79 protein-coding genes and 2 pseudogenes (1 of these 81 running past the window's edge) are annotated in these 115343 nt (G+C 70.9%); 46 read left to right on the top strand and 35 right to left on the bottom strand.

Annotated features, from left to right (window positions below):
• The first annotated feature begins 80 nt into the window (after window positions 1–80).
• From ACWCXX_RS16400 to ACWCXX_RS16355, 10 genes are all read left to right on the top strand, one after another.
• Window positions 81–1343 (top strand): ATP-binding protein, encoded by a 1263-nt coding sequence (locus ACWCXX_RS16400; RefSeq protein ID WP_451127657.1) that lies wholly within the window; start codon window positions 81–83, stop codon window positions 1341–1343.
• The gene (locus tag ACWCXX_RS16395) at window positions 1340–1708 is read left to right on the top strand and encodes a nucleotide pyrophosphohydrolase (protein WP_451127655.1); all 369 of its coding nucleotides are present in this window, start codon (window positions 1340–1342) and stop codon (window positions 1706–1708) included. The genes ACWCXX_RS16400 and ACWCXX_RS16395 overlap by 4 nt, the downstream gene beginning before the upstream one ends.
• Before the next feature lie 123 nt (window positions 1709–1831).
• Complete coding sequence (locus tag ACWCXX_RS16390) at window positions 1832–2377, top strand: DUF6099 family protein (RefSeq protein ID WP_451127653.1); 546 nt, start codon at window positions 1832–1834, stop codon at window positions 2375–2377.
• Between the two features lie 145 nt (window positions 2378–2522).
• On the top strand, window positions 2523–3446 hold the full coding sequence (locus ACWCXX_RS16385) for an LLM class F420-dependent oxidoreductase (RefSeq protein ID WP_451127651.1): 924 nt from the start codon (window positions 2523–2525) through the stop codon (window positions 3444–3446).
• 144 nt (window positions 3447–3590) lie between these two features.
• A complete protein-coding gene (gene mmuM / locus ACWCXX_RS16380) occupies window positions 3591–4658 on the top strand; it encodes a homocysteine S-methyltransferase (RefSeq protein WP_451127649.1) in 1068 nt (355 codons plus the stop codon).
• A 44-nt stretch (window positions 4659–4702) separates the two neighbouring features.
• The gene (locus ACWCXX_RS16375) at window positions 4703–6211 is read left to right on the top strand and encodes a 3' terminal RNA ribose 2'-O-methyltransferase Hen1 (protein ID WP_451127647.1); all 1509 of its coding nucleotides are present in this window, start codon (window positions 4703–4705) and stop codon (window positions 6209–6211) included.
• A complete protein-coding gene (locus ACWCXX_RS16370; protein WP_451127645.1) occupies window positions 6208–8781 on the top strand; it encodes a polynucleotide kinase-phosphatase in 2574 nt (857 codons plus the stop codon). Before ACWCXX_RS16375 ends, ACWCXX_RS16370 begins: the two co-directional genes overlap by 4 nt.
• Before the next feature lie 103 nt (window positions 8782–8884).
• Window positions 8885–10117 (top strand): arginine deiminase, encoded by a 1233-nt coding sequence (locus ACWCXX_RS16365; RefSeq protein ID WP_451127643.1) that lies wholly within the window; start codon window positions 8885–8887, stop codon window positions 10115–10117.
• A 128-nt stretch (window positions 10118–10245) separates the two neighbouring features.
• Window positions 10246–11253, top strand: a complete 1008-nt coding sequence (argF, locus tag ACWCXX_RS16360) for an ornithine carbamoyltransferase (RefSeq protein WP_451127641.1) — start codon at window positions 10246–10248, stop codon at window positions 11251–11253.
• A gap of 237 nt (window positions 11254–11490) precedes the next feature.
• Window positions 11491–12933: an amino acid permease gene (locus ACWCXX_RS16355; RefSeq protein ID WP_451127639.1), complete on the top strand. Its 1443-nt coding sequence runs from the start codon at window positions 11491–11493 to the stop codon at window positions 12931–12933.
• A gap of 46 nt (window positions 12934–12979) precedes the next feature.
• Here the strand turns inward: ACWCXX_RS16355 and ACWCXX_RS16350 are convergent, their stop codons facing one another.
• Window positions 12980–13411: an ATP-binding protein gene (locus tag ACWCXX_RS16350; RefSeq protein WP_451127637.1), complete on the bottom strand. Its 432-nt coding sequence runs from the start codon at window positions 13409–13411 to the stop codon at window positions 12980–12982.
• Between the two features lie 226 nt (window positions 13412–13637).
• Between ACWCXX_RS16350 and ACWCXX_RS16345 the strand changes: the two genes are divergently transcribed.
• Together ACWCXX_RS16345 and ACWCXX_RS16340 are read left to right on the top strand one after the other, a co-directional pair.
• Complete coding sequence (locus ACWCXX_RS16345) at window positions 13638–14465, top strand: enoyl-CoA hydratase family protein (RefSeq protein WP_451127635.1); 828 nt, start codon at window positions 13638–13640, stop codon at window positions 14463–14465.
• A gap of 4 nt (window positions 14466–14469) precedes the next feature.
• Window positions 14470–16782, top strand: coding sequence for a bifunctional salicylyl-CoA 5-hydroxylase/oxidoreductase (locus tag ACWCXX_RS16340; protein WP_451127633.1), 2313 nt, complete (start codon window positions 14470–14472; stop codon window positions 16780–16782).
• Here ACWCXX_RS16340 and ACWCXX_RS16335 read toward each other — a convergent pair.
• From ACWCXX_RS16335 to ACWCXX_RS16325, 3 genes are all read right to left on the bottom strand, one after another.
• Window positions 16769–17200, bottom strand: coding sequence for a hypothetical protein (locus tag ACWCXX_RS16335; protein ID WP_451127631.1), 432 nt, complete (start codon window positions 17198–17200; stop codon window positions 16769–16771). The two genes, ACWCXX_RS16340 and ACWCXX_RS16335, sit on opposite strands and share 14 nt — an antisense overlap.
• Window positions 17197–18018, bottom strand: coding sequence for a GNAT family N-acetyltransferase (locus ACWCXX_RS16330; protein WP_451127629.1), 822 nt, complete (start codon window positions 18016–18018; stop codon window positions 17197–17199). The genes ACWCXX_RS16335 and ACWCXX_RS16330 overlap by 4 nt, the downstream gene beginning before the upstream one ends.
• Window positions 18019–18085: 67 nt before the next feature.
• Entirely contained in the window at window positions 18086–19687 is a 1602-nt protein-coding gene (locus tag ACWCXX_RS16325) for an AMP-binding protein (RefSeq protein WP_451127627.1), read from the bottom strand.
• A 206-nt stretch (window positions 19688–19893) separates the two neighbouring features.
• Here ACWCXX_RS16325 and ACWCXX_RS16320 point away from each other — a divergent pair, with 206 nt between their 5' ends.
• A complete protein-coding gene (locus tag ACWCXX_RS16320; protein WP_451127625.1) occupies window positions 19894–21021 on the top strand; it encodes an acyl-CoA dehydrogenase family protein in 1128 nt (375 codons plus the stop codon).
• The gene (locus ACWCXX_RS16315) at window positions 21018–21419 is read left to right on the top strand and encodes a RidA family protein (protein WP_451127623.1); all 402 of its coding nucleotides are present in this window, start codon (window positions 21018–21020) and stop codon (window positions 21417–21419) included. The genes ACWCXX_RS16320 and ACWCXX_RS16315 overlap by 4 nt, the downstream gene beginning before the upstream one ends.
• A gap of 233 nt (window positions 21420–21652) precedes the next feature.
• Here the strand turns inward: ACWCXX_RS16315 and ACWCXX_RS16310 are convergent, their stop codons facing one another.
• The 5 genes from ACWCXX_RS16310 to ACWCXX_RS16290 all read right to left on the bottom strand — a co-directional run bounded on the left by ACWCXX_RS16310 (window position 21653) and on the right by ACWCXX_RS16290 (window position 27149).
• Entirely contained in the window at window positions 21653–22786 is a 1134-nt protein-coding gene (locus ACWCXX_RS16310; protein ID WP_451127621.1) for an FAD-dependent monooxygenase, read from the bottom strand.
• A gap of 61 nt (window positions 22787–22847) precedes the next feature.
• A complete protein-coding gene (locus tag ACWCXX_RS16305) occupies window positions 22848–23417 on the bottom strand; it encodes a GTP-binding protein (RefSeq protein WP_451127619.1) in 570 nt (189 codons plus the stop codon).
• 5 nt (window positions 23418–23422) lie between these two features.
• The gene (locus ACWCXX_RS16300; protein WP_451127617.1) at window positions 23423–23827 is read right to left on the bottom strand and encodes a DUF742 domain-containing protein; all 405 of its coding nucleotides are present in this window, start codon (window positions 23825–23827) and stop codon (window positions 23423–23425) included.
• A complete protein-coding gene (locus tag ACWCXX_RS16295) occupies window positions 23824–24261 on the bottom strand; it encodes a roadblock/LC7 domain-containing protein (RefSeq protein WP_451127615.1) in 438 nt (145 codons plus the stop codon). Before ACWCXX_RS16295 ends, ACWCXX_RS16300 begins: the two co-directional genes overlap by 4 nt.
• Window positions 24258–27149, bottom strand: a complete 2892-nt coding sequence (locus ACWCXX_RS16290; RefSeq protein ID WP_451127613.1) for a nitrate- and nitrite sensing domain-containing protein — start codon at window positions 27147–27149, stop codon at window positions 24258–24260. Before ACWCXX_RS16290 ends, ACWCXX_RS16295 begins: the two co-directional genes overlap by 4 nt.
• A 368-nt stretch (window positions 27150–27517) precedes the next feature.
• On the opposite strand from ACWCXX_RS16290, the gene ACWCXX_RS16285 reads away from it, so the two are divergent.
• From ACWCXX_RS16285 to ACWCXX_RS16255, 7 genes and pseudogenes are all read left to right on the top strand, one after another.
• Window positions 27518–30490 (top strand): Na+/H+ antiporter subunit A, encoded by a 2973-nt coding sequence (locus ACWCXX_RS16285; RefSeq protein ID WP_451127611.1) that lies wholly within the window; start codon window positions 27518–27520, stop codon window positions 30488–30490.
• Window positions 30487–31098, top strand: a pseudogene (locus tag ACWCXX_RS16280) (Na(+)/H(+) antiporter subunit C); the annotation flags it as partial. The gene ACWCXX_RS16285 and the pseudogene ACWCXX_RS16280, both read left to right, overlap by 4 nt.
• Window positions 31099–31238: 140 nt before the next feature.
• Window positions 31239–32894 (top strand): Na+/H+ antiporter subunit D, encoded by a 1656-nt coding sequence (locus tag ACWCXX_RS16275; RefSeq protein WP_451127609.1) that lies wholly within the window; start codon window positions 31239–31241, stop codon window positions 32892–32894.
• On the top strand, window positions 32891–33517 hold the full coding sequence (locus ACWCXX_RS16270) for a Na+/H+ antiporter subunit E (protein WP_451127607.1): 627 nt from the start codon (window positions 32891–32893) through the stop codon (window positions 33515–33517). The genes ACWCXX_RS16275 and ACWCXX_RS16270 overlap by 4 nt, the downstream gene beginning before the upstream one ends.
• Window positions 33514–33840 carry a monovalent cation/H+ antiporter complex subunit F gene (locus ACWCXX_RS16265; protein WP_451127605.1) on the top strand — a complete coding sequence of 109 codons (327 nt, stop codon included), beginning with the start codon at window positions 33514–33516 and terminating at the stop codon, window positions 33838–33840. Before ACWCXX_RS16270 ends, ACWCXX_RS16265 begins: the two co-directional genes overlap by 4 nt.
• A complete protein-coding gene (gene mnhG / locus ACWCXX_RS16260; RefSeq protein WP_451127603.1) occupies window positions 33837–34190 on the top strand; it encodes a monovalent cation/H(+) antiporter subunit G in 354 nt (117 codons plus the stop codon). Before ACWCXX_RS16265 ends, mnhG begins: the two co-directional genes overlap by 4 nt.
• A gap of 107 nt (window positions 34191–34297) precedes the next feature.
• Complete coding sequence (locus tag ACWCXX_RS16255) at window positions 34298–35113, top strand: hypothetical protein (protein ID WP_451127601.1); 816 nt, start codon at window positions 34298–34300, stop codon at window positions 35111–35113.
• 33 nt (window positions 35114–35146) lie between these two features.
• Here the strand turns inward: ACWCXX_RS16255 and ACWCXX_RS16250 are convergent, their stop codons facing one another.
• The gene (locus tag ACWCXX_RS16250) at window positions 35147–36850 is read right to left on the bottom strand and encodes a TIGR04141 family sporadically distributed protein (RefSeq protein WP_451127599.1); all 1704 of its coding nucleotides are present in this window, start codon (window positions 36848–36850) and stop codon (window positions 35147–35149) included.
• Between the two features lie 289 nt (window positions 36851–37139).
• Here ACWCXX_RS16250 and ACWCXX_RS16245 point away from each other — a divergent pair, with 289 nt between their 5' ends.
• A complete protein-coding gene (locus tag ACWCXX_RS16245) occupies window positions 37140–38795 on the top strand; it encodes an HsdM family class I SAM-dependent methyltransferase (protein WP_451127597.1) in 1656 nt (551 codons plus the stop codon).
• 58 nt (window positions 38796–38853) lie between these two features.
• On the opposite strand, the gene ACWCXX_RS16240 is transcribed toward ACWCXX_RS16245, so the two are convergent.
• From ACWCXX_RS16240 to ACWCXX_RS16225, 4 genes are all read right to left on the bottom strand, one after another.
• Window positions 38854–40989, bottom strand: coding sequence for a UvrD-helicase domain-containing protein (locus tag ACWCXX_RS16240; protein ID WP_451127595.1), 2136 nt, complete (start codon window positions 40987–40989; stop codon window positions 38854–38856).
• Window positions 40990–41001: 12 nt separating this feature from the next.
• Complete coding sequence (locus ACWCXX_RS16235) at window positions 41002–42291, bottom strand: McrC family protein (RefSeq protein ID WP_451127593.1); 1290 nt, start codon at window positions 42289–42291, stop codon at window positions 41002–41004.
• Entirely contained in the window at window positions 42288–44105 is a 1818-nt protein-coding gene (locus ACWCXX_RS16230) for an AAA family ATPase (protein ID WP_451127591.1), read from the bottom strand. Before ACWCXX_RS16230 ends, ACWCXX_RS16235 begins: the two co-directional genes overlap by 4 nt.
• Window positions 44106–44237: 132 nt before the next feature.
• Window positions 44238–44699, bottom strand: a complete 462-nt coding sequence (locus tag ACWCXX_RS16225) for an ATP-binding protein (RefSeq protein ID WP_451127589.1) — start codon at window positions 44697–44699, stop codon at window positions 44238–44240.
• A 173-nt stretch (window positions 44700–44872) separates the two neighbouring features.
• Here ACWCXX_RS16225 and ACWCXX_RS16220 point away from each other — a divergent pair, with 173 nt between their 5' ends.
• Together ACWCXX_RS16220 and ACWCXX_RS16215 are read left to right on the top strand one after the other, a co-directional pair.
• A complete protein-coding gene (locus ACWCXX_RS16220; protein ID WP_451127587.1) occupies window positions 44873–45754 on the top strand; it encodes a helix-turn-helix domain-containing protein in 882 nt (293 codons plus the stop codon).
• Window positions 45751–45942 (top strand): DUF397 domain-containing protein, encoded by a 192-nt coding sequence (locus ACWCXX_RS16215; protein ID WP_451127586.1) that lies wholly within the window; start codon window positions 45751–45753, stop codon window positions 45940–45942. Before ACWCXX_RS16220 ends, ACWCXX_RS16215 begins: the two co-directional genes overlap by 4 nt.
• Window positions 45943–45995: 53 nt before the next feature.
• Here ACWCXX_RS16215 and ACWCXX_RS16210 read toward each other — a convergent pair whose 3' ends face one another.
• The 7 genes from ACWCXX_RS16210 to ACWCXX_RS16180 form a co-directional block, all read right to left on the bottom strand.
• Window positions 45996–47642, bottom strand: coding sequence for a hypothetical protein (locus tag ACWCXX_RS16210; protein ID WP_451127584.1), 1647 nt, complete (start codon window positions 47640–47642; stop codon window positions 45996–45998).
• Window positions 47643–47720: 78 nt separating this feature from the next.
• Window positions 47721–48083 carry a hypothetical protein gene (locus ACWCXX_RS16205; RefSeq protein ID WP_451127582.1) on the bottom strand — a complete coding sequence of 121 codons (363 nt, stop codon included), beginning with the start codon at window positions 48081–48083 and terminating at the stop codon, window positions 47721–47723.
• 252 nt (window positions 48084–48335) lie between these two features.
• Window positions 48336–48848, bottom strand: coding sequence for a hypothetical protein (locus tag ACWCXX_RS16200; RefSeq protein WP_451127580.1), 513 nt, complete (start codon window positions 48846–48848; stop codon window positions 48336–48338).
• A gap of 104 nt (window positions 48849–48952) precedes the next feature.
• A complete protein-coding gene (locus ACWCXX_RS16195; RefSeq protein ID WP_451127578.1) occupies window positions 48953–49552 on the bottom strand; it encodes a hypothetical protein in 600 nt (199 codons plus the stop codon).
• Between the two features lie 135 nt (window positions 49553–49687).
• Window positions 49688–53806 (bottom strand): Eco57I restriction-modification methylase domain-containing protein, encoded by a 4119-nt coding sequence (locus ACWCXX_RS16190; RefSeq protein WP_451127576.1) that lies wholly within the window; start codon window positions 53804–53806, stop codon window positions 49688–49690.
• A complete protein-coding gene (locus tag ACWCXX_RS16185; protein WP_451127574.1) occupies window positions 53806–56766 on the bottom strand; it encodes a helicase-related protein in 2961 nt (986 codons plus the stop codon). The genes ACWCXX_RS16190 and ACWCXX_RS16185 overlap by 1 nt, the downstream gene beginning before the upstream one ends.
• A gap of 40 nt (window positions 56767–56806) precedes the next feature.
• Window positions 56807–63172, bottom strand: coding sequence for a protein kinase domain-containing protein (locus tag ACWCXX_RS16180; protein WP_451127572.1), 6366 nt, complete (start codon window positions 63170–63172; stop codon window positions 56807–56809).
• 229 nt (window positions 63173–63401) lie between these two features.
• Here ACWCXX_RS16180 and ACWCXX_RS16175 point away from each other — a divergent pair, with 229 nt between their 5' ends.
• The gene (locus ACWCXX_RS16175; RefSeq protein WP_451127570.1) at window positions 63402–64112 is read left to right on the top strand and encodes a hypothetical protein; all 711 of its coding nucleotides are present in this window, start codon (window positions 63402–63404) and stop codon (window positions 64110–64112) included.
• A gap of 96 nt (window positions 64113–64208) precedes the next feature.
• Here ACWCXX_RS16175 and ACWCXX_RS16170 read toward each other — a convergent pair whose 3' ends face one another.
• The 3 genes and pseudogenes from ACWCXX_RS16170 to ACWCXX_RS16160 form a co-directional block, all read right to left on the bottom strand.
• Window positions 64209–65738 (bottom strand): helix-turn-helix domain-containing protein, encoded by a 1530-nt coding sequence (locus ACWCXX_RS16170; RefSeq protein WP_451127568.1) that lies wholly within the window; start codon window positions 65736–65738, stop codon window positions 64209–64211.
• A 226-nt stretch (window positions 65739–65964) separates the two neighbouring features.
• Window positions 65965–66228, bottom strand: a pseudogene (locus tag ACWCXX_RS16165) (RraA family protein); the annotation flags it as partial.
• A 75-nt stretch (window positions 66229–66303) separates the two neighbouring features.
• Window positions 66304–66909, bottom strand: coding sequence for a hypothetical protein (locus ACWCXX_RS16160; protein ID WP_451127566.1), 606 nt, complete (start codon window positions 66907–66909; stop codon window positions 66304–66306).
• A gap of 884 nt (window positions 66910–67793) precedes the next feature.
• On the opposite strand from ACWCXX_RS16160, the gene acnA reads away from it, so the two are divergent.
• Both acnA and ACWCXX_RS16150 read left to right on the top strand, forming a co-directional pair.
• On the top strand, window positions 67794–70511 hold the full coding sequence (gene acnA / locus ACWCXX_RS16155) for an aconitate hydratase AcnA (RefSeq protein ID WP_451127564.1): 2718 nt from the start codon (window positions 67794–67796) through the stop codon (window positions 70509–70511).
• Window positions 70512–70750: 239 nt separating this feature from the next.
• Window positions 70751–71410: a histidine phosphatase family protein gene (locus tag ACWCXX_RS16150; protein ID WP_451127562.1), complete on the top strand. Its 660-nt coding sequence runs from the start codon at window positions 70751–70753 to the stop codon at window positions 71408–71410.
• A 67-nt stretch (window positions 71411–71477) separates the two neighbouring features.
• Here ACWCXX_RS16150 and ACWCXX_RS16145 read toward each other — a convergent pair whose 3' ends face one another.
• Window positions 71478–75323, bottom strand: coding sequence for a GH92 family glycosyl hydrolase (locus tag ACWCXX_RS16145; RefSeq protein ID WP_451127560.1), 3846 nt, complete (start codon window positions 75321–75323; stop codon window positions 71478–71480).
• 495 nt (window positions 75324–75818) lie between these two features.
• On the opposite strand from ACWCXX_RS16145, the gene ngcE reads away from it, so the two are divergent.
• From ngcE to ACWCXX_RS16100, 9 genes are all read left to right on the top strand, one after another.
• A complete protein-coding gene (gene ngcE / locus ACWCXX_RS16140) occupies window positions 75819–77267 on the top strand; it encodes an N-acetylglucosamine/diacetylchitobiose ABC transporter substrate-binding protein (protein ID WP_451127558.1) in 1449 nt (482 codons plus the stop codon).
• 50 nt (window positions 77268–77317) lie between these two features.
• A complete protein-coding gene (locus ACWCXX_RS16135; protein ID WP_451127556.1) occupies window positions 77318–78241 on the top strand; it encodes a carbohydrate ABC transporter permease in 924 nt (307 codons plus the stop codon).
• 91 nt (window positions 78242–78332) lie between these two features.
• Window positions 78333–79250, top strand: coding sequence for a carbohydrate ABC transporter permease (locus tag ACWCXX_RS16130; RefSeq protein WP_451127554.1), 918 nt, complete (start codon window positions 78333–78335; stop codon window positions 79248–79250).
• 211 nt (window positions 79251–79461) lie between these two features.
• Window positions 79462–80661, top strand: a complete 1200-nt coding sequence (locus ACWCXX_RS16125; RefSeq protein ID WP_451127552.1) for an ROK family transcriptional regulator — start codon at window positions 79462–79464, stop codon at window positions 80659–80661.
• A gap of 122 nt (window positions 80662–80783) precedes the next feature.
• Window positions 80784–81881, top strand: coding sequence for a substrate-binding domain-containing protein (locus tag ACWCXX_RS16120; protein ID WP_451127550.1), 1098 nt, complete (start codon window positions 80784–80786; stop codon window positions 81879–81881).
• A gap of 334 nt (window positions 81882–82215) precedes the next feature.
• Window positions 82216–83010, top strand: coding sequence for an ATP-binding cassette domain-containing protein (locus ACWCXX_RS16115; RefSeq protein WP_451127548.1), 795 nt, complete (start codon window positions 82216–82218; stop codon window positions 83008–83010).
• Entirely contained in the window at window positions 83007–84344 is a 1338-nt protein-coding gene (locus ACWCXX_RS16110; protein ID WP_451127546.1) for a sugar ABC transporter permease, read from the top strand. The genes ACWCXX_RS16115 and ACWCXX_RS16110 overlap by 4 nt, the downstream gene beginning before the upstream one ends.
• 225 nt (window positions 84345–84569) lie before the next feature.
• A complete protein-coding gene (dxs, locus tag ACWCXX_RS16105; protein ID WP_451127544.1) occupies window positions 84570–86498 on the top strand; it encodes a 1-deoxy-D-xylulose-5-phosphate synthase in 1929 nt (642 codons plus the stop codon).
• A 166-nt stretch (window positions 86499–86664) separates the two neighbouring features.
• The gene (locus ACWCXX_RS16100; RefSeq protein ID WP_451127542.1) at window positions 86665–88164 is read left to right on the top strand and encodes an amino acid permease; all 1500 of its coding nucleotides are present in this window, start codon (window positions 86665–86667) and stop codon (window positions 88162–88164) included.
• Between the two features lie 361 nt (window positions 88165–88525).
• Here ACWCXX_RS16100 and ACWCXX_RS16095 read toward each other — a convergent pair whose 3' ends face one another.
• Together ACWCXX_RS16095 and ACWCXX_RS16090 are read right to left on the bottom strand one after the other, a co-directional pair.
• On the bottom strand, window positions 88526–88942 hold the full coding sequence (locus ACWCXX_RS16095; protein ID WP_451127540.1) for an NTP pyrophosphohydrolase: 417 nt from the start codon (window positions 88940–88942) through the stop codon (window positions 88526–88528).
• 37 nt (window positions 88943–88979) lie between these two features.
• On the bottom strand, window positions 88980–90074 hold the full coding sequence (locus tag ACWCXX_RS16090; protein WP_451127539.1) for an LCP family protein: 1095 nt from the start codon (window positions 90072–90074) through the stop codon (window positions 88980–88982).
• Between the two features lie 181 nt (window positions 90075–90255).
• Here ACWCXX_RS16090 and galE point away from each other — a divergent pair, with 181 nt between their 5' ends.
• From galE to ACWCXX_RS16055, 7 genes are all read left to right on the top strand, one after another.
• The gene (gene galE, locus ACWCXX_RS16085; RefSeq protein ID WP_451127537.1) at window positions 90256–91266 is read left to right on the top strand and encodes a UDP-glucose 4-epimerase GalE; all 1011 of its coding nucleotides are present in this window, start codon (window positions 90256–90258) and stop codon (window positions 91264–91266) included.
• Window positions 91267–91347: 81 nt separating this feature from the next.
• Window positions 91348–92454 (top strand): hypothetical protein, encoded by a 1107-nt coding sequence (locus ACWCXX_RS16080; protein WP_451127535.1) that lies wholly within the window; start codon window positions 91348–91350, stop codon window positions 92452–92454.
• The gene (locus tag ACWCXX_RS16075) at window positions 92451–93962 is read left to right on the top strand and encodes a hypothetical protein (RefSeq protein ID WP_451127534.1); all 1512 of its coding nucleotides are present in this window, start codon (window positions 92451–92453) and stop codon (window positions 93960–93962) included. The genes ACWCXX_RS16080 and ACWCXX_RS16075 overlap by 4 nt, the downstream gene beginning before the upstream one ends.
• 184 nt (window positions 93963–94146) lie before the next feature.
• On the top strand, window positions 94147–95463 hold the full coding sequence (locus ACWCXX_RS16070; RefSeq protein ID WP_451127532.1) for a CDP-alcohol phosphatidyltransferase family protein: 1317 nt from the start codon (window positions 94147–94149) through the stop codon (window positions 95461–95463).
• Window positions 95460–100004 (top strand): bifunctional glycosyltransferase/CDP-glycerol:glycerophosphate glycerophosphotransferase, encoded by a 4545-nt coding sequence (locus ACWCXX_RS16065; protein WP_451127530.1) that lies wholly within the window; start codon window positions 95460–95462, stop codon window positions 100002–100004. The genes ACWCXX_RS16070 and ACWCXX_RS16065 overlap by 4 nt, the downstream gene beginning before the upstream one ends.
• Window positions 99994–100794, top strand: coding sequence for a rhamnogalacturonan acetylesterase (locus ACWCXX_RS16060; RefSeq protein ID WP_451127528.1), 801 nt, complete (start codon window positions 99994–99996; stop codon window positions 100792–100794). Before ACWCXX_RS16065 ends, ACWCXX_RS16060 begins: the two co-directional genes overlap by 11 nt.
• 13 nt (window positions 100795–100807) lie before the next feature.
• Window positions 100808–101551, top strand: a complete 744-nt coding sequence (locus ACWCXX_RS16055) for an Ig-like domain-containing protein (RefSeq protein WP_451127526.1) — start codon at window positions 100808–100810, stop codon at window positions 101549–101551.
• A 117-nt stretch (window positions 101552–101668) separates the two neighbouring features.
• On the opposite strand, the gene ACWCXX_RS16050 is transcribed toward ACWCXX_RS16055, so the two are convergent.
• The 5 genes from ACWCXX_RS16050 to ACWCXX_RS16030 all read right to left on the bottom strand — a co-directional run bounded on the left by ACWCXX_RS16050 (window position 101669) and on the right by ACWCXX_RS16030 (window position 108366).
• A complete protein-coding gene (locus tag ACWCXX_RS16050) occupies window positions 101669–103798 on the bottom strand; it encodes a 3-hydroxyacyl-CoA dehydrogenase NAD-binding domain-containing protein (protein ID WP_451127524.1) in 2130 nt (709 codons plus the stop codon).
• Window positions 103795–105021 (bottom strand): thiolase family protein, encoded by a 1227-nt coding sequence (locus ACWCXX_RS16045; protein ID WP_451127522.1) that lies wholly within the window; start codon window positions 105019–105021, stop codon window positions 103795–103797. The genes ACWCXX_RS16050 and ACWCXX_RS16045 overlap by 4 nt, the downstream gene beginning before the upstream one ends.
• A 377-nt stretch (window positions 105022–105398) precedes the next feature.
• On the bottom strand, window positions 105399–106673 hold the full coding sequence (locus ACWCXX_RS16040) for an HRDC domain-containing protein (protein WP_451127520.1): 1275 nt from the start codon (window positions 106671–106673) through the stop codon (window positions 105399–105401).
• Between the two features lie 123 nt (window positions 106674–106796).
• Window positions 106797–107459 (bottom strand): helix-turn-helix transcriptional regulator, encoded by a 663-nt coding sequence (locus ACWCXX_RS16035; protein ID WP_148840003.1) that lies wholly within the window; start codon window positions 107457–107459, stop codon window positions 106797–106799.
• Between the two features lie 247 nt (window positions 107460–107706).
• A complete protein-coding gene (locus tag ACWCXX_RS16030) occupies window positions 107707–108366 on the bottom strand; it encodes a DUF3000 domain-containing protein (RefSeq protein ID WP_451127518.1) in 660 nt (219 codons plus the stop codon).
• A gap of 91 nt (window positions 108367–108457) precedes the next feature.
• Between ACWCXX_RS16030 and hemE the strand changes: the two genes are divergently transcribed.
• Entirely contained in the window at window positions 108458–109531 is a 1074-nt protein-coding gene (gene hemE / locus ACWCXX_RS16025; protein WP_451127516.1) for a uroporphyrinogen decarboxylase, read from the top strand.
• A gap of 29 nt (window positions 109532–109560) precedes the next feature.
• Here the strand turns inward: hemE and ACWCXX_RS16020 are convergent, their stop codons facing one another.
• A complete protein-coding gene (locus ACWCXX_RS16020; RefSeq protein ID WP_451127514.1) occupies window positions 109561–110943 on the bottom strand; it encodes an FAD-dependent oxidoreductase in 1383 nt (460 codons plus the stop codon).
• Between the two features lie 90 nt (window positions 110944–111033).
• Here ACWCXX_RS16020 and hemG point away from each other — a divergent pair, with 90 nt between their 5' ends.
• Together hemG and hemQ are read left to right on the top strand one after the other, a co-directional pair.
• Window positions 111034–112533 (top strand): protoporphyrinogen oxidase, encoded by a 1500-nt coding sequence (hemG, locus tag ACWCXX_RS16015; protein WP_451127512.1) that lies wholly within the window; start codon window positions 111034–111036, stop codon window positions 112531–112533.
• A 4-nt stretch (window positions 112534–112537) separates the two neighbouring features.
• Complete coding sequence (hemQ, locus tag ACWCXX_RS16010) at window positions 112538–113266, top strand: hydrogen peroxide-dependent heme synthase (protein ID WP_451127510.1); 729 nt, start codon at window positions 112538–112540, stop codon at window positions 113264–113266.
• Window positions 113267–113547: 281 nt separating this feature from the next.
• Here the strand turns inward: hemQ and ACWCXX_RS16005 are convergent, their stop codons facing one another.
• Window positions 113548–114588 (bottom strand): TIGR04222 domain-containing membrane protein, encoded by a 1041-nt coding sequence (locus tag ACWCXX_RS16005; RefSeq protein ID WP_451127508.1) that lies wholly within the window; start codon window positions 114586–114588, stop codon window positions 113548–113550.
• Window positions 114589–114593: 5 nt separating this feature from the next.
• Window positions 114594–115343 carry the 3' portion of a multinuclear nonheme iron-dependent oxidase gene (locus ACWCXX_RS16000; protein WP_451127506.1) on the bottom strand. Its footprint extends 603 nt past the window's final position, so 750 of the gene's 1353 nt are visible here — the last part of the coding sequence; its start codon lies off the right edge, out of view; its stop codon occupies window positions 114594–114596.

The following is a 115343-nucleotide window of genomic DNA, read 5'->3' as shown; positions in this document are numbered from 1 at the left end:
GGTTCACCAGGTAGCCCGATCGTAGGAAGGTCGTTCAGGCGGAACGGTTCGGCGGTCCGCGCCCCGCATACGGTCCGCCCATGACTGCTCCTTGCCCGGACGCCATTCCGCCGTCGCACGCCGATTTACCCGAACCCGGTCCCGCACCGGCGGCCACCGGTGAGGCCCCGTCCGGCGGGCGGACCCGTTCCGCCGAGCGGGGCGGCGCCGCGGAGCAGGGCCGCCAAATCGGCCCGGTCGTCACCGAACTGCGGTTGTCCGCCTTCGCCTCGCACCGGGGCGCGGCCTTCCCCATCCGTCCGGTCACGCTCTTCGGCGGGCCCGGCGGCAGCGGCAAGACGAACGTGCTGCGGGCGTACGGGGCGCTGGCGCGGCTGGCCGACGGGGAGCCGCTGGAGGCGGTGTTCCCGGACCCGGGCGCCTGCGTACCGGAAGGCGCCGTGCCCGACGCCCAGGGGCGGCGCGGGTTCCGGATCGGCTGCACGGCGGACGGTCCGGCGGGACCGGTGCGGCTCGACGTCGCCGTCCAGGCGGAGCCCACCCTCCGGATCGTCGGTGAACGGCTCACCGGCGGCGGCGAGACCCTGCTCACCACCGCGCTGCGCGATCCGGGGCGCTCGACGGTCCAGGCGGCCTGGCACACCGCCGACGTGGTCCCGGTGACCCGGGCGCCACTGCCGGACGACCGGCTCGGGACGGCCCTGCTGCCGCTGCGGGTCGCGGGCCGGACCGAGGGGCAGTTGCAGGTCCTGGCCGCGGCCGAACAGATGGTCGTGGCCCTGCGGTCGGTCTTCCGGTGCGAACCGCAGCCGCGGCTGATGCGGGTCCCCGCGCCGCCCGGCGCCGACGGCCTGCGCCGGAACTGCGAGAACATCGCGGCGGTGCTGGAACGGGTGCACGCGCGGTCCGCCCGACGCCGGGTCCGGCTGACCGCCGCGGTCCGTGCCGGATGCGCGGGACCGGTGACCGGGCTGGACGTCGAACGGCTCGGGGACGGTTCGCTGAGCGCGACGGTCGCCCGCGGCGAGGGGCGTGCCACGCCGATCGGGCGGCTCGGCGACGGCGAGCTGAGGTATCTCGCGCTGGCCCTGGTACTGCTCACGGGCCCCGGGGTGCAGGCGGTGGACACCACGGGCGAGGTGCCGTCGGCCCTGCAGGCCCTCACCGTGCTGGCCGACGGGTTCGACCGCGATCTGGACGCACGGCAACTGCGCGAACTCCTGTCCCGGGCGGTGTCGATCGGCGGGAGCGGGCACCTCCGCCTGATGGGGACGGTCACGGAGTCGGGTGCGGCACGGGCCCGGCAGGTCCCCGGAGTGTCGGTGGTAGACCTGGAGCCGTGACAGAACTTGATGTACGGGCCCTGCAGCAACGGCTCGCCGCGTTCGCGGCCGCACGGGACTGGGGGCAGTACCACACCCCGAAGAACCTGGCAGCGGCGTTGAGCGTCGAGGCGTCCGAACTGGTCGAGATCTTCCAGTGGTTGACGCCGGAGGAGTCGGCACGGGTGATGGAGAGCCCCGGGACGGCGCACCGGGTGGCGGACGAGGTCGCGGACGTTCTCGCGTATCTGCTGCAGTTCTGCGAGGTGTTGGGCATCGATCCGCTGGCGGCGCTGGCCGAGAAGATCGACCGGAACGAGACCCGATTCCCGGCGCCGGGGCTCCCGGACACCTCCGAATCACCTGATCGTCACTCTTCGGAGTGATCAACTTATCCACAATCGATTTTGTGTCCACAGATTTCCGAATTCCTCTGGCTTTTCGGTACTGGTGACCTCACTGTGGGTAATGGATGGGGTGAACGGCTTTTCGTACGGACGGGGGAACGCATGGAAGCGGAACGGCTTGTCGGGGTCAGCCGTCGTGCGCTGGCTCAGAGCAGGGGGACGCCGGACATCATCGCGGAGGCGTGGCAGGCCCAGGCGCTGGCCCAGGCGATCGGCAGCCGCCTGGCGGCCGACGGCCCCAAGGCGTTACGGGCCGAGGCCCGCGGACTCAGCGAGATCGGCGGGCGGAGCGGCGGAGCGCTGGACCACCCGGCGGCACGGGCGGGGGTGGCGCGGGCCGCGCGGCTCTCGGAGCTGGCCGAGCCGAGGGCGACGCTGACGGGGCTGGGCGCGCTGCTGGGCGAGGTGGGGATGGCCCTGGTGGGAGTGGCCTGCGAGACCGACGAGCAGAGCCTCTACTGGCAGTGCATGGAGGCGATCGACGCGGCCGACGAGTCCATGGACCGGGTGCACGGGATGCTCCGCCGCCTCGACGAGCAGGACCGGGAGCGACAGCAGGATCTGGAACGCGGCAGGGAGCGGGACGGCCCGTACGGCGCGGCCCGCGGCCCGGCGGGACCGACGACGGCCGGTCGCGGCCGGCCGTGACGCGCGGGCCGCCGGAGGCGCGGGGAGCCCACCGGATTCCGGCGGCGACGGCGCGGGGCGGCGACCCTGCCGGACTTCGGCGGCGACGACGTGGGGGAGGGCGGCGGAGAGGGAGGTACGGTGTCCAAAGGTGCAGGATGGACGCATGGATCTTCGAATCTTCACCGAGCCCCAGCAAGGGGCGAGCTACGACACCCTGCTCACCGTCGCCAAGGCGGCCGAGGACCTCGGCTTCGACGCCTTCTACCGCTCCGACCACTATCTCCGCATGGGACCGGGGGACGGGCTGCCCGGCCCGACCGATGCGTGGATCACCCTGGCCGGGCTGGCGCGCGAGACCAGGCGGATCCGGCTCGGCACCCTGATGACCGCGGGCACCTTCCGGCTGCCCGGCGTGCTCGCCATCCAGGTCGCGCAGGTCGACCAGATGTCCGGCGGACGCGTCGAGCTCGGCCTCGGAGCGGGCTGGTTCGAGGAGGAGCACAAGGCGTACGGCATCCCGTTCCCCAAGGAGAAGTTCGGCAGGCTGGAGGAGCAGCTGGAGATCGTCACCGGGCTGTGGGCGACCGAGGTCGGCAAGACGTACAGCTTCGACGGCACCTACTACCAGCTCACCGATTCACCCGCGCTGCCCAAGCCGGCACAGGCCAAGGTGCCGGTCCTGATCGGCGGCCACGGCGCGACGCGCACGCCGCGGCTCGCCGCCCGGTACGCGGACGAGTTCAACATCCCCTTCGCGTCCCTGGAGGACAGCGAGAAGCAGTTCGGCCGGGTCCGGGAGGCGGCCAGGGCGATCGGCCGCGGACCGGACGACCTGGTGTACTCCAACGCCCTGGTGGTCTGTGTCGGGAAGGACGACGCGGAGGTGGCGCGCCGTGCCTTTGCCATCGGTCGTGAGGTGGCGGAGCTGAAGGCGAACGGGCTCGCGGGCTCGCCCGCCGAGGTGGTCGACAAGATCGGCCGGTACGGCGCGATCGGCTCGTCCCGGATCTACCTCCAGGTGCTGGACCTGGACGATCTGGACCACCTGGAGCTGATCGCCTCCCAGGTGCAGTCCCAGCTCTCCTGAGCCCGGGGACGGTTCGGGGCCGACCGGCCCGGAGGCGTGGCGGCCCGGAGGCCGGCCGGGGCGACCTCCGGCCGGACCGACCCGACCGGCCCGGCCCCGGCCCCGTTTCCTGTTCCGATGTGTGAAGGACCGAGGGAGTCACCCGTGCGACCCGCCGATTCGACCACCGACTCGACCACCGACTCGACCACCGACTCGACCGACGGCCCGGCCGTCCCCGAAGCCCCCGGGCCCCGCCCCGAGTCCGTCCGCGGGGCCGGCGCGCCGCCCGGCCGCCCGCTCGGCCGCGCCCTCGCGGAGGGGCCGGTCCTGCTGGACGGAGGACTCTCCAACCAGTTGGAGGCGCAGGGCTGCGATCTGTCCGACGCCCTGTGGTCGGCGCGGCTGCTGGCCGACGGGCCCGAACAGATCGAGGCGGCGCACGCGGCCTATGTGCGGGCGGGCGCGCAGGTGCTCATCACCTCCGGGTACCAGGCGACCTTCGAGGGGTTCGAGCGGCGCGGCATCGGACGGGCGGAGGCGGAGGAACTGTTCGCTCGCAGTGTGCGGCTGGCGCGGCGGGCCGCCGGTGCGGTGGAGCGGGACGTCTGGGTCGCCGCCTCGGTCGGCCCGTACGGGGCGATGCTGGCGGACGGCAGCGAGTACCGCGGCCGCTACGGGCTCTCCGTCCGGGAGCTGGAACGGTTCCACCGGCCCCGGATCGAGGCGCTGACCGCGGCCGGGCCCGATGTGCTGGCGCTGGAGACGGTGCCGGACATCGACGAGGCCGAGGCGTTGCTGCGGGCGGTGGAGGGGTGCGGGCTGCCCGTCTGGCTCTCGTACAGCGTGGCGGGCGACCGGACCAGGGCCGGGCAGTCGCTGGAGGCTGCCTTCTCCCTGGCCGCGGGGCAGGACCGGGTGATGGCCGTGGGGGTGAACTGCTGCGACGCGCGGGACGCGGACCGGGCGGTGCGGGTGGCCGCCGAGGTGGCGGACAAGCCGGTCGTCGTCTATCCGAACAGCGGTGAGCGGTGGGACGCCGCCGGACGGGCCTGGACCGGTGCCCCCACCTTCGATCCGGAGCGGACGAGAGCGTGGCGGAACGCCGGCGCCCGGCTGATCGGCGGCTGCTGCCGGGTCGGCCCGGACGTCGTCGCGGAGCTGGCCGGAATGCTGGACAGGCCGGCGGCGGGCGAGGCGGAAGGAGGTACGACAGCACGCCCGGACACGTGAAATTACCTGGTGGGGGACAAGTGGACCGGACCATACTCGGACGTGTGTTCCTGACAATCAGTACGACCGGCATCCCGGAACGTCCCGCGACCGACCTCGGCTTCCTGCTGCACAAGCATCCCGAGAAGGCGCAGACGTTCTCCACCTCCCACGGCACCGCGCATGTCTTCTACCCCGAGGCATCCGCCGAGCGCTGCACCGCGGCGCTGCTGCTGGAGGTGGATGCCGTGGCGCTGGTGCGCCGCGGCAAGGGCAAGGGCCGGGGCGGAGCCCCCGACGCGGCGCTCGCACAGTACGTCAACGACCGCCCGTACGCGGCCTCCTCGCTGCTCTCCGTCGCGATGAGCACGGTCTTCAAGTCCGCGCTGCGAGGGGTGTGCCGGGCACTGCCGGAGCGCGCGGCGGCGCCGATGCCGCTGCGGATCGAAGTACCCGCACTGCCGGCCCGGGGCGGCGCGGAACTGGTGCGCAAGCTCTTCGGGCCGCTCGGCTGGACGAGCGTGGACGCGGTGGCCGTACCTCTGGACGAGCGGTTCCCGGAGTGGGGGGACTCCCGGTACGTACGGCTGGTGCTGGAGGGCGAACTGCGGCTGGCGGACGCGTTGCGGCAGCTGTACGTCCTGCTCCCGGTGCTCGACGACGCCAAGCACTACTGGGTCGCGCCGGACGAGGTGGACAAGCTGCTCCGGGCGGGCGAGGGGTGGCTCGCCGATCACCCCGAGCAGAAGCTGATCACCAGCCGTTACCTGTCCCGGCGCTGGGGCCTGACCCGGCAGGCGATGCAGCAGCTCGAACTGGTGCGGCTCGCGGAGTCGGACGACCTCGACGTCGAGAGCATCGACAACGCCGTGGACGAGACGACCGACACCGAGGAGAAGCCGGTGCCGCTCGCCGAGCAGCGGCGCGCCGCGATCCTCGGGGCGCTGCGCGCCGCGGGCGCGAGCCGGGTGCTCGACCTGGGCTGCGGTCAGGGCCAGTTGGTGCAGGCGCTCCTGAAGGACGTGGGCTTCACGGAGATCGTCGGTGTCGACGTCTCCATGCGCGCCCTCGCCGTCGCCGCGCGCCGGCTGAAGCTGGAGCGGATGGGGGAGCGGCAGGCCGGCCGGGTCACGCTTCGGCAGGGCTCGCTCACCTACACCGACAAGCGGCTCAAGGGGTACGACGCCGCCGTGCTCAGCGAGGTCGTCGAACACCTCGACCTGCCGAGACTGCCCGCGCTGGAGTACGCCGTGTTCGGATCGGCCCGTCCCCGCACCGTGCTGGTGACGACGCCGAACGTCGAGTACAACGTCCGCTGGGAGACGCTGCCCGCCGGGCATGTGCGCCACGGCGACCACCGGTTCGAATGGACCAGGGCCGAATTCCGCGACTGGGCCCGGAAGGTGGCGGGGCGACACGGGTACGGGGTCGGCTTCGTCCCCGTGGGGCCCGACGACCCCGAGGTGGGACCGCCCACCCAGATGGCCGTGTTCACGATGGCCGAGAACAAGCACGAGAACGAGAACAAGCACGAGAACGAGAACGAGAACGAGAAGGAGGCGGAAGCCGCATGACCAGTACCTCGCGCACCCTGCCGGTGACCGACCTCTCCCTCGTGGTCCTCATCGGGGCCAGTGGGTCCGGCAAGTCCACCTTCGCCCGCAGGCACTTCAAGCCCACGGAGATCGTCTCCTCGGACTTCTGCCGCGGACTGGTCGCCGACGACGAGAACGACCAGAGCGCCAGCGGTGACGCCTTCGACGTCCTGCACTACATCGTGGGCAAGCGGCTCGCCGCCGGACGGCTGACCGTCGTGGACGCGACCAGCGTGCAGTCCGAGAGCCGCAAGCAGCTGGTCCAACTGGCCCGGAGCCACGACGTGCTGCCCATCGCGATCGTCCTCGACCTGCCCGAGGAGGTCTGCGTCGCGCGCAACGCCGCCCGCCCCGACCGTGCCGACATGCCGCGCCACGTCGTCCAGCGCCACCGCCGCGAACTGCGCCGTTCGCTGCGCGGCCTGGAGCGCGAGGGCTTCCGCAAGGTGCACGTCCTGCGCACCGAGGAGGAGGCGGAGAACGCCGAAGTGGTGCTGGAGCGCCGCTACAACGACCTGCGCCACCTCACGGGCCCCTTCGACATCATCGGTGACATCCACGGCTGCAGTTCCGAGCTGGAGACCCTGCTCGGCAAGCTCGGATACGTCGACGGCGCGCACCCCGACGGGCGGACGGCGGTCTTCGTCGGCGACCTCGTGGACCGCGGCCCCGACAGCCCCGGAGTGCTGCGCCGCGTCATGGCCATGGTCTCGGCGGGCAACGCCCTGTGCGTACCGGGCAACCACGAGAACAAGCTCGGCCGTTACCTCAAGGGCCGCAAGGTCCAGCACACCCACGGCCTCGCCGAGACCATCGAGCAACTGGACCGGGAGGACGAGAAGGACCCGGCCTTCCGCGGGCAGGTGCGGGAGTTCATCGACGGGCTCGTCAGCCACTACGTGCTCGACGGGGGCAAGCTCGTCGTCTGCCACGCCGGGCTGCCGGAGAAGTACCACGGACGCACCTCCGGGCGGGTCCGCTCGCACGCGCTCTACGGGGACACCACCGGCGAGACCGACGAGTTCGGCCTGCCCGTGCGATACCCGTGGGCGGAGGAGTACCGGGGCCGGGCCACCGTGGTCTACGGCCACACCCCGGTGCCCAACACCTCCTGGGTGAACAACACCATCTGCCTGGACACCGGTGCGGTCTTCGGCGGGAAGATGACCGCGCTGCGCTGGCCGGAGCGCGAACTGGTGGACGTACCGGCCGAGAAGGTCTGGTACGAGCCGGTCAAGCCGCTGGTCACGGAGGCGCCCGGTGGCAGGGAGGGACGGCCGCTGGACCTCGACGACGTGCAGGGCCGCCGGATCGTCGAGACCCGGCACATGGGCCGCATCGCGGTCCGCGAGGAGAACGCCGCCGCCGCGCTCGAAGTCATGAGCCGGTTCGCCGTCGACCCCCGGCTGCTCGGCTACCTCCCGCCGACCATGGCGCCCACCGCCACCTCGCAGGAGGAGGGCTACCTGGAGCACCCGGCCGAAGCCTTCGCCCAGTACCGCGCGGACGGGGTCGACCGGGTCGTGTGCGAGGAGAAGCACATGGGGTCGCGTGCGGTGGCGCTCGTCTGCCGGGACGCGGCCACCGCCCGTGAGCGGTTCGGCGTCGGGGACGCCCCGGACGCCTCCGGCTCCGCGGACGGTCCGACCGGGGCGCTGTACACCCGCACCGGGCGGCCGTTCCTCGACGACGCCGCACTCACCGAGGTGATCCTCGGTCGGCTGCGCACGGCCGTCACCGCCGCCGGGCTCTGGGAGGAGTGGGGCACCGACTGGGTGCTGCTCGACGCCGAGCTGATGCCGTGGTCCCTCAAGGCCGGCGGGCTGCTGCGCTCGCAGTACGCCGCGGTCGGAGCCTCGTCCGGCGCCGTCCTCCCGGAGGCCAACGCGGCCCTCGCGGCAGCGGCGGCGCGCGGGGTGGACGTGGCCGCGCTCGCCGGGCGCCAGCAGGGGCGCGCCGAGGACGCCGCCGCGTTCACCGAGGCGTACCGCCGCTACTGCTGGAGCACCCAGGGCCTGGACGGGGTGCGGTTCGCACCGTTCCAGATCCTCGCCGTCCAGGGGCGGTCGCTGGCCTCCGTGCCGCACGACGAGCAACTGGCCTGGCTCGACCGGCTGGTCGAGCACGACCCGACCGGGCTGCTCCGGGCCACCCGCCGGCTCGTCGTCGACACCGGGGACGAGGCCTCGGTGCGCGCCGGTACCGACTGGTGGCTGGAGATGACCGGTCGCGGCGGCGAGGGCATGGTCGTCAAGCCGCTCGCCGCACTCGTCCGGGACGGCAGGGGCAGACTGGTCCAGCCGGGCATCAAGGTGCGCGGCCGGGAGTACCTGCGGATCATCTACGGGCCCGAATACACCCGCCCGGAGAATCTGGAACGGCTGCGCGGCCGGTTCCTCGGGCACAAGCGGTCGCTGGCGCTCCGGGAGTACGCGCTGGGGCTCGAAGCACTGGACCGGCTGGCCGACGGGGAGCCGCTGTGGCGGGTCCACGAAGCGGTGTTCGCGGTGTTGGCCCTGGAGTCGGAGCCGGTCGACCCGCGGCTCTGAGGAAGCCCCGACGCGGGTCGTCGGCGGGTGCCCCGGTGGAACCGACGGAAACCCGCTGGCGATTCGCCGGGTGAACGGTGCCCCGCACGGTGAGGATGGGGACATGGGATTCCATGTCGACTCCGAGACCGGGCGGCTGCGCCGCGTCATCCTGCACCGCCCCGATCTGGAACTGAAGCGGCTCACCCCGAGCAACAAGGACGAGCTCCTGTTCGACGACGTGCTCTGGGTGCGCCGTGCCAGGGAGGAACACGACGGCTTCGCGGACGTGCTGCGCGACCGGGGGGTGGAGGTGCACCTCTTCGGCGATCTGCTCCGTGAGTCGCTGGACATCCCGGTGGCCAGACGGCTTGTCCTGGACCGGGTCTTCGACGAGAAGGAGTACGGCCCGCTCGCCACCGAGCATCTGCGCACCGCCTTCGAGGAGTTGCCCAGTGCCGGACTGGCCGAAGCGCTCGTCGGCGGGATGACCAAACGGGAGTTCCTGGAACGGCACCACGAGCCGACGTCCGTCCGCTTCCACGTCATGGACCAGGACGACTTCCTGCTGGACCCGTTGCCGAACCACCTCTTCACCCGGGACACCTCGGCCTGGATATACGACGGGGTGTCGATCAACGCGATGCGCTGGCCGGCACGGCAGCGCGAGACCGTCCACTTCGAGGCGATCTACCGCCACCATCCCCTGTTCACCGGGCCCGAGGCCGGTGTCTTCCACCACTGGTCGGAAGGGCAGGACGACTACCCCTCCACCATCGAGGGCGGCGACGTGCTGGTCATCGGCCACGGCGCCGTGCTCATCGGGATGAGCGAACGCACCACCCCGCAGGCGGTGGAGATGCTGGCCCGCGGACTGTTCGACGCCGGTTCGGCGCGCACGATCGTGGCGCTCGACATGCCCAAGCGCCGGGCGGTCATGCACCTCGACACGGTGATGACGATGGTCGACGGCGACACCTTCACCAAGTACGCGGGCCTGGGCATGCTCCGCTCGTACACCATCGAGCCGGGGGACGGGCCCCGGGACCTGAAGGTCACCGACCATCCGCCCGAGCACATGCACCGCGCGATCGCGCACGCCCTGGGGCTGGACTCGATCCGGGTGCTCACGGCCACCCAGGACGTGCACGCCGCCGAGCGCGAGCAGTGGGACGACGGCTGCAACGTCCTGGCCGTCGAACCGGGCGTGGTCGTCGCGTACGAGCGCAACGCCACCACCAACACGTATCTGCGCAAGGAGGGCATCGAGGTCATCGAGATCCGGGGCAGCGAACTCGGCCGGGGACGGGGCGGCCCGCGCTGCATGAGCTGTCCGGTGGTGCGCGACCCCGTGTAGACGGTGTCCGGGCGGGTCCCGGTGCGGGCGAGGGGAAGCACGACCCCATCTGTATAGTGATGCGGAGTGTCGTATAGACTTCCATCGTCAGTGTATGTGCGAACCCCGCCCGACCCAGGAGCCGCCCCATGGCCATAGACCTCGCAGGCCGCCACTTCCTCAAGGAGCTGGACTTCACGGCCGAGGAGTTCCGCGGCCTGGTCGACCTCGCGGCCGAACTCAAGGCCGCCAAGAAGTCGGGGACCGAGGTGCAGCGGCTGCGCGGCAGGAACATCGCGCTGATCTTCGAGAAGACCTCGACCCGCACCCGTTGCGCCTTCGAGGTGGCCGCCGCCGACCAGGGCGCGTCCACGACCTACCTGGACCCCTCCGGCTCGCAGATGGGGCACAAGGAGTCGGTGAAGGACACCGCACGGGTCCTCGGCCGGATGTTCGACGGCATCGAGTACCGCGGCGACAGCCAGGCCGCCGTCGAGGAGCTGGCGGCCCACAGCGGCGTACCCGTCTTCAACGGGCTCACCGACGACTGGCACCCGACCCAGATGCTCGCCGACGTCCTCACCATGACCGAGCACAGCGACAAGCCGCTGGAACGGATCGCCTTCGCCTACCTCGGGGACGCCCGCTTCAACATGGGCAACTCGTACCTGATCACCGGCGCCCTGCTGGGCATGGACGTCCGGATCGTCGCCCCCGAGGCGTACTGGCCCACCGGGACGGTCGTCGCCGAGGCCCGCCGCCTGGCCGCGGAGAGCGGTGCGACCATCACGCTCACCGAGGACATCGCCACGGGCGTCCGGGGCGCCGATTTCGTCCTCACGGACGTCTGGGTCTCGATGGGGGAGCCCAAGGAGGTCTGGGCCGAGCGCATCGCGGCCCTCGCCCCGTACGCCGTGACCATGGACGTGCTGCGCGCCACCGGCAACGCCGACGTGAAGTTCATGCACTGCCTCCCGGCCTTCCACGACCTCGGCACCGAGGTGGGGCGGCAGATCGAGGCCGAGTACGGGCCGGCGGAGCTGGAGGTCACCGACGAGGTCTTCGAGTCCGTGCACTCGGTCGTCTTCGACGAGGCCGAGAACCGGATGCACACCATCAAGGCCGTCCTGGTGGCGACTCTGGCCGACCGGGGCTGACCGCTGCATGGTCATGCGCCCGATTGGGTGAACATGCGGACAGGTGGCTAATATGTTGCCCCTTGGTGGGGTTCGGGCTCGCACGCTCGAACCCCATTTCCGTGCGCGCCACCGGTACCGGCACCGGCGCGGGTCCCGGCTCCGGGACCGGTGCCGAAGCCGGTACCGGCACCGGAGCCCCCCATCGCTTCCGGCCCGCGTCCCCCCACATGTTCCACCAGAGAAGAGATCATCCCCGTGAGTCCGCTGCGCCCACCGAGCCCCGCGCGCCCGTCCGGGGCACGCATCAAGAGCCCCCACCAGCTGATCGCCGAGTCCGGCGCCGACCTGGAGGGGCACGGCCTCAAGCGCACCATGGGCCTCTTCCAGCTCGTGTGCTTCGGGGTCGGCGCCGTCGTCGGCACCGGCATCTTCGTGGGCCTCTCCGACAGCGTCGCCGAGGCGGGCCCGGCGGTCGTGCTGTCCTTCGTGCTCGCCGCGATCACCTGCGTCTTCACCGCCTTCTCCTTCGCCGAGCTGGGCAGTGCCATCCCGGTCTCCGGCAGCTCCTACTCCTTCGCCTACGCGACCCTCGGCGAGCGCGTCGCTTTCCTCGTCGGCTGGTGCCTGCTGCTGGAGTACGGCGTCTCGCTCTCCGCGGTCGCCGTCGGCTGGAGCCAGTACGTCAACGAACTGCTGGACAGTCTCATCGGCGTGCACCTGCCCGCCGCGCTCTCGGCGGGGCCCGGCGACGGGGGCGTGATCAACCTGCCCGCCGTCCTGGTGGTCATGATGGCCGCGACCCTGCTGGTGCGCGGCGTCCGGGAGAGCGCCGGGGCCACCGCCGCCATGGCGGTCCTCAAGATCACCGTCCTGCTCCTGTTCTGCGCCATCGCCTTCACGGCCTTCGAGCGCGGCAACCTCACCCCCTTCTTCGCCCACGGTCCGGCCGGGGTCACCGCCGGGGCCTCGCTGGCGTTCTTCTCGTACATCGGCTTCGACGCCATCACCACCGCCGGCGAGGAGGTCAGGAACCCGCGGCGGAACATCCCGCTCGCGATCATGATCTGCATCGGCCTGGTCACCCTGCTCTACTGCGCGGTGGGGCTCGCCGCCATCGGGGCCCTGGGCCCGGACGCCGTCGCCGACAGACCCGCGGCGCTCTCGATCGTCGTCGACCAGGTCACCGGCTCGACGGTGGGCGGCGGAGTCATCGCCTTCGGGGCGGTCGTCGCGATCGCGTCGGTCGTGCTCGCGGTGATGTACGGACAGACCCGCATCCTGATGTCGATGTCCCGGGACGGCCTGATCCCGCGGGTCTTCGAGCGGGTCTCGCCGCGCACCGCGACCCCGGTCGCCAACACCTGGATCGTGGCGGTGGTCTTCGCGGTCCCGGCGGCCTTCTCCTCGCTCGACGTGGTGGTGAACCTGACCACCATCGGCACGCTGGCCACCATGGTCGTGGTGAACCTCGCGGTGATCGTGCTGCGCCGTCGCAACCCGGAGGTACGGGGTTCGTTCCGGGTGCCGCTCTATCCGCTGAGCCCGGTCCTGGGCGTCTGCTTCTGCCTCTACCTGATGTACGGGACGGGCCGGGCGACCTGGCTGCAGTTCGCGGCGTTCCTGGTCGTCGGCGCGGCGGTGTACGCCTTCTACGGTCGCAGCCGCTCCCGCCTGGCCGTCGCGGACAAGGGCCGCTGAGGGCCTCCGGCCGGCTCCCGGAACGCGTTGCCGGGGCGGGGCCGGGTCAGTTCTCGGGGACGAGGGCGGGCAGGGTGAACCACACCACCTTGCCGTGCTCCGTCTCGCGGTGGCCGCAGGACGAGCTGAGCGTGCGGATCAGCAGCAGCCCCCGGCCGCGCTCCTGCCAGGGGTCCGGCCCCTCGCCGGGCTGCGGGAAGGCGAGACCGCCGGGCGGGGCGGGGGCACGGTCGTGCACCTCCACCTGGCAGCCGCTCGGCAGGAGCTCCACCACCAGCTCGATGGGGTCGTCGCTCCGGGTGTGCTCGACCGCGTTGGCGACCAGTTCCGCGGTGAGCAGCTCGGCGGTCTCGGCGTAGGCCGACGCGTCGATGTCCGCGAGCGCGGTGCGGATCAGGGCGCGGGCGATGGGCACGGCCGCCGTCGAGTGCGGCAGGTCGATCCGCCACGAGGCGGGAAAGGGGGCATCGGACGACACGGCATGGCTTCCGTTCCGGGGTGAGGGGGCTCGCCGGGAATCAAGACTTCTCGCTTTCAACCTTATGAACCGTAAAAAAGCGGGCAAGGGACTACCGACCGGTGTGCAAGGGACGTTGGGCACTTCTTTTCCGTCCTCCCTGTATTGCGTTCTCGTGACGGAAGTCACGCATGAGTGATAAGTTCGGTCGCAGGTAGCAGCCGACGGCTGAAGGGGAGCCCCCTCCATGAGCCCGTTTCCCAGCTCCGCCCCCCACGCGGACGAGTGGCGCCATCTGCGGCTGACCGTGGACGACGGGGTCGCCACCGTCACTCTCGCCCGGCCCGAGAAACTCAACGCGCTCACCTTCGGTGCCTACGCCGACCTGCGCGACCTGCTCGCCGAGCTGTCCCGCGAACGCTCCGTGCGTGCCCTGGTGCTCGCGGGCGAGGGCCGCGGGTTCTGCTCCGGCGGGGACGTCGACGACATCATCGGCGCGACGCTCGCCATGGACACCGCCCAACTGCTCGACTTCAACCGGATGACCGGACAGGTCGTGCGGGCCCTACGTGAAACCCCCTTCCCCGTCGTCGCGGCCGTACACGGCGTGGCCGCGGGCGCCGGCGCCGTTCTCGCGCTGGCCGCCGATTTCCGGGTCGCCGATCCGTCCGCCCGGTTCGCCTTCCTGTTCACCCGGGTCGGCCTCTCCGGCGGCGACATGGGTGCCGCCTACCTGCTGCCGCGCGTCGTCGGCCTCGGCCACGCCACCCGGCTGCTGATGCTCGGCGAACCGGTCCGCGCCCCCGAGGCGGAACGGATCGGCCTGATCAGCGAGCTGGCCGAGGAGGGCCGGGCGGACGAACGGGCGGCGGCGCTCGCCCGCCGCCTCGCCGACGGACCGGCCCTCGCCCTCGCCCAGACCAAGGCGCTGCTCACCGCCGAACTCGACATGCCGCTCGCCGCCGCCGTCGAGATGGACGCCGCCACCCAGGCCCTGCTGATGCACGGCGAGGACTACGCGGAATTCCACGCCGCCTTCACCGAGAAGCGGCCCCCGAAGTGGCGGGGCAGGTAGCGCGATGGCTGCCGAGACGGCCGCACCCCGAACGGCCCGGACCGGCGTGCGGCGGATCGCGATCATCGGCGGCGGCCCCGGCGGCCTCTACGCCGCGGCCCTGCTCAAGCGGCTCGACCCGGCCCGCGACATCACCGTCTGGGAACGCAACGCCCCGGAGGACACCTTCGGCTTCGGCGTCGTCCTCTCCGACGAGACCCTCGGCGGCATCGAGCACGCCGACCCCGTCGTGTACCGGGCGCTCACGGACGAATTCGTACGGTGGGACGACATCGACATCGTCCACCGGGGCGTCACCCAGACGTCCGGCGGCCACGGCTTCGCGGCCCTGGGCAGGCGCAGACTCCTGGAGATCCTGCGCGAACGCTGCGCGTCCCTCGGCGTACGCCTCCACTTCCGCACCGGGGCCCCGCCGGCCGCCGAGCTGGCCGCCACGCACGACCTGGTGATCGCCGCCGACGGAGTGCACAGCCCCACCCGCGCCGCCCACGCCGACGTCTTCGGCCCCCGCCTCACCACCCACCGATGCCGCTACATCTGGCTCGCCGCCGACTTCGCCCTCGGCGCCTTCCGCTTCGAGACCGCCGAGACCGCGTACGGGGTGATGCAACTCCACGGCTACCCCTTCTCGGCCGATGCCTCCACCGTCATCGTCGAGATGCGCGAGGAGGTCTGGCGGGCCGCCGGGTTCGACACCTGCGCCGTCGAGCACTCGACGCTGCGCTGCGCCAAGATCTTCACCGAGGCGCTCGGCGGCCGGCCGCTGCGCTCCAACAAGTCCTCCTGGCTCGCCTTCCGCACCGTCGTCAACGCCCGCTGGTCGCACGGCAACACCGTCCTCATCGGCGACGCCGCCCACACCGCGCACTTCTCCATCGGCTCCGGCACCAAACTCGCCGTCGAGGACGCCCTCGCCCTCGCCGCCTGCATCGAGGAACAGCCCGACCTGCCCGGCGCGCTGTCCGCCTACGAGGCCGAGCGCCGGCCGGTCGTCGAATCCACCCAGCGGGCCGCCGCGGCCAGCCTGCGCTGGTTCGAGGAACTCGGCACCTACGTCGACCAGCCGCCCCGCCAGTTCGCCTTCAACCTCCTCACCCGCAGCCGCCGCGTCACCCACGACAACCTGCGACTGCGCGACCCCTCCTTCACCGCCGCCGTCGAGGAGGAGTTCGGCTGCCTCCCGGACACCCCGCCGATGTTCACTCCGCTGCGGCTGCGCGGCCTCGAACTCCGCAACCGCGTCGTCGTGTCACCCATGGACATGTACTCGGCCGTCGACGGCGTCCCCGGCGACTTCCACCTCGTCCACCTGGGCGCCCGCGCGCTCGGCGGCGCCGGACTCGTCATGACGGAGATGGTGTGCGTCAGCGCCGAGGGCCGCATCACGCCCGGCTGCGCCGGCCTCTACACCGACGAGCAGGCCGCCGCCTGGAGCCGCGTCACGGACTTCGTCCGTGCGAACGCCCCCGGCACCGCCATCGGCGTGCAGCTCGGCCACTCGGGCCGCAAGGGCTCCACCCGCCGGATGTGGGAGGGCATCGACCAGCCGCTCGACCACGGCAACTGGCCGCTCACCGCCGCCTCCCCGATCCCGTACGCCGACGGGATCAGCCAGGTCCCGCACGCCCTGGACCGGGCCGGACTCGACGCCGTGCGCGAGCAGTTCGCGGCGGCCGCCCGCCGCGCCGACCGCTGCGGCTTCGACCTGCTCGAACTCCACTGCGCCCACGGCTACCTGCTGTCCGGGTTCCTCTCGCCGCTCACCAACCACCGCACCGACGAGTACGGCGGCCCCCTGGCCAACCGGCTCCGGTTCCCCCTCGAAGTCTTCGACACGGTCCGCGACCGGTGGCCGGACGCCCGGCCCATGACCGTCCGCATCTCGGCGACCGACTGGGCCGAGGGCGGCACGACGGCCGACGACGCCGTCGAGATCGCCCGCGCCTTCGTCGCCCACGGGGCCGACGCCATCGACGTCTCCACCGGACAGGTCGTGCCCGACGAACGCCCCGAGTACGGCCGCTCCTACCAGACCCCGTACGCCGACCGGATCCGCAACACCCTGTGCGTGCCCGTCGTCGCGGTCGGCGCGATCTCCTCCTGGGACGACGTCAACTCGCTGCTCCTCGCGGGCCGGGCCGACCTCTGTGCCCTGGCCCGCCCCCACCTCTACGACCCGCACTGGACCCTGCACGCGGCGGCCGAGCAGGGCTACGCCGGCCCCGGCGCGCCCTGGCCGCTCCCGTACCGCGCGGGCAGCCGCACCCCGCCGACGGGCCGCACGGACGCGCCGAAACCGCGGCTCACCCTGGGGTGACGGGCAGACACTCGTGGCAGAGACACGGGTCGGGGTGCGGGCCCGCGTAATGGGCGTGCCGCTCCTCCCGGGCGATCCGCTCCAGCAGCGCGGCCAGCCCCTCGGCCTCCTCCCGGGTGGCCGTGACCGTACCGGGGCACCGCTTCAGCACGGCCGGGGCGTACACCAACCGGGCCCGGAAGGTGTGGAGATGACGGGTCCCCGTGTCGATGGTGATCCAGTGACCGGTGTGCCGCCCGTGCCCGACGGTGGTCAGCTGCTGGTGTCCCATCCCGGCGTAGGTGTCGACGACGTACACCTTCGCCCCGCCCCGGTACGCCTTCGTGCCGGGGCGCAGCTCCTGCCCGAGGTCCCCGTACCGCCGCCACCGCACCACGTTCGCCACGACCAGCCAGGCGGGTTCCGGCGGGCCGCTCACCGCTCCTCCGCACTGATCAGCAGCCGGTCCGAGACCGCCCGGTAACCGATGCGTCGGTACACGCCGTTGCTGGTCGGGTTCGCGAGGTCGGTGAAGAGCAGCACCTCCTGCGCCCCCGCCTCCCGCGCCGTCCGGCTGATCTCCGCCGTCACCGCGGCCGCGTACCCCCGGCCGCGGTGCTCGGGAGGCGTGTAGACCGCCGCGACCCGCACCGTGCCCGCGATCTGCGACGAGACACCGGCCATCGACACCGGGGCGCCGCCGTCCTCCCAGAGCGTCAGCCCGCCGGACGCCGTCCGCTCGTCCACCAGCCGCTCGACCCGGGCACCGGACTGGCCGGTCTCGTCGGCGAACGCGAGGTGCCAGCGCACCAGCAGCTCCCGGTCGGCGGCGACGGCGGTCCTGGGCCGGCCCGGGGGTGCGGGGGAGGGCGGGACGAGCGTCCCCAGCCGGTGGAGCCGCTGTTCCTGGTCGACCCGGTGGCCGGGCCAGGTGGCGGCGAGCGCCTCGGCGGTGGTCCGGTCCGCGTTGATCCGGGTCAGGGGGAGCGCGGCGGCCAGCGGACCGACCGCCTCCGGGGCGACGGACCCCAGCAGCGGCGGGTGCGGCGGGGTCTGCACCAGCGTCCCCGCGACCTCGCCGTCCGCCCCGCGCCACCAGCCCAGCAGCGGGGCGGTGTCGCCGTAGGCGTGCGGGCCGGTGTGCCGGAGCGTCGCGGTGACGGTCAGGATCAGGGTGTTCTCGGCGGGCCGGGCGGACAGCGAGGCGCCGGCCGCGTCGAGAAAGACGTCGACGTCATCGGTGAAGGTCCAGGTCATGCCTCATCCTGCCGGGTGCGCGGGGGACGGGGCACCTGTTTTCCTGCCCGGTTGCCCGGGTTCCGGATCAGCCGTCCCGCAGCCGGAAGCGCTGCAGTTTCCCGGTGGCGGTACGGGGGAGCGCGGGCAGGAACTCGACGACGCGCGGGCACTTGTGCGGGGCCAGCTCGTCCTTCACATGCGTGCGCAACGCGTCGGCCGGGACGTCCGCGCCCTCGCGCAGCACCACGTACGCCACCACGATCTGGCCGCGCAGCTCGTCCGCCCGGCCCACCACCGCGGCCTCGGCCACCGCGGGATGGCGCAGCAGGGCGTCCTCGACCTCGGGGCCCGCGATGTTGTACCCGGAGGAGATGATCATGTCGTCGGCGCGGGCCACGTACCGGAAGTAGCCGTCCGCCTCGCGCACATAGGTGTCCCCGGTGAAGTTCCAGCCGTGCGCCACGTACTCCCGCTGACGCCCGTCGGCGAGATAGCGGCAGCCGACCGGACCGCGCACCGCCAGGAGCCCCGGCTCGCCGTCCGGCACCGGCCTGCCGTCGCGGTCCAGGACGCGGGCCTGCCAGCCGGGCACGGGAACGCCGGTGGTGCCGGGGCGGATCGCGTCGTCTGAGGCCGAGATGAAGATGTGCAGCAGCTCGGTGGCGCCGATGCCGTTGATGATGCGCAGACCCGTCCGTTCGTACCAGGCGCGCCAGGTGGCCACCGGCAGGTTCTCCCCGGCCGACACACAGCGCCGCAGCGCGCCCAGGTCGTGCTCGTCGAGGTGGTCGAGCATCAGGCGGTAGGCGGTCGGCGCGGTGAACAGCACCGAGACCCGGTGGGCGGCGAGCGCGGGCAGCAGCCGGTCCGGGCCGGACTGTTCGAGCAGCAGGGCGCTGGCGCCGGCCCGCAGCGGGAAGACCACCAGACCGCCGAGCCCGAAGGTGAAACCGAGCGGCGGGCTGCCCGCGAACACGTCGTCGGGCGTGGGCCGCAGCACATGGTGCGAGAAGGTGTCCGCGATCGCCAGTACGTCCCGGTGGAAGTGCATGCAGCCCTTGGGGCGTCCGGTGGTGCCCGAGGTGAACGCGATCAGCGCGACGTCGTCCGCGGCCGTGTCCACCGCGCGGTACGGCCCCGTCACGCCCTCGGCCAGTCGCAGCAGGTCGTCCGCCTCCCCGCCCCCGTACACCGTGATCCGCAGCCCCGGCACCTCGGCCCGCACCAGGTCGTCGACCGCCCCGGCGTCGCACAGCGCATGGCTCACCCGGGCGATCGAGCAGATGGTGGAGAGCTCCGCGGGCCGCTGCCGGTCCAGCACGGTGACGGCGATCGCGCCCGCCTTCAGCACCGCCAGCCAACAGGCGGCCAGCCGGGGCGTGGTGGGGCCGCGCAGCAGGACGCGGTTGCCGGGGACGACGCCCAGGCGGGTGGTGAGGACCTGGGCGATCCGGTCCACCCGCTCCCGCAGCTCCCCGTAGCTCCAGACCGCGCCGTCGGCGGTGCGGAAGGCGGGCCGGTCGGGGCCGAGGCGGGCGATCGTGCGGTCCAGCAGCTCCGTCGCGCAGTTGAGGCGATCCGGATAGCGCAGTTCGGGAAGGTCGAAGAGCAGGTGCGGCCACTGGTCCGGGGGAGGCAGATGCTCCCTGGCGAAGGTGTCGAGGTGCGCTGAGGTCTTCGGGTCCATGACGGATCGCCCCCTTGTCGCCTTTGGAGCGTATCGTCTGTGTGACGGTAGTCAACGGTCCGCGATAGAGCGAGTCGGCGGGGGAACGACCGGCCCGGAGAACGGGCACGGACGGGCGCGGGCGGACATGGGTGGACACGGGAGGGCGAACGGACGGACGGGAACGGGAAGGCAAGCAGACGAGACGCGACAGGAGAGGCGCCCGTATGACGGCATTCTCACTCGATCCGGAACAGACCGCCTGGTGCGAGGAGCTGGAAACCCTCGCCGAACAGCAACTGCGCCCCCTCGCCGAGAAGGGCGAACCGGGCCACGTCAACCGCCCCCTGATCGCCGCACTCGGCGCCGCGGGCCTCCTCGACCGGCTGCTGGACTCCGGCGCCCTCGACCTCTGCCTGCTCCGCGAGTCCCTGGCCCGGGGCTGCACGGAGGCCGAGACCGCCCTGGCCCTCCAGGGGCTCGGCACCCACCCCGTGGTGCGGGCGGGCACCCCCGCCCAACGCGCCCGCTGGCTCCCCGAGGTACGGGCCGGACGCGCCGTGGCCGCCTTCGCGCTCAGCGAGCCGGGGGCCGGATCCGATGCGGCGGCCCTCGCCCTGGCGGCCGGACGCGACGGCGACGGCTGGCGGCTGACCGGCGAGAAGTGCTGGATCTCCAACGCGCCCGAGGCCGACTTCTACACCGTGTTCGCGCGCACGACCCCGGGCGCCGGATCGCGCGGTGTCACCGCGTTCCTGGTTCCCGCCGACCGCCCCGGCCTCACCGGCACCGCACTCGACATGCTCTCGCCGCACCCCATCGGGGCCCTGGCCTTCGACGGCGTCCCGGTCACCCCCGACGACGTGCTCGGCGAACCGGACCGGGGCTTCCGCGTCGCCATGAACACCCTCAACCTGTTCCGCCCCAGCGTCGGCGCGTTCGCCGTCGGCATGGCCCGAGCCGCCCTCGACGCCACCGTGGAACACACCGCGCACCGCACCGCGTTCGGCGGCCCGCTGAAGGACCTCCAGGCCGTCTCCCACCAGGTCGCCGAGATGGCCACCCGCATCGAGGCCGCCCGGCTCCTGGTGTACGCGGCCGCCGCCGCGTACGACGCCGGGCAGCCCGGGGTGCCGCGCCGCGCCGCCATGGCCAAGCTGTACGCCACCGAGACCGCCCAGTACGTCGTCGACACCGCCGTCCAACTGCACGGTGCCCGCGCCCTGCGCCGCGGCCACCTCCTCGAACACCTCTACCGGGAGGTCCGCGCGCCACGGATCTACGAGGGCGCCAGCGAGGTCCAGCGCACGATCATCGCCAAGGAGCTGTACGCGAACCGGGAGGTGTCCGCATGAGTCCGGTCCACCGGATCAACCCCACCGAGCTGTCCCCGCCCACGGGTTTCTCGCACGCCGTCACGGCCATCGGCGGCCAACTGGTCTTCCTGGCCGGGCAGACGGCACTCGACCAGGACGGCAAGGTGGTCGGCGACGGCCTGGCCGAGCAGTTCGCGACGGCGCTCACCAATCTGCTCACCGCCCTGCGCGCGGCGGGCGGCGCCCCGGCGGACCTGGCCAGGGTCACGGTGTACGCCACCGATGTGGCCGACTACCGGGAGAGAGCCGGTGAACTGGGCAGGATCTGGCGGCGGTTGGCGGGCCGCGACTATCCGGCGATGGCGGTCGTCGGGGTGGCCAGGCTCTGGGACGAGCAGGCCCTCGTCGAGCTCGACGGGATCGCGGTACTGCCGTGAACCCGTGAACCCCCGTCGGATCCGTCGCCCCGGACGTTCGCGCGGGACGGCGGCGCTCCGTGCGAACGGGCGGGACGGCGGCACCGCGCCGTGAACGCACCGTGCGGGACCCGGCGCTCCGGGTCCCGCACGGTCTCATCGGCGCGCGGCGCCCGGTACCCCGGATGCCGCGCGGCCGGTCGTCCGGGCCCGGGGCCCGGAACCGGACGACCGTCGGTCGGTACGGCCGTGGGTCAGTACGGCTTCACCAGCACGTGCGCCGCGCCCGGGATGCCGACCTTCAGCAGCTCGTCCTCCTCGGGCGTGGTCGCGCTGCCCGTCTCCTGCTTGAGCACCGCGCGCGAGATGGCCTGCACCCACATGGCGCGGGGGCGGCGGCGGGCCTCCCACGCGGCGAGGGCCGCGGGCACCCCGTCCTCGGAGTCCAGCGACTGGGCGAGCACCAGGGCGTCCTCGACGGCCATCGCCGCACCCTGCGCGATGTGCGGGGTGGAGGCGTGCGCGGCGTCACCGGCCAGGACGACCCGCCCGACGTGCCACGGCTCCTCGACCGTCACCTGGGAGATCCGCGAGTACACCACGGCGGCCGGGTCGGTGACGTGACCGAGCGCCTCGGCGACCGGCCCCGAGAACATCGCCAGCCGCTCCGCGAGCTGCTCGTGGGCCCGCAGCGGGTCCGGCCGGAAGTCCTCGGCCTCGGCGAACACCGCGCCCAGGTACATCAGTTCCTCGGTGATCGGGGTGAGCAGCGCCTTGGCCTCCGGCCCCGCGGTGCTCATCACGACGCCCCGGACCCGGTCCTGCCGGGGCACCGTCACCCGCCAGTTGGCGAAGCCGGTGTACCGGGGAGCGTAACGGTCCCCGTACAGCCGGGTGCGCAACGGCGAACCGATGCCGTCGAAGCCGACCACCAGGTCCCAGCGGCCCGAGGAGCCGTCGGAGAGGGTGACGTCCACCCCGGCACCGTCGTCGGTCAGCTCGGTGACGGTGGTGCCGAAGCGGATCGTGGCGCCCGCGGCGACGGCGGCGGAGTTCAGCACCCGGGCCAGGGCGGGCCGCGGGATGCCGTTGTTGGAGGGGGCGTCGCCCATCCGGGGCTGGGGTATCTCGGCGAGCGTGTTGCCGGCCGGGTCGGCGATGGTCAGGACCTCCCACTCGAAGCCGGCCGCGAGGCAGTCGTCGAGCACCCCGATCTCCCGCATGACGTGGAGGGCGTTGGACGGCTGGATGATGCCGACGCCGAGGGCCTCCAGCTCGTCGCGGAGTTCGGCGACCTCGACGGTGTGGCCGCGACGGGCCAGGGCGGTGGCGAGGGTGAGCCCGCCGATGCCGCCGCCGTGGACGAGGACGCGCAGGGGTGTTGCCATCTCAGATCTCTCCAGAACGAGAAGAAGTACGGGAAGTACGGGAAGTACGAGGGGCGGGCGATCAGCCGGCCGCGACGGGCAGGCCCATCAGGTGGTCGACCAGGGCCAGCAGCACGTCCCGGCCGAAGGCCCGCTCCCGGACGTCGCCGACCAGCAGCGGAACGTGCGGATCGAGGTCGAGGGCGGTCCTGATCTCGTCGGGGGTACGGGTGTTGTGGCCGTGGAAGCAGTTGATCGCCACGACGAACGGGATGTCCCGGCTCTCGTAGAAGTCGATCGAGGCGAAACTCGTCTCCAGCCTGCGGGTGTCGGCGATCACCACGCCGCCGAGCGCCCCGTTGACCAGGTCGTTCCACATGAACCAGAAGCGCTCCTGGCCGGGGGTGCCGAAGAGGTAGACCACCAGCTCGGGACTGACCGTGATCCGGCCGAAGTCCAGGGCCACGGTGGTGGTGTCCTTCTGGCCGACCCCGGCGAGGTCGTCGACGCCGACGCTGGCCTGGGTCAGGTACTCCTCGGTGCGCAGCGGGGTCACCTCGCTGACCGCGCCCACCAGGGTGGTCTTGCCGACGCCGAAGCCTCCGGCGATGAGTATCTTGACGGCGGCGGGGGCCGCCTGACTGCTTGTCATGTGGTTCAGAGTCTCCGGAGTCCGTCACGAACGGCGGCGAGCAGGCCCATGTCGGCCCCGCCGGCCGCCCGCGCCACCGAGAGCGGGGCGCGGGCCAGCAGCAGGCCCTGGGCGACGAGGTCGGCCAGCAGGATCTTGGTCACCGACACCGGGAGGCCGAGGTCGGACGAGACCTCGGCGACCGCGGACGGGCGGCGGCAGCGCTCCAGGATCATCCGGTGCTCCGGCTGGAGCCGTCCCGGCAGGATCGGCATGCCGCGCTCGTCCCGGGGGTCCTGGGCGGTCGTGAGTACGGTGATGAGGCTGAAGTCGTCCCGCTCGGGAGCGGTCCGGCCCCGGGTGATGGTGTACGGACGCACCATCGTGCCCGCACCGTCCTCCTCGGCCTCCTCCTCCCAGTACGGGGTCACGCGCGCTGCCCGCCCCCGGTGCCGAAGGCGTCGAACTCGCTGCGGACCGGCGTGCTGAGCTTCTGGCCGACCTGCTGCACGAGGTTGTGCATGGCGAGCGACATGATCTCGGCGTCCACCTCCTGGGAGGCGATCACGGCCAGGTGGGTGCCCTGGCCGGCCGAGATGATGAAGAGCCAGAGCTCGTTCAGCTCGACGATCACCTGGTGCACGGCGCCGCCGTCGAAGAGCTGGCCGACACCGCGGGCCAGGCTCTGCTGACCGGTGCAGATGGCGGCCAGCCGCTCGGCGTCGGGGCGCTCGATGGTGCGCGAGTGGCTCACCACCAGACCGTCGTCGGAGAGCAGGACGGCGTTCAGGGTCTCGGCCACCGAGTCCACCAGGCCGTCGAGCAGCCAGTCGAGATCCTGGTGAGTGGCGGTTGTACGTGTCATGGCCGTTCTTCTCTCGTAGGGAGGGGGGTGGCGGGCGGTGCGGGCTGCGCGGACGCCTCATCGGTGGCGCGGGCGGCGCGGGACCGGCGCTGGAACGCCCCGATCGCCGCTCCCGCCCGGCGCGGTGCCGCCGGTCGCGACGGCGGGTTCTCCTGCCGTCCCGGCCGGTTCGGCGCGGCGGGCGCGATCCGCAGTTCGTCGGCCAGGCTGGCCTGGCGCACCCGGCGCGGCAACGGGGGCTCCGCTCCGGGCGCGGGGAGGGCGGGACGGTCGGACCCGCTCTCCCGGTGGACGGCCTCCGGCATCGGCGGGGCCGGGTGGTCGGGCACGGAGACCGGCAACTGGGCGGGCCGGGCGGCCTGCGTACCGGGAACCGCGAGGGGCGCGCCGTCCCCGGCACCGGTGGGGTACGGCGCGGCGGCGTACGGCTGCTGCGGGTTCACGTACGGTTCCTCGGGCGCCGTGTACGGCGGCTGATCCACGGGGTACTGCCCCGCCGCCGTCATGTACGGCCGCTCGGCCTGTCCGTACGGGTCCTCGTGCGGGGGGTACGGCGCGGCCGGTGCGGTGCGGGGACTTTCCGGCGTCCCGTAGGGCGCGCCCTGTGCCGGGCCGGCGGTCTCCGGCGCGGTGCGGGGCGGTTCCTGGCCCGCGTCCGGGTTCCCCGGCGCCGCGTACGGCTGTTCCTGACCGGGGAACGCGTTTGCGGCCGGCTGGTGGGGGTGCTGTTCCCGTTCCGCCGGGTGTGGCTGCTCCGTGGCGGGGTAGGGCGCGCCCGCGGCGTTCAGCGCGGTGACTCCGGCCAGGGCCTGGCCCTGTACGCGGGTGGGCAGCGCGCCGTCGGGAGCGGGAGCCGGGGGAGCGGCGGCCGCGGGGGACGGCACGCCGACCGGGCCGGTCCGCGGTTCCGGGACGGTGAGCTCGTCGGGGACGAGCACGACCACGCGGGTGCCGCCGTACGCCGAGGAGCGGAACTCCACCCGCAGGTCGTGCTGGTCCGCGAGCCGCGCGATCACGTACAGGCCGAGACGGATGTCGTCGGCGTGGGCGAGCACGTCCATGCGGGGCGGCCGGGCCATCAGCTCGTTGGCCGCCGCCAGCTGTTCCTCGTCCATCCCGAGGCCGCGGTCCTCGACCTCGATGGCCAGGCCCCGGATCACCTTGGCGGCCCTGACCTCGACCGGGCTCGGCGGCCGGGAGAAGCTGAGCGCGTTCTCGATCAGCTCGGCCAGCACGTGGGAGACCGGTCCGACGGCGCGCTCCGACAGCCAGGGGCTGCCGTCGATGTCCAGCACCACGCGCCGGTAGTCCTGCACCTCGCCCTGCGCGGAACGCATCACGTCCAGCAACGGGACCGGCTTGCGCCAGCGCCGGTGCGGCGAACCGCCCGCGAGGATCACCAGGTTCTCCTCGTACCGCCGCAGTCGGGCGGTGAGGTGGTCGAGGTCGAAGAGGCCCTCCAGCACCTCGGGGTCCTCGTGCTTGCGCTCCAGCTCGTCCAGCTTCTTCAGCTGCTGGCCGATCAACTGCTGGGTACGGCGGGCGATGCGCTGGAGCAGGCGCTCGAAGCCGCGGTGCTGGTCGGCCTGTTTGACGGCCGCCGCCAGCGCACTGGTGCGGGCCAGGTTGAGGGCGTCGCCGAGCCGGGTCAGCTCGTCGCCGGTGTTGTCGCCGTCGCGCTCGATGGCGCGGGCCTCGGCCTCGACGTCGATCCGCTCGCCCTGCGCGAGCCGCTCGACGACCTCGGGCAGGGCCTTCTCCAGCTCCTCGGCCCGCTCCTGCAGACGGCCGATCCGGCGACGGAGGTTACGGGTGAGGCGCCAGGTGGTCCAGATGACCGTGATCACGGCCACCAGACCGATGACGGTGGTCAGCACCATCTTGAGCAGCAGCGACATGATACTGCCCTTGCCCTCCTCGACCACGAGGGCGGTGCGGTGCTCCAGCAGCTTCTCGATCTGCGGGTCGAGTTCGTCCATCGCCCCGCGCCAGGTCTCCTCGCGGGCGTCCAGGGCGACGAATCCGTCCGCGTCGGCCTTGGCCGGGCGCAGCACCTCGTTCTCCACCCGGGTCTTGGTCTTCCAGGCGTCGCTGCGGACGATCTCCTCCCACATGGCCTTCTCGTCCGCGGGGAGCTGGGGGACGACCTTGGTGGAGTACTGGAGTTCCTGGCCGGAAACGGCCTCCCGGACCAGCCGCAGGTTCTCGGTGCTCAGCTTCTTGTCGGCCCAGCCGCGCGCCAGCAGCGCGTCCGAACGGGAGATCATCTCCTTGGTCCAGAACAGGTCGACCAGCGGCTGCGAGAGCGTGGTGATCCGGCCGTTGTCGACATGGCTCAGGGCCGCGAAGAGTTCGAGGTCGACCGCGATCAGGTCCGTGTAGTAGCCGTACACGGCCTTCTGCTGCTCACTGCCGCCCTCGTCGACGAGGGTGCGCTGGGTGGGCAGCTGGTCGATCGCCTTGCGGGCCTCGGTGACCGCGTCGCGGACCTCGGCCGGGGCGTCGTCGGTGGCCACGTCGGAGAGCGACCGGAAGCTCTCGACCGCCTTGTCGGTCAGCTTGCGCTGCTGCTGGAGCGCCTCGGTGGCGCCCTTGTGCCGGGCGAGCGCCTCGGCGCTGAGCCGCCGCTCCTCCTGCAGGTTGTAGTACACGATGTTGGACGGCTGGCCCGCCTTCTCGGCCAGCAGCCCCTGGGCTGCCTGGCGTTGGAAGTCCAGCAGGGTCTGACCACTGGTGACGGCCCAGAGGGCGGCCAGTGCGACGCCGGGGACGATGGCCAGTACGAGCAGGGCTGTCCGCAACGACATGGTGGTCGATCCGGTCCGCCGTGAGGCGCGCGTGCGCAGGGCGTGCTCCTTGACGATGGGGCCAGCCTCATGACTGGTCAAATCCGTTGAGAACCTCGACAGATAGATATTAGTCACGTTGAAAAAACGAACAAAAAGCGGGATCACATGTGCATCGCCGATCATGCACGGCTTCGTCACCGCACTCTGAAGTAGCCCGGTTCATATGGGTTCGTATAGCAGTCGGGGGTATTTCCGGGGCCTCTCCGGCGTTCGGTGACGGTGAAGAAGTGGCTGATTCAGGGGTTGCGCTCGGGCGCGACGGCCGACTGCGCCGCACCGGGTGCGGCGCGCCGTACGGGTGAAGAGCGGTCAGGGATATATCTGTATTCGGTGCTCTTTGCCCGTAATCAATCGTTCAGTCCCCGGACGTCGGACCGGGGCGGTCCCGGGGCGCCCACCGACACCGCATGACCGCGCTCATCGTCTGCCACTTCGTCCTGGCCGCCTGCGCGCGACCGCTGGTGCGGGCGCTGGGCAGCCGCGCCTTCGTCCTCCTCGCACTGCCACCGGCCGCCACCACCGTGTGGGCGGCCACGCAGTGGAACACCACCGCGTCCGGCGGCTCCGTCACCCGGTCGTGGCAGTGGATGCCCGCCTACGACGTCACCGTCGAGCTGCGGCTCGACGCGCTCGCCGAGCTGATGGTGCTGCTCGCGGCCGGAATCGGCACGCTCGTCCTGCTCTACTGCGCCTCGTACTTCACCGGCAGGACCCCGCAACTGGCCGGATTCGCCGGGAACCTGCTCGCGTTCGCGGGCGCCATGCTCGCCCTCGTCCTCGCCGACGACCTGATCTCGCTCTATGTGTTCTGGGAGCTGACCACGGTCTTCTCGTACCTGCTCATCGGGTACGACAGCGAGCAGAAGCACAGCCGCCGCTCCGCCCTCCAGGCGCTCATCGTCACCACGCTCGGCGGCCTCGCGATGTTCGTCGGCTTCCTCCTCCTCGGCCGGACGGCGGGCACGTACCGCATCTCCACCATCCTCGCCGACCCGCCCCCCACGGGCCCCGCCGTCTCGGTCGCGGTGGTGCTGATCCTGTGCGGAGCCCTGTCGAAGTCGGCGATCTGGCCGTTCAGCCTCTGGCTGCCCAACGCCATGGCCGCGCCGACGCCCGTCAGCGCCTATCTGCACGCCGCCGCGATGGTGAAGGCCGGGGTGTACCTGGTCGCCCGGCTCGCGCCCGGCTTCGCCGACGTGCCGCTCTGGCGGCCCGTCGTGATCGTCCTCGGCGCCGGGACCATGCTGCTCGGCGGCTGGCGGGCGCTGCGCCTGAACGACCTCAAACTGGTCCTCGCCTACGGCACCGTCAGCCAGCTCGGCTTCCTCACCCTGCTCGCCGGGGCCGGTACCCGGGACACGGCACTGGCCGCGGCCGCCATGATCCTGGGTCACGCCTGCTTCAAGGCGCCGCTGTTCCTCGTCACCGGCATCGTCGACCACACGGCCGGCACCCGCGACCTGCGCAGACTCTCCGGCGTCGGCCGGGCCCTGCCGCACGTCTGCGCGGTCGCGGTACTCGCCGCCGCGTCCATGGCCGCCCTGCCGCCGCTGCTCGGATTCGCCGCCAAGGAGGCCGCGTTCGAGGCACTGCTGCACGGCTCCGCCGCCGACCACTGGGCGCTGGGCCTCACCGTCGCGGGCTCGGCCCTGACCGTCGCGTACACCATGCGGTTCGTCTGGGGCGCCTTCGCCCGCAAGCCCGGCGTCGCGGACACCCCGGTGCACCGGGTGGGCCCGGCCTTCCTCGCGCCGCCCGCGCTGCTCGCGCTCTGCGGGCTGGTGCTGGGACCGGGCGTCGAATGGACCGACCGGCTGCTGAGCGCGTACGCGGACGCGTTCCCGCCGTCCGCGCACCCGTACCACCTCGCGCTCTGGCACGGTTTCGGGACCGCCCTGCTGCTCTCGGCCGTCGCCACGGCGGGCGGCGCGGTGCTCTTCCTGGGCCGCACCACCGTGACCCGGATCTCCCGCCGGATCGCCTGGCCGACCGCCGACAGCGTCTTCGGACATCTGCTGCTCGGCCTGGAACGGTTCTCGCTCCAGCTCACCGGCTTCGTCCAGCGCGGCTCGCTCTCCGTCTACCTCGCCACCACCCTGCTCGTGGTGCTGGCCGGTCAGCTCGCCGTCCTCGGCGTGGACCGGCCGTGGCGCGAAGCCCCGGCCCCGCGGCTCTGGGACGTCCCCCTGCAGGGCGCCGTCGCCGTACTGACCTGCGCGGCCGCGCTCCTGTGCCTCACCGTCAGCCGCCGCATGAAGGCGGTGGTGCTGGCCGGCCTGACCGGGTACGGCGCGGCGCTGCTCTTCGTCGTCCAGGGCGGCCCCGACCTGGCACTCACCCAGTTCTGCGTCGAGACCGTGTCGATGATCGTCTTCGTGCTGGTGCTGCGGCGGATGCCGGTGCACTTCCAGGAGTCGGTCAGCACCTGGCGGCGTGCGGTGCGCATCCCGGTGGCCCTGGCCGCGGCGGCGACGCTCGGCGTGGTGGTGTGGGTCGCGGCGGCCGCCCGTACGGCGGCCCCGGCGGGCGCGGCCATGGTCGAGGAGGTCGCCCACCACGGCCTCAAGGACGTCGTGGCCACCATCCTGGTCGACCTGCGCTCCTGGGACACGATGGGGGAGTCCGCCGTCCTCGCCGCGGCGGCGATCGGGGTGACGAGCCTGATCTATCTGCACCGCCGTACCGAGGAACTGCCGCGTGAGGAGATCCGGGGACGCACCGCCTGGTCGGTGACGTCACCCGGACTGACGGGGCTTCCGCACGGCGACGAGGGAGCCCCGGAACGCGGCTGGCTCGCGGCCGGCTCGACGCTGGCGCCCGAGCACCGCTCCGTCGTCTTCGAGGTCGTGGCCCGGCTGCTGTTCCACCCGGTCCTGGTGCTCTCGGTGTACCTGCTGTTCTGCGCCGAGAACATGCCGGGCGGAGGCTTCGTCGCCGGGCTCGTCGCCGGACTCGCGCTGATCACCCGTTACCTGGCGGGCGGACGCTTCGAACTCGCCGAGGCCGCACCGCTCCAGCCCGGACTCTTCACCGGCCTCGGGCTGTTCGTCTCCACCGGCGTCGCCCTGCTCGGCCTCGTCGACGGAACGGTCCTGCACGCCTGGACCCACCACGGTCGGCTGCCCCTGATCGGCGAGTACCACATCGGCACGCCGGTCCTCTTCGACTTCGGGGTCTACCTGCTGGTCCTGGGCGTGGTGCTGGACATCGTGCGGGCGCTCGGCGCCAAGATCGACCGGCAGATCGAGCGGGCGGTGATCGAGAAGGCGGCTGCGAGGACCGCGGCGGCGAACACCGGCGCACCGCCAAGAACGCCCCCCGGAACGCCTCCGGGCACCTCCCCCGGCACGGCCCCGGGAACGGGAGGCGTCACCGAATGACGGTCAGCGTCTCGCTCCTGGCCACCGCCGTGGTGCTGTGCGCGGTCGGCGGCATCCTCATGCTCACCAGACCGCTCACCCGCATCCTGCTCGGCGCGGTGATCGCGGGCAACGGCATCAACCTGCTCGTCCTCGCCGCCACCGGCTCGGCCGGTGCGGAACCGCTCCTCTACGGCGTCCCGCTCGGGCGGGTCACCGACCCGCTGCCGCAGGCCATCGCGCTCACCGCGATCGTCATCACCCTCGCCACCACGGCGTTCCTCCTCGCCATGGCGTACCGCAGCCACCAGCTGACCGGTACGGACGAGGTCCACGACGACCTGGAGGACCGGCGCATCGCACTGCGCGCCGAGGTACTGGGGGAGCGCGACGAATTGCGCGAGCGGTACCGGGCCGCCGACGACGTCACGGCCGAGCAGCGCGCCCGGTACCGCGAGGAACGCCGCCGGCTCCGGGCCCGGCTGCGCGCCGACCGGGCCCTGCAGGCGCGCGGCCGGTACGCCACCGGCGACCTCTGGCACGACGTACTGGGCGCGGACCCCGAGGACTACGCGCAACCGCGGCCCCACGCGGAGGACACCGGCCCGCGAACCCCCCGTGCCGAAGGCGGCCCACCGCGAACCCCCGGCTCCGAAGGCGGCCCACCAGGAGCCCCCCGCGCCGATGGCCGCCCACCGCGAACCCCCGGCCCCGAAGGCGGCCCGCCGGAAGAACCCCGCCCCGACGACACCGACCCGGGAGCCACCGGATGAACGCACTCGTCCCCCTGCCGGTGCTGCTGCCGCTCTGTGCGACCGGCCTCAGCCTCGCCTTCGGCACCCGGCTCAAACAGGTCCAGCGCCTCGTCAGCGTCGCCGTGCTCAGCGCCGTGCTCGGACTCTCCGTCACCCTGATGATCGTCGCCGATATCCGCGGCCCGCTCACCGTCCACCTCGGCGACTTCGCGCCGCCGCTCGGCATCACCCTGGTCGCCGACCGGCTGTCCGGGCTGATGCTGACGGTGTCCTCCGCCGTCACGCTCTGCGTGCTGGTCTACTCCCTGGGCCAGGGCATGGCCGACCGGGACGAGGAGACACCCGTAGCGGTCTTCCACCCCGCGTACCTGATCCTGGTCGCCGGGGTCTCCTGCACCTTCCTCGCCGGTGACCTGGTCAACCTCTACGTCGGCTTCGAGATCATGCTGGTCGCCAGTTTCGTCCTGCTCACCCTCGGCGGCACCGGCCCCCGGGTCCGGGCCGGCTCCACCTACGTGATCATCTCGCTGTTCTCGTCGATGCTGTTCCTCACCGCCATCGCCATGACGTACGCGGCGGCCGGCACCGCCAACTTCGCGCAACTGGCCGAACGGCTCGGCGGACTGCCGCTCGGAGTGCAGACCCTGATCCAGGCGATGCTGCTCACCGTCTTCGCCATCAAGGCCGCCGTCTTCCCGCTCGCCGCCTGGCTCCCCGACTCCTACCCGACCGCGCCCGCCCCGGTCACCGCGGTCTTCGCCGGCCTGCTCACCAAGGTCGGCGTCTACTGCATGCTCCGCACGGAGACGCTGCTCTTCCCCGGCAACCGGCTCGGCGACCTGCTGATGGCCGCCGCGCTCGCCTCGATGGTCGTCGGCGTCCTCGGAGCCGTGGCCCAGACCGACCTGAAACGACTGCTCTCCTTCACCCTCATCAGCCACATCGGTTACATGGTCTTCGGTATCGGCCTCGCCACCCGGGACGCGTACGGCGGCGCGATCGTCTACGTCGCCCACCACATCACCGTCCAGACCACCCTCTTCCTGGTGGCGGGGCTGATCGAACGCCGGAGCGGCACCACCGAACTCACCCGGACCGGCGGCCTCGCCAAGGCGGCACCCCTGCTCGCCACGCTGTTCTTCGTCCCCGCCATGAACCTGGCCGGCATCCCGCCGCTGTCCGGCTTCATCGGCAAACTCGGGCTGATGCGGGCCGGTGTCGTCGACGGCGGAGTCTGGGCGTGGATCCTCGTCGTCGGCTCGGCGGTGACCGGCCTGCTCACCCTGTACGTGATGGCCAAGGTCTGGAACCTGGCGTTCTGGCGGGCCGCGCCCCCCGGACAGGCCGCGTACGGCACCGTCCTGGAGTCCGACTCCGACGAGGACGACACCGACACCGACGAGGGCCCCGACCACGTCCCCGGTACCGGCGACGAACCGGTGCGCCCCCGCCACCAGCCCGCCGGACGGGCGGTCGCGGCCACCCTGCACGGCCACGCCGTCACCACCACGACGAAACTGCCGCGGCCGATGACCGGAGCGACCGCCGCGGCCGTCGCACTCGGCCTCGCCTTCACCGTGTTCGCCGGACCGCTGACCTCCTACACCGACCGCGCCGCCGCCGAACTCATCGCGCGGGCGCCCTACACCCGGGCGGTGCTCGACCGGTGAAACGCCTGATCAAGCTGTCCTTCCGGAACAAGGACCTGCCGCCGCTCAGCTGCGAGTTCGCCGGGCGCCGCCGCCGCGTGCTCGACCTCCCGCTGATCGCCTGGCTCACCCTCATCTGGGTGCTCCTCTGGTCCAGCCCCAACGGGGCCAACCTGCTGACCGGCGCGGTCGTCGCGGTGGCCGTCTGCCTGGCCTTCCCACTGCCCCAAGTCGACCTCGGACTCCGCCTGCACCCCTGGGGCATCCTGATGCTCGCCGGTTATCTGCTCTACGACATGTACACCTCGGGCGTACGCGTCACCCGGCAGATCTTCGTCGGCCATCCGCACCGGGCCGCCGTCATCGCCGTACCGCTGCGCTGCCGCTCCGACCTGATGCTCGCGGCCACCGCCGTCGCCGTGTCGAACGTCCCCGGCGGATCGGTCGTCGAGGTGCGCCGCGCCACGGCCACCGTCTTCCTGCACGTCCTGGACGCGGACCGGCCCGCCGTGCTCGACGCGGCGCGGCGCTCGGTGTGGCGCCTGGAGGAGCTGACGGTACGGGCCTTCGGCACCGCCGACGAGATCGCACGCGTCGCCGGACCACCGCCACCGCTCGCATCCGACAGGGGGACCGGGGCATGAGCGCGCCGGAGACCGTCGAACGGGCGCTGCTCACCGCGGCCGTCGTACTGATCGTCGTCGCCGGGGCCGGACTGCTCGCCCGGATCTGGCGGGGCCCGTCCATGCTGGACCGGGCGATCTCGCTGGACGTGTGCGCCGCCCTCATCATCGCGGGCCTGGCCGCCAAGTCGGCCTTCGCGCGCGACTCGTTCTACTTCCCGATCATGCTGGTGCTGGCCTTCCTCGGGTTCACGGGATCGGTCGGCATCGCCCGCTTCATCGCCGTCCGCGACCGACCGCCGCGCCGCCCCCCGGACGACGACGGTGAGGGGGAACCCCGATGAACACCTGGATTCAGGTCCTCGACATGGCCGGCGCCGTACTGGTCTTCGTCGGAGCGGCGATCTGCCTGCTCGGCGTGATCGGCATGCTCCGCCTCCCCGACGTCCTCTCCCGCAGCCACGCCGCCACCAAACCCCAGACCCTCGGCATGCTCCTGGCCCTCGCCGGGGTCGCCCTGCGACTGCGCAGCGGCATGGAGCTCGCGACCCTCGGCCTGATCGGCTTCTTCCAGCTGATGACCGGACCCGTGGCCGCCCACCTGGTGGCCCGGTCCGCCTACCGGACCGGGCAGATCGACCACGGCGAGCTGCTCTTCGACGAACTGGACGAGCAACTGACCGCGGAGGAGTGACCCGGACCGGAACACGGTGGCCGTCCCCGGCCGTCCCCGGGCCTCCACGCGAACACCACCGCACGGGCTCCCCCACCCGGAGGGCCCCCGCGACTAGCCTCCGCACCATGCTGCGCATCACCGACCCCCGTACCGGTCACCTCGTGGACGTCCCCACCGCACCGCGCCGCCTGCTGCGCAGCTGTGTCCACCTACCGGCCCTCGGCACCGGCACGAACGACGACACCGGCACCGGGCTCGGCCCGTCGCACCTGCGCGTGCTCCTGGTCGGCGACGTCCTGGCACGCACCGCGGAACTGAACGGTCTCCAGGTCGTCACGGTCCTCACCACCCAGGAACTGACGACCGACCGGGCCGGCGCACTGGACCGGGTCATGGCGGTGCTCGGCATCCACCCCCCGACCGCCGTCGCGCTCGGCGGCCCCGCCGACGTACACGTACTCGCCCCGGACGACAACGGCGACCACTGCGACGCCACGACCGGCACCCGGATCGAGGTGGGACGGGTCGACACGGCCCCGCCGCCGGACAACACCCCCGCCCTCCCGAATCTCTCGGCCGCCCCGGCCGACCCCGCCCAGGACGCGGCCGACCCCCTGGCCGTACGCCTCCTGCTGCTCGACCACCCCCACACCGCCCCGCTCACGATCACCGGCACCGCACTCGCCGGGGCCCGCCAGACCCTGCGCCAATGGCGCGCCCAGGTGGCCGACTGGGCACGCCACCCCTCCAAGCCGATCCCCACCGACCTGCTGCGCCAGTCGTACGCGGCACTCACCGAGAACCTCGACGTCGCCACCGTCCTCGCCCTGCTCGCCGACACCGCCGCCCGCCCCGACGTCCCCCCGGGCGCCAAGTTCGAGACCTTCGCCCACCTCGACCGCGTCCTTGGCCTCGACCTGGCCCGCGAGATCGGCCACTGAACCGCGCCCCGCGCCCAACACGGCCCGGGACGCTCAGCCGGAGATCCCCGCACCGATCCCCACACGACACGAAGGAAGGGAAAGTGCATGGGCATCGCCTTCCGGGATTCCGATGACTTCGACGGCCACCCCACGTGCTGCCAGGGCCTTCGCGGTCTGGGCGATGGTGATCTGGGAGAAGCCGAAGATGGCATCCGGGGTCAGACGCTCGCGGTGCTTGAGCAGCATGGCAAGGATGATCCGCCTGGGTGTGAAGTCGTCGGGAAGCACACGGCCGCCCCCGCTGATCCGGGCGACCTTCGCAACGAATTCCGCACGGACTTGAGCGGACTCCTGGAGCAGTTCCACGGCCACCCTGGCCTGGTTGAACAGATGGCTCAGCGGACCGGAACCGCCTGCGCGCTTGACGAGAACCAGGGTGCCGTCGGGCATGAGCAGGTCGCAGATCTCGACCTGGTCCCTGGGCCGGAGGGGATTGGTGACGTTCTTGGTGTCGAGACAGAACCAGCCCGGCCGCCCGTCGGCCACCCTGTTGTTGTACGTGTTCTCGGACTCACCATTGAGCCAGGCAGGCAGCGAGACGGAGGGAACGGGAGAGAACAGGGCCGCCACCGTGGCCCGGCTCTCCGCCACATAGGCGGCCCCTCCCTCGTACCACTCGCCCTCCAGGAGGAAGAACCGCCTGGAGCCCAGGGAGGAGCCGGTCTCCAGCCAGGTCAGTGCACTGGTCACGGCAAGTGTGTCGACGGCCCCTGCCCGACGGTCCCTGGCCAGGGTCACCGTCCCCTCGCGCAGCACCTTGAGGCGTCGGCCGGGCGGTGCGAGCCGGGCCCGCATGAGTACGTAGCCGAGGTCGAAGTCGTCGGAATGAGAGGCGTCGGTGCTGTTGATCCGCGTCATGTACACGGTGGCCTCCGCGTGCGCCCCATGGTGATCGGAGGGGACGACGGAGGAGATCCGTCCGTCGGCGGGCCGGCCGAGACAGTCGTCCAGCTCCCGATCGAGGGCGCCGAGGACCGTGGGATCGGTGACCGGAACGATGTGGTCGACGAACTCCAGCTCCTGGTGCGGGATGTCCTCACGGCAGATCCTGGCGATGGTCCGTAAGTCGGAGAGCAGAGCCTCGGGTTCGATCCCCAGGGCGATCCTCAATCCGCATCCGCCCTGGGCACTGACCGCCTTTCCACGCGTGTACCGCGAGCGGGTGAGCGGCAGGTCGTCGAGGTATCCGCCCAGGCTGCGAACGACACGCGAGTGGTCGCGGATGCCGAGCACAGGGACCGTGGCGCCCCTCGGAACCAGGGAGATGTCGGTGCGCGCCTGTCCGAGGGACCTCGACACCGCCCCGCGGATCATCTTCGGATCCATCTGCCGGATGGCGAAGGAGAGACCGAAGCGCTTGTCCTTGAGGTGATCGGGGACCAGTCGGTACCCCTGGTCGCAGCCGATGGCGTACACCGTGCCGTCGACGGCGAGCAGCAGGACGGCGGCGGTGCGGCGGACGCTCTCGGCAACGGTGATGCCGGTGGTGCGTGCCATGGGTTCGCACCACGGGGCCTCGGCATGTTCCATTCCACAGGTGATGTACACAGCCGGAACCCCAAGCGCGTCGGGGAAGTGCAGACCGGCACCGAGCCTGTCCAGAAGTTCCGGGTCGAGGGCGTCCAGCATGCCCTCCGGGGTGGGTGCGACGCCGGTCAGCCGGTAGACGGTGCGTACCGCAGTGTTCGATGCCAAGGCGAGCCTCCGTGGAGCAGTGGGCAAAAAGGTCTGAAGGTGGGCGGAACACCTCGGTGTTCTTCGCCCTGGTGGCTGTGCAGGGACTACGGGGCGAAGACGGGTGCCGCAGGTCTGGGCGGCCCCGCGTCGTGGGGCGCGACGGGACGAGGCGGCTGTGGCGAGGTCGCGCGGCAGTCGCACCCGCCCAGGGCGGACCAGGTACACGGAAGATGTTGACACTTGCTTGTGTACGTTGTCAACAGACTTAACTCTGGAGTGGTGATGATGCCCCGTGTACGCTGGGCGTATGACGGATAATGCAGCTTCACCGGTCGGCCCCCTGGTCACCGGCGCCGAGATTGCTCGGCTGGCCGGTGTCACACGGGCTGCTGTCTCCAACTGGCGTCGGCGCTACGCCGACTTCCCGGCTCCGGCGGGAGGCGCCGCGAACAGTCCGCTCTTCGCGCTCGTCGAGGTCCAGGAATGGCTGGACAGGCAGCGCAAAGGCCAGGAGATGTCACCCGAGGTCGAGTTGTGGCAGGCTCTGCGGGCCGCGTACGGGGAACAGATGGTCGCGGGTCTGGCGGAGGTGGCCGCGGCGCTGGCCGGAAAGCCTGCACCGGGGCTGTCGGACGACGTCGCCCCTCAGGTACGGAAGCTCGCTCGAACAGCGGCGCCCGCCGACCTGGTGAACGGGCTGACCGAACGGTTCGTGGACTCCGCTCGGCGCGCGGGATCGGAGCAGGTGACTCCCGAGCGCGTGGTGCGTGCCGTCCGCCATTTCGCTCCCGAACTTCCTTCCGGCGCCACGGTCTTCGACCCCGCCTGCGGAATCGGGGTGCTGCTCTTGTCCGTCGCCTCCCGGCCGGGCACGCGTTGCCGCGGTCAGGAGGTGGACGCCGACAGCGCCCGCTTCGCGCAACTCCGCGCCGATCTTCTGGGCCGGTCGGAAGTCCGCATCGTGGCAGGGGACTCCCTGCGTGCGGACAAATGGGCGGATCTCAAGGCGGACCTCGTCGTCTGCGACCCGCCGGCTGGTGTGACCGAGTGGGGGCGGGAGGAGTTGTTGCTCGACTCGCGCTGGGAGCTCGGTACCCCGTCCAAGGCCGAGGGCGAGCTTGCCTGGCTCCAGCACGCGTATGCGCATGCCGCGCCGGGCGGCCAGGTTCTCATGGTCATGCCGGCCTCGGTCGCCTACCGCAAGGCGGGCCGCCGCATCCGGGCGGAACTCGTACGCCGGGGCATTCTGTGCCAAGTGATCGCTCTGCCGCCCGGGACGGCGACCTCTCACGCCCTGCCCGTTCACCTGTGGTGTCTGCGGCGTCCCGAGCGCACGGCGAGTGCGGACACGAACCGCACCGTGCGCATGATCGACCTGACCGGCAATGGCCCCGACGGCGGTCTGGACCCACGCCCCGACCAGGTCGCCGACGTGCCGCTGATCGAACTCCTCGACGACACCGTCGACCTCACCCCGGGCAGGCACCTCCGTTCCCAGCACCGCGACTACCCCGGGGAGTACACGGCCCTGCGGCGGGAACTGGAGGATCTGATCCGTCGACTCGCCGCCCTCCTGCCCGAGTTGGCGGTCGGGGGTGGGCCGGGCTCGCTGGACGGTGCGACCACCAGTGTCGCGGATCTCGCCGGCGCCGGGCTCGTCGCGTACGAGGGATCGGAGCCGGTCTCGGCCAGCGAGCAACTCGACACGGACTACCTTCGGGGTTTCCTGCGGAGCTCCGTCAACACCCGCCGGTCCACGAGCGCCAGTGGGACGTACCGCCTCGACATCCGGGGGGCACGTATCCCTCGTATGGGCATCGACGAGCAGCGCCGCTACGGCTCCGCCTTCCGGGCCGTCTCCGAGTTCGAGGAAGGCATGCGCAAGGTCGACGAGCTGAGCAGGCAGCTCGCCGAAGTCGCCCGTGACGGCCTCGCCACGGGCGCCCTGACGCCGGAGAAGTGAAGCACGGTGCGGGGGCATCCCTCGGGGGTGCCCCCGCACCGGTCAGTGTCCGTGCCGGTCAGGCCGGCCGTGGCAGGAACGGGCTCGGGGTCCCGCTCCATGTCACGCTCAGCGACTCGCGTGCACGTGTGCAGGCGACGAAGAGCAGACAGCGTTCCCGGAGCAGGTCGGCATCGTGCTGGAGAGGGTCTGCCTCACGTGGGGTGACGGCGCGGGCGAACGGTACGGTGCCCTCGTTGACGGCGAGGACGGACACCGCCCGGAACTCCAGCCCCTTCATCGCGTGCATGGTCGCCAGCCGTACGCCCTGCGCTCCCGGGGCGGACTGCCCCTTGACCCGGAGCACCGGAACACCGGAGGCCTTGAGCTTGTCCTCGGCCGCGTCCAGGGCGAGATTGAAGCGCGCGCACACGCCGATCTCGTGTGGCGCGAGGCCGTCGGCGAGCAGCGACCGGACGCGCTCCACCAGGGCATCGGTCTCCTCCTGCCGGGTTCCGTACCCCTGTACCTGGGGGCGGCGTCCATGGAGCAGGGAGCGGTAGCCGGTCAACGAGTCCGTCCCCTCGCCCTCCAGCGCGTCGACGGTGACGGGCGCGAGGAGCCGCGCCGACCAGGTGAGAATCTCCTCGGTGGACCGGTAGTTGACGCGCAACCGGAAGCTGCGGCCGGCCGTGGCGATGCCCAGGGAACCGAGCGACACCCGGGAGTCGTAGATCCGTTGGTGCGGGTCACCGGTGATGAACAGGTCATCGGGACCGGGAGCCACGGCGGCGCGTAGTACCCGCCACTGCGCGGGGTGCAGGTCCTGCGCCTCGTCGACGACGACATGGGCGTAGGGGGTTGGATCACCGGCCAGGAAGTCCGCCGCGCGGATGCAGACCCGCAGATGTGTGGTCTCGCCGCGCTCGCGCAGGAACTGCTCGAACCGTTCGACGCCGCTCCACACCTCTCGGCGGCGCGCGGGCCCCATGCCGGTGCCGCGGCCCCGGCGGCTCGCACCGAGGTAGGAGTCGAGATCGCGGAGATCCTGACCGAGTACGACGTGCCGGTACTCCTGGGCGAGGAACTGGGCGGTGAACGGCAGGTCGAGCTGCTTGACGGTCTTCTCCCACAACTGCCGCTGTTCCCTGTCCCCGATCGGATGCGGCGCCGCCCCGGACTTCGCGCGCACGACCCCGTTGGCGTAGGCGTCGACCGTCGTCACATCGACCCGGGCCAGCAGCTCCTCGTCCTCGTCGAGGAGAAGACCGAGCATCTCGCGCAGTCCGGCGGCGAGCGCGTTCGTGTACGTGGTCAGGAGGATCCGGCCGTCCTCGCTGCGTCCCAGCAGATGCTTGACCCGGTGCAGGGCGGCGACCGTCTTGCCCGTTCCCGGCCCGCCCGTGACCTGGACCGGACCCCCGTACGAGGTGCGGTAGGCGGCGCGCCGCTGGGAGGGGTGGAGAAAGACCCGCCAGGCTTCGAACGGCTTCTGCAACACCTCCTCCAGCTCCTGCGGCCCGGTGACCATGCGGATGCGCGCCGAGGTGTTGGCGATCACCGTGGCCAGGTCCTCGACCGGCTCGGCGGGCGCGTCGGCGGGCCGGCGGACGGCGACGACGTCCCGGTAGACCTCCTCCGGGCCGAAGCCCTCGGCGAGGTACTGGAGCACCTCCAGCTGGTCCTCCGGCAGCAGCGTGGAGAACGCCTCCAGCTGGGCCTTGTCGACCAGGGAACGCGCGGCGCGCAGGACCTGGTCGTCGAGGCCGAGTTCGCGCAGGGTGCCGTCGGAGACCTGCGCGAACAGCAGCTTGGGCGCGCCCGCCGCAGCCGTCTCGTACAGCGGGGTCAGCTCGTCCAGGGCGACGGCGTCGCGCACCTCCAGGGCCCTGGTCGCCGTGTTCGCGCTGTACAGCCGCTTCGCCGCCCACGTATAGGCGTCGTCGTGCGGCAGGACGTTGACCAGCAGGAACACATCGCTGCCGTCGTCGGGCGCGAGAACGACACCCCGCCAGAAGTCGGTGATGCGGATGGTCCGCATCCGCGGGTCACGGGCGTTGTTCACCGACTCCAGATGCAGGCCCTTGTCCGCGTTGAGTTCGGCGACGGTCAGGGCGTGGAACTTGCCCATGGCCTTGCGTACGCCGGCTCGCACCGGCTTCTCCAGCATGTCGTAGCCGTCCCAGAAGCTCTGGGCGAAGGCGAGCCGAGGCATGACGTCACTTCCTTACCGAGTGATGGTGGCCGACGAACGAGGGCGCGGTGCCGCCGAGGCCAGCTTTCCGGCGAGCTCCCGGATCGTCGACAGGAGCTGTTCAGGCGTACGGGAGAGGTCGAGGCTGTGCTGGTACAGGCGCACTCCTCGCCGGTCCTGTCCGGCAGCCGTGCCGCGCACCTCGTGGAAGCGCTCCGGCTGTCGTCCGGCCGCGTACACGAGGTGGGCCTCGCGCAGGCCGAGCACGGTGGCGTACGCGAGGGCCTGGTACAGGTCGGCGTTGAGGAGCCCGTCGGCCTTCTCGACCTTGTACTTGGCGTCGACCACGGCGACCGGAGTACGACCGTCCCCGGTGCGGACGACGAGGTCGGGGCGCATCCTCACCAGCCCCGCGAGGTCGAGGTGGTGGGGGTCCTGGAGCCGCGCGGTCAGGTCGTGCTCGCGAAGAGCCTCGCGCAGCGCGACCGTGACGAAGTCCTCGAACAGCTTGTTCATGTCGAGCAGGAAGCCGTTCACGGCGAGTGGTTCGGCCCCGGCCGGCCGGTGCTCGGGCGAGGTGCCGCGCAGCACGGCCTCGGCGAGCCGCAGTGCCGGCTGATAGCGGGAGTTGAGACGCGACGGCTGCCAGAGCGGTAGCTCCTGCCCCCGCACCAGCGGCTGGACGTCGGCGAGGCGCAGACGCTGATGGGCGAGGCGCCGACGGACCGGGCCGGGGATTCCCGGCAGCCGCAGCAGCTGCTCGACGGCGGCGCGCAGTATGCGGTTCTCGGCGGTGTCGGTCGTGAACGCGTCGTACGCGATCTCCACGGGCGGTGTCCGGCCGAAGTGCCGCCGGATCTGCTCGGCCTCGCGTATCCGCCCGCGCACGACCAGCGCCGTCTCCTCCACTTCGCGGTAGCCCTGGAGCACCCCTTGCCGCAGAGCCGCGTCGACCTGCCGCTCCACGGCGTGCGCGAGCGCGGGTACGACGTCGTCGTGGGCACCGGTGTCGACGGTGCCCTCCCGGCTGTCGCGCCAGGCCCGTGCCGGGTCGAGACCGAAGCCGAGGAGGAAGAACAGCCGGCTCACAGGGGTCTTGGGCATGATCCGCAGGACCGGGCCGCCGGGAGTGCGCACGGCGCCGACCCGGCTGCCCGCCCGCAGCAGCCAGTGCCCCTCCCTGCGGGGGTCCGGGGTGGCGCTCTGCAGGATTCCGGCGGCGGCAAGGGCCCGCCCGGCCTCGGCGGTCAGTGGGACGGAGAGTGCGGGCCCGTACTCGCGCAGCGTCACATCCGGCACGGACGCGGCTGCGGACGCGGTCACGGGCGCTGCTCGCGCAGCGAGTCGAGTCCGTAGCGGGCGGCGACGTCGAGCCCCTCGCCGTAGTGGTGCTCCTCCAGCAGCGGGAGGACCTTCGTGCGCCAGGTGCGGTCGAGACCGCCCTCGCGGTACACGCCCGGCTTCATCAAGTAGGAGGGCCCGATGGCGAAGTCCGGGTCGTCGATGCGGGCGTTGAGGGCGTCGAGAAGACGAGCGGGTTCCCCGTCCCTGCCCTCGTTCTCCAGCCACCGCGCGAGCAGCCCGGCGGTCGGCTCGGTACGGGGGGACAGCTCCACGAATGCGAAACGGCGCCGCATCGCCGCGTCCACCAGTGCGATCGACCGGTCGGCGGTGTTCATGGTGCCGATCACGAACAGGTTGGGAGGCAGCGCGAAATCGTCTCCGGAGTAGGTGAGACGGAGGGACCGTTTCCGGTACTCCAGCAGGAAGTACAGCTCACCGAAGACCTTCGCGAGATTGGCCCGGTTGATCTCGTCGATGATCAGGAAGTGCGGGACGTGCCGATTGCCCTCGCGGGAGGCGAGATCGGCGAGTTCCCGCAGCGGCCCCGCCGTCAGCCGGAAGGCGACCTCCCGTGTCTCGTCGTCCTCCACGGGCCGGAACCCCTCGAAGAAGTCCTCGTAGGCGTACGACGGGTGGAACTGCACGATCTTGACCTGCTCGGGACCGCCGCCGAAGTGCTCGGCCAGCTTCATCGCCAGATAGGTCTTGCCCGTGCCGGGCGGGCCGTAGAAGACCAACTGACGCTCGTCGACGAGCAGTTCACGCACGTCATCGAGCCATTCCTTCTTGTGGACGAGGAGGTCGGCGGCGAGGGCGTCGGTCACGTCCGGAAGGACCAGCTCCCGGGGCACGGGCCGCTCGGTGACGGGTCGCAGGGCGGGGTCGGCGGACGCGGCCGGCTCGGTGGGGCCGACGAGCCCGTCCAGCGCCTCCAGGACACCGGTCAGGTCGATGACGTCATGCTGCGCGGACAGCTTCTGCTGCACTTCCTCCGGCAGTTCCTCGTACGGGTGGCTGTCGGGCTCCCAGGCGACCGTCCGCCGCAGATTGGACAGGCCGCCCGGGGAACCGGTCTGCACGGCCTCCCCGGTGATCCGTCCGAGATGAAGCCGGCCGTCGCCTATGGTGACCACCGTGTCGCCGACGCGCATCTGCGTCAGGAATCCGTGCAACTCGTCGACGAGACCGCGCTTCTGGTTGTACGAGGCCGCCCCCTCGTACCCGTCCTCGACGAAGCGACGAAGTGTGCTCTTGGTCGGATCGGTCTCCTCCAGGGGCGGCAGATGCGCACCGGCGAGCGAGACGAACCCCTCCTTCAGCCACAGCTGCCGCACCAGGTTGTGCCCCGAGACGTTGTTGCCGCGCACGAGCCACGCCTTGCGCGGAGCGCGCCAGGCGGTGGACAGGTAGTCGGCGAGCGGGTGGCCCTCGGCGGTCCGCCAGGACTCCGGCCCGGAGGCGTGGTAGCCGTATACCAGCGCGGTCGCGGCGGAGGAGGAGTTGCACGGGATGTCCCGGGTGGCCACCCAGCGCGGCAGCGTCCCGGACCGGTCGGGGTCCGCCGGGACGTCGACCAGCGCGCCGCTCGCCCGCAACTCCGTACGGATGCGGCGTCCGTGGTCGTGGAGACTGGGCGATGTCTCCGCCACCACGAACGATCCCTCGTGCAGGAGGAACTTGTTCGTGCCGTTCCCGCCGAACTCGGTGAGCAGATGCCCGTGCGCCTCTCCACCGTCCTTGGGGAGCTTGATCCGGAAGTCGGGCGTGCCGGGGAGACGGTCGGGCTGTGACATGGGTGACCTTCCGGGCGAGGTGAGGCCTGCGCGAATTTCGCACAGCCTACCTGTTGACACTGTCAATCGATTGTTGCGGTGCTGCGCGTGACCGGATGGGGGCGGTTTCCGGACGGAGTCCTGCCGCTGAGTTCATCCACGGCTCACGGAGGTCAGTTCGACCCGAACGGTCTTGCCGCTGGGCGGATGGGGGACCGTCTCCCAGCGGTCGGAGAGCGCGGCAACGAGTGTGAGGCCGCGACCGCCGGTGTGGAGCGCGCCGGACGCGGCGCCCTCATGCGGGAACTCGTCGGGAAAGCGGGGCAGTCGCTCCCCGCGTGCGTCGGTGACGTCGACGCGGAGGCGGCCGGGCGAGGCGTCGAACGTGAGCGTCAGCCGAAAGCTCCGGCCGGGCACGAAGCCGTGGAGGACGGCGTTGGCGGCAAGCTCCGCGACGACGAGCTCGGCACGCTCCGTGAGGTCCTGCGGGACGCCCCAGGACCGCAGTTGGGTCACGCCGAGAAGCCGGGCGAGCCGGGCGCCGCGCCGCGTGGACGACAGCAGCTGGGTGAAGACGTGCTGCGAAACGTCCAGTTGGGGAAGGGGTTGGTTCATGGCGTCATCGTGGCGGCCGGATATGGCCGGATGCGAGCGCCGCACCCCGTACGCGGAGTCAGCGTACGGGCACATTCGGTAGGTGGTACGCGAGGTCGGCTGTCACGCTGGGTGGGGAACGTGACGGTGGCGAGGAGCTGCCGCGGGTGCGGGTGCGAAGAGAGGAGCGGCGGATGGATATTGTCGAAGGGGAGGCGGCCGGGAACGCCGAAGCCCGGACGGCTCAGGCGGGGGAAGGGGAGCGGGAACCCCATCCGTCGGACAGTCTGCGCACGTTCGGCGCGGTCGTCCAGGCCCTGCGCGAACACGCGGGACTCAGCCGGGCCGAGCTCGCCGACCTCGTCCAGTACTCCAAACACACCGTGGAGTCCGTCGAGCTGGGCCGCCGCATGCCGGACGAGGAGTTCGTCGAGCGCGCGGAGGGGGCGCTCGGCAACACGGGTGCCCTGCGGAAAGCGGCCGGCCACCTCAGCCGCGGCGAGGTCGGCCTCGCGGCGTGGTTCCGGCGCTGGGCCCGGCTGGAGCGGAAGGCGGTGAGCCTGTGCACGTACGAGTGCCGGCTGGTGCCGGGGCTGTTGCAGTCGGAGGCGTATGCGCGGGCGGTGTTCGACAACAGCATCCCGCTGCTGACCGACGAGAAGACCGAGGATCAGCTCAGCGCACGGATGGAGCGGCAACGGATGATGCGAGAGCGGCCGACCGTGCCATTCAGCTTTATCGTGGAGGAGCATGTGTTCCGGCGCAGGCTGGGTGGGGCGGAGGTGCACGCGAGCATGCTGGATCATGTCCTTGAGCTCACCGCCCCGCGCAACGTGACGCTTCAGGTGGTGCCGATGGATCTGGAGTTCCACGGCTGCCTGGACGGGCCGGTTCAGCTGTTGGAGACTCCGGACGGCAAGCGGCTCGGATACTCCGAGGGGCAGCAGAACGGGCGGCTCATCTCCAGCCCGAAAGAGGTGAGTCTGCTCTGCCGCCGCTGTGAAACACTGCGCTCGCAGGCCCTGAACCCCAAGGAATCCCGGGACCTGCTGGAGCGACTGCGAGGAGAGCTATGAGCAGCGGTACGACGGAACTCGCCTGGTTCAAGTCCAGCTACAGCGGCACCCAGGGCGACAGCTGCGTGGAAATCGCAGTCGCCGAAGAGGCTGTTCACGTACGGGACTCCAAGGACCTGGCACGCCCGGCCTTCGCCGTGGGGCGCGCGGAGTGGGCGCCCTTCGTGAGGTTCGTGTCGGGGAGCTGACCGAACGAGTGGGGTGCCGCCGGTGGAACGACCGGCGGCACACCCTCCCTTGCTCAGGTCAGCGTGTTGCGCAGGTGCGGGCCGAGGTAGCCCACGTAGACCTTTCCGGACCGGGGGCCGTCTTCATAGAAGTGGAGGCGCGGAGCGACGGTGTTGCCTCCGCCAATCTTCATGTGGGCCTGCATGAAGACCCGGCCGTCCGCGTTGACTGTCTCCGGGACAGGGAGGATCCGCTCGTTGCGCAGCTTGCCGTTCCTGGCGACGGTGTCGGACTCCCGCATGGCCACCTTGGCCGCCGGGAAGGGGAAGGCGCCGGAGGCCTCGGACTTGCACCAACTCAGGAAGTCACCAGAGGCTTTGCCGCCGGCCGAGGCCTCGGCGAAATGGTTGAGCGCCAGGAGGCCGTCCCAGGCCACGTTCAGCCAGTTGTCCACCGACTGGCTGTCGAGCCCTCGGGTGATCTTGCGGTTGCCCGTGAACGCGATGAAGGGAAGCTCTTTCAGCCGGTCGAGCAGGTCGGCGAAGGTTTCCGGGTAGGTGATGGAGGGGGCTTCGCCCGAATCGTAGGCCGCAGCGAACTCTCCTGCGGCTTCCAGCCGTTCACGCAGGAAGCGTATGAGACGTTGGGATTCCTGGAACTTGTCGTACAGTTCCTCGTTCTCGCCCCTCAGTTCGTTGCTTTCTCGTTCCTCCTTGGCGAGTTCCGCGTAAAGATCGTTGATCTCGTTGGCGCGCCTCGCCTCCTCCTGTTCCGCCTCGTCCAGCAGCGAGGTCAGGGCAGCGTTGTCGTTACGGAGCTGGGCGATGTCCGCGCCGTCCGAGCTCGGCCGAAGCCGTGCCCGCTGTCGCGGAACACTCAGCAGGGCGGCGGGCAGCACGTGGCGCGCGGCGAGCCGTTGCGGGAGCGTGGCGAGTATCGAGGCAGCGCGACGCGTACCGGCTTCGATGGTCCGGCGGGACATCACAGGATGCCGCTGTGCGTCCGGCTTCCATGCCGGATCGAGCCCTGGTACGTACGTGCGGACGCCACCGCCGAACACCGGGTGGTACTCCAGTTCTGTGTTGAACTTGGCCTGCGCATCCGGTGCGAGGATGTACAGCACAGCCAGCCCGTGCAGATTGCGGAAGAGCGGCTCCACGACCGAACGCGACCACTCGTCGGGGTTCTTCCCGTACGGCACGGTGGCGATGACGACGGGCATCCGACGGTTTGCGTCGCACAGTTCTTCGAGCAGGTCGTCCACATCGTCGGCCTCGATGAAGGCCGGTGCAGTGGTGACGTCGGCCTGGCCGTCGCGAGCCTCCAGCGCATCGAGGAGAGAACGGGCGATGCCCGGAGTGTTGGCAGGGGTGGGGAATTCGCCCGCGTTGGCCGGCTGGTGTTCGATGTCGACCTGCACCCAGGTGCGGCCTTCGTCTTCGGGGAGCCCGGAGCGCACGATGAGCGTCGACTGCCAGGTGCCCGAGGTGGCGGAGGGCTTCTCGCGCATGCGCCACCGGCTGTACGCGCCGTTCCTGCCGGATTCGGAGTCACGATCGAGGGTGGCGTGGGCGGCGATCTCGGTCCGCCCCTCGTCCAGCCCGGAAGGGTCGTATTTCTTGTCGCGAAGCCATCCGATCAGCTGCCGCTCCGCGACGGCACATGTGTCTACGTAGTCCGAGTCGGTCGAAACGACCATGCGGTAGCCGCGTGGTTCCATGGGTGGTCCCCTCTCAAGGGCGTGAGACGTGAGGTGCGTGTCATGAAGGTCGTGCCGAATGCCGTGACGAGGGGCCCCTCATGCCTCGTCGGCAGGGGCGTAACCGAGGGCCGCGCGGTTGATGAAGCGGTCGCCGAGGTTGCGAACAGGCGCGGGCTTCGGCTTCCGGGCGGCGCTTTTCACCGGGGACTTCTTCGGGGCGGACTTCTCGCCACCCGCACGCCTGGCCGGTGTCGACTTCGCTTGCTTGACGTTCTTCGCAGTCGGCGTGTTGCGTGCCGCATACTTCTTGCGGAGCGCTGAGAGCTGCTCGCGCTCCTGGGGGGCCACGTTGGCGGGAAGGATGTTGACGAGGACCCGGGCCCGGCTGAGCGCGTAACGCGCCTGGTGCCGGCGCTTGCTGTTGATCGCCATGCGCGCCACCCCGATGGTCTGCTGCAACGCCTTGATCTTCGCGGGCTGCCGCCGGGGTGTGGGGGACTCGGCCCCGCTGCGCCGCCGCTGCCCGGCGGTACGGGTGCCTCAGTCCGTACCCGAGGTCAGGACGATGGCCGGACGGGGGTTGCTGCTCTGGCTTCGACGTACCACTTGGGGCTGGTTCCTTTGGTATCACGTCGAGGTGTTTCGTAGCGCCTTGACTGCGCTGGGGCTGTAATCGCGGAAGTGCAGGAGGGGGTAATAACGTTGTCGAACTCATGACCCCAGGGATTCTTTGGGTTCTTCCTTGTTCTGGGCCATTATTCTGCCTCCGACAAAAACGACACCGAGGGCGAGTGCGGAGCCGACACCGACGATGGCCTTCTTGAGCATTCCGTCCAGGAACTTCTTGTTCTCACTGTCCTTCTGGCAGGCAAGTCTTCCAGTTTCCTGGATGAGCTCAAGGAGGAATTTTCTCTCTTCCCGGCTCAGATCGTCCTTGCTGAGTTCGCGTTCGAATATTTCCCTGTTCTTCTGGAGGGCCTGGAAGACCTGATCCATGCTGTGCTTGTTGGCTGAGAGTGTGGCCTCGTGCGACTTGTGTATGGTGTCCAGGGCCTCTTTGGCGAACTCTTTGAACGCGGGGAACTGATCGACGACCTTCAGAGCTACTTCGGTATCCATGTCGGGCATCATGGCAGCGAATCTGATCATCTTGTCCTTGGAGAGATGTCTCCAGGTATCGATCCCAAGTTCCCGCATGAGCTGAGCTTCGTTCTTATATTTCATACTGCTCCTTCGCCTGCCTCTCCGTCTCGCGCTATCGGAAAGTACCCTCATCGCCTGTGGCAGGTCGCCGGCTTGACCGGTGACCTGCCACAAGAATTGCCGGTTCAATTGGCGAGCGCAGTGCGTTCCACGTGGGCGATCTTCAAAGTGGCGATGTCAGAGAGCTCGTTGTCGCCTTCGAGTGTCGAGTACGTGCTGAATTCACCCTCGTCGGACTTTGTCTTGCCCGGGGCCAGATGGCTGACCAGGACGTAGTCCTGACCGATAAAGTTTCCGTCCTCGTCGAAGGCGTTCACGACTGCGGAGTAGCTGGCGATCCCGTCGCCCTCGTTCTTGACTCTGTACTTGAACTTGTACGTGGTCCCTGAGTCGCAGTCGTTGTAGCTGAGACTGTCGTGGTCGTCGCAGTCCTCGCTGACCTCCCCCTCGGTCAGCTTGCCGCCCGATATCTCGACATGGTCCAACGGTCCGGCCGAGTCGTTGACGTCGTTGCTTCCCCACCAGAAGCCGGCAGCGCCGGTGAGCAGGGCAGTGCATACGGCGATGGCAATGAACGGCCACTTTCTGGGGTCCCCCGGGGAGGAGGGCCCCGCAGTGGCGGACGGCAGCGTGGGGGGAGCGGTGGGCATCGGGGGCTGGGTGGCGGGACTTTCGGGGGCCTGGGCGGCGGATCCGTCGGGCCCGGAGGACGCGCTGTCGGTCACGTTGAAATCCTCTTGTGTCATGGTGAGTTACGCACGCGGGGCGAGCGAGGGTGGCGTCTTGTACGGGTGCGAAGCCGGCCCGCGACTGTTGGGAGCGGGCCGACCAGCTGCATGGCTCTGCCAGCCGTCTTGGGTTCAGGCCGCGTGACGGGGACCCTGGCCCGGAGGCGGGGTGAGATGCGAGTGGTATGTCCCGGCAGGGGACTCGTCGAGCGGGTTGTCCAGGGTGAGGCCGGCGGCGGCCATCCGGTCGTACTCGGCGAGGATCAGGTTCTTGGTGCGGTACTCGCCGTGCGCCTTCATGTCGTTGTCGCGGGTGACGTTGAAGGTGTCCAGGATGTATGCGGTGTCCTCGCGGGTGATGCCGTAGAGGTGGAAGAAGAGAGCGTCCAGCTCGGCGCGGATGACGGCTCGGCGGTCGGTGTCCCAGATGAAGGGGGCGCCGGTGTCGCCGAGGTCGCGGGCGAAGCCCGCCATGTCGGTTGCGGTGTAGGTGAGTTCGAGGACGCGAGGGGCGATGAACGCCGCGTGGGGTGCGAGCTGGTCGGGGGTGGGGACGGCCAGCTGCCGCACGATGAAGTAACTCATCGAAGTGCCACCGACGGACTGCCGAGCCACGTAGTCAACGACAAATGAGGACCAGACAGCAGTGAGCAGTGCCGCCTGCGGAGCGAGGGCCAGCAAGTACTTGTGGCCGAAGCCGTGAGCGGGAGCAGCCGCCGCGATCAGCGTGCGTTCATCGCTCGCCCGGCAGATGTCACGCCAGCCGAAGAGCCATTCCCGGTCCCACCCCTTGGCGGCCAGACGGCTGCGGACACCCGGCTCTACGATCGGCTTGCCGTTCTTGTCGACCTTGCCGGTCGGAACATCCTGCTCCGGCACCCAGTAGCGAGGTAGCGGTACGGCGGAGGCCTGTTGATGCTGCTCCACGGTGAAGCGCGGGAGGGCGCCCACGGCAAGCTGCTTCTCCGTGGCGTTCTCGTACGTGGAGAAACGATGGTCGTAGTGGTGCAGCATCTTCGCTTCGTACAACGGGAGCAGGCGTTCCATACCTTGGACGAGCCTGTTGCCGTCGAGGGTCCAGCCCGCCTTGAAGAGATCGTCAAGCGTCTCGTTGTTCTGGGCGGCGGGGCGAAACAGAGGGGAGTCGCTTGCCATGTTGAACAGGCCTTGTGTGAACGAGATTCCCCAGGGGTTCCCGCCTGCCATTTTCGTTTCGTTGATCAGGACCGGTACGCGGCGGTAGATCCCCAGAGTGATCTCGGCGTCCCGGCGGCTCCGGAAAACCGGGCACGTGCCGGTGTTCGGGTTGAGGAGCTGGATGTCGCGGCCTGTCAGGGGGTAGGAGCGCTCCGAGATCTGCTCGGTCTGACGAACTCGGAAAGCGATGGAGATCGGGGCGTCGGGAGAGCCGGAACCTGCCATACAGAACAGGGCGAAGGTCACGCGGTGGTCGACGCCCGGGAAGACCTTCTCCTCGTTCTCGAAGCCGTACAGCGCGACTAGGTGTCCCTTGGTGACCAGGTCCTTGAAGAAGAACTGCGTAGTCGCGTCCGTAGCGATCCCCGTCGGCACGATCACGCCCGTCCGCCCCCGCGGCCCCGTCAGCGCCCGGTCTGTCTCCGTGAAGACGGCATACGTGTTGATGCGGCCTCGACCAGTCAGCGGGAAGCGGTCGCTGCTGCGGAGGAAGTGGCTCTCGCCCTCTGCGCGCCGCTTGGCGTCCTCGAACTCGCCGTACAGGCGCACACCGTCGGGGTCGTCGCGCAGCGCGGCAATGAGCCGCTTCCGCGCGGCGGAGTTCTTGGCCTCGGCGATGCGCGGGTCCCGCTGGGCGAAGAACTCGTGCTCCACCATCTCGACCCGCTCCCACGGCGGATTCCCCACCACCGCGTCGAACCCGCCGGCCCACCCCGTACCGCCCTGCACACCAACACCCGACTCCGGGACGGCGAACACCTCCGGGAACTCCAGGTGCCAGTGGAAGAACCGGTACTGGTCCCGCAGCCGCAGGATCTCCTCGTGCGTCGCATCCGACACCGCCGACTGGTCCCGGCCCCGAAGCGCCCGGAACACCTGGTCGGTCGGGGCCTCCGGCGCGCCCGCGTGCTTGGGCCACACGAACGCCGCGCACCAGGCGTCGGCGGCGTGCAGGTCATGCACATACGCAGCCGACTCCGTGTAGGCGCGGTAGGCGGACTCCTGGGCCCGTACCTGCTCCAGCGAGTCGGCGGGGGCGGCGGTGATCCGGGAGAGCTCGACGGCGTACCGCTCGTTGCCCGGCAGGGGCTCCGTGTCGAAGAGGAGTTCGTCCTGGCCGCCGCGCTGGGCCTTGTTGCGCTTGACGAGGCCGGAGGCGTGCTTCTTGTCGTCGCCCTCGATCGGCTTGAAGGCGTCGTCGGGGACGCCGTCCGCCAGCAGCTTCGGCGTCGCGCCGATCAGTCCGTTGCCGTGCTTGACGTGGGCGTCGAGGAAGCCGAGCGCCTTGCCCGGTTCCATCGCCTCCAGCCACAGGGAGACCTTGGCCAGTTCCACGGCCATCGGGTTGAGGTCGACGCCGTAGATGCAGCGGGCGACGACCTCGCGCAGGGCGTGGCGTACTGCGTCGTCCGTCGGCTCCGGGTTGTGCTCGCGCACCGAGGCCACCCGCTTGGCGATACGCCGTGCCGACGCGACGAGGAAGTGGCCGGAGCCGCACGCCGGGTCGCAGACCGTCAGGGACAGGAGCTCGGCGACGATGTCGTCGGCCGGGTCGGGACGGCCGGCGGCGGTGGCCCGTTGGTCACCCCGCTTGAAGGCTTCGTCCAGCACCGGGTCCAGGGTCGTGTCGAGCAGGCACTCGATGAGCGAGGACGGGGTGTAGTAACTGCCGGTCGTCTTACGGCTGTTGCCCGCCACCTCCACCAACTCGAAGGAGCGGTCCGCCGCGGAGTGCTTAGGCTCCAGCTCAAGCAGGGACTCGTAGACCGAACCGAGCTCCTCCGCGTCCAGGTGGCGGTAGTCGACGGGCCGCCAGCGGCGGGCGCCGGGGTCGCGGACCTGGGCGAGGTGGCGGACGGCGGAGAGCAGCGACTCGTTGGACAGCTTCAGGCCGTCGAGCGGAGCATCGGTCTCGGTGTGGGAGAACAGGCCGCCGAGGCCGGGCAGGGCCAGTTCGGGGCGGCCACCTTCCTTGCCGAGGGCTTCGAGGACGATGCGCAGGGCCTCGTACTGATCACCGTGGGCCGTGCCCTGGCGGCGGCGGGCGCGCTCGCGCAGCCGGGCGGAGGAGAAGTACCGCTCGTACGCCTCCCGCCGGGAGTCGTCGGCCTCCGGGTCGAGCAGGGCGTCGCGGTCCTCGGCGACGAAGACGAACAGCAGGCGGTAGACCAGGCGCAGCAGGGCGTCCCGGAGGGCCTTCGGGTCGGTGTTCTCCCGCAGTGCGCCGTTGTCCGGGTGGCGCAGGAAGCCGGTGCCGAGGACGGTCAGGGCGTTCTGGACGCCCAGGCGGAGCTGGTCCAGGGCGCGGGTGCCGGAGGTGACGGCCTCGGCGCGCCACTTCTCCAGCCAGCACCCCGACGCCGCCGTCCCCTCCGCCACCGCGAACCGCGACGCGTGCAACAGGCTGTACAGCAGCACGAACTCGCTGAACAGCTCGCCGTCGAAGAGGGCTTCCAGGTCGAAGTCGACGTAGGCCGCCGTGGAGAAGGACGACGAGTCGCGCAGCAGGCGCAGCCGACGGCCGTTGGTGACGATCGCCCACAGGTGGGCCTCGGTGCGGTTCAGGCAGTCCTGGACCATCGACTGCGGCGGGACCTGGCCGGGGGCCGGGCGCTTGTCGAGGTCCTGGTTCCAGGGGACCTGGTGGATGAGGGCCGGGCCGTGGCGGTGGGAGACCGGGAAGCGTTTCTCCGGGTCGGAGTCCGCCCCGATCCCCGCCGTGCCGACTTCCGTCAGTGCGCCGAAGTCCAGCTTGCGGAAGAGCTGGGCGAGCCAGTCGGTGCCGGCGCGGCCCGTCGGGTCGGCGGCGGGCGCGCCGGTCACGGCGTCGGAGGGGAGCGCGGCGCGCAGGTCGCGCCAGAGCGGCTTGAGGTACTCCCAGGCGCGCTCGGCCTCGTTGCGTACGGGCACCGAGGCGGGCAGGCCGTAGTCGGCGGGCTTGGTGCCCGGCAGGTTCCGGGTCTCCGCGATGCGCAGCAGCATGTCGGAGGGGAGCAGGCCGCCGACCGGGGTGACGGCGGTGAAGGCCAGGGCGGTGCGGGTGGCGGCGGACATCAGGCTTCGGCTCCGGACACGGTAGAGGCGGACGCGGCGGGGGCGGGCTGCTGCGGCAGGTAGACGTAGACGCCGAGGACGTCGGCGGGCTCCTGCGGGACGACCTTCAGGCCGCGGACGATCTCCTCGTTCGCCTTGCGGACCCGGCGGTGCGAGGCGTCGAGCTCGGCGGCCAGGCGGGTGCCGTACTCGGTGAGGTGCGCGGCGAGGTCCGGCAGGCCGTTCAGGTCCTTGGTGATCTGGTTGCGGACCAGCTGCTCATGGGTGTTGGCGGTGGCGCGGGCCGCGAGGAGGGCGGCGGTCGCGTCGTCGTCCAGCCAACGCGCGCGCGACGGCATTCCCTCGTACGCGAGCAGACGGGCGTCCTCGGCGACCAGCTGCCGTTCGCCGTTGCGGGACGGGAGCGTGAGGTGGAAGCGGTAACGGACCAGCAGGAGCGTGGTGCGTACGGTGACCGCGTCCGTGGTGACCACGCCGCAGCGGCGGGCCGGGCGGGGGCCGGGGGTGTTCGCGTCGAGGGCCGAGTCCAGGACGTACGAGGCGATGGCGCCGATCACCGGGTCGGTGCGGACCAGGGCGGCCTCGCCGCGGGCGACCGCGGGCGTGGTGCGGAAGGGGATCTCCCGGTCCTCCTCGACGAGCCGTCCGCCGAGCGTGGCGGCGAGCGCGTCGCGCAGACCGGCCGGGGCGCCACCGGGCTGGGCCGTGAAGTCCCCGGTACCGTCACGAGGGTCGCGGACCAGCGTGTCCAGGCCGCCCAGCGCCTCCAGGGCGAAGTCGCGTACCTCCTCGGCGCCGCCGAGCGCGGCCCGTACGGCGGCGACCTCGCGCGCCACCTCCTCCGGGTGGATCGCGCGCTGGGCGTACTTGGAACGGGACGTCTTCTCGCGTTCGGCGGCCGAGTTCCACTCGCGCTCGATGCGGTCGAACGACTCCTGGTGGTTGTCCAGTTCGAACAGGCTCTCCTGGCTGCCCTGCCGCCCGTGCAGCAGCAGCCACTCCACCACCGCGTCGGTGACGCCGGAGGCGGTCTCGTCGGGGACGGAGACGGAGATGCCCAGGTCCCTCATGATCTGCCGGTGCTTCTCGAAGAGCACCTTCAGGACCTTGCCGTCGATGCCGTTGTCCTCGCCGAACATGGTGATGACACGGACCTGGTCGCGCTTTTGTCCGTAGCGGTCGACACGGCCCTCGCGCTGGTCGTGGCGGGTGGGGTTCCAGGCCAGGTCGTAGTGGACGACGGCGTCGAAGTGGTGCTGGAGGTTGACGCCTTCGGAGAGGCAGTCGGTGGCGATCAGGACGCGCCGGACGGCCGGGTCGCCGGCCTCCTCGGTGGTTTCGGCGGCGAGTTGCTCGATGCGCTCCAGGCGCTGCTGCGGGGACAGGGTGCCGGTCACCGCGGCGATCCTCGTCTTCTTGCCGAGCTTGCCCTCCAGCTGCGTGGCGAGGTATTCGGCGGTAGGGATGTAGCGGCAGAAGACGATGGGGTGGTAGCCGTCGGCGATCAGGCTCTTCAGGTGCCGGGTGAGCGCCTTCAGCTTCGCGTCCCCGGCGGGGCCGACGAGTTCGGCGGCCCGCTGGGAGAGTTCGAGCAGCCGGGCGCCCGCCTCCTCCGACTCGGCGGCGCCCGGCGCGACGTCCATGCCTTCGAGCCGGTCGTTGTCGGCGGAATCGGCGGCCACCGGGAAGCCCAGCGCGTCCGCCTCCTGCGCGGTGCGGGCGGCGGCGGACTCGGAGCGGGTCTTCAGGGTCTGCGCGGCGGCCGCGGGCGAGGAGACCATCGAGCGCAGCAGTGCGATCACCGACCACCAGGCGATCCGCGCCTCCCGCCTGCCCTGCTCGCCCGCGGTCGCGACGCGGTCGCGGGCGTACGCGATGGCGTCGTCGAGCAGCGCCCGGTAGGCGGGCGTCAGCTTGTACGGCTCGTCCTTCGTCCAGCGGTCGGACGGGAAGGCGGTCCGCTCGGCCAGGGAGTCGTCGGCGAGTCCGTCCTCCTTGGTGAGGTAGTCGCGGACGTCGGCGCGCTTGCGGGCCACGAAGTGCTCGGCGAGCCTTGCCCGTCCCGCGGGGGACTCCAGGTCCAGCGTCGCGAGTTCCGGCCGCACCAGGCCGAGCAGGTTGCGGAACGCGGACTCCTTGCCGGAGTGCGGGGTCGCGGTCAGCAGCAGCAGATGCCGGCCCGTGTCGGCGGAGATCTTGCGCAGCAACTCGTAACGGAGCTGGTTCGAAGTGGACGCGGAGCCCTGCGTGGTGTCGTCGGCGGCCACACAGGAGTGGGCCTCGTCGACGATCACCAGGTCGGGGCAGTTCCGTACGAAGTCCTCGCGGTGCCGGGTCGACTTGATGAAGTCCGTCGAGATGATCGTGTACGGATGCTTGTCGAACAGGGACTGGCCCAGTTCCAGGTTGCGCTCCAGGCGCGACACCGTGGAGGCCAGGACCAGTTCGGCGTCGATGGCGAACTTCTCCCGCAGCTCGGACTGCCACTGCTCGGCCAGCGCAGGGGAGCACAGCACCGCCAGCCGGGCCGCCTCGCCCTGTGCGAGCAGCTCCTTGGCGATCAGACCGGCCTCGACCGTCTTGCCGATGCCGACGTCGTCCGAGATCAGCAGCCGCACGGTGCGCTGCCGCAGCGCCATCAGCAGCGGGACCAGCTGGTAGGCCCTCGGCTCCACGGCGATCGAGGCCAGCGAACGGAACGGGCCCGCGCCCGAACGGAAGCCGATACGGAGCGCCGTGCGCAGCAGACCGGCGGACCGCTGGTCGCCCAGGTCGTCCGGGCCCGGTGCCGCGAATTCGGCCGGGCGCACCTCCTCGAAGGAGGGGAAGACGGCCGCGATGTCGTCCTCGCTCCCGCCCAGGGGGCGCAGCACCAGCATGTCGGGGGCGCTCTCGGGCAGCACCACCCATTCCCGGCCACGGGCGGCGACCAGGGAGCCGGCTGTGTACATGAGGCTCATGAGATGTCCCAGTTCCTTGGATCGAGAAGAGGTGGTGCGGTCAACGCAGGTGGAAGTAGGCGGCGTTGTGCTCTGTGATGGCGTCCCAGTCCGCGTCCGTGGGGAAGCGCAGGACGTCCCAGCCGGCGTCCTCCAGGCGGTAACCGGCCTCGACGTCGCGGGTCGAACCGGCCGCCCGGCCGGGGACGTCGACGAACACGGCGAGGTTGGCACCGTCCAGACGGAAGACGAGATCCGGGCAGGCCCCCGCCTCCGGGACGAGGACCTCGACCTCGTCCGGCAGCCGGAAACCCTTCGCCCTGAGCCAGCCGAGCAGGTCGCCGCTCGCGACGAGGGCCCCGAGATCCGTCTCCAGCGGGGTCGGCGCGGGCGCCGAGGGCTCCGCGGCCCCGGCGGGCGTTTCGGTGTCGCTGTTCACCGCCGGGGCCAGCCTGCGGAAGCGTTCGCTGCGGGACTCGCCGCGGTCCTCCCGCTCGGTACGGGCGGTGGCCAGCCGCACGAGCAACGGCTGCGCGCTGTGCCGGCTCAGCTTGCGGTGGTGCGTCTGGTTGGCATAGGTCAGCAGACAGGCGTAGCAGCCGCGGGCACACTTCTCGCCCTCCGCCGGACCGCCCTCGTCCTCGTACGTCTCCGGGTCGAAGTGGCAGATCTCCAGGGCGGTCCGGGCGGCCCTGGCGAGGGCGTCCTTGTCGTGCTGGATGCGCCGCAGCACACCGGCGCCGCCCTCGGCCGCCTCCGTGAACAGGATGCGACGCCGCGGGCCGTCGTCCGGAGGCAGCAGTTCGGCGGTCAGCTCGGAGTCCTCCAGCTCGAACGCGGCCTCGATGCCCCGCTCCAGCGCGTACAGGAACGACCACGCCACCGGCTCGGGCTGCGGCTCGTCCAGGGTGACCACGAGGATGTTGCGGCGGTCCTCCACATAGGGCAGGACGCGCTTCTTGCGGCGCTTCTCGTTGCCGTCCTCGTCGACCACCGGCATGCCGGTGCCCTCGATGGCGTCCGCGGCGGCCCGGTCGTTGAGCCAGCGGCCGTCGCCGAGATCGAGCCAGTAACCGTCCGGCTCGTTCTCCTTGTCGCGGACCCGGCCGAGGTTGGTGATGCGGACGGTCGCCGAGTCGCCGTAGTCCAGATCGAGAACCGGCGCACCACCGGCGTCGGTGACGTGCGAGGTGAGCCGTCCCTTGCGGGCGCCGTGGTCCTGGAACGCGTACGAGGTCTCCAGACGGAAACCGGCCCGGCGGCGCTCCTCCTCGTCGGAGGAGATCCGTTCGCGCGGGGTGGTGTACACGGTGTGCAGCTGGAGCAGGCCGGTGCGCTTGTTCCGCAGGTTCTCCCCGCACATCGTGCACAGGTCCACGCCGGGCTTGACGACGTGGTGGTAACCACAGCCGTCGCAGCGCTGCGACTCCGCCGTCGCCAGGTCGCCCGAGGCGTCCGGCGGCAGCTGGACACGGGTGACCTGGTAGCGGGCCCCCTCGTGGTAGATGAGCGCGCCGGGGCCGAACTCCCGGATCGCGAGGAACCGGGGACGCTGCAGATAGTCGCCGTCGGCGTTGCGGCGGTTGCCGGAACGCGGGATGTAGGCGGCCAGCGGAAGCCGCGGGAAGCTGTAGCCGGGCAGGAACCCCTCGGACGCCAGATAGCGGTACGGATTGAAGTCGCTCATCACCGACTTGCTGTCGGACGAGCGGTTCAGCAACAGGTTCGTCTGGGTCTCGGCCTCGCGGCGCCGGGTGCGTGCCCGGCTCTGCTCGCCCTGCGAGAGCGTGTGGTCGACGACCCGCTTGTTCTGCTCGTACTGATCGACGACGGAAGCCCGGAACAGTTCGCGCCACCGCTCGAAGGACTCGTCGAACCAGTGCGGCGCCCGATCGATCCGGTCCTCGATCCACTCGTCGTACCACCAGGTGGTGGCCGCGAAGTCTGCGATCAGCGGGGCGAGGACGGTACGGGCGGCGGCGACCGCGCGCCGGCGCGCGCCCTCGTCCAGGGACAGGTCGCGGATGTGGGGGAGGAGCGGCAGCGGCATCCGCGGATCGGGGCGGTCGCTGCCGTCGGGGTCGTAGGCCACGTCGACGACGTCCGGGATCGCGATGCCCAGCTTCATTCCGGTCTCCGCCAGCCAGATGCCCTGGAGGTGGGAGCGGACCAGATCCTCGTTGGCGAGATCCAGACGCGGGGGCGCCACCTGCCCGGACACCATGTCCTGGGAACGGCGGAAGTAGTACTGGTCGTGGCTGTTGCCCGTGGCGCAGTACGTGGTCACCAGCGCGGGCTGACCGGAACGGCCGGCCCGGCCCGATCGCTGCGCGTAGTTCGCCGGGGTCGGCGGCACATTGCGCATCAGCACGGCGTTGAGCGAGGAGATGTCCACGCCCAGCTCCATCGTCGGAGAGCAGTACAGCAGGGGCAGTTCGGCCTTCCGGAACTCCTGCTCGCGCTCCAGCCGGTCCTCCGGGGTGACCTGCGCGGTGTGTTCCCGGGCGAACAGTCCGGCCAGCTCGGCAGCCGCCGTCCGGTACAGATCGCGGAAGAACGGGTTGACGCGCGGGCCCTCGCCGCTGCTGTACGTGCGCGCCAGCGGATCGACCGCACCCCGCTCACCGTCCCCGGCCCGCCAGACCAGGGCCGCGGCCGACACCCGGTAACCGATGCGCTTCTCGGCCGCCCGGCGGCGGAAGGCGGGGCCGGAGTGCTCGGGAGCCGCCTCCACCTCGCGCACCAACTCCGCCTGGAGCAGCACCTTCAGCAGGTCCCCGATGACGCCCTGGACGTCGTCCAGCGACAGAGCACGCAGCTCGGGCATGTTCCGCCGGAGGTACTTGCCGAACTTGCCGCGGGCCGACAGGAACAGCGCGGAGCGCTCCATGCCCGGCCTCGAAGCGTACGGGTACGCGGTGCCGACGGTGGGCTTGTCGCTCTCGCTCAGGACCCACGGCCCGACGAGGCGTTCCTCGCTCGCCCGCTGCAAGGTGTCGAAGTCGTCGCGGAAGTACTGGACGTCGATGGCGAGGGCCCGCCGCATGTGGTCGAGCAGCGTGCGGGCGACCTCCTCGCGCAGGGCGGGGTCGGCGTCGCGCAGCACGGCGTGCGCGGACTGCCAGCGGTCCGGCTGGGCGGCGATCCAGTCCAGGTCCTCGTAGTCGATCCGCAGCAGCCCCGTCTGTTCGAGGTTGGGCATCGTGATGCGCCAGCCGCGCTCCAGGTCCCGGTAGAGCCGGTACCCCACGACGTCGCGGAAGGCCTTCGTCGCACGGCGTTCCATGGAGGGAGCGAGGGAGGCACCCCCGGCGTACTCACGGGGCGACAACCCCATCACCCCGGTCACCGCCTCGGCGAGGTCGTCGTGGCGCAGCCCCTCCTCACCCGCCTGCGCCGCGGCCTGGTACAGCGCGCCGCGCAACTGGGTCACCTGCGCGAAGTCGTTGAAGTGGCCGGCCTGGAGCGAGGCGTCCTGCCGGTTGTCGACGAAGGTGAGGAGCTTGCGCGCCTCCTTGCCCAGGCTCTCCTCGGGCACCGCGCGCAGGGACTTCACGATCGACGCGGAGATCAGGGAGGTGGCCGAGGAACGCCCCTCCTGGTCCAGGGTGGCCAGCTTGGCGAAGTCCCGGCCGCGGGTCTGCTCGTAGGAGACCTGGCAGTGCACGCAGAACAGGAACGGCGCCGGGACGAACGCCGCCACCAGCCCCTCGCCCGACTCGTTCCCGAACGCGTCCACGACGACGCGCTTGGGCACCCGGGGGCGGTAGGACTTCTTGACGACGGTCATGCCCTGCGCGTCCGGCTCCAGCCAGGACTCCGGCAACCGCCTGTCGTCCACGGCGCTCTGCGGATCGGCCGGCCACTCGTAGTCCTCCCCGGGCATGCCCAGGTACAGGTAGCCCTCGCCGTCGCGGCCGCCCGACGCGGAGGTGTTCCGACGCGGCTCGTACCGGTACGCGCCGTTCTCCTCGGAGCGCCAGACGGTCAGGTACTCCTGACCGCACTCACGACAGAACGCCAGCGGGAACAGCGGCTTGCCGTCGCTGTCCGGCTGCTCCAGCTGGTAGGTGCGGGTGAGCGGCCGGGTGAGCGGGTCCTCCAGCGTGGTGTAGACGGTGTCGCCCTTGGAGAGGAACTGGTGCAGCCGGAAGGCGAACAGCGGTCGCTCCGTCACCGGATGCTTCGCCTGCGCACCCGCCTCCAGAGTGGTGCGGATCGCCTCGCGCACTCTCCCCTGGGGCACCCCGGACTGCTCGGCCAGCTCGGCCGCCGCGGCCTCCACGGTGCCCGGTGCGCAGCGACGGAGCCGGCCCGTGCCCTCCTGGCGCTCCAGGCCGAACCGGGACTCCACCCAGCGGGCCAGCGAGTCCTTCGTCAGAGCTTCGTACGCGAGGGGTGCCGCGGGTGCCCGCAGCCGCTCGGCGGGCACGGTCGCCGGGGCCTCCTCGGTCGCCCGGACGAGGGTCTCGCCGATGACCCGCTTCGGCAGCACCGTCGTACCGAACAGCCGGCCGGCGACCCTGGCGACCTCGCGCTGCTGGTCCTCCCAGGAGCCCTCGGTGGACATGGTCGCCGAGGTGCCGATGCACTGCAGGGTCGCCGAGGCCCGGCAGGCCTCACGGACCCGGCGGATCAGGAACGCCACGTCCGCGCCCTGCCTGCCCCGGTAGGTGTGCAACTCGTCGAAGACGAGGAACTGCAGACCGTCGGCCATACGGATCAGGCTGGACCGGTCGTCCGGCCGGGTCAGCATCAGCTCCAGCATCACGTAGTTCGTCAGCAGGATGTCCGGAGGGTTCTTGCGCAGCTCCCGCCGCTGCTCCTCGGACTCCTGACCGGTGTAGCGGGCGAAGGTGACCGGCTCGCGGCCGACCCCGAAACCGTGGCGCAGGTACTTCTCCAGCTCCATCAGCTGGGAGTTGGCCAGGGCGTTCATCGGATACACGACGATCGCGCGGACCCGGCCCCCCGCGCCCGGACCGGCCGCCTCGCGTTCCTTCAGGACGTGGTCCACGATCGGGACGATGTACGACAGGGACTTCCCGGAACCGGTGCCGGTGGTCAGCACATAGGAGTCGCCCGCCTGCGCGGCCTCGATCGCCTGCCGCTGGTGGAGGTGGAAGGTGAGCGGACGGCCGTCCGGGCGCGGCGAGGTCTCCTTCTTGTCCGCCTGGAAGATCTCCGCGCACCGGGGGTGCAGCACGCCGTCCCGCACGAGGTCGGTGACCTGGCCGCCGTCGGCGAAGAACGGGTTCAACGACAGCCACGGGTCGGGCCACTGCGACTTCGCCGCCAGGTCGTCCTTGACGAAGCCGTCGATCCGGGCGTCCCGGAACACCGTCGCGCTCCGGGTGAAGTTCTCGTACTCACTGATCAGGTCGGCATGGATACCGAAGACGTCCATCGTCTCGGGCAGGCGCGGCTTCCTGCGCGGCACGGGCGCGGGTGCGGCCGGGGTGCGCTCCGGCAACAGAGCCCGCAGCCGCGCCACCGGGTCCATCACCTGCCAGTGCGGGGCCAGCAGGGCGGCGGTGTCGTCCGGCGCGAGAGCGAGGGGGACCAGCGCGTCACGGACCAGAGCGGCGTTCTCGGGCCGGAGCTCGGCCTCCTTCTCCAGAAGCCGGTCCACGAGCCGGACCAGCCCGGCGGGCAGGTCCGGGCGGACCAGGCTCAGCGACGGCGGCTGCTCGTGCTGGTGCTGCTCGGAGAGCTCGTACGGGGTTCTGGCGGAGAACGGCGGTTGCCCGACCAGCAGTTCGTACAGGATGCAGCCGAGCGCGTAGAGGTCGGCGAGGGCGGAGACGCGCTCGGCGCGGAACTGCTCGGGCGCCATGTAGCGGGCCGTACCGATGCTGACACCCGTGCTGGTCAGGCGCGTCTGGTCGGGATCGTCGACGATCGATCCCATGCCGAAGTCGAGGATCTTGACCGTGCCGTCCTGGGTCAGCATCACGTTGGCGGGCTTCAGGTCGCGGTGGACGACCCCGGCCGTGTGCGCGGCGGCGAGACCGGAGGCGATCTGCGCCCCGACGGCGGCGGCCCAGGAGACCGGGAGCTGGGGCTCTTCGCCGATGAGGTCCGCGAGAGTATGGCCGTCCAGCAACTCCATGGCAAGGTAGGGCAGACCACTGCCGCCCGGCGCTCCGTCGACGCCGCCGTCGAACAGCCGGGTGAGGTTCGGGTGGCCCTGGGAGAGCATGCGCATGATCCGCACTTCCCGGCGGAAGCGGTCGATCTCCTTGGTGGACCCCGAGGTGTCGACGGCGATCCCGGTCCGGCCGCGCAGCACGGTCTTGATCGCGACCTCTCGGTGAGGGGAGTCCGGGGCGGCCTGAAGGTCTTCGGCCCGGTGCACTTCCCCCATGTTCCCGCGCCCCACGCTTCCCGTGATCCGGAACCGTGCGTCGACCGTCTCCGGGCTCATGCCCCTCCCCGTTCCGCTTGTCGCGTACATCCCGTGGGGAGTGTACACCAGAACTCTGTTGACTCAAGCCGAATGAGCATGTTGACATCGTTAACATGCTCAAGGGGTGTGGCCTGTGGAGATGGCTTCGACGGTTTGGCAGATCGGGCGCACGGCACTGCGAGGGGCAGTTGGTGAACGTGCAGTGAGCCCGGCCGGGCGGGACGCACGGCTGAGGACGGTCCGCCTCATGGCCCGCTGCCCCACCTGGGACACGGACCTCTCCGGCCTGCCTGACCGCATCGAAGTGGTGGGCACCGAAAGGGACTTCGCCTGGTCCCTCTGCTACGCCTGGTGGCAGACGCGGCAGAGGCACCATGTCGCATGCCTGGTCTTCCCTGCCGAAGACCGCAGCGGCTGGCTTCCGGTCTCCGCCACCGGCGGGGCGGTCGGCGAACCGGTGACCGAGAAGGTCTTTCACTTCGTCGAGCCGTCTGCGCTCTCCGAGTTCTGGCGCTCCCTGTTCGAGCGGGAGAACACCACGGAGCAGGACTTCTTCGACCGTGCCCGCCAGAGTTTCCCCGGGTTGGTCTTCGCCGATTCCCTCTCCTTCCGCAAGTTCGACGGCACCTACGCGGAGATGCGTGACTGGGTCGTAAGGCTTCTGGGCGTGGTGCACGACCACTTCGCCGACGCCATGACCCTGCACGCGGGGCAGCCGCACCAGGTGCAGGCGGAGTTGGGGCGCTTCGGCCTGGATCTGTCTCCCGAGAGACCCAACACCCGTTCCAAACACGGGATCATGAAGCAGCGGGACGTCGACCATGAAGGCGAGACCTACCGCTGCGAGTGGCACGGCAAGAAGGAGCGGCACCGCAACCGCGTCCGCTTCAGCCTGCCCGAGCCCCGCCTCGGCGGTCGCATACTCATCGGCATCTTCGTGGACCATCTGGACACCTGAGCGCGGGGCGGAAAGTCGTGGTCGCTGCCGTCGCACCTCCTTTCCTGCTTGCATTTCGGCAGGCCAAACAGGGTGCGACGGCATCACAGGGGGACCTCAGATGTCCCGGAAGATCTCGATCTGCGCACCCACCGAGTTGAGCCGCTCCGCGAGCTCCTCGTAACCCCGGTTGATGACATAGACGTTGCGCAGTACGGACGTGCCTTCCGCCGCCATCATGGCGAGGAGCACCACCACGGCGGGGCGCAGGGCGGGCGGGCACATCATCTCGGCGGCGCGCCAGCGGGTCGGGCCCTCCACCAGGACGCGGTGCGGGTCGAGGAGTTGGAGCCTGCCGCCGAGGCGGTTCAGGTCGGTGAGGTAGATGGCCCGGTTGTCGTAGACCCAGTCGTGGATGAGGGTCTGGCCGTGGGCCGAGGCGGCGATCGCCGCGAAGAAGGGCACGTTGTCGATGTTGAGCCCGGGGAACGGCATGGGGTGGATCTTGTCGATCGGCGCCTCCAGCTTGGAGGGCCGGACCGTGAGGTCGACCAGGCGGGTGCGGCCGTTGTCGGCGGCGTATTCCGTCGTGCGGCCGCAGTCGACGCCCATTTCCTCCAGCACCGCGAGTTCGATCTCCAGGAACTCGATCGGCACCCGGCGGATCGTCAGTTCGGACTCCGTCACCACGGCGGCGGCGAGGAGACTCATCGCCTCGACCGGGTCCTCGGAGGGGGAGTAGTCGACGTCCACGTCGATGTGCGGAACTCCGTGCACGGTCAGTGTGGTCGTGCCGATGCCGTCCACGCGTATACCGAGCGCCTCCAGGAAGAAGCAGAGGTCCTGGACCATGTAGTTGGAGGACGCGTTGCGGATGACGGTCGTGCCGTCGTGCCGGGCGGCGGCCAGCAGCGCGTTCTCGGTCACGGTGTCGCCGCGCTCGGTCAGGACTATGGGGCGGCCGGGGGTGACCGAGTGGTCGACCTGGGCGTGGTAGATGCCCTCGGTCGCGGCGATCTCCAGGCCGAAGCGGCGCAGCGCGATCATGTGCGGCTCGATGGTCCGCGTACCGAGGTCGCAGCCGCCCGCGTACGGCAGCTTGAACTGGTCCATGCGGTGCAGCAGCGGGCCGAGGAACATGATGATGGAACGGGTGCGGCGCGCGGCGTCCGCGTCGATGGCGTCCATGTCGAGCCGGGCCGGCGGGACGATCTCCAGATCGGTTCCCTCGTTGATCCACCGGGTGCGCACCCCGATGGAGTTGAGCACCTCCAGGAGGCGGTAGACCTCCTCGATCCGGGCCACCCGGCGCAGTACCGTGCGGCCCTTGTTGAGCAGCGAGGCGCAGAGCAGTGCCACGCACGCGTTCTTGCTCGTCTTGACGTCGATGGAGCCCGAGAGCCGACGTCCGCCGACCACCCTCAGGTGCATGGGCCCGGCGTAGCCGAGCGACACGATCTCGCTGTCGAGTGCCTCACCGATGCGCGCGATCATCTCAAGGCTGATGTTCTGGTTGCCGCGCTCGATGCGGTTCACGGCGCTCTGGCTGGTGGCGAGCGCCTCGGCGAGCTGACTCTGTGTCCAGCCCCGGTGCTGACGGGCGTCGCGGATGAGCTTGCCGATGCGTACGAGGTAATCGTCTGACATGGCGAAAGGTTATCTCAGATATGAGATGACACCTGCGCCGGGGTGTGGTGTTCGGGTGAATGAGGGCGTGTGACGGCGTGGCGGTCGCGCGTCCGGGCCCGCACGAGTGGTACGGACCCGGCGCTCACCGCGCGTTCCATGGTCCCCGCGAGCCGCCGCGACGGCACGCGCTGTGCGTCCGTCCGGGGGAGGGGGCGGTGGTGGGGCGGGGAGGGGTTCCTCGCTGTCAGTCCTCGAAGCCGTTCGCGCGCAGGATGTCGTCGATGCGGGCGCGATGTGTCGCCTCCCACGCGTCGAGGGTTTCGGCGGCCTCCTTGTCGGCCTCCTTGTCGGCCTTCTTCCGGGCGCCGACGAGCACGTGCTCCCATCGGTCCCGGGGTGTGACCACGATGCCCTCCTCGTCGGCCACCACGACGTCACCGGCGTTCACGAGCACGCCGCCGCACCGCACCGGGCCACCCAGTGGCTCGACGGCCTTCTTCGTCTTTCGGCGTCGTCCGCTCGTGCCTTCGTGGGTGGCGCGTTCCTGTGCGTATACGGAGGCCGTTCCGGTCGCCCGGGGTGGTCAGCAGCGGAGCCCGATGACGCCCCAGCCGCGGCGGTCGGCCTCGGTGACGACCTCCGCCCAGTCCTTGAGCAACAGGGCGAACTCGTCGAAGTTCTCGATCCAGCCCCCCGGATCCGCGGCATGCTCGGCGAACGGCTGCCGCAGCGTGTCGAGTTCGGGCGCGGCCCGCTCCCAGAGCCGCTTGATCCCCGGCACCTCGTCCGGCGCGCACCACATCAACGCCTGTACGTTCCAGGGGCATTCCGGTTCGAAGTCGTCCCGGCCGTCGCCGCCGTCCATGTACGGAAGGCCGCTCCAGAACAGCGCCGACAGGTAGTGGTCCAGGGCGGTGCGCAGGCCGGGGGCGGCGTGGTCGCGGACGTCCTCCCACCGCTCGCCCGCCCAGAAATGGGGCTTGTAGGAGCTGAGCGTGTTGTGGAAGTCGTATCTGCGGCACCAGTCGGCGTCCTCGTCCCGCGGCCGGACCCACCCCGCAGGAGGGAGGGACCCCCAGGCGCAGTCCTCGTCGTCGAAGGCATCCCAGAGAAGAGCGGACTGTTCGGCGGCCGGGGTGGCTTCGAGCCGCTCCCAGTCCGCGATCAGGACCTCGATGCTTATTCCCATCGCACGGAGGTTAGTTCTCACCGGGCCGACGTCCCAGCGATTACCTCCTGCTCCGGGAGCGTGCGGCCCCCGGGCCACCTCCGGCCCACGGAGTCGTCTTCGGCACGGCGGAGCTGTCTTCCGCCCGCGGAACCGTCTCCGGCGCGGTGCCGGAGACGGCTCGCCACGGGGTGGTGGCCGGTGATGCCGTGCGTGCGCGGGTCGGCCCACGCCGACGGTGACCACGTCGGTGCCGGGACCCACCGCTGCGGCCGGGCCCAGCAGGGCCGGACGGGTGCGGAAGCGTGCCACGGATTCTCCAGGAGTGCGGGGGTTGGCTGTGCTCCGACCCCAGGAGAAGTGTCGCTTAAAGTGGTGTATCAAATGCGGACAGTCACGTATTGATCGATGGATGCGCCCCGGGGGCGGCCCGGATCTGGGCGGTGATCGCTTGCGCCCGCTCCGTGGTGGATCCGGCTCGGTGTTCGCGTGTCGCGCGGAAGGGTTCTGATCGGCCCTTCGGCCCCGGTTCGACCTGCGAGTTCTCGTCGGCTGTCTTGTTCTGGTCTGCGAGGGCGGCCTCGACGGCGCGGGGCGGCGGGTGCCCCGTATCCGCGTGGAGGGTGTCGACTTGCGCCCGGACGGATGCTCGGCCTTTGGGGGGAGCGGTCCGGTCCTTGTCGTGGCGGATCGGCCCCGGCCGGGCATGACCGCGCCACGGTGATGTACTAGTGTTATCTCGACATCGAGATATATGCCGAAGGCGCACGCGTCCGCCAGTCGGTAAGGGTTACCTAACTAAGCCTTACCTTAGCGGATGGCCGGGGCCGTAGGCGGCACCACGCGGCGCCCGCCGTAAGAGAGGCGCGGCGCGGAGTACGCGCACATTGATGAAGGAGACTGTCGTGTCGGCGAACAGCTTCGACGCCCGCAGCACGCTGCGCGTGGGCGACGAGTCGTACGAGATCTTCAAGCTGGACAAGGTCGAGGGCTCCGCGCGCCTCCCCTACAGCCTGAAGGTGCTGCTGGAGAACCTGCTCCGCACCGAGGACGGCGCGAACATCACCGCCGACCACATCCGGGCCCTCGGCGGCTGGGACTCCCAGGCCCAGCCCAGCCAGGAGATCCAGTTCACGCCGGCCCGCGTGATCATGCAGGACTTCACCGGTGTGCCGTGTGTCGTGGACCTCGCCACCATGCGCGAGGCCGTCAAGGAGCTGGGCGGCGACCCGGCGAAGATCAACCCGCTCGCCCCGGCCGAGCTGGTCATCGACCACTCCGTCATCGCCGACAAGTTCGGCACCAACGAGGCGTTCGCGCAGAACGTCGAGCTGGAGTACGGCCGCAACAGGGAGCGCTACCAGTTCCTGCGCTGGGGCCAGACCGCCTTCGACGAGTTCAAGGTCGTCCCGCCGGGCACCGGCATCGTGCACCAGGTCAACATCGAGAAGCTGGCCCGCACGGTCATGGTCCGGGGCGGCCAGGCATACCCCGACACCCTCGTCGGCACCGACTCGCACACCACCATGGTCAACGGCCTCGGCGTGCTGGGCTGGGGCGTCGGCGGCATCGAGGCCGAGGCCGCGATGCTCGGCCAGCCGGTCTCGATGCTCATCCCGCGCGTCGTCGGCTTCAAGCTGACCGGCGAGCTCCCGGCCGGTACCACCGCCACCGACCTCGTGCTGACCATCACCGAGATGCTCCGCAAGCACGGTGTCGTCGGCAAGTTCGTCGAGTTCTACGGCGAGGGCGTCGCCGCCACCTCCCTCGCGAACCGCGCCACCATCGGCAACATGTCGCCGGAGTTCGGCTCCACCGCCGCCATCTTCCCGATCGACGACGAGACGCTGAAGTACCTGCGCCTGACCGGCCGTGACGAGCAGCAGGTCGCGCTCGTCGAGGCGTACGCCAAGGAGCAGGGCCTCTGGCTGGACCCGGCCGCCGAGCCGGACTTCTCCGAGAAGCTGGAGCTCGACCTCTCCACGGTCGTCCCCTCCATCGCCGGCCCGAAGCGTCCGCAGGACCGCATCGTCCTGGCCAACGCCGCCCAGCAGTTCGCGCAGGACGTGCGCAACTACGTGGACGAGGTCGACGAGGCGGGCAAGGAGTCCTTCCCGGCCTCCGACGCCCCGGCCGTCGCCCCCAACGGTGGCCCGTCCAACCCGGTCACCGTGACCGCCCCCGACGGTTCGACGTACGAGCTGGACCACGGCGCCGTCACCGTCGCCGCGATCACCTCCTGCACCAACACCTCGAACCCCTACGTCATGGTCGCCGCGGCGCTCGTGGCGAAGAAGGCGGTCGAGAAGGGCCTGACCCGCAAGCCGTGGGTCAAGACCACCCTCGCCCCGGGCTCCAAGGTCGTCACCGACTACTTCGACAAGGCGGGCCTGACCCCGTACCTCGACAAGGTCGGCTTCAACCTCGTCGGCTACGGCTGCACCACCTGCATCGGCAACTCCGGCCCGCTGCCGGAGGAGGTCTCCAAGGCGGTCAACGAGCACGACCTGGCCGTGACCTCGGTGCTCTCCGGCAACCGCAACTTCGAGGGCCGGATCAACCCCGACGTCAAGATGAACTACCTGGCGTCCCCGCCGCTGGTCGTCGCGTACGCCCTCGCCGGTTCGATGAAGGTCGACATCACCAAGGACGCCCTCGGCGTCGACCAGGACGGCAAGCCCGTCCACCTCGCGGACATCTGGCCGACCGAGGCCGAGGTCAACGACGTCGTGGCGAACGCCATCGGCGAGGACATGTTCAACAAGTCCTACCAGGACGTCTTCGCGGGCGACGCCCAGTGGCAGGCGCTGCCGATCCCGACCGGCGACACCTTCGAGTGGGACGCCGAGTCCACCTACGTGCGCAAGCCCCCGTACTTCGAGGGCATGGCCATGGAGACGAGCCCGGTGGAGGACATCGCCGGTGCCCGCGTCCTGGCCAAGCTCGGCGACTCGGTCACCACCGACCACATCTCCCCGGCCGGTGCGATCAAGGCCGACACCCCGGCCGGCAAGTACCTCACGGAGCACGGCATCGAGCGTCGTGACTTCAACTCCTACGGCTCGCGCCGTGGCAACCACGAGGTCATGATCCGCGGCACCTTCGCCAACATCCGCCTGCGCAACCAGATCGCGCCGGGCACCGAGGGCGGCTTCACCCGCGACTTCACCCAGGACGGCGGCCCGGTGTCGTTCATCTACGACGCCTCGCAGAACTACCAGGCCGCGGGCACCCCGCTCGTGATCCTGGCGGGCAAGGAGTACGGCTCCGGCTCGTCCCGCGACTGGGCCGCCAAGGGCACCGCGCTCCTCGGCGTCAAGGCCGTCGTCGCCGAGTCCTACGAGCGCATCCACCGCTCGAACCTCATCGGCATGGGCGTCCTCCCGCTCCAGTTCCCGGAGGGCCAGAGCGCCGCGTCCCTCGGCCTGACCGGTGAGGAGACCTTCTCCATCACCGGCGTGACCGAGCTGAACGAGGGCACCACGCCGCGCACCGTCAAGGTCACCACCGACACCGGTGTGGAGTTCGACGGCGTCGTCCGCATCGACACCCCCGGTGAGGCGGACTACTACCGCAACGGCGGCATCCTGCAGTACGTGCTCCGCAGCCTGATCCGCAAGTAGCCGATCCGGCAGGACAGCGGGCCGCCCCCCTTCGCAGCACGAAGGGGGGCGGCCCTTTTCCGTACCGGCCCCCGGCTCCGGACGGCCCGCACAACCCCCTCGGCCGAGGGCGAGCCGCCCCCGCGCCGGTCCGGGGGAATGCGATCGTGGGCCCGCGGGTTGACGCAGCGACAGCAACAGTGACAGCGGCAGCAACAGCGGTATCGGTACGGAAGACGGAAAGAAAGAGCGGAATCATCATGGGCGAGCTGATCCTGATCCGGCACGGCGAGACGGAGTGGTCGCGGTCCGGGCAGCACACGAGTCACACCGATCTGCCCCTGACTCCCTTCGGCGAACGCCAGGCCCGTGCCCTGGCGCCCCTGCTCGCCGACCGGCCGATCGCCCTCACCCTGGTCAGTCCCGCGGTGCGGGCCCGGCGCACCGCGGAACTCGCCGGGCTCGCCGCTCCCCGCATCACGCCGGAGCTGCGCGAATGGGACTACGGCGGCTACGAGGGGGTGACCACCGAGGAGATCCACCGCACCCGTCCCGGCTGGAACCTGTGGACCGACGGGGTCGCCCCCGGGCCCGAGGCGCATCCCGGGGAGACGCCCGCCGAGGTCGGCGCCCGTGCCGACCGGGTGCTGGCCGAGGTCGCGAAGGCCGCGGGCCGGGAGGCGGACGAGGACGTCGCGCTCGTCGCCCACTCCCATTTCCTGCGGGTGCTCACCGCCCGCTACCTCGGACTGACCCCGGCCGAGGGCACGTTGTTCCAGCTCGCCACGGGAGCCGTCTCGCGACTCGGCACCGAGCACGGCCAGCCGGTGATCACGGCGTGGAACGTGACCCTGCCCGAGAGCCTGTTCCAGCGGGCCGTCCCGGAGAGCCCGGAGCGGGACCGGGCGCAGGTCTTGTGAACGACCGTCGGCCGGTGCCCGGGGAAGGGGCACCGGCCGACGGCCGTGACGCGGGTGGAACACGGGGTCAGGAGAACAGCTCCAGCTCCGCCAGCCTGCCCTCACCGGCGAACACCAGGCGGTAATGGGCGTACGTCCCCGGACTGTTCACCGAGAACACCCTCGTCTGCCTGTCCCAGGCGAACCGTTCGGCCGAGCGCTTGTCGAGGTCCTTCCACGTGGTGCCGTCCGACGAGCCCTGGAGGACCCAGCCGGACGGGGCCCCGTCCGCCACGTCCGACGTCAGCGTGTACCGGACCGCCTCCGTGGCCGAGGGGACCGGCAGGTCCACCGTGGCGACCTTCGCCGAGGTGGCCGACGTGTCGTCGAACAGGGCGCCCCCGCCCTTCAGCACGTCCGTCTCCGGCGACGCCACCTCGTCGTCCTCGGTGACGGAGACCGGGGCCGCGTCCTTGCCGGTGCCCCACGACGAGGGCTCGGGGCCCATGGCGAAGTCCAGCACACCGCCCTCGGCCAGCAGTTCGTGCGGCAGCGCGGTCGAGGTCCACTTCTTGCCGTCGACCCGCAGACCCTGCACATAGATGTTCTTCGCGCTGTTCTTCGGCGCCCTGACGACCAGGTCCCGGCCGTTCTCCAGATGGACCGTGGCCTTCTCGAAGAGCGGGGAGCCGATCGCGTACTCGCCGCTGCCCATGACCAGCGGGTAGAAGCCGAGCGAGGAGAAGAGGTACCAGGCCGACTGCTCGCCGTTGTCCTCGTCGCCGTGGTAGCCCTGCCCGATGTCGCTGCCCGTGTAGAGGCGGCCCAGCACCTCGCGGACCTTCTCCTGCGTCTTCCAGGGCTGTGAGGCCGCGTCGTACATGTAGGTGGCGTGGTGCGCGACCTGGTTGCTGTGGCCGTACTGCCCCATCCGCACGTCGCGCGCCTCCGTCATCTCGTGGATGACGCCGCCGTAGGAGCCGACGAACTCGGGGCCGGCCGTCTCCGGCGTGGCGAAGTACGTGTCGAGCTTCTTCGCCAGACCGGCGCGCCCGCCGTACAGGTTGGCCAGGCCCCGGCTGTCCTGCGGGGCCGTGAAGGCGTAGCCCCAGCCGTTGGTCTCCGTGTAGTCGTAGCCCCACACCCGGGGGTCGTACTCGTCCGAGGGGAGCCGCCAGTCGCCCTTGGCGTCCTTGCCCTGGAAGAAGCCCGCCCTGTCGTCGAAGAGCCGGACGTAGTTGCGGGCGCGGTTGAGGAAGTACGCGGACTCCTCCTTGTACCGGGCCTTCCCGGTCTTCCGGTGGAGGACCTCGCCCATCCGCGCGATGCCGTAGTCGTTGAGGTAGCCCTCCAGCGACCAGGACAGGCCCTCGTGCGTGTCGGTGTTCGCGTAGCCGGTGAACGGGGACGTCACCATGCCCTTGCGGCCGACGCCCGAGGACGGCGGGACCACCGTGGCGTTCTTCAGGGCCGCCTCGTACGCCGCCTCCGCGTCGAACTTCACGCCCTTGACGTAGGCGTCGGCGAACGCGACGTCCGAGGAGGTGCCGGTCATCAGGTCCGCGTAGCCGGGGGAGGACCAGCGGGACATCCAGCCGCCGTCCTTGTACTGCTGGACGAAGCCGTCCACCATCTCGCCGGCCCTGCCGGGGGTGAGCAGGGAGTACGCGGGCCACGTGGTCCGGTAGGTGTCCCAGAAGCCGTTGTTGACGTACACCCTGCCCTCGACGATCTTCGCGCCGGTGTGCGTCGGGGTGTCGGAGCCGACCTGCGGGGAGAAGGGGCTGGCGTACTTGTGCTTGCCGTCCACCTTCTCGAAGCCCGAGTTCGGGTACAGGTACAGCCGGTAGAGGCTGGAGTAGAGGGTGGTCAGCTGGTCGGCGGTGGCCCCCTCGACCTCCACCTTGCCCAGGATGTCGTCCCAGGCCCGCTGCGCGCGGTCCTCGACCCGGTCGAAGGAGCGGGAGGCGGGGATCTCGGCGGCGAGGTTCCGTTTCGCCTGGTCGACGCTGATCAGCGAGGTCGCCAGCCGCAGGTTCACCGTGCGGTCCCGGCCGGCGTCGAAGCGGAGGTAGCCCGTGACGTCGTCGCCACCGCCGCCGGACAGCTTGCCGCTCGCGGTGACCGGGGCGTCGAAGACGCCGTACACGAACAGCCGGGTCGCGCCGGTCGAGCCGCCGCTCTTCACGTCGGAGAAGCCGGTGAAGGAGCCGGTGGCCGGGTCGAGGGTGAGCCCGCCGTCGTTGGAGACGTTGTCGAAGACGATGCTCGCGTCGTTCCCGGGATAGGTGAACCGCATCCGGGCCGCGTGGTCGGTCGGGGTCATCTCGGCCCGGAGGCCGTTGTCGAAGGTCACCCCGTAGTAGTGCGGCCTCGCCGTCTCGTTCTCGTGGTGGAAGGGCAGCGCCCGCGCCCGGCGGGAGGCGTCCGGGGTGCCCGCGACCGCCGACGGCATCAGCTGGAAGGTCTGCCGGTCGCCCATCCAGGGGCTCGGCTCGTGGCTGGCGCTGAAGGCCTGGAGGGTGGGCAGGTTGTCGTCGTTGTTGCCGCGCGCGTAGTCGTACAGCCAGCTCGTCGAACCGGCGTTGGTGACCGGCGTCCAGAAGTTGAAGCCGTTCGGGACGGCGGTGGCGGGGAAGTTGTTGCCGCGGGAGAAGGCGCCGCTGGAGTTGGTGCCGCGGACCGTCGACGCGTAGTCGGACAGATGCGCACGGCGCTTCTCGGGCGCCTTCGGGGCGATCTCGATGTCGTCGATCCAGCCCTGGAACTTCGCCGTGCCCTCGGGAGAGTCGTACGCCACCAGGATCCGGTCCACGGTCCTGCCCGCCGCGACCGTGCCGATCGCCGACTCGACCTTGTTCCACTGGTTGACGTACAGCCGCTTGGCGTCGGCCTGGCCCTGCGGGGTCAGCAGGCCGCCGTTGCTGTCGGTGGCCCGCAGATCGCTCAGGTACGTGCCGTCCGTGAACGCCAGGTCGACCGCCACGTGCGTCGCCGGGTAGGAGAGGTCCGTCCCGCCCATCTGGGGGTAGACCAGGTAGGACAGCGAGGTGTCACGGGCGACGACCGTGTTCACGTCGAAGACCTTGTTGTACGAGTAGCCCCGGCCGTCCGCCTTGTGCGTACCCGCGTACCGCAGGGCCTTCTTCCCGGTGAAGCCCGCGCCCGCCTTGGCCGTGGGGGAGCCGGAGGGGCCGCGGTCGGGCCGGCTGCGCATCTGCGCCGGGGCCGGGACGGAGGTGTCCCCGTCGGAGAACTGGACGTCGGCGAGCTGGGTGATGCCGGGGGCGCCGTTGTTCTTCGTGATCCGCAGACGGAAGTGCCGGTACGCCGTGTCGGAGGCGAAATCGTACGACTTCGTCTGGAACCGCTCGGTGAAGGTCTGGCCGGTCCGGGAGTCGAGGTCCTTCCAGTCCCGGCCGTCGGCGGAGCCCTGCAGGGTCCAGTCCTTCGGGTCGCGCTCGTCGTGGTCGTTGGCCGAGGTCAGCGCGTACGTCACGATCTCGACCGGTTCGTCGAGATCGAACTCGACCCAGCCGGTGGACTCGAAGACCAGCCACTTGGTGCCGGGCTCCACGTCGATCAGGTTTTCCTTGACCTCCCCGCCGCCGGTGTTCTCGCCACTGGCGCGGACGTCCGTCACCCTGTCGGTGACATTGCCCGGTATTCCCACGGAGAAGCCGCCATCGACGCCCGATGACCGTTTCCTTCCGTCCGGGCCCTCTTCCACGGTGTCGCGCCAGTCCGGCTGCTTCTCGTCCGCTTCGAAGGAAGAGCTGAAGGTTCGTTCCCCCGCGGGTATCCGGTCCTTTCCGTACGAACCGGCCGACTGCGCGGCGGCGGTGGCGGGAGCGGTCGCGACCAGAACGAGCGAGGCCACGATCAGCGCGGCCGTACGGCTGTGTCTCCTGCGAGAACCATGTCGGGGCTGCATGCCGAGCCATTCCTCCCGGGGGAATACGCATGGACAACGTTGTCAAATGGATGCGCAAGGTCCAGTAGGTGGCCAAGTGCCGCGATGTGTCAAGGGTGTTGGGAATGAATGACCGACCGAATCGACCGTCGTGCGGAAATTGTCGCAGCCGGACAGGGAGGCGCGGGTTCCAGGTATCCGCGAGGTCTCAACTCGGGAAAGACTGCTGCTCAACCTTGTGTTCGATCTTGCTCAGTTGAGTGTGAGTGGACTATACCTGTCGGCGTCCGCGCAGATGTTTCGTCCGCGCGGGCGAGGGGGACGCGGGGGACGGACGGGAACGGCGCGAGGGGTGCGCCCGATGTCTGGTCTCCCTGCCCCCGATGCACGTGGCTAGCCTTGAACAGCACTACCCGAGCGCAACTGACCGCGGTGGCGGGGCCCTTCGCCTGAGGCGAATTTCGACGGGCGACCGGTACACACCGCCTGAGTCCTGGAGAAGGCGAGGACTTGAGCATGGGATCCACCTCCGCCCACAAGAATGAGGGCCTCGGCCGTCGCGATGTGATCAAGCGATCTGCCGCACTCGGCCTGATCAGCGTTCCGACGATGGGTTTCCTGTCGGCGTGCGCGAGCAGCGACAGCGGTGACGACAAGAAGGTCGAGAAGGGCAAGGTCACCAAGACCAACCCGCTCGGCGTCAACGAGACGGCCCCGCTCGAAGTCGTCATCTTCAACGGTGGCTTCGGCGAGCAGTACGCGATCGACGCGGAGAAGAAGTACAACGAGGCGTTCCCGAAGGCCCCGAAGGTCAAGCACGCCGCGACCCAGAAGATCCAGTCGCAGCTGCAGCCGCGTTTCAACGGCGGCACCCCGCCGGACCTGATCGACAACTCCGGCGCCGAGCAGATGGACATGGGTGTCCTGGTCGGCAAGAAGCAGCTGCTGGACCTGACGCCGCTGATGGACGCCCCGTCCATCGACGACCCGAACAAGAAGGTCCGCGACACGCTGCGCCCCGGCGTCCTGGAGATGGGCCAGTTCGACGGCGACCCGGTCTGGATCATGTACTACGCGTACACGGTCTACGGCGTCTGGTACTCGCAGACCGCGCTCGAGAAGCTCGACGCGGAGTACCCGGAGAACTGGGACGACATGCTCGCCCTCTGCGCGAAGGCGAAGAAGCAGGGCATCGCCGGCTGGACGTACCCCGGCAAGTACCCCTACTACCTGCCGTTCTCGCTCTACCCGTTCATCGCCAAGATCGGTGGCCGGGAGGTTCTCGACAAGATCGACAACCTGGAGCCGAACGCCTGGAAGGACCCCGCGGTCAAGGCGGCGTTCGAGGCGTACTACGAGCTGTACAAGAAGGGCTACATCCTCAAGGGCACCCCGGGCCTGACCCACATCCAGTCGCAGACCGAGTGGACCAAGGGCAAGGCGCTCTTCATCCCCAACGGTTCCTGGGTGGAGAACGAGGCGGCGCCGACCACTCCCAAGGACTTCAAGATGATGGTCGCGGCCCCGTCCGGCCTCGACTCGTCCGACAAGATGCCGTTCGGCACCATCTGGGCGTCCGGCGGCGAGCCCTTCATCGTCCCGGCCAAGGCGAACAACCCCGAGGGCGGCATGGAGCAGCTGCGCATCATGCTCTCCGAGGAGTCCTCGAAGAACTTCACCAAGCAGGTCAAGTCGCTCAGCGCCTTCAACGGCGGCACCGACGGTCTGGCCCTGTCGACCGCGCTGCAGGCCGGTGTCGACGCGCTGAAGAAGGCCGGCGACAACGTGGTGAACCCGCGCCTGCAGGACTGGTACGTGAAGCTCCAGAAGGAGCAGATCGGCACGGCGGGCATCGGCGAGATGATGGCCGGCCGCCTGACCCCGACCGAGGCCATCAAGAAGATCCAGGCCTTCGCCGACGCGGCGGCCAAGGACCAGTCCATCAAGCACTACAAGCACCAGTGAGCAACCGTCACCAGCGGCGGCACCCGCGGAAAGATCGGGGTCGGTAAACGATGCAGCACGGCAAGTACCGTTTCATCGTGGGGTTCTTGGCGGCCCCACTGGCGTTGTACGCGGTCTTCGTCATCTGGCCGTTCATCCAGTCCATCTACTATTCGTTCACGGACTGGACCGGCCTGAGCCCGGACTTCAAGATGGTCGGGTTCGACAACTACACGAGGATGTTCAAGGACGACATCTTCTGGAAGTCGCTGCAGCACAGTGTGCTGCTCGTGCTGCTGCTGCCGCTGGTGACGCTGGGTCTGGCGCTGTTCTTCGCCTTCATGCTCAATGTCGGGGGCCGTCGGCGCAAGAACGCCACGGTCGCCGGCGTGCGCGGGTCGAGTTTCTACAAGATCGCCTACTTCTTCCCGCAGGTGCTCTCGATCGTCATCGTCGCCCTGCTCTTCCAGTTCGCGTTCAACCCGCGGGACGGGATGATCAACTCGACGCTGAAGGGGATCGGTCTGGATTCCCTCCAGCCCGAATGGCTCGGCGACCCGAACCTGGCGCTCGTCTGCGTCATGGCGGTACTGATCTGGTCGACGGTCGGATTCTTCGTCGTCCTCTTCTCGGCCGGAATGGCGTCCATTCCCAAGGACTTCTACGAGGCGGCGCTCCTCGACGGGGCCGACCGTTTCACCACGTTCTTCAAGATCACGCTGCCGCTGCTCTGGGACACGGTGCAGTCGGGCTGGGTGTACATGGGCATCCTGGCCCTCGGCGTGGAGGCGTTCACCGCCGTGCAGGTCATGACCGTGGGCCCCGGCGGTCCCGACTACTCGACCACGGTCCTGCCGCTGTACGTCTACCAGACGGCCTTCCGCGACGGGCAGGCCGGCTACGCGACGACGATCGGTGTCGGACTGCTCGTCGTCACCATGGCCTTCGCGGCCATCGTGATGCGACTGGGCCGGCGCGAACGGCTGGAGTTCTGATGCCGCGAACGACGGGCGACGGCCCCCGGATCCCCAGCAGGCACCACAGGTCGGCCTCCGTGTCCGGCTCGACAGTACGAGGTGAGTACACGTGAAGACGACTGACACCCCGCCCGCGGCCCCGGCGGCGGACCCGGCCCCCGTGGCCGGGCGCCCCGCGCCGGCCGTCGAGGAGAAGAGCAGCGAGGGCAAGGTCCTCAACGTCTTCTCGCACGGTGTGCTGATCATCTGGGCGATCCTGGTCGTCATGCCGCTGCTCTGGGCGGTCATGGCGTCGTTCAAGACGGACGACTCGATCCTGTCGACGCCGTGGGCGCTGCCCGACAAGCTGCACTTCGAGAACTGGTCGCGCGCCTGGAGCCAGGCGCACATGAGCGACTACTTCTTCAACACGATCGTGGTGGTGGGCGGCTCGCTCGTCGGCACGCTGCTGCTGGGGTCGATGGCGGCCTACGTGCTGGCGCGGTTCGACTTCCCCGGCAACCGCTTCCTGTACTTCCTGTTCATCGGCGGGATGAGCTTCCCGATCATCCTGGCGCTGGTCCCGCTGTTCTTCGTGATGAACAACATGGCCCTGCTGAACACGCAGCACGGACTGATCCTGGTCTACATCGCGTACTCGCTGCCGTTCACCGTCTTCTTCCTCACCTCGTTCTTCCGGACGCTGCCGACCTCGGTGGCGGAGGCCGCGATGCTCGACGGGGCCTCGCACACCCGGACGTTCTTCCAGGTGATGCTGCCCATGGCGAGGCCCGGCCTGATCAGCGTCGGCATCTTCAACTTCCTCGGGCAGTGGAACCAGTACATGCTGCCGACGGTGCTCAACACCGACCCGAACCAGCGGGTGCTCTCCCAGGGGCTGGTCGAGCTGGCCAACAGCCAGGGGTACAAGGGCGACTGGTCCGGTCTGTTCGCCGGTCTGGTGATGGCGATGCTGCCGGTCCTCGGGGCCTACATCGTCTTCCAGCGCCAGGTCGTCGCGGGACTCACCGCGGGCGCGGTGAAGTAGCGGCCCGCCTCCTGTCCCGGGCCCTCGGCCCGCCACCCGTACGAACCGCCCGCCGGCTCCTCGCCGGCGGGCGGTTCGCGTGTGCGGGCGGCACTCCGGGGCGCGGTCGGGCGCTCATCCGGGGCTTCGCTCGCTCAAGGTCTTGACGGGGGGCACCTCAAAACGCTCAGCTTGGAGTTCACATGTTGGAGAGAACGCTAGGAGTGAGTCAATGGAGACTCCGGGGTCGCAGACTTCTCTGCATCGCGCCAACCTGGAGCGGGTCGTGCGTGCGGTACGCATGGCGGGTTCGCTCACCCAGGCGGAGATCGCACGGAGCACCGGCCTGTCAGCGGCCACCGTCTCCAACATCGTTCGTGAACTGAAGGAAGGCGGCACGGTCGAGGTGACCCCCACCTCGGCGGGCGGCCGCCGGGCCCGCAGCGTCTCGCTCAGCGGCGACGCGGGCATCGTGATCGGCGTCGACTTCGGGCACACCCACCTGCGGGTGGCGGTCGGCAACCTCGCCCACCAGGTGCTGGCCGAGGAGGCCGAGCCGCTGGACGTGGACGCCTCGTCCGCGCAGGGCTTCGGGCGGGCGGAACAGCTCGTGAAGCGGCTGATCGAGACGACCGGGATCAGCCAGGACAAGGTGATCGGGGTGGGCCTCGGTGTTCCCGGCCCGATCGACGTGGAGTCCGGCACGCTGGGCTCCACGTCGATCCTGCCGGGCTGGACGGGCATCAACCCCAGCAAGGAGCTCGCGAGCCGGCTCGGCGTGCCGGTGCACGTCGACAACGACGCCAACCTCGGGGCGCTCGGCGAACTGGTCTGGGGGAGCGGCCGGGGCGTCAGGGACCTCGCCTACATCAAGGTCGCCGGCGGCGTCGGCGCCGGCCTGGTGATCGACGGGCGGATCTACCGGGGGCCGGGCGGCACGGCCGGCGAGATCGGGCACATCACGCTCGACGAGTCCGGGCCGGTGTGCCGCTGCGGGAACCGGGGGTGCCTGGAGACCTTCGCGGCGGCCCGGTACGTCCTGCCGCTGCTCCAGCCCAGCCACGGGCCCGACCTCACCATGGAGCGGGTGGTCCAGCTGGCCCGCGGGGGCGACCCGGGCTGCCGCCGGGTGATCGGGGACGTCGGACGGCACATCGGCAGCGGGGTGGCCAACCTCTGCAATCTGCTCAACCCCAGCCGGGTGGTCCTCGGGGGCTCGCTCGCCGAGGCGGGCGAGCTGGTGCTCGCGCCGATCCGCGACTCGGTCTCCCGGTACGCCATCCCCAGCGCCGCCCGGCAGTTGTCGGTGCTGCCGGGCGCCCTGGGCGGCCGGGCCGAGGTGTTGGGCGCGCTGGCCCTGGTGCTGAGCGAGATGGGGGATTCGACCCTTTTGGAGAGCACCCTGATGGCGAACGCTCCTGCCTTCACTTAGATAACGAATGGCACCGTTGTCATCTCGTTAAGGATTTACTCCTTGACGCTGACGTTGCAGCCGAGTTGACTGCCTGCCACCTCGGCCGCAACGTTGCGGCCTCGTCAGGGAGGCAACCCGTAATGAACGCAACGACGCGACGCCTGGTCGTAGGAACGGCCGCGGTCTCGATGGCCCTCTCCCTCGCCGCCTGCGGCAAGGCGGGCGACGACAAGGACTCCGGCAGCGGCGGTGACGGCAAGACCATCGGTCTGCTCCTGCCGGAGAACAAGACCACGCGTTACGAGACGTTCGACCGCCCGATCATCGAGGCGAAGATCAAGGCGCTGTGCGACGACTGCGAGGTCAAGTACAACAACGCCTCGCAGGACACCGAGACCCAGAAGAAGCAGTTCGACGCGCTCGTCACGCAGGGTGTGAAGGTCATCATCCTGGACTCCGTCGACTACAAGGCCACCAAGTCCTGGGTCCAGCAGGCCGAGAAGAAGGGCGTGAAGGTCGTCGCGTACGACCGTCTCGCCGAGGGCCCGATCTCCGCCTACGTGTCGTACGACAACGAGAAGATCGGCCGCCTCCAGGGCGAGGCGCTGGTCAAGGCCCTGGGCTCCAAGGCCGCGGACAGCGATGTCGTCATGATCAACGGCTCGCCGACCGACCCGAACGCCCCCTTCTTCAAGAAGGGCGCGCACAGCGTCCTCGACAAGCAGGTCAAGAAGGTCGTCTACGAGCAGGACATCCCGGACTGGTCGCCGGACGAGGCCAACAAGAAGATGGGCGCGGCCATCGACTCCCTGGGCAAGGACGGCTTCCAGGGCGTCTACTCCGCCAACGACGGCATGGCCGGCGGCATCATCACCGCCCTGAAGAAGCAGGGCGTCAAGGTTCCGGTCGGAGGCCAGGACTCCGAACTCGCCGGTCTGCAGCGCATCATCGCGGGCGAGCAGTCCTTCTCGATCTACAAGCAGATCAAGCCGGAGGCCGAGACCACCGCCGAGATCGCCGTCCGGCTGCTCAAGGGCGAGAAGATCGACGAACTGGCCCCGGCCAAGGTCGACAGCCTCTCGGGCGAGTTCAAGGGCATCCCCTCGAAGCTGTACGACGCCTCGGTCGTGACCAAGGAGAACATCGCCTCCACCATCGTCGCGGACAAGGTGTACAAGGTCGAGCAGATCTGCACCGCCCAGTACAAGGCGGCCTGCGACGCCGCCGGCATCAAGTAACCGCCCGCCGGCAAGCGTCCCCCGGTCCGGTCCGGCGCCCGCCCCGTCACATGCCCCGCAGCAGGGGCGGGCGCCGGACTTCCCGCCGGTTCCGGTCATCCGCGTACGGCCGCCCCCGGAACGTGCCGAAGGGCCCCGGCCCGTACGGAAGCTCTCTCCGGGTCCGGACCTCGGCGCGTGGTCGTCCCCCGGCGACGACGTTCCGAGGCGGACCCGCCGGAGACCTCCTGGCCGTCCCGGGGCCCGGAGGCTTTCCGGTCGTCCCGCGGCCCGGTGACCGGCACCGCCCCTTGAGCTCAGCAGTACCATCCCCGCCGGTCAGGCGGTGAAGGAGATGATTCACGTGTCCGCTACGCCCGTGCTGGCGTTGCGCGGAATCTCCAAGCGGTTCGGCGCCGTCCAGGCGCTCACCGATGTGGACCTGGAGATTCGTTCCGGCGAAGTGGTCGCCCTGGTCGGCGACAACGGCGCCGGCAAGTCGACCCTCGTCAAGACCATTTCGGGTGTCCACCCGATCGACGAAGGCGCCATCGAGTGGGAGGGCGAGACGGTCCGGATCAACCGGCCCAACGACGCCCAGGAGCTCGGAGTCGCCACCGTCTACCAGGACTTGGCCCTCTGCGACAACCTCGACGTGGTCGCCAACCTCTTCCTCGGCAGCGAACTGCGCAGGGCCTTTGTCCTCGACGAGATCGCGATGGAGAAGCGCGCCAAGGAACTGCTGGACACCCTGTCCATCCGGATTCCCAGCGTCCGTATCCCGGTCGCCTCGCTCTCCGGCGGCCAGCGCCAGGTCGTGGCCATCGCCCGCGCCCTGATCGGCGACCCCAAGGTCGTCATCCTCGACGAGCCGACCGCCGCCCTCGGCGTCGAGCAGACCGCCCAGGTCCTCGACCTCGTCGAGCGACTGCGCGAGCGCGGTCACGGCGTCATCCTCATCAGCCACAACATGGCCGACGTGCGCGCCGTCGCCGACAAGGTGGCGGTGCTGCGGCTGGGCCGCAACAACGGAGTCTTCGACGTGGCGACCACGTCCCACGAGGAGATCATCTCCGCGATCACCGGTGCCACGGACAACGCCGTCACGCGCCGCCAGGCACGCACAGCCTCGAAGGAGGACGCGAAGTGAGCGACCTCGCCAAGACCCCCAAGAGCTCTGCCGAGGCCCCCGAGCCCGCCAAGAGCCCTGCCGAGAAGCCCGTCGTCCCGGCGGCCGAGCCGTCGGCGGCCCCCGCTCCCGCGGTGGACCCGCGCCTGCTGGTCCGCGAGGAGGGCTTCAAGGGCTACTGGTCCGAGTTCACCCGCAAGGTGCGCGGCGGCGAGCTCGGCTCACTGCCGGTCTTCGTCGGCCTGATCGTCATCGCGATCGTCTTCCAGCTCCAGAACAGCAACTTCCTCTCCGCCAGCTCCGTCGCCAACATCGCCGTCTACAGCTCCGGCCTCGGCATCATGGCGGTCGGCATCGTCTTCGTGCTGCTGCTCGGCGAGATCGACCTGTCCGTCGGGTCGGTCGCCGGCGTCGGCGCGGCCGTCTGGGCCGTGCTCAACGTCAACCACGGCTGGAACGACTGGGCGGCGGTCCTCGTCGCGGTGCTCTCCGGCATGGCGCTCGGCGCGCTGCACGGCTTCTTCTTCGCCAAGATCGGCGTGCCCGCCTTCGTCGTCACCCTGGCGGGGTTCCTCGGCTGGAGCGGTCTGCAGGAGTGGATGATGGGCGGTGAGGGCTCGATCAACACCCCGAGCGGCAGCATCGTCGAGAACCTCACCAACTACTTCTTCGAGGACAAGGCCGTCGCGTACGGTGTCGCCCTGGTCGCCGTCCTCGCCTACGCCGGGTCGCTCCTGATGGACAGCCGGCGCCGCGGGGCCGCGGGTCTGCCGGCCCGCCCGACCAGCGAGATCCTGCTCCGTACGGGCGTCGTCGCCGTCCTGTGCTTCGCCGTCGCGTACGTGCTGAACGAGCCCTCGGGCGCCCGCGGCCTGCCGCTGGCCCTGGTGCTCTTCCTGGCCGTGCTGGTCGTCGCGGACTTCGTGGCCCGCCGGACCACCTTCGGCCGCCAGGTCTTCGCGGTGGGCGGCAACCCGGAGGCGGCTCGCCGCGCCGGCATCAGCGTCGACCGCATCCGGATCACCGTCTTCGCGCTCTCCGGCATGCTGGGCGCCTTCGGCGGCCTCTTCATCGCGAGCCTGTCGGGCGGTGCCACCAAGAGCGTCGGCGGCGGCAACACGCTGATGCTGGTCATCGCGGCCGCCGTCATCGGCGGCACCAGCCTCTTCGGCGGCCGGGGCAAGGTCTGGTCCGCACTGCTCGGCATGATCGTGATCCAGTCGATCCAGCAGGGCCTGAACATGATCGGCATGGCCAACGCCGTCCAGTACATGATCACGGGCGCCGTCCTGCTGGCCGCCGTGGTGATCGACTCGGTCTCGCGCCGCACCCAGAAGACGGCGGGCCGCGCGTAGCGCCACCCAGAGGGGCGGGCCGCCGTGTGCGGCCCGCCCGGCCCGGTGCCCGGCGCCCCCCCCGCACGGGCACCGGGCACCGCCGTGTCCGCGTCCGGCGCGGGAACCCGGCCCATATGTACGGAGTACGTCCCGAACACACCGCCCGATGACCCCGTGCGCGCCCGGAACATTAGACTCATCGGATCGGCATGCTCGACCAGCTCAAAACGCAAGGAGGCACGGGTGGCCCTGCTGACCCGCATCGGTGGACCGCGTGACCTGGACCGGCTCACACCCGAGCAGCTGGACCAGCTCGCCGGAGAGATCCGGACCTTCCTCGTCGAGGCCGTGTCGAAGACCGGGGGCCACCTCGGCCCCAACCTGGGCGTGGTCGAGCTGACCATCGCCCTGCACCGGGTCTTCGATTCGCCGAAGGACAAGGTGCTGTTCGACACCGGCCACCAGAGCTATGTGCACAAGCTCCTCACCGGCCGGCAGGACTTCTCGAAGCTCAAGAGCAAGGGCGGCCTCTCCGGCTACCCCTCCCGTGCCGAGTCCGAGCACGACGTCATCGAGAACTCGCACGCCTCCACGGTGCTCGGCTGGGCCGACGGCCTCGCCAAGGCCAACGAGGTGCTGGGCAAGGACGACCACGTCGTCGCGGTCATCGGTGACGGAGCTCTCACCGGCGGCATGGCCTGGGAGGCGCTGAACAACATCGCCGCCGCCAAGGACCGCCCGCTCGTCATCGTCGTCAACGACAACGAGCGCTCCTACGCGCCGACCATCGGCGGCCTCGCCAACCACCTCGCCACGCTGCGCACCACCGACGGCTACGAGCGCTTCCTGGCCCGCGGCAAGGACATCCTGGAGCGCACCCCCGTCGTCGGCAGGCCGCTGTACGAGACGCTGCACGGCGCCAAGAAGGGGCTGAAGGACTTCATCGCCCCGCAGGGCATGTTCGAGGACCTCGGCCTGAAGTACGTCGGGCCGATCGACGGCCACGACATCGAGGCCCTGGAATCGGCGCTCCAGCGCGCCAAGCGCTTCGGCGGCCCCGTCATCGTGCACTGCATCACCGAGAAGGGCCGCGGCTACACCCCGGCCCTCCAGGACGAGGCGGACCGCTTCCACGCCGTCGGCAAGATCCACCCGGACACCGGGCTCCCCATCGCCTCCTCCGGCCTGGACTGGACCTCGGTCTTCGGCGAGGAGATGGTCAAGCTCGGCAAGGAGCGCAAGGACATCGTCGCGATCACCGCGGCCATGCTCCAGCCGGTCGGCCTGACCAAGTTCGAGAAGGAGTTCCCGGACCGGATCTACGACGTCGGCATCGCCGAGCAGCACGGCGCGGTCTCCGCGGCCGGGCTCGCCACCGGCGGACTGCACCCCGTCTTCGCGGTGTACGCCACCTTCCTCAACCGCGCCTTCGACCAGGTCCTGATGGACGTGGCGCTGCACAAGTGCGGGGTGACCTTCGTGCTGGACCGGGCCGGGATCACCGGCACCGACGGCGCCTCGCACAACGGCATGTGGGACATGTCGATCCTGCAGTGCGTGCCCTCGCTGCGGATCGCCGCCCCGCGCGACGCCGACCAGGTCCGCGCCCAGCTGCGCGAGGCCGTCGAGGTCGACGACGCGCCGACCGTGGTCCGCTTCTCCAAGGGCGCGGTCGGCCCGGCGGTCAAGGCCGTCGGGAAGGTCGGCGGCATGGACGTGCTGCGCGAGTCCGGCGCCGCCCGGCCGGACGTGCTCCTGGTCTCGGTCGGCGCGCTGGCCCCGATGTGCCTGGAGATCGCCGACCTGCTCGACGCCCAGGGCATCTCGACGACCGTGGTCGACCCGCGCTGGGTCAAGCCGGTCGACGAGGCGATGGCCCCGCTCGCGGAGCGGCACCGGGTCGTCGTCACCGTCGAGGACAACAGCCGGGCCGGAGGCGTCGGTTCCGCCGTCTCCCAGACGCTGCGCGACGCCGGGGTCGACGTACCGCTGCGCGACTTCGGCATCCCGCCGCGCTTCCTCGACCACGCCTCCCGCAAGGAGGTCCTGGCCGAGATCGGGCTGACCGCGCCGGACATCGCCCGCCAGGTCACCGGCCTGGTCGCCAAGCTGGACGGCCGCTTCGACGACGACGCCGACCCCCGTTCCGTGGTCGAGCCCGTCCGCGACTGACCTGCGGCGACCGGCAGTTCGCACCGCTACGGCGAATGGGCCGGGCGGACCACCCTGTACGAGTGGTCCGCCCGGCCCATTCGCGTGAAATCGGCCACTGCGGAGCCCTCCGTGGCCGAATCGGTCCCAATCATGGCGTACACGACGAGTGCGTGGAGGTACGCCGGTGACGGCCCAGCAGGACACACCCCCCAGCAGCGACGGGCTGTTCCGGACCAAGACGGTCGAGCAGTCCATCCGCGACACCGAGGAGCCGGAGCACGCGCTCAGGAAGTCCCTCTCCGCCCTGGACCTCACGGTCTTCGGAGTGGGCGTCATCATCGGCACCGGCATCTTCGTGCTCACCGGCAAGGTGGCCAAGGAGACGGCCGGGCCCGCCACCGCCCTCGCCTTCGTGGCCGCGGGCGTCGTCTGCGCCCTGGCGGCGCTCTGCTACGCCGAGTTCGCCTCCACCGTGCCGGTCGCCGGCTCCGCGTACACGTTCTCCTACGCCTCCCTCGGCGAACTGATCGCCTGGATCATCGGCTGGGACCTGGTGCTGGAGTTCGCGCTGGGCACGGCGGTGGTGGCGGTCGGCTGGTCCGGCTATGTGCGCTCGCTGCTGGACAATTTCGGCTGGCACATGCCCACCGCACTCTCCGGACCGGACGTGGCGGAAGGTTTCGGCTTCGACATCCTGGCCTTCGCCCTGGTGCTCGTCCTGACCGTGGTGCTGGTGCTCGGCATGAAGCTCTCGGCCCGGGTCACGAGCGTCGTCGTCGCCATCAAGATCGTGGTGGTCCTGATCGTGATCGTCGCGGGGCTGTTCTTCGTGAAGTCCGCCAACTACTCGCCCTTCGTCCCCGAGGCGGAACCGCAGGCCTCGGGCACCGGCCTGACCGCGCCGCTGGTCCAGCTGATGTTCGGTTACGCGCCCACCAACTTCGGCATCATGGGCATCTTCACCGCCGCCTCCATCGTCTTCTTCGCCTTCATCGGCTTCGACGTGGTGGCCACCGCCGCCGAGGAGACGAAGCTTCCGCAGCGGGACATGCCGCGCGGCATCCTCGCCTCGCTCTTCATCTGCACCGTGCTCTACGTCGCCGTGTCCCTGGTGGTCACCGGCATGGAGCACTACACCGATCTGTCGGTCGAGGCGCCGCTGGCCGACGCCTTCAAGGCCGTCGGCCATCCCGTCTACGCCGGGCTCATCAGCTTCGGCGCCGCGATCGGCCTCACCACGGTCTGCCTGATCCTGCTGCTGGGGCAGACCCGGGTGTTCTTCGCGATGAGCCGCGACGGACTGCTCCCGCGGTTCTTCTCCAAGACGCACCCGAAGTTCGGCACCCCGTACCGCCCGACCATCCTGCTCGGTGTGATCATCGCGATCGTCGCCGGTTTCACCAGCATCAACGAACTGGCGACGCTGGTGAACATCGGCACGCTCTTCGCGTTCGTCGTCGTCGCGCTGGGCGTCCTGGTACTGCGCCGCACCCGCCCCGATCTGCCCCGCGCCTTCCGCACCCCGTGGGTGCCGGTGATCCCGCTCCTCTCGGTGGCCGCCTCGGTGTGGCTGATGCTCAATCTGCCGGCGGAGACCTGGGTGCGGTTCGCGGCCTGGATGATCATCGGCGTGATCATCTACTTCGCGTACGGGCGCCGACACAGCCGCCTCAACACGCCCTAGTGCTGTGGCCGGAAAGGTTTGCCGGAAAGCTCACGGCGTCCGGTGCGGTGCATCGCAAGGCGGAGCATTGCCCGCGTACTGGATGTACTCGGGTGATGCGACAACGCGGCGAGGTGCCGTGCCGGGCGTCGCGAGCCGGTGAACCTTTCCGGCCACAGCACTAGGGTCTTTCGTCTGGATCAGGCCGGGCTCGCGTGCCCCGGCACTTCCCCGAGCTCTCGGCTTCGCTCGAGCAGGGGAGGCCCCATTGCTCGCCGCGTTGTCGTCACTCGCCATGGCTCCGCCATGACTCCCTCCTCCGCCTTGCGATCGCACGCACCGGACCCCGCTCCCTGATCCGGCCTGATCCAGACGAAAGACCCTAGTCCGGAGCCGTGGGCGGGGCGGTGTCCACCGGCGGGGCCGGCCGTACCGTGCGGGGCCCCACGCACCGGGCCCCGTACTCCTCCACCCGCCGCCGCAGCTCCCGGTCGGCGGTGACCACCACGCAGACGCGGCCTGCGGCCACCCCGGCGAGTTCGGCGATCCGGTCGTCACCGCTGCCCGGCGCCGGGTCCACCAGGACGCCGGGCACCGACGCGACGCCGCGGGCCCGGCCCTCGACGACCAGCACCAGTTCGGCGGGGCCGGGGTGTCCCGGCAGCCCCGCCGAGGCCAGCGGGACCAGGGCGTCCCGGAGCCGCTCGGCGGCGGCGCGGCGGTCCCGCCACCATCCGTCGGGCACGGAGCCGACCACATTGGCCGCGTCCACGATCACCAGGGTCCGTTCGCTCGGCATGCCGAAAGCGTGTCACGGAGCCGTGCCCCGCGTCGCGTCAGCCGCCGGTCGCGGGGGACTTCTTGGCGGACTCGGGGATCGTGGCGTCCTTGCGGATGGCCTTCCAGAGCTCGTCGGCCTGCGGCTGGGCCGCCACCACCCGGTTGGGGTCCTGCTTGTCGTACGCCACCGGAAGCATGATCGTTTCCATGGTGTTCGGGTCCACGCCGTTCATCGACCGGCCGAACTCCGCGAGGGACTTCAGCGAGGCGAGTCCCGAGTCGGTGGTCAGCGACCGGGTGGCCGAACTGGCGATCTTGTACGACTTGGCCGGACTGCCCAGCAGGTCCTGCGACTTCACCTCGCTCAGCAGCGCGAGCAGGAACTGCTGCTGGAGCCCGATCCGGCCGAGGTCGCTGCCGTCGCCGATGCCGTGCCGGGTACGGACGTACGCCAGGGACTGGGTGCCGTCGAGCTTGTGCGGGCCCGCCGTGAGGTCGAGCCCGGACGACTTGTCGTGGATGTCCTGCGGAACGTCGACCGTGACACCGCCGATGGCGTCCACCAGGTCCTTGAACCCGGCGAAGTTGATTTCGAGGTAGTGGTCGATGCGGACGTCGGACATCTTCTCGACGGTCTTGACCACGCACGCCGGTCCGACCTGCGAGTAGACGGAGTTGAACATCACACGGTTCGCCGAGGGCACCGTCGTGCCGTCGGCCCCGGTGCACTCGGGCCGGGAGACGAGGGTGTCGCGCGGAATGGAGACGGCGACGGCCTTCGTCCGGCCCTCGGGTATGTGCACCACCAGCGCGGTGTCCGAGCGGGCACCGCTGACGCCGCCGCCCCCGCCCAGCGCCCTGTTCTCCGCGCCCGCCCGTGAGTCGGAGCCCAGGACCAGCAGGTTCTGGCCGCTGGTGGGCAGCTTCTCCGGCCGGTCCTCGCCGAGGGCCTTGTCGATGTCGACGCCCTTGATGTTCCCGTCCAGGCGGCTGTACAGCCAGTAGAAGGTGCCACCTGCGGCGAGCAGCAGGACGAGCACCGAAACGAGCGCGATCCTCAGGCCGCGGCGGCGCTTGCGGGGGCCGCCCCTCCGCTTCCGGCCGCCGTCCTGGGAGTCCGAACGGCCCGGTGCCATGGCGTCGTGGCTCATCGTGGTCGAGTCCTCAAATCTCAGTGCCCGAAGCGGACGGTGAAGTGCGTGGGACTCGGGTGGGGGGCGTGGCCGGTCCGTACGTGCATGACTGACCGTGCACTATAGAACAGAGGATCGTGCGAATGGGTGTTTTGGTCCCCGGAATCATGATCTATGAGCCTCGAACTACTATTCGTTCATGACTTGGTTGATCACGGGCGGGGCGGGGTTCATCGGGGCGCACGTCGTCCGTGCCATGCGGGCGGCCGGCGAGCCGGTCGCCGTGTACGACGACCTCTCCACCGGTGATCCCTCGCGCGTGCCCTCGGACGTGCCGTTCGTCCGGGGATCGACGCTCGACGCGGACCTGCTGCGGCGCACCCTGGCCGACCTGTCGGTGCGCGGTGTGGTCCACCTCGCCGCGAAGAAGCAGGTGGCGGAGTCCGTCGAGCGCCCGCTGCACTACTACCGGGAGAACGTGCAGGGCCTGCAGACCCTGCTGGAGGCGGCGGCCGACAGCGAGGTGCGCGCGTTCCTCTTCTCGTCCTCGGCGGCCGTCTACGGCATGCCGGACGTACGGCTGGTGACGGAGAACACCCCGTGCGCCCCGATCAACCCCTACGGAGAGACGAAGCTGACCGGCGAGTGGATGGTGCGCGCCGCCGGGAAGGCGCACGGCATCGCCACCGCCTCGATGCGGTACTTCAACGTCGCCGGCGCCGCCACCCCGGCCCTCGCCGACACCGGTGTGTCCAACCTGGTGCCCATGGTCTTCGAGAGGCTGACGCGGGGGGAGGCCCCGGTGGTCTTCGGCGACGACTACGACACCGAAGACGGCACCTGCGTCCGCGACTTCATCCACGTCGACGACATCGCCTCGGCGCACCTCGCCGCGGCCCGCGCCCTGCTCGACCGCGCACCGGGCACGGACCTGACCCTCAACATCGGCCGCGGCGAGGGCGTCTCGGTGCGCGAGATGATCGAGCTGATCGGTGACGTGACGGGACACGGGGCGAAGGCGGCCCCGGTCACGGCCCCGCGCAGGGCGGGCGACCCGGCCAGGGTCGTCGCGTCGGCGGACCTGATCCGCTCCGAGCTGGGCTGGTCCGCCCGGCACGACGCCCGCGCGATGGTCGTCTCGGCATGGGAGGGATGGTGCCTGAGGAACCCCGGAGCGCACCGTTCCGTCTCCTCGGACACCCCGGCCTGAGCTATTTTCAGCCTATTCATGATGACTTGCTCCAGCGCCCGCGATCTGCGCGGCCTGCTTCCGGGAGGGTGACGAACGGCAATGCGCGGAGCCTTCCCACGCGAAGCGAATCCGTCCGGCCGGCCCGCGACGGACGCCTCCGCACTCCTCGCCCGCCCCCTGGGCGGCCCCTGGCTGCTGACCGGACACGACGGCAGGCTGACCGCGTACGTGCACGTCGAAGGGGCCGTCGTGCGGTGGACGCAGACGACGGCCGACGACCGGCGATGGACGGAACCGGACGTCCTGCCCGCGAAGGACGTCGAACGGCTCACGGTGGTGCAGGGCAGCAACCGCTACGCGCATCTGCTGGGACGCCGGGTCCGTCCGAGGGCCGACGACTGGACGAACGTGGACATCGTGTACGCCACGCAGTACCAGACCGGCCGCCCGATGACGCAATGGCGTTCGCTGGGCAATCCGTTCAAGGAGATCGGCGAGGCGGTCGAGACCGGACCCCCGTCCGGCGCCGTCACGGACGACGGCGCGGTGTACGTCTGCGTACCGACGGGACCGGGCACGGTGGCGGTGCGCCACGAGGACGAGCGGGGCCGCTGGAAGGCGTGGAGCACGCTCCGGGCCTCCGGCTGCACCGACGGCCCGGCCCCGGCGGCGACCTCGACCGGCCGGGTGGAGGTCCTCGTCCCCACCCGTACCGGCGCGCTCCGGCTGAGGCAGTCCGCCCCGGGCGGCCCCCTGGCGGACGTCGACGCAGTGGGCGTGGTGCCCGTGCCCGGATCGGCGACCGCGCTGGAGACCGCCCCGGGCCGGCTCACCCACTACCTGGCCGACGCGTGGAACGGCGGAGTGGTCGCCCTCCGGGCGGACGGCCGGACCGTGCCGCTGGGCGGCAGCCCCGGGGACGGCCGCATCGCCGCGGTCAGGACGACGGTGGACGGCTACGACTGCACGCTGCTCGCCCTCCGCGGCACCGACGGAACGGTTCACCTCGGCCTCTGCCCCACGGAGGGCGAGCAGTACGGGGTCTGGTGGACGGGCACGGGAATGGACTGCACCGGGGACCCCGCGCTGGCCGTCGACGGCCGCGGAAGGGCGGTCGTCGCGGCCGTCGGCACCGACGGCGGGCCGATGGTCGCACGGCAGGAGAACGGCCAGGGGCTGACCCTCGGGGACTGGAGCCGGATATGAGCGGGGCGGCACCGACGAGGGTGGCGGTCGTCGCCGCGCGCCATCGCGAGGCCGTGGCGCTCGTCGCGGCCGAGGGCGCGGGGACGGAACTGACCGTCCTGTGCGTCATGGAGGACGACAAGGAGGGCCGGGGCGCCCTCGACCGGGCGCTCGCGGAGGCGGAACGGCGCGGCTGCCGCCTCGCGGGCCCGGTGCGGACCCTCGACGCGCGGGAGGGCGGTGTCGCGGCCGCGCTGCTCCGGGAGCTGCGGTCGGCCCGTCCGCAGCGGGTGCGGCTGCCGGACCCCGACCCGGCCCATGTGTCGTACGACCGGCAGCGCGGCGTTCCGGTGCACGACGAGCCCGCGGAGAACGCCGCCGCCGCGCTCGACGCGCTCCGCGCGGTCCGCGACCACCAGCTGGAGACGGGAACCCCGGTCTTCGTGGAATGCCACCGCGCCGGTACGGAGGGGCAGTCGCGCCACCCCCGGCCGGCACCCTGGCTGAACGAGGGCTTCGACGGCAGGCTGTCCGCCTTCCTGCCCTCCGCGGCGGGCGTGGTGCGCTGGACCCAGACCGAACCCGGTGGCACCGCCTGGCGGGGCCCGGAGCTCCTGCCCGGCCCGCGGCTGATGCCCGGCCTCACGGCGGCCCGGGACGCGTACGGATTCCCGCACCTCTTCGCGCTGCGCCGGACCTCCTCGAAGGACGGCGACGAGGTCTGCGTGGTGCGGGCCGCCCAGTACCGCACCGGGGCCCCGCCCACCCCCTGGCACTCACTGGGCAATCCGAACGAGGGCAACCGGGACCGGAGCCGGGAGGTCGGCTTCCCGGCGGCGGCGTTCGACGGCGCGGGCGGCCTCCTCGTCTTCGTGCGCAACTTCGGGCACAGCGTGAGCTACCGGCACCAGGGGGCCGACGGCGCCTGGGCACCGTGGCGGCACCTGAGCGGCGTCCGGGTCGCGGACGAGCTCGTCGCCGTGACCACGGCCCGCGGCGAGGTGGAGCTCTTCGCCCGTGCCAGGGACTCCGCGGCGGTGCTGCGCTGGTACCGCTCGGGCCCCGAGGGCGCCTGGACGGAGGACCGGTCGGTCCCGTTCTCGCCCGCTCCGGGCTCGTTGGCCGCCGGGCCCGAACCGGGAACGGTCCTCTTCCGCGACGCGACGACCCACGAGCCCGGCCTCTGGTGGCCGGGCGCGACGGCCCCCGTGCCCCTCGGCGGCGGCGCCGACGGGCCGGGGCCGGTCACCGGCATCCGCGGTGTCGAGGCGGACGGCTGGACGTACTCGCTGCTCCTGCGGTCCGGCCCCGGTGGCGCCTGCCTCGTGGGGGCGTACGCGGAGGGCCGGGCGGACGCCGGCGTGTGGTGGAACGGCCTGGGCGCGGAGCCGGTCGCGATGCCCACGGCTGTCCGAAGCCGTACCGGGATGGTCACATTGGCGGCGCTCATGGCCGGATCTCGACTGGCAATTTCTCACCGAGCGTCATCGAACAGTGGTTTTGAGTTCGGAAATTGTTACACAGTGTGATGATTTGTCATCACCGATGATCTTTTCTGTCGATAGGTTGGCTGAAACCTGTTGAGGTTTTGATAAAGTCTGCTGATCCTTCCCGTGAAGGACTCGGGGGACTCTCGTGAACAGCTGGTGAACCCGACTGTGACCGGATGGAACAGGGGCTTCGTCGCTCTGTCGTTCTCGTGACTGAGGGGTTATGGCCAAGCTGTCCTTGCGTGCTGTCCAGAAGCTCACCTGCAAGAAGCGCGACGCCTGGTGGACGGTGATCCTGGTCGACCCCGTGGCCACGCGGATGCTCATCGTCCTGGCGAGGTTCGGGTTCGTCACGCCCAACCGCGTGACGTGGGCCGCGCTGTTCGTGGGGCTCGGGTCCGCCGGGTTCTTCCTCATGGGCGACACCTGGTCCCTCGTCGTCGGGGCGGCGCTGTACCACCTGAGCTTCATCCTCGACTGCATCGACGGGAAGCTCGCGCGGCTGAAGGGCAACGGCACCGTCTTCGGCGGCTGGCTCGACTACGTCTTCGACCGCATCCGGGTCCTGTTCTGCGCCCTCGCCCTGATGGGCGGCCAGTACCTGCGCAGTGGTGACGAAAGGTTTCTTCTCGCCGCGCTCATGGTTGTTTTCCTGGACATGCTGCGCTATGTCGACGCGCTGCAGATCTACAAGATGCGCATGTCGATGCGGACGAAGATCGAGAAGGTCACCCGGGAGCGCCGCGAGGCCGAACGCGCCCTCGCGGGGGAGGCCGGGGCCGCGCCCGAGGAGCAGCAGATCCGGTTCATGGAGGACCTGCTGCGCGAGAACCCCGAGGCCGAGGCCGAGGTGCTCAAGGAACAGTCCGGCACCGGCCACGTCGTCGACCTGCACGCGCAGTTCCGCCACCGCTTCCCGTGGTACCAGCGGGTCCGGCAGGCACTGCTGCGCAGCAGGATCAGGCCGCACCTCATCAGCGGCATCGAGTTCCAGATGTTCGTCTTCATCGTGGGGCCGCTGATCGGCCGGATCCTCCTGACCACGGTGGTCTCCGCGGTCCTGCTGGGGATCTTCGAGCTGGTCATCATGTACAAGTTCTGGCTCTCGACCCGCGACTTCACCGCCGTGATGGCCGAACTGACCGAGGAACCGTCCCGCTCGGGCTCCATCGCCCCCCACCTCCACCGGGGCCGGCACCGCCGGGGGGCGTCGGGCGACCCGCTCGCCGACCCGGCCTTCCACGCCCCGCCGCCCCACGAGGACCCCGGCTTCCAGCCGTATCCCGAGCCCTACCCGTCGTACGACGGCACGTACGGCCCGGCGCCGGAGCAGGAACGCACCCGGCCGTACGGGCAGGCGCCGGAGCAGGAACGCACCCGGACGCACGGCCCCTCGCCGGAGCAGGCGCACGCGCGGACGTACGGGCAGGTGCCGGAGCCCTCGTACGACCACCCCGTCCAGGGCCGCCCCGCGTACCTCACACCCTTCGACCTGCCGTCCGACCACGGACACCCGGCCGACCGGGGGGACCTCGGATGAACCACGAGCAGGACACCCCCGACGTCTGGGTGACCGTGGTCATCCCCGCGTACAACGCGGCCACCACGATCGGCAAGGCCCTCCAGTCCGCCGTCAACCAGACCTACGAACTGGTCGAGGTCGTCGTCGTCGACGACGCCTCCACGGACAACACGCTCGACGTCGTGAGGAACTTCGCCGGGAACAACAACCGCGTGCGGGTGCTGCGCCGGTCCATGAACAGCGGCGGTGTCGGTGCCCCGCGCAACCAGGGCATCGACCAGGCCGCCGGCCGGTACGTGATGTTCCTCGACGCCGACGACGAACTGCCGCCCCGTGCCTGCGAGCTGCTGCTCGCCGGAGCCCTGGAGACCGGCAGCGACATCACCGCGGGCAAGGCCGTCCGGGTCAACCGGGCCACCGGCGAGAGCGAGCCCTGGGCCCCCGAGGTGTACGCGCTGGCGCGCACCGTGCCCTCGCTCGCGGAGTTCCCGCTGATGCTCGCCGACCCGATCGCGGCGGCCAAGCTGTACCGGGTGGACTTCCTCCGGGCGGGCGGCATCCGGTTCCCCGAGGGCGTCTTCTACGAGGACACCTACTTCTCCACCGTGGCGGGCTGCCTCGCCGACGGCATCACGGTCGTCACCGAGCCCGTCTACCGGTGGATGTGGGAGCCCGACGGGGGGTCGATCACCGGCCGCACGGGCGAGCTCCGCTCCATCCGCGACCGGGTCGCGGTGCACCGCGCGACGGACTCCTTCCTGATCGACCGGGGCCTGTGGCAGCTGAAGGTCCGCAAGGACTCGAAGTTCCTCGCCCACGACCTGCGGCTGTACATGCGGGCGCTCGCGGAGGGCGACCCGGAGTTCCAGCAGGGGTTCGCCGAGATCGCGGGCAACTACCTCTTCTCGCTCAGCGAGGAGGCGTTCGAGCTGTCCGACCCCGTCGACCGGGTCCGGGCCTACCTCGTGATGTACCAGGAGATCGAGGCCGCGCTCACCACCCTCGACTACGTCCAGCGCAAGAGCGTGCTGTCGTCCTTCCTCGTGGAGGAGGACGGCCGGGTGTACTGGTCGGGTGACCACCTCCACCTGCCCGACGCCCGGCGCATGCTCGACGTGACGGAACTGGGGCTCACCGCGGAGAAGCTCGCCCAGGAACCGCTCTTCGCCCAGCTCGACCAATGGTCCGTCGACGACGGGACGCTCCGCTTCGAGGGCCGGCTGCTCAACCGCTTCGGGCGGATCGACCCCGGCCACGACCTCGCGCTGACCCTGGCCGTGCGCAACCGCCACTCGAAGAAGGACGTCACCGTCGCGCTCGCCGCCGCCGAGGTCGGCGAACGGTTCGTCGGCTTCGGGGGCACCGTCGACCTGACCGCCGTCCTGGGCGAGGAGTTCTCCGAGAACACCGTCTGGAACGTGTCGGTCGTCGTCGAATGGAACCGTGCCCGCTCCCGTTCCCCGCTCAACGTGCGCGACGTGGACCTCCGCGGACTGGCCTTCCTGGCGAACGGGGAGGAGGTGGAGGGCTACCGCACCGTCAGCGGCAACCTCGCCCTGCGGGTGGCCACGGCCGGCCGCAGGACCTTCGAGACGGCGCAGAACGACCCGGACGCGCCGTGGATGTGGTGGCGCGGCCTGGCCCACCCGCCGATCGCACGCCTCGACCACCCCTTCGAGATGGCCGTCGTGGTGCCCTGCTACAACGTCGCCAAGTACCTGGACGACTGCCTCGGCTCGCTGGCCGCCCAGGAGGGCTTCGCCGCCACCGAGATCGTCCTGGTGGACGACGGCGCCACCGACGAGACCCCCTACATCCTGGACGACTTCGCCCGGCACTACGCTAACGTCACGGTCGTCCACCAGACGAACGGCGGACTCGGCAACGCCCGGAACAACGGCCTGGCCCGGGTCACCGCCCCGTACGTCACCTTCCTCGACTCGGACGACATCCTCGGCGAACGGGCCCTGTCGCACATGCTCCAGGCGGCGTGGCGGGACGGTTCCGAACTCGTCGTCGGGGACCTGGTGAACTTCCCCGACCGCCCCTACGGCCCCTGGAAGCAGTACTTCGGCCGGGGCGACCGCCGCATCGACGACTTCGCCTCCGTCCCCGACCTGATCTTCAGCGGCTCGGCGTGCAACAAGCTGTTCAGCACCGGGCTGCTGCGCCGGCTGGGCGTGCGGTTCGGCGAAGGGGTCCACTTCGAGGACTCCTGGGTGACGCTGCCGTGCATGCTGCGGGCCAACGCCATCAGCCTGGTCGACCGGCCGGTGTACTACTACCGCGGACGCCCCGACGGCTCCTCCATCATGGACTCCCTGTGGAGCAAGCCCGCCAACTACCGGGACCACCTGCGGCTCAACCACTTCCTGCTGGACTACACCGCCACCGAGCGCGCCGAAGTCCGGCACATGTTCCAGCGCTACGTGACCCGTACCTACAAGGGCTTCCTGTGCAACGCCCGCAACGTCATGGGCCGCACACAACTGCGGGAGATGTTCCCGGACATCTGCCGCCACTACGCGCAGATACCCGACGAGGTCGTCCTCGAATACGCGACCAACTCCGCCCAGCAGCTCGACCACTACGCCGCGAAGAGCGGGAACTTCGAGCTCTTCTGCGACCCCGGCCCGGCCCTGGAGAACGCCCCGCTGAAGCTGGAGATCGACGACGACGGCTTCTACCGGACCTTCGAGGGCGGCACCCTGAGCAGCCGGACCGCCAGGGTCGACGACCCCAACGTCGTCGTCGAGTCGGTCCGCACCCGGGGCGGCGTCCTCGTCGTCGAGGGATGCATGGCCTTCCCCGGCATGGACATCGGCGGCCCCCTGGAGAACCCGCTGGAATTCGTCCACCAGACCCGGCACGCCAAGGTGGCCGTGCCACTGCGCCAGGTGGCCCGCCGCGACCTGTGGAACTCCCGCAACGGGCGCGATTTGTACGCGGGCTGGTACGCGGAGATCCCGCTCGCGGACCTGGTGCGGGGCGGATTCGGCGTCGGCGACTTCCGGCTCCGGGTGCACCGCACGGACGGCTCGCGACAGCGCAACGTCGTCATGCGGGCGCGCCTCCCGCTGCACCGGCTCAAGGGCCCCGGCCGGATCGCGGGCCACCCCTACATGCTGACCATCGGGGGTCAGGAGGCGCTGCACTTCCGGCTCGTCGACCGCAAGCTCCGCGCGCGGACGAAGCACGCCCTGTGGCGGCTGGCCCGCGAGGTCCGCATCCTCCGGACCCGCAACCCCGGCTGGCGGATGAGGCTCGCGTACTGGCTCGTCCACCCCTTCCTCGACTCGCGCGAGATCTGGCTCATCGGCGAGCGGTCCGACACCGCCCAGGACAACTCGTACCACTTCTTCAAGTGGATCCGGACCCACCACAGGCGCCGCCGGGCGTACTACGTCATCGACGGGAACTCCCCGGACTACAAGAAGGTCGCCCGGCACGGCAGGGTGATCAGACTCGGTTCGTTCAAGCACCGGATGTACCTGCTGCACGCCACCAAACTGATCGGCTCGTACGACTCCGAGTCGTACCTGCTGCCCCAGGGGTACCGGAAGGTGCTCTTCCTGCACCGGTTCGGCGAACTCCTGAAGTACCAGCGGATCTTCCTCCAGCACGGGATCATCTACAACGACGTGACCTCCGGCGTCGACCAGCGCATCACGAGCTACGACATGATCGTGACCACGGGGCGTCAGGAGCGGGCCTACCTGGCCCAGGAGGCCGGCTTCGGCGACCGCGCGGTGCTGGCCGGCCTGCCCAGGTTCGACGCGCTGCGGCGGGAGCGGCGGGAGCGCCCCCGCATCCTGCTCATGCCCACCTGGCGGCAGTGGATCGTCACGGCCTCGTACAAGAAGTCCGCGGGCCCGGCCAAGACGGCCTTCACCCAGTCCGAGTACTTCCGGTTCTACCGGTCGCTGCTCTCCGACCGCAGACTCCTGGCGGCCCTGGAACACTTCGGCGTCGACCTGGAGTTCTTCCCGCACTACGAGATCCGGCCGTACCTGCACAACTTCCGGATCGACTCCCCCGCGATCGAGGTCGCCGACCCGGGGAAGCGCAACGTCCAGGAGGCCATGAAGGAGTGCTCCCTCATGGTCACGGACTATTCGTCGGTCTTCTTCGACGTGGCCTACATGGGGATCCCGCTCGTCCACGTGCCCTTCGACGAGGAGGACTTCTACGGACGGCACTACAAGCGGGGCTACTTCGACCTGACGGAACACGGCTTCGGCCCGGTCTGCCGCACGGTCGACCAGGCCGTCGACGAGATCATCGCCGCGATGACCAGGGGCTTCACGGTCGAGAGCCCCTACCGCGAGCGCGCGGAGCGGTTCTTCGCGTACAGCGGCGAGGGCAACTGCGAGCGCGTCCACGAGGCGATCGAGGCGCTGGGGACGGCGCACGCCGCCGACCTCGGGCCCTCGGGCCCCGTCGCCGCCCTGCCCGCGACGCGCGTACCCCGGGGCGAGGACGCGCCGGGCCAGGACACCACCGCGCGGACGGCCGTGCGCGCGGACACGCACGACGGAGGGTGGGACCGTGCTGTCTGAGGGGAACCCCGGGGCGGGAGGGCCCCGCAGGATCTTCCTGGCGGGCGGCTCCGCCATGGTGACCAGGGAGGCGAGCAAGGCCCCCATGACGGGCTGGGGCCAGGTACTGCACTTCTTCCTCACCCGTGAGGTGGAGATCGTCAACTGCGCGCGGGCCGGAGCGAGCGCCCGGACGTTCGGCGAACGGGGCAGGCTCGACTGGATCCTCCAGCACCTGCGTCCCGGGGACTACCTGCTCACCTCGTTCGGCACCAACGACGCGAAGCCGGAGAAGTGGCTCTACAGCGAGGCCTACGGCGACTTCCCGCAGCACCTGCGGAAGTTCGTCGACGGGGCGCGCGCACGCAATGCCCACCCGGTGCTGATCAGTCCGCCCGAACGGGACGGCCACGACGTGCACGGCAACATGCCGATGAGCATCCCGGAGTACCCGATGGCGATGCGCGACCTCGCCACCGAGTGCAGCGTTCCCTACATCGACCTCTACGCCCGGACCCACGGCTGGTGGGAGGCGCTGGGCCCGGAAGGCGTGCGCCCCTTCTTCATCCACCTCGAACCGGGGGAGCACCCGAACTACCCGGAGGGGTTCCACGACCCCGGTCACATGACGCCCGAGGGGGCCATCGCCTGTGCGCGGTACATCGCCCACGCCCTGGTGGAGCAGCGGATCGTGCCCCCGCACTGGGTCGTCGACCTGGACCGGACGGACTTCCCCCCGGAGTGGGTGACCTGGCTCGACGACGAGACGCACGCCGAGCTGACCAGGGCACGCACGCTGGGCTCCAACTGAGATACGGACGGGCATGAGCACCTTCACCCTCACGAGAATGCGCAGCGTCCAGCAGGGCGACCCCTCGATCGTGGCCCACACGGAACTCCGGACCACCACGGACCCCCGTCTTCCGGTCCGGCCGGGCGGGACGATCGACTTCGAGTGGATCCTCACCCCGCAGGGCGAGGGCACCCGCTACTACGGGTACCTCATGGCCACCTCGTTCGAATCCGTCGCCACCGTCGAGAGCATGGCCGGGATGAGCCGGCTGCCGTCGGGCGACCGGTACGCGACCTCGACCACCCCCGGCGTCGAACGCGTCGCCAGGTTCACGCTCCGGGTGAACCGGCACGCGGCACCCGACGCGTTCCTCGTCCCCGTCCTGCGGGCGGGCATCATCGCCGACGGCGGGAAGAGCCTCACCTCCACCACGTTCTCCCTGAAGGGCCACGGCTTCCGGATCGCCCCGCTGCCGCCGCAGGGACGGAGCATGACGGTGCTGCCGGGGCACCGCGGTGTGCTGACCGGTCTCGCCGCGGGGCTGGGCGAGGAGGTGCGGCTGGTCGGTGTGGGACCGGCCCGCCAGGGGACGACGAGCGTCGAGGCGGACGGAGCGGTGACGTACCACCCCTTCCCCGGCCACCTGGGCTACGACTGGTTCGACTACGTGCTCGACGCGGGCGACGGACGCCTGGTCCCCGGCCGGGTCACGGTCCACGTGGGGGACCTCGGCGCGATCCCGGGGGTGCTCGCAGGCGCGCCACCGGAGCGCTGAGACCCCGCCCGAAGCGGCCCCGCACCCGCCCCGGCGGGGCAGGGGCACGGGCGGAACACATGCGAACGGGCCGTACGGGGAATTCCCCGTACGGCCCGTCCTCGCATCGGCGAAGGGTTACGCCGGAACGCTCGCCACGCCCTGTGCCAGGAACTTCTTGCCGTTCACCCGCTCCGAGACGCCCTCACGGTCCAGGTACGGCGTGATGCCGCCCAGGTGGAAGGGCCAGCCCGCGCCGGTGATCAGGCAGAGGTCGATGTCCTGGGCCTCGGCGACGACGCCCTCGTCCAGCATCAGACCGATCTCCTGCGCCACCGCGTCCAGGACCCGGTCGCGGACCTGCTCCTCGGACAGGACGACATCGCCCTGCTTCAGGAGCGCGGCAACCTCCGGGTCCAGCTCCGGCTTGCCGGAGTCGTAGACGTAGAAGCCGCGCTTGCCGGCCTTGACGACCGCGGCCAGGTTCTCCGAGACGGTGAACCGGTCCGGGAAGGCGCGGTTCAGGGTCTCGGAGACGTGCAGACCGATCGCCGGGCCGACCAGCTCCAGCAGCACCAGCGGCGACATCGGCAGACCGAGCGGCTCGATGGCCCGCTCGGCGACGTCGACCGGGGTGCCCTCGTCGATGACGTTCTGGATCTCGCCCATGAAGCGGGTGAGGATGCGGTTGACGACGAACGCCGGGGCGTCCTTCACCAGCACCGCGGTCTTCTTCAGCTTCCGCGCCACACCGAACGCCGTGGCCAGCGAGGCGTCGTCGGTCTGCTCGCCGCGGACGATCTCCAGCAGCGGCAGGATCGCGACCGGGTTGAAGAAGTGGAAGCCGACGACCCGCTCGGGGTGCTGGAGCTTCGACGCCATCTCGGTGACCGAGAGGGACGAGGTGTTGGTGGCGAGGATCGCGTGCGCCGGGGCGACCGCCTCGACCTCCGCGAACACCTGCTGCTTGACGCCGATCTCCTCGAAGACGGCCTCGATGACGAAGTCGGCGTCGGAGAAGCCCTCGGCCTTGTCCAGCACACCGGTGACCAGGGCCTTGAGGCGGTTGGCCTTGTCCTGGTTGATCCGGCCCTTGCCGAGCAGCTTCTCGATCTCGGCGTGGACGTAGCCCACACCCTTGTCGATCCGCTCCTGGTCGATGTCGGTCAGCACGACCGGCACCTCCAGGCGGCGCAGGAACAGCAGCGCCAGCTGCGAGGCCATCAGACCGGCACCCACGACGCCGACCTTGGTGACCGGACGGGCCAGGTTCTTGTCCGGGGCACCGGCCGGGCGCTTGGCGCGCTTCTGGACCAGGTTGAAGGAGTAGATCCCGGAGCGCAGCTCGCCACCCATGATCAGGTCCGCGAGGGCCTGGTCCTCGGCGTCGAATCCGGCGCTCAGGTCGCCGTCCTTCGCCGCGGCGATGATGTCCAGCGCGCGGTACGCGGCCGGGGCGGCGCCGTGCACCTTGGAGTCGGCGATGGCCCGGCCGCGCGCGACGGCCCGGTCCCAGGCGTCACCGCGGTCGACCTCGGGGCGCTCCACCACGACCGTGCCGTTCAGCACGTTCGCCGTCCAGAGCAGCGACTGCTCCAGGAAGTCGGCACCCTCGAAGATCGCGTCGGCGATGCCGAGCTCGAAGACCTGCTTGCCCTTGAGCTGACGGTTCTGGTTCAGCGAGTTCTCGATGATGACGGAGACCGCGCGGTCGGCACCGATCAGGTTGGGGAGCAGCGCGCAGCCGCCCCAGCCCGGGACCAGACCGAGGAAGACCTCGGGCAGCGAGAACGCGGGCAGCGCCTTGGAGACGGTGCGGTACGAGCAGTGCAGACCGACCTCGACACCGCCGCCCATCGCCGCGCCGTTGTAGTACGCGAACGTCGGGACCGCGAGGCCGGACAGGCGGCGGAAGACGTCGTGGCCGCCCTTGCCGATGGCCAGCGCGTCGTCGTGGTTCTTCAGCAGCTCGACGCCCTTGAGGTCGGCGCCGACCGCGAAGATGAACGGCTTGCCGGTGATGCCGACGCCGGTGATCGCACCCTCGGCGGCCTCCTTCTCGACCTGGTCGACGGCGGCGTTCAGGTTCGCCAGCGACTGCGGTCCGAAGGTGGTCGGCTTGGTGTGGTCCAGGCCGTTGTCCAGGGTGATGAGGGCGAAGCGGCCCGCACCGGCCGGGAGGTCGAGGTGGCGTACGTGCGCCTGGGTGACGACCTCGTCGGGGAACAGCTCGGCCGCACCCTTCAGGAGCTCGGTGGTGGTGGTCACTTGTCGCCTCCGGCGTCCTTGTGGTGCGGGTTCTCCCAGATGACCGTGGCGCCCATGCCGAAGCCGACGCACATGGTGGTGAGGCCGTAGCGGACCTGCGGCTGCTCCTCGAACTGGCGGGCCAGCTGCGTCATCAGACGTACGCCGGAGGAGGCCAGCGGGTGACCGTAGGCGATGGCGCCGCCGTACTGGTTGACCCGCGCGTCGTCGTCGGCGATGCCGTAGTGGTCGAGGAAGGCCAGCACCTGGACGGCGAACGCCTCGTTGATCTCGAACAGGCCGATGTCGCCGATCGTCAGCCCGGCCTTGGCCAGGGCCTTCTCGGTCGCGGGGATCGGGCCGTAGCCCATGACCTCCGGCTCGACGCCCGCGAAGGCGTACGACACGAGGCGCATTTTGACCGGCAGGCCCAGCTCGCGGGCGACGTCCTCGGCGGCGAGCAGCGAGGCGGTGGCGCCGTCGTTGAGGCCCGCGGCGTTGCCAGCGGTGACCCGGCCGTGCGCGCGGAAGGGGGTCTTCAGACCCGCCAGGGACTCCAGGGTCGTGCCCGGACGCATCGGCTCGTCGGCGGTGACCAGACCCCAGCCGGTCTCGCCGCCCTCCGGGGTGGTGCGGCGCACGGAGATCGGCACCAGGTCCTGCTGGATCTTGCCGTCGGCGTACGCCTTGGCGGCCTTCTCCTGCGAGCGGACCGCGTACTCGTCGGCGCGGAGCTTGGTGATCTGCGGGTACCGGTCGTGCAGGTTCTCCGCGGTCATGCCCATGAACAGGGCGGACTCGTCGACCAGCTTCTCCGAGACGAAGCGCGGGTTCGGGTCCACGCCCTCGCCCATCGGGTGACGGCCCATGTGCTCGACACCGCCGGCGACGACGACGTCGTAGGCGCCGAAGGCGATGGAGCCGGCCGTCGAGGTGACGGCGGTCAGCGCGCCCGCGCACATGCGGTCGATGGAGTAACCGGGGACGGACTGCGGCAGCCCGGCCAGGATTCCGGCGGTGCGGCCCAGCGTCAGACCCTGGTCGCCGATCTGGGTCGTCGCGGCGATGGCGACCTCGTCGATGTTCGCGGGGTCCAGGTCCGGGTTGCGGCGCAGCAGCTCCCGGATGGCCTTCACGACGAGATCGTCGGCGCGGGTCTCGTGGTAGATGCCCTTCGGGCCCGCTTTGCCGAACGGGGTGCGGACGCCGTCGACGAAGACGACGTCCCGGATGGTACGAGGCACGGTGGCTCTCCTCCAGGGTGCGGGATGGCACTGCTGCGGGCGCGCCCGAGCGCGCCGCCCCTTCATGCTACTTGCGGGTAACCAGACTGCCCACCCCTGGTGTCGGGAGCGGTGAAGGTCACATGCGGGAAAGATACCCGTCCGGCCCGTTCCGGCCGGCGGTCACGGCTTCCCGCGTGGCCGCGTGCGCGGGACGGGCGCAGGGCGTGGCGCGGGGCAACGGCGGACGCGGGGGAGTCGCGGGTACGACGACGAGCGCCGGACGGGGCGGACTCGGCCCGTCCGGCGCTCGGGGCCACGGGGCGCGGACGCCGCCGTGCAACCTGGCGTGAATGCGACCCCGGCAAGTCTCCGGCGGGGCGTCCGGTGGCGGGTCGTCAGCCCTTCGCGGTCAGTGCGCGGAACAGCAGCGGGGCCACCTGCTCGATCTGCCAGTGCCGCGCCCCGTATCCGGCGAGCGCGGCCTCGACCGCGTCCGGCGTCGGGTGCTTGGGCGGCTCCCAGCAGACCCGGCGCACCGTGTCGGGGGTGATCAGGTTCTCCTGCGGCATGCTCAGCCGCGCGGCGAGCTCCGACACCGCGGCGCGCGCGGCCGAGAGCCGGGCCGCCGCGGCCGGGTCCTTGTCCGCCCAGGCACGGGGCGGCGGCGGACCGGTGAGGGCCTGTCCGGGCTGGGGGAGTTCGGAGTCGGGCAGTGCCTTGGCGCGGTCGACGGCGGCCTGCCACTGCTCCAGCTGACGCCGCCCCATGCGGTGGCCGAACCCGGGCAGCGCGGTCAGTGCCTGCGTGTTCGGCGGGAGCGCGAGCGCCGCCTCGACGATCGCGGCGTCGCTCAGCACCTTGCCCGGCGAGACGTCGCGGCGCCGGGCGACCTGGTCACGGGCGGTCCACAGCTCCCGCACCACGGCCATCTGGCGGCGGCGGCGGACCTTGTGCATGCCGGAGGTGCGGCGCCACGGGTCCTTGCGCGGCGGGGCGGGCGGCGCCGAGGCGATGGCGTCGAACTCCTCGTGCGCCCACCCCAGCTTGCCCTGCCGGTCGAGCTCCTCCTCCAGGGCGTCGCGCAGGTCGATCAGCAGCTCGACGTCGAGCGCCGCGTAGCGCAGCCAGGGGTCGGGCAGCGGGCGGGTGGACCAGTCGACGGCGGAGTGGCCCTTCTCCAGGGAGTAACCGAGCACGTTCTCGACCATGGCGCCGAGACCGACGCGCGGGAAGCCGGCGAGCCGTCCGGCCAGCTCCGTGTCGAAGAGCCCGGTGGGAGTCATCCCTATTTCGCGCAGACAGGGCAGGTCCTGGGTGGCGGCGTGCAGGATCCACTCGCTGCCGCTCAGGACGTTTCCGAGCCCCGACAGATCGGGGCAGCCGACCGGGTCGATCAGCGCGCTGCCCGCGCCGTTCCGGCGCAGCTGCACGAGGTAGGCGCGCTGGCCGTAGCGGTAGCCGGAGGCCCGCTCGGCGTCCACGGCCACGGGACCGGAGCCGGCGGCGAAGGCGGAGATCACCCGGGCGAGGGCGTCGTCGGAGGCCACCACCGGGGGGATGCCCTCGCGAGGTTCGAGCAAGGGGATCGGCGCCGGGGCGACGTCGTCCGGGGGAGCGCCCCCGGTGGTTCGCAGTGATGTGTCTGCTGCGGTCTCTTGGGCGTCGGTCACGTGTCAAGGGTATCTGTGTATGTACGGCGCCCGTCGACGGAACGTTCCGTCGACGGGCGCCGAGGCATGCAAACCGGCCGGTCCCCGGAGGCGGGGCCGCGCGGACCTGCCGGGTCGTGGGCGTCAGTGGATGATTCCCGTGCGCAGGGCGACGGCGACCATTCCGGCGCGGTCCCCGGTGCCGAGCTTGCGGGCGATACGGGCGAGATGGCTCTTGACGGTAAGGGCGGACAACCCCATGGAGACGCCGATGGCCTTGTTGGACTGGCCCTCGGCGACCAGCCGGAGGACCTCGACCTCGCGGCCGGACAGTTCGCGGTAGCCGCCCGGGTGGCTCGGGGTGCCGGGGGGCCGGCGGTGCATACGGGCGGCGTTGGCGCCGATGGGGGCGACGCCGGGACGGGCGGGATGGCCGATATTGGTTCGGGTGCCGGTGACGACATAGCCCTTCACACCGCCCGCGAGGGCGTTGCGCACGGCGCCGATGTCGTCGGCGGCGGAGAGGGCGAGACCGTTCGGCCAGCCGGCCGCCCGGGTCTCGGACAACAGGGTCAGCCCGGAACCGTCGGGCAGGTGGACGTCGGCAACGCAGATGTCGCGCGGGTTGCCGACGCGGGGACGAGCCTCCGCGATGGACGACGCCTCGATGACGTCACGTACTCCGAGAGCCCACAGATGGCGGGTGACGGTGGAACGGACGCGCGGGTCGGCCACGACGACCATGGCCGTCGGCTTGTTCGGGCGGTAGGCGACCAGGCTTGCGGGCTGCTCTAGGAGAACGGACACCAGGCCTCCTGGGGGGAGTGGTGGGACGGGCCGGCTCGGGGATGAAGCCGGGGCAACCGTGCTTGAAGGGTCATTGACCTCTTCGGCAGCGGGCCCGCCCTCCTTTAGGGGAAGATCGCGATTTAGTGAGTAACAATTCCAGGCAAACCGGACATGCGATCGATTGTATGGAAAGAATGCCGGTAACGGTGCATCGAATGTGACGCACGGTTACCGGCATGGGGATGGTTTTCGGTCAGAAATGGAGTCAGTGGGTCTGGGGGCCGCGACGCTGAGGAAGCGTCACCACCGTCGCGTCCACGGGATCCGACGGGGGCAGGCCGGCGATCTGGCACAGCAGGTCGCCCCACGCCATGAGATGCGCCGAGGCGTCCGGGGCCCCGCCGCGCCCCTCGCGCGGCGTCCAGGACGCCCGGATCTCGATCTGGGTCGCCGGCCGTCTCTCGCCCAGCGCGCCGAAGTAGTGCGACCCCGCCCGGGTCACCGTGCCGCCCGCCTCCCCGTACGACAGGCCGCGCGCCTCCAGCGCACCGGTCAGCCAGGACCAGCACACCTCCGGCAGCAGCGGATCGGACGCCATCTCCGGCTCCAGCTCGGCCCGCACCAGTGTCACCAGACGGAAGGTGCCCCGCCAGGCGTCCTGCCCGGCCGGGTCGTGGAGCAGCACGAGACGGCCGTCGGCGAGATCCTCCTCGCCGTCGACGACCGCGGCCTCCAGGGCGTACGCGTAGGGGGCGAGCCGCCTGGGCGGTCGCGTCGGCTCCACCTCCAGCTCGGGTCGGAGCCGTGCCGAATGCAACGCGTCCACCGCCGAACGGAACGCGGGCGGCACGAAGCCGCCCTCCTCGCTGTCCCTGGTGTCAGCGCCATCGGTCTGATCGGAGAACTGTTCCTGAGCCGGAGCCATGCGGGGAAGAGTAGGCGGAACCGGGGCTCCGCGCAGGGAGGGACACCCGGGCGGGCCCGGCTGCTTGCGGCTTCGTGCGAAGATTCCTGGTGTGAGTGCCAACGATCGCCCCATGGGCCAGCAGACGAAGACCTCCGCCACCCATGAGTCGGCGTTCCTGAAGGCGTGCCGCCGCGAGCCCGTGCCGCACACACCGGTCTGGTTCATGCGCCAGGCGGGGCGCTCGCTGCCCGAGTACCTGAAGGTGCGCGAAGGCATCCCGATGCTCGACTCCTGCATGATGCCGGAGCTGGTCGCGGAGATCACGATGCAGCCCGTCCGCCGCCACAAGGTCGACGCCGCGATCTACTTCAGCGACATCGTCGTACCGCTCAAGGCCATCGGGATCGACCTCGACATCAAGCCCGGCGTCGGCCCGGTCATTGCCGACCCCATCCGCACCCGCTCCGACCTGGCCCGGCTGCGCGACCTCACGCCCGAGGACATCGGCTACGTCACCGAGGCCATCGGCCTGCTCACCGCCGAGCTGGGCGCCACCCCGCTCATCGGCTTCGCCGGAGCGCCCTTCACCCTCGCCAGCTACCTCGTGGAGGGCGGCCCGTCCCGCAACCACGAGCACACCAAGGCCCTGATGCACGGCGACCCCCGGCTCTGGGCGGACCTGCTCGACCGGCTCGCCGAGATCACCGGCACCTTCCTCAAGGTGCAGATCGAGGCCGGCGCCTCGGCCGTCCAGCTCTTCGACTCCTGGGTGGGCGCCCTCGCCCCCGCCGACTACCGGCGCTCGGTGCTGCCCGCCTCGGCGAAGGTCTTCGAGGCCGTCGCCCCCTACGGCGTCCCGCGCATCCACTTCGGCGTCGGCACCGGCGAACTCCTCGGCCTGATGGGCGAGGCGGGCGCGGACGTCGTCGGCGTCGACTGGCGCGTCCCGCTGGACGAGGCCGCCCGCCGGGTCGGCCCCGGCAAGGCGCTCCAGGGCAACCTCGACCCCGCGGTGCTGTTCGCGCCGACGGCGACGGTGGAGGAGAAGGCCCAGGAGGTGCTGGACGCGGCCGCCGGCCTCGAAGGCCACGTCTTCAACCTGGGCCACGGCGTGATGCCGTCGATGGACCCGGACGCGCTGACCCGGCTCGTGGAGTACGTGCACACCAGCACCGAGCGCTGAGCACGGCACCCGGGGCGGGCACCACGCGCTCAGGCGGTGCCCGCCCGCCGCACCGCCGCCACCGCCTTGCGGGCCGCCACCAGAACCGGGTCCCAGACCGGTGAGAACGGCGGCGCGTAACCGAGGTCCAGGGCGGTCATCTGCTCCACCGTCATCCCCGCCGTGAGCGCCACGGCCGCCACGTCGACCCGCTTGGCCGCCCCCTCCCGGCCCACGATCTGCACTCCCAGCAGCCGACCCGTGCGGTACTCCGCCAGCATCTTCACCGTCATGGGCCGCGCCCCCGGGTAGTAACCCGCCCGCCCCGTCGACTCGATCGTCGCCGTGACGAACCGCAGACCCGCCGCACGGGCGTCCTTCTCACGCAGACCGGTGCGGGCGATCTCCAGATCGCACACCTTGCTCACCGCCGTCCCCACCACCCCCGGGAACGTCCCGTAGCCGCCGCCGACGTTGGAACCGATGATCTGGCCGTGCTTGTTGGCATGGGTGCCCAGCGCGATGTGACGGGTCCGGCCCGCCACCAGGTCGAGCACCTCGACGCAGTCGCCGCCCGCCCAGACGCCCTCGTGCCCGACGACCCGCATCGACAGATCGGTCAGCAGACCGCCGTGCGGGCCCAGCGGCAGGCCCGCGGCGCGCGCCAGCGTCGTCTCCGGCTCCACCCCGATGCCGAGCACCACCACGTCCGCCGGGTAGGAGGTGTCGCCCGCCGCGACCGCGCGGACCCGGCCGTCCGGGCCGGTGAGGATCGCGGTGACCTCGGCCCGGCCGACCGTGGTGATGCCCATGCCGTCCATCGCCTCGTGCACCAGCCGGCCCATGTCGGGGTCGAGCGTCGCCATCGGCTGCTCGCCGCGGTTGAGCACGGTCACCTCGAAGCCGCGCTTCAGCAGCGCCTCCGCCATCTCCACACCGATGTAGCCCGCCCCGACGACCACCGCCCGCCGCCCCGGCGTCCGGTCCAGCGAGTCCAGCAGCGCCTGCCCGTCGTCCAGCGTCTGCACCCCGTGCACCCCGGGCGCGTCCATGCCGGGCAGCGCCGGACGCACCGGACGGGCCCCCGTCGCGATCACCAGCTTGTCGAAGCCCGTCCAGTACGACTCGCCGGTCCCCAGGTCCAGGGCCCGCACCCGCCGCCCCGCGACGTCGATCTTTGTGACCTCGGTGCGCATCCTGAGGTCGATGTCGCGGGCCCGGTGCTCCTCGGGCGTACGGGCGACGAGGCCGTCCCGCTCCGCCACGTCGCCGCCGACCCAGTACGGAATCCCGCACGCCGAGTAGGAGGTGAAGCGGCCCCGCTCGAAGGCGACGATGCCCAGCTTCTCCGGGCCCCTCAGCCTGCGGGCCTGCGACGCGGCGGACATGCCCGCCGCGTCGCCGCCGATGACCACCAGTCGCTCCGCCGTCATGCCCGTCCCTCCGCCACCGAGTCCGAGGGGCCCACGCTACGACGCGGGGGAAGCGGTCGGGCGCCCGGACGGGTTTGAGAGAGTAGGGGCATGCAGCGTTCAAGCAACCGCGCGGACACGGATACGGGACACGTCGTCGTCATCGGCGGCGGCATAGCCGGCCTCGCCGCCGCACACCGGCTCCTCGGAACCGGTCTCCGGGTCACCCTGCTGGAGGCCACCGAGCGGCTCGGCGGCAAGCTCATGACCGGCGAGGTCGCCGGGACCCGGGTCGACCTGGGGGCCGAGTCGATGCTCGCCCGCCGCCCGGAAGCGGTCGGCCTGGCCCGCGCCGTCGGGCTCGGCGACCGTCTGCAGCCGCCCGCCACGACCACCGCGTCCGTCTGGACCCGCGACGCCCTGCGGCCCATGCCCAAGGGCCATGTGATGGGCGTCCCGGGCGACCCGGCGGCGCTCGCCGGAGTGCTCTCCCCGGAGGGCCTCGCCCGCATCGCGCAGGAACGCGACCTCACCCCGACCACCGTCGGCGACGACGTGGCCGTCGGCGCGTACGTCGCCGACCGGCTGGGCCGGGAGGTCGTCGACCGGCTCGTGGAACCGCTGCTCGGCGGCGTGTACGCGGGCGACGCGTACCGGATCTCCATGCGCGCCGCCGTGCCCCAGCTCTTCGAGGCGGTGCGCGAGGGCGGCCCGCTCCTCGACGCCGTCCGCCGCATCCAGGAACGCGCCGCGGCCCGGCAGCAGACCGGACCCGTCTTCCAGGGCATCGACGGCGGCATCGGCACCCTGCCCGGGGCGGTCGCCGACGCGATCCGCGCGGCCGGCGGGGAGATCCTGACCGCCACCCCCGTCCTCGGCCTGACCCGGACCACCACCGGCTGGGACGTCCGCACCGACGCCCGGGTGATCGCCGCCGACGGCATCGTGCTGGCCGCACCCGCCTGGTCCGCCTCCACCCTGCTCGCCGCCGAGTCCCCGGCGGCCTCCGCCGAGCTGGCCGGGGTCGAGTACGCGTCGATGGCCCTGGTCACCATGGCGTTCCGCCGCTCCGACACGGCCGCCACGACCGCGCTCGCCGGACGCTCCGGCTTCCTCGTCCCCCCGGTCGACGGCCGCACCATCAAGGCCTCCACCTTCTCCACCCACAAGTGGGACTGGGTCGCCGCCTCCGCCCCCGACCTCTTCGTCCTGCGCACCTCCGTCGGCCGCTACGGCGAGGAGGACCACATCCACCGCGAGGACACCGAACTCGTCGACGTGTCGCTGCGCGACCTCGCCGAGGCGACGGGACTGGCCGCGAAGCCCGTGGACACCGAGGTCACCCGGTGGATCGGCGGACTGCCCCAGTACCCCGTGGGGCACCTCCCGCGGGTCGAACGGATCCGCGCCGAGGTCGCCAAACTGCCCGCACTGCGGGTCTGCGGAGCGGTCTACGACGGCGTCGGCATCCCCGCCTGCATCGCGAGCGCCCACCGCGCGGCGGACGAGATCATCCACGACCTCACGGGCCGCCCGGCGGAGGAGAACGCGGAAGAGATCATCGCCACGCCGACCCTGGTTCAGGGCACTCGGAGCGAGGCGGGACAATAGCCGTATGAGTGCGCCTGAGACTGTGAAATCAAGCAAGGGCCCCAACGCGGGCAAGAAGGCCAAGGACCTCAACGAGGTCATCCGCTACACGCTGTGGTCCGTCTTCAAGCTGCGCGACGTCCTGCCCGCCGACCGGGCCGGTTACGCCGACGAGGTCCAGGAGCTGTTCGACCAGCTCGAAGCCAAGGACATCACCGTCCGCGGCACCTACGACCTCTCCGGTCTGCGAGCCGATGCCGACATCATGATCTGGTGGCACGCCGAGACCGCGGACGAGCTGCAGGAGGCGTACAACCTCTTCCGGCGCACCAAGCTGGGCCTGGCGCTCGAACCGGTCTGGTCGAACATGGCGCTGCACCGCCCCGCCGAGTTCAACAAGTCGCACATCCCGGCCTTCCTGGCCGACGAGACGCCGCGCAACTACATCAGCGTCTACCCCTTCGTGCGCTCCTACGACTGGTACCTGCTGCCCGACGAGGACCGCCGCCGCATGCTCGCGGACCACGGCAAGATGGCCCGCGGCTACCCCGACGTCCGCGCCAACACCGTCGCCTCCTTCTCGCTCGGCGACTACGAGTGGATCCTCGCCTTCGAGGCCGACGAGCTGCACCGCATCGTCGACCTGATGCGCCACCTGCGGGGCTCCGAGGCGCGGCTGCACGTCCGTGAGGAGATCCCGTTCTTCACCGGCCGCAGGAAGTCGGTCGCAGACCTGGTGGCCGGGCTCGCGTAGCGAGCGGGCTCCGACCACCCCAGCCCGGAAGATCAGAGGGCGGGCAACGGCGCGTTCCGCGCGCCGCCCGCCGTTCCAGCGACACCGGGTTCGGCTCCCGGTGCGGCGCGCGTCCCGCGCGCCGCACCGGTGTTTTTCCGTACCGCCACCCGCCGCCGTACTACCGGACGCGCCCCGTCGCACCGCTCCCGCCGAGTGCGAGGCGGACGTGGATGACCATGGCCTGTTCACCATGCGGACGGTTCGGCGGCACCGGCCGGTGGGCGGGGCGCCACCGAGGTTCAGGACCCGCCGCCACAGCTGGACCCGCCGCCACAGCTGGAGCCGCCACCGCAGCTGGACCCGCCACTGGAACAGCTGGACCCGCTCGACCCGCCGCAGCCCGACCCGGACCCCGAACCGCAGCTCGACCCCGAACTGCATCCGCCCCCGCCGCTCCCGCCGCTGCCCCCGTCCCCGGAGCTTCCGCAACTGCCGTGCCCCGGGCCTGTACCGGCGCACCACACCACCGGCGCGAGGAGCAACGAGGAGGAGTCCGGGGACGACGACGGCACCGGGCTCGCCGACCGCCCGGCCGGGCGCATCCGTGCCGCCGCGATCAACTGCGCCTGGAACCCGGGGTCGGGCAGGTACCGCAGCCCGCGCGTGGCCACCAGGTGGGCCGGGCTCGGGTCGTGTGCCGGGCCGGTGCCGTACGCCGCGGCGGCCCGCCGCCCCGCCCCCGTGACGCGCCCGCGGGCCACGGCGGCGCAGACGAAGCCGACGGGGAAGCCGGCGATCAGGACCGGGAGCACTTTTACGACGAAGGGCACGGGGGTGTCCGCGGCCGGGTCGGCGGACATGTACTGGGAGACCGTCGCCACCACGGAGGCCGGGACGGCCAGCACGCAGACCAGTCCCTGGGCGATGCCCCAGCGGCGCCACTTCCGGCTCGCGGCGGGCGGGACCAGCAGGCCGCGGGCGGCGAGCACGTCGCCGATCTCCTGCACGGCGGGGTGCCGCATCACCGCCTCGCGCAGCGTGTGCAGCGCACCGCTGGGGGCCGTGGCGTGCTCCTGGAGCACCGCGCGTTCCACCGGGTCGTGCGCCTCGGCCCGCTGGACGGTGACGATCCCGGGGCCGCCGACGGCGATCCGGCCGTCCGCGTGCATCGCGGTGAGCGCGGTGTCCACCACCCTGCCGGGACCACCGTTCAGGAAGGCGACCTCGTGGAGGTCGTGGACGGGGCCGCCGGGGCCACGCCGGGCGCGGGCGAGCCCCACGACCAGGAGGACCGAGGAGACCACGACCGAGAGGTCCACCAGAACCGCGAGAACGTTCATGCCGGTCACCTTCCGGCCAGGGCCGCGCGGGCCGCTCGTATCAGCCGGGTGGTGCGGCGCGGCGGTCGCGCGGCGGCCCGGTCCTGCCACCAGTGGGTCAGCCGTCGGCGGGCCCCGTCGTCGGCGGGCCGCCCCGCGATCAGCAGCGATTCGGCGAAGTCCAGCGCGTCGCGCCGGTACCCGGCGGACATGGGCCGGCTCCCGGCGTACGCGAGGAAGGCGGGCCGGTAACCGGCGCCCAGGATCTCCGGCAGTTCGGGCGCCACCCTGGCGACGACCCCGGCCCGTTTGGCTGCCAGGGCACGGCTCTGGACGCCGAGCCGGTGCGGGTCGAAACCGGGCGGGGCGGGGTCCCCGGCGACGAGCGCGCGGAGCAACGCGGTCTGGGCGACCGCGAGCCGGTCCCGCACCCCGTCAGGGGCGGGGGACGCGTCAGGGGTGGACTGCATGGCCGGGGCGGGGGACGCGTCCGGGACGGGCTGCACGGCCGGTGCGCGGGACGGCCGGTGCGCGGTGCCGGTGGCCGTTGCCGGGGGCGTCGCCCGGTCCAGCGTGGCGCGGATCGTGGCCAGTTCGGCCGCCAGTTCCCCGGCCGGCGGGAAGTCGTCGTCGCGTTCCAGCAGGACGCCCGGGGGGTCGACCCGGGAGCGGAGTTCGGCGAGGACGTCGAGGACCGGCCGGGTGACCGGGTGGGCGTGGGTGTCGTGCCAGACGCCGTCCTTCTCGATCCCGCCCGCCACATGGACGTACGCGAT

Source organism: Streptomyces sp. NPDC001732 (genome assembly GCF_053596315.1).
This window is presented reverse-complemented; position numbering and strand designations above follow the sequence as displayed.

Excerpts from the sequence above, each read along its gene's own strand:
- ACWCXX_RS16305 (WP_451127619.1), bottom strand. The coding sequence starts at position 23,417 with ATGACAAGCAGTCAGGCGGCCCCCGCCGCCGTCAAGATACTCATCGCC.
- ACWCXX_RS16370 (WP_451127645.1), top strand. The coding sequence starts at position 6,208 with ATGACCAGTACCTCGCGCACCCTGCCGGTGACCGACCTCTCCCTCGTG.
- ACWCXX_RS16185 (WP_451127574.1), bottom strand. The coding sequence starts at position 56,766 with ATGAGCCTCATGTACACAGCCGGCTCCCTGGTCGCCGCCCGTGGCCGG.
- ACWCXX_RS16160 (WP_451127566.1), bottom strand. The coding sequence starts at position 66,909 with ATGGGAATAAGCATCGAGGTCCTGATCGCGGACTGGGAGCGGCTCGAA.
- ACWCXX_RS16255 (WP_451127601.1), top strand. The coding sequence starts at position 34,298 with ATGCTGCGCATCACCGACCCCCGTACCGGTCACCTCGTGGACGTCCCC.
- ACWCXX_RS16075 (WP_451127534.1), top strand. The coding sequence starts at position 92,451 with ATGAGCGGGGCGGCACCGACGAGGGTGGCGGTCGTCGCCGCGCGCCAT.
- ACWCXX_RS16275 (WP_451127609.1), top strand. The coding sequence starts at position 31,239 with ATGAACGCACTCGTCCCCCTGCCGGTGCTGCTGCCGCTCTGTGCGACC.
- ACWCXX_RS16220 (WP_451127587.1), top strand. The coding sequence starts at position 44,873 with ATGGATATTGTCGAAGGGGAGGCGGCCGGGAACGCCGAAGCCCGGACG.
- ACWCXX_RS16230 (WP_451127591.1), bottom strand. The coding sequence starts at position 44,105 with ATGTCACAGCCCGACCGTCTCCCCGGCACGCCCGACTTCCGGATCAAG.
- hemQ (WP_451127510.1), top strand. The coding sequence starts at position 112,538 with ATGAGTGCGCCTGAGACTGTGAAATCAAGCAAGGGCCCCAACGCGGGC.
- ACWCXX_RS16310 (WP_451127621.1), bottom strand. The coding sequence starts at position 22,786 with ATGGCAACACCCCTGCGCGTCCTCGTCCACGGCGGCGGCATCGGCGGG.
- ACWCXX_RS16210 (WP_451127584.1), bottom strand. The coding sequence starts at position 47,642 with ATGGAACCACGCGGCTACCGCATGGTCGTTTCGACCGACTCGGACTAC.
- ACWCXX_RS16315 (WP_451127623.1), top strand. The coding sequence starts at position 21,018 with ATGAGTCCGGTCCACCGGATCAACCCCACCGAGCTGTCCCCGCCCACG.
- ACWCXX_RS16190 (WP_451127576.1), bottom strand. The coding sequence starts at position 53,806 with ATGTCCGCCGCCACCCGCACCGCCCTGGCCTTCACCGCCGTCACCCCG.
- ACWCXX_RS16365 (WP_451127643.1), top strand. The coding sequence starts at position 8,885 with ATGGGATTCCATGTCGACTCCGAGACCGGGCGGCTGCGCCGCGTCATC.
- ACWCXX_RS16120 (WP_451127550.1), top strand. The coding sequence starts at position 80,784 with ATGAACGCAACGACGCGACGCCTGGTCGTAGGAACGGCCGCGGTCTCG.
- ACWCXX_RS16055 (WP_451127526.1), top strand. The coding sequence starts at position 100,808 with ATGAGCACCTTCACCCTCACGAGAATGCGCAGCGTCCAGCAGGGCGAC.
- ACWCXX_RS16095 (WP_451127540.1), bottom strand. The coding sequence starts at position 88,942 with ATGCCGAGCGAACGGACCCTGGTGATCGTGGACGCGGCCAATGTGGTC.
- ACWCXX_RS16390 (WP_451127653.1), top strand. The coding sequence starts at position 1,832 with ATGGAAGCGGAACGGCTTGTCGGGGTCAGCCGTCGTGCGCTGGCTCAG.
- ACWCXX_RS16385 (WP_451127651.1), top strand. The coding sequence starts at position 2,523 with ATGGATCTTCGAATCTTCACCGAGCCCCAGCAAGGGGCGAGCTACGAC.
- ACWCXX_RS16070 (WP_451127532.1), top strand. The coding sequence starts at position 94,147 with ATGGCCAAGCTGTCCTTGCGTGCTGTCCAGAAGCTCACCTGCAAGAAG.
- ACWCXX_RS16295 (WP_451127615.1), bottom strand. The coding sequence starts at position 24,261 with ATGACACGTACAACCGCCACTCACCAGGATCTCGACTGGCTGCTCGAC.
- ACWCXX_RS16005 (WP_451127508.1), bottom strand. The coding sequence starts at position 114,588 with ATGAACGTTCTCGCGGTTCTGGTGGACCTCTCGGTCGTGGTCTCCTCG.
- ngcE (WP_451127558.1), top strand. The coding sequence starts at position 75,819 with ATGGGATCCACCTCCGCCCACAAGAATGAGGGCCTCGGCCGTCGCGAT.
- ACWCXX_RS16330 (WP_451127629.1), bottom strand. The coding sequence starts at position 18,018 with ATGACCTGGACCTTCACCGATGACGTCGACGTCTTTCTCGACGCGGCC.
- ACWCXX_RS16065 (WP_451127530.1), top strand. The coding sequence starts at position 95,460 with ATGAACCACGAGCAGGACACCCCCGACGTCTGGGTGACCGTGGTCATC.
- ACWCXX_RS16215 (WP_451127586.1), top strand. The coding sequence starts at position 45,751 with ATGAGCAGCGGTACGACGGAACTCGCCTGGTTCAAGTCCAGCTACAGC.
- ACWCXX_RS16090 (WP_451127539.1), bottom strand. The coding sequence starts at position 90,074 with ATGAGCCACGACGCCATGGCACCGGGCCGTTCGGACTCCCAGGACGGC.
- ACWCXX_RS16400 (WP_451127657.1), top strand. The coding sequence starts at position 81 with ATGACTGCTCCTTGCCCGGACGCCATTCCGCCGTCGCACGCCGATTTA.
- ACWCXX_RS16340 (WP_451127633.1), top strand. The coding sequence starts at position 14,470 with ATGGCTGCCGAGACGGCCGCACCCCGAACGGCCCGGACCGGCGTGCGG.
- ACWCXX_RS16170 (WP_451127568.1), bottom strand. The coding sequence starts at position 65,738 with ATGTCAGACGATTACCTCGTACGCATCGGCAAGCTCATCCGCGACGCC.
- ACWCXX_RS16325 (WP_451127627.1), bottom strand. The coding sequence starts at position 19,687 with ATGGACCCGAAGACCTCAGCGCACCTCGACACCTTCGCCAGGGAGCAT.
- ACWCXX_RS16135 (WP_451127556.1), top strand. The coding sequence starts at position 77,318 with ATGCAGCACGGCAAGTACCGTTTCATCGTGGGGTTCTTGGCGGCCCCA.
- argF (WP_451127641.1), top strand. The coding sequence starts at position 10,246 with ATGGCCATAGACCTCGCAGGCCGCCACTTCCTCAAGGAGCTGGACTTC.
- ACWCXX_RS16115 (WP_451127548.1), top strand. The coding sequence starts at position 82,216 with ATGATTCACGTGTCCGCTACGCCCGTGCTGGCGTTGCGCGGAATCTCC.
- ACWCXX_RS16030 (WP_451127518.1), bottom strand. The coding sequence starts at position 108,366 with ATGGCTCCGGCTCAGGAACAGTTCTCCGATCAGACCGATGGCGCTGAC.
- ACWCXX_RS16175 (WP_451127570.1), top strand. The coding sequence starts at position 63,402 with ATGGCCCGCTGCCCCACCTGGGACACGGACCTCTCCGGCCTGCCTGAC.
- mnhG (WP_451127603.1), top strand. The coding sequence starts at position 33,837 with ATGAACACCTGGATTCAGGTCCTCGACATGGCCGGCGCCGTACTGGTC.
- galE (WP_451127537.1), top strand. The coding sequence starts at position 90,256 with ATGACTTGGTTGATCACGGGCGGGGCGGGGTTCATCGGGGCGCACGTC.
- ACWCXX_RS16200 (WP_451127580.1), bottom strand. The coding sequence starts at position 48,848 with ATGAAATATAAGAACGAAGCTCAGCTCATGCGGGAACTTGGGATCGAT.
- ACWCXX_RS16320 (WP_451127625.1), top strand. The coding sequence starts at position 19,894 with ATGACGGCATTCTCACTCGATCCGGAACAGACCGCCTGGTGCGAGGAG.
- ACWCXX_RS16145 (WP_451127560.1), bottom strand. The coding sequence starts at position 75,323 with ATGCAGCCCCGACATGGTTCTCGCAGGAGACACAGCCGTACGGCCGCG.
- ACWCXX_RS16285 (WP_451127611.1), top strand. The coding sequence starts at position 27,518 with ATGACCGCGCTCATCGTCTGCCACTTCGTCCTGGCCGCCTGCGCGCGA.
- ACWCXX_RS16245 (WP_451127597.1), top strand. The coding sequence starts at position 37,140 with ATGACGGATAATGCAGCTTCACCGGTCGGCCCCCTGGTCACCGGCGCC.
- ACWCXX_RS16150 (WP_451127562.1), top strand. The coding sequence starts at position 70,751 with ATGGGCGAGCTGATCCTGATCCGGCACGGCGAGACGGAGTGGTCGCGG.
- ACWCXX_RS16265 (WP_451127605.1), top strand. The coding sequence starts at position 33,514 with ATGAGCGCGCCGGAGACCGTCGAACGGGCGCTGCTCACCGCGGCCGTC.
- ACWCXX_RS16225 (WP_451127589.1), bottom strand. The coding sequence starts at position 44,699 with ATGAACCAACCCCTTCCCCAACTGGACGTTTCGCAGCACGTCTTCACC.
- ACWCXX_RS16125 (WP_451127552.1), top strand. The coding sequence starts at position 79,462 with ATGGAGACTCCGGGGTCGCAGACTTCTCTGCATCGCGCCAACCTGGAG.
- ACWCXX_RS16240 (WP_451127595.1), bottom strand. The coding sequence starts at position 40,989 with ATGCCTCGGCTCGCCTTCGCCCAGAGCTTCTGGGACGGCTACGACATG.
- ACWCXX_RS16080 (WP_451127535.1), top strand. The coding sequence starts at position 91,348 with ATGCGCGGAGCCTTCCCACGCGAAGCGAATCCGTCCGGCCGGCCCGCG.
- hemG (WP_451127512.1), top strand. The coding sequence starts at position 111,034 with ATGCAGCGTTCAAGCAACCGCGCGGACACGGATACGGGACACGTCGTC.
- ACWCXX_RS16020 (WP_451127514.1), bottom strand. The coding sequence starts at position 110,943 with ATGACGGCGGAGCGACTGGTGGTCATCGGCGGCGACGCGGCGGGCATG.
- ACWCXX_RS16345 (WP_451127635.1), top strand. The coding sequence starts at position 13,638 with ATGAGCCCGTTTCCCAGCTCCGCCCCCCACGCGGACGAGTGGCGCCAT.
- ACWCXX_RS16180 (WP_451127572.1), bottom strand. The coding sequence starts at position 63,172 with ATGAGCCCGGAGACGGTCGACGCACGGTTCCGGATCACGGGAAGCGTG.